Annotated in this window: 92 protein-coding genes, 2 pseudogenes and 2 riboswitches (2 of these 96 only partly in view); of the genes and pseudogenes, 61 read left to right on the top strand and 33 right to left on the bottom strand. The window is 70.3% G+C overall.

Going from position 1 to position 115,343, the window contains the following annotated elements; all coding sequences use genetic code 11:
• Both C8E87_RS29325 and C8E87_RS29330 read right to left on the bottom strand, forming a co-directional pair.
• On the bottom strand, window positions 1-543 hold the start of the coding sequence (locus C8E87_RS29325; RefSeq protein WP_133876071.1) for a CHAT domain-containing protein. It extends 2,640 nt beyond the left edge of the window; 543 of the gene's 3,183 nt are visible here — the first part of the coding sequence; its start codon is at window positions 541-543; the stop codon falls past the left edge of the window.
• The gene (locus C8E87_RS29330) at window positions 540-2,408 is read right to left on the bottom strand and encodes a caspase family protein (RefSeq protein WP_166661280.1); all 1,869 of its coding nucleotides are present in this window, start codon (window positions 2,406-2,408) and stop codon (window positions 540-542) included. The genes C8E87_RS29325 and C8E87_RS29330 overlap by 4 nt, the downstream gene beginning before the upstream one ends.
• A 405-nt stretch (window positions 2,409-2,813) precedes the next feature.
• Here C8E87_RS29330 and C8E87_RS29335 point away from each other — a divergent pair, with 405 nt between their 5' ends.
• From C8E87_RS29335 to C8E87_RS45785, 9 genes are all read left to right on the top strand, one after another.
• A complete protein-coding gene (locus C8E87_RS29335; RefSeq protein ID WP_133876073.1) occupies window positions 2,814-3,215 on the top strand; it encodes a hypothetical protein in 402 nt (133 codons plus the stop codon).
• A gap of 13 nt (window positions 3,216-3,228) precedes the next feature.
• Window positions 3,229-5,001: a hypothetical protein gene (locus C8E87_RS29340; RefSeq protein WP_133876074.1), complete on the top strand. Its 1,773-nt coding sequence runs from the start codon at window positions 3,229-3,231 to the stop codon at window positions 4,999-5,001.
• Window position 5,002: 1 nt separating this feature from the next.
• A complete protein-coding gene (locus tag C8E87_RS29345; protein ID WP_133876075.1) occupies window positions 5,003-5,212 on the top strand; it encodes a hypothetical protein in 210 nt (69 codons plus the stop codon).
• A gap of 1 nt (window position 5,213) precedes the next feature.
• Window positions 5,214-5,756 carry a hypothetical protein gene (locus C8E87_RS29350; RefSeq protein WP_133876076.1) on the top strand — a complete coding sequence of 181 codons (543 nt, stop codon included), beginning with the start codon at window positions 5,214-5,216 and terminating at the stop codon, window positions 5,754-5,756.
• A 16-nt stretch (window positions 5,757-5,772) separates the two neighbouring features.
• Complete coding sequence (locus C8E87_RS29355) at window positions 5,773-7,338, top strand: AAA family ATPase (RefSeq protein ID WP_133876077.1); 1,566 nt, start codon at window positions 5,773-5,775, stop codon at window positions 7,336-7,338.
• A gap of 390 nt (window positions 7,339-7,728) precedes the next feature.
• Window positions 7,729-8,376, top strand: a complete 648-nt coding sequence (locus C8E87_RS29360; RefSeq protein ID WP_133876078.1) for a hypothetical protein — start codon at window positions 7,729-7,731, stop codon at window positions 8,374-8,376.
• Window positions 8,373-9,089, top strand: coding sequence for a hypothetical protein (locus C8E87_RS29365; RefSeq protein WP_133876079.1), 717 nt, complete (start codon window positions 8,373-8,375; stop codon window positions 9,087-9,089). The genes C8E87_RS29360 and C8E87_RS29365 overlap by 4 nt, the downstream gene beginning before the upstream one ends.
• Before the next feature lie 13 nt (window positions 9,090-9,102).
• A complete protein-coding gene (locus tag C8E87_RS44675) occupies window positions 9,103-9,714 on the top strand; it encodes a DUF2510 domain-containing protein (RefSeq protein WP_203720918.1) in 612 nt (203 codons plus the stop codon).
• Window positions 9,715-9,770: 56 nt separating this feature from the next.
• On the top strand, window positions 9,771-10,184 hold the full coding sequence (locus C8E87_RS45785) for an Atu4866 domain-containing protein (protein WP_239080599.1): 414 nt from the start codon (window positions 9,771-9,773) through the stop codon (window positions 10,182-10,184).
• A gap of 3 nt (window positions 10,185-10,187) precedes the next feature.
• Here the strand turns inward: C8E87_RS45785 and C8E87_RS29380 are convergent, their stop codons facing one another.
• The 3 genes from C8E87_RS29380 to C8E87_RS43890 form a co-directional block, all read right to left on the bottom strand.
• Window positions 10,188-12,923: an alpha-amylase family glycosyl hydrolase gene (locus tag C8E87_RS29380; protein WP_133876080.1), complete on the bottom strand. Its 2,736-nt coding sequence runs from the start codon at window positions 12,921-12,923 to the stop codon at window positions 10,188-10,190.
• 142 nt (window positions 12,924-13,065) lie between these two features.
• Window positions 13,066-13,884, bottom strand: coding sequence for a class I SAM-dependent methyltransferase (locus C8E87_RS29385; protein WP_133876081.1), 819 nt, complete (start codon window positions 13,882-13,884; stop codon window positions 13,066-13,068).
• Between the two features lie 43 nt (window positions 13,885-13,927).
• The gene (locus C8E87_RS43890) at window positions 13,928-14,092 is read right to left on the bottom strand and encodes a hypothetical protein (RefSeq protein ID WP_166661281.1); all 165 of its coding nucleotides are present in this window, start codon (window positions 14,090-14,092) and stop codon (window positions 13,928-13,930) included.
• Between the two features lie 546 nt (window positions 14,093-14,638).
• Here C8E87_RS43890 and C8E87_RS29390 point away from each other — a divergent pair.
• Entirely contained in the window at window positions 14,639-14,911 is a 273-nt protein-coding gene (locus C8E87_RS29390) for a hypothetical protein (protein ID WP_133876082.1), read from the top strand.
• Window positions 14,912-14,915: 4 nt separating this feature from the next.
• Here C8E87_RS29390 and C8E87_RS29395 read toward each other — a convergent pair whose 3' ends face one another.
• Window positions 14,916-18,209 carry a GH92 family glycosyl hydrolase gene (locus C8E87_RS29395; protein ID WP_239080598.1) on the bottom strand — a complete coding sequence of 1,098 codons (3,294 nt, stop codon included), beginning with the start codon at window positions 18,207-18,209 and terminating at the stop codon, window positions 14,916-14,918.
• A gap of 575 nt (window positions 18,210-18,784) precedes the next feature.
• Here C8E87_RS29395 and C8E87_RS29400 point away from each other — a divergent pair.
• From C8E87_RS29400 to C8E87_RS29415, 4 genes are all read left to right on the top strand, one after another.
• Window positions 18,785-19,900: a multicopper oxidase domain-containing protein gene (locus C8E87_RS29400; RefSeq protein WP_239080597.1), complete on the top strand. Its 1,116-nt coding sequence runs from the start codon at window positions 18,785-18,787 to the stop codon at window positions 19,898-19,900.
• 179 nt (window positions 19,901-20,079) lie between these two features.
• A complete protein-coding gene (locus C8E87_RS29405) occupies window positions 20,080-24,003 on the top strand; it encodes a ThuA domain-containing protein (protein ID WP_239080596.1) in 3,924 nt (1,307 codons plus the stop codon).
• 8 nt (window positions 24,004-24,011) lie between these two features.
• The gene (locus C8E87_RS29410; protein WP_438866199.1) at window positions 24,012-25,511 is read left to right on the top strand and encodes an OmpL47-type beta-barrel domain-containing protein; all 1,500 of its coding nucleotides are present in this window, start codon (window positions 24,012-24,014) and stop codon (window positions 25,509-25,511) included.
• An 11-nt stretch (window positions 25,512-25,522) separates the two neighbouring features.
• The gene (locus C8E87_RS29415; protein WP_133876086.1) at window positions 25,523-26,500 is read left to right on the top strand and encodes a hypothetical protein; all 978 of its coding nucleotides are present in this window, start codon (window positions 25,523-25,525) and stop codon (window positions 26,498-26,500) included.
• A gap of 105 nt (window positions 26,501-26,605) precedes the next feature.
• Here C8E87_RS29415 and C8E87_RS29420 read toward each other — a convergent pair whose 3' ends face one another.
• Both C8E87_RS29420 and C8E87_RS29425 read right to left on the bottom strand, forming a co-directional pair.
• Window positions 26,606-26,911, bottom strand: coding sequence for an antibiotic biosynthesis monooxygenase family protein (locus tag C8E87_RS29420; RefSeq protein WP_133876087.1), 306 nt, complete (start codon window positions 26,909-26,911; stop codon window positions 26,606-26,608).
• 9 nt (window positions 26,912-26,920) lie between these two features.
• Window positions 26,921-28,255, bottom strand: coding sequence for an SDR family oxidoreductase (locus C8E87_RS29425; protein WP_133876088.1), 1,335 nt, complete (start codon window positions 28,253-28,255; stop codon window positions 26,921-26,923).
• Window positions 28,256-28,430: 175 nt separating this feature from the next.
• Here C8E87_RS29425 and C8E87_RS29430 point away from each other — a divergent pair, with 175 nt between their 5' ends.
• Window positions 28,431-32,816, top strand: coding sequence for a UvrD-helicase domain-containing protein (locus C8E87_RS29430; protein WP_133876089.1), 4,386 nt, complete (start codon window positions 28,431-28,433; stop codon window positions 32,814-32,816).
• 74 nt (window positions 32,817-32,890) lie between these two features.
• Here C8E87_RS29430 and C8E87_RS29435 read toward each other — a convergent pair whose 3' ends face one another.
• The 4 genes from C8E87_RS29435 to C8E87_RS29450 all read right to left on the bottom strand — a co-directional run bounded on the left by C8E87_RS29435 (window position 32,891) and on the right by C8E87_RS29450 (window position 39,049).
• On the bottom strand, window positions 32,891-34,918 hold the full coding sequence (locus C8E87_RS29435) for a cellulose binding domain-containing protein (protein ID WP_133876090.1): 2,028 nt from the start codon (window positions 34,916-34,918) through the stop codon (window positions 32,891-32,893).
• A 77-nt stretch (window positions 34,919-34,995) separates the two neighbouring features.
• A complete protein-coding gene (locus C8E87_RS29440) occupies window positions 34,996-37,401 on the bottom strand; it encodes a CHAT domain-containing protein (protein WP_133876091.1) in 2,406 nt (801 codons plus the stop codon).
• 110 nt (window positions 37,402-37,511) lie between these two features.
• Window positions 37,512-38,054 (bottom strand): TIR domain-containing protein, encoded by a 543-nt coding sequence (locus C8E87_RS29445; RefSeq protein ID WP_133876092.1) that lies wholly within the window; start codon window positions 38,052-38,054, stop codon window positions 37,512-37,514.
• A gap of 23 nt (window positions 38,055-38,077) precedes the next feature.
• Window positions 38,078-39,049 carry an aldo/keto reductase gene (locus C8E87_RS29450; RefSeq protein ID WP_133876093.1) on the bottom strand — a complete coding sequence of 324 codons (972 nt, stop codon included), beginning with the start codon at window positions 39,047-39,049 and terminating at the stop codon, window positions 38,078-38,080.
• A 66-nt stretch (window positions 39,050-39,115) separates the two neighbouring features.
• Here C8E87_RS29450 and C8E87_RS29455 point away from each other — a divergent pair, with 66 nt between their 5' ends.
• The 4 genes and pseudogenes from C8E87_RS29455 (at window position 39,116) to C8E87_RS47010 (ending at window position 42,736) form a co-directional block, all read left to right on the top strand.
• Window positions 39,116-39,343: a hypothetical protein gene (locus C8E87_RS29455; RefSeq protein WP_133876094.1), complete on the top strand. Its 228-nt coding sequence runs from the start codon at window positions 39,116-39,118 to the stop codon at window positions 39,341-39,343.
• A 94-nt stretch (window positions 39,344-39,437) separates the two neighbouring features.
• A pseudogene (gene glgX, locus C8E87_RS29460) lies at window positions 39,438-41,541 on the top strand (glycogen debranching protein GlgX).
• A 97-nt stretch (window positions 41,542-41,638) separates the two neighbouring features.
• The gene (locus tag C8E87_RS47005) at window positions 41,639-42,133 is read left to right on the top strand and encodes a site-2 protease family protein (RefSeq protein ID WP_279536898.1); all 495 of its coding nucleotides are present in this window, start codon (window positions 41,639-41,641) and stop codon (window positions 42,131-42,133) included.
• Between the two features lie 6 nt (window positions 42,134-42,139).
• Entirely contained in the window at window positions 42,140-42,736 is a 597-nt protein-coding gene (locus C8E87_RS47010) for a site-2 protease family protein (protein ID WP_275409137.1), read from the top strand.
• A 293-nt stretch (window positions 42,737-43,029) separates the two neighbouring features.
• Here the strand turns inward: C8E87_RS47010 and C8E87_RS29470 are convergent, their stop codons facing one another.
• Window positions 43,030-44,181, bottom strand: a complete 1,152-nt coding sequence (locus tag C8E87_RS29470) for a serpin family protein (protein ID WP_166661282.1) — start codon at window positions 44,179-44,181, stop codon at window positions 43,030-43,032.
• Window positions 44,182-44,382: 201 nt separating this feature from the next.
• A riboswitch (cyclic di-AMP (ydaO/yuaA leader) is annotated at window positions 44,383-44,545 on the top strand.
• Between the two features lies 1 nt (window position 44,546).
• Between C8E87_RS29470 and C8E87_RS29475 the strand changes: the two genes are divergently transcribed.
• From C8E87_RS29475 to C8E87_RS46470, 3 genes are all read left to right on the top strand, one after another.
• A complete protein-coding gene (locus C8E87_RS29475; RefSeq protein ID WP_133876096.1) occupies window positions 44,547-45,110 on the top strand; it encodes a LysM peptidoglycan-binding domain-containing protein in 564 nt (187 codons plus the stop codon).
• Window positions 45,111-45,345: 235 nt separating this feature from the next.
• The gene (locus C8E87_RS29480; RefSeq protein ID WP_239080595.1) at window positions 45,346-47,556 is read left to right on the top strand and encodes a M4 family metallopeptidase; all 2,211 of its coding nucleotides are present in this window, start codon (window positions 45,346-45,348) and stop codon (window positions 47,554-47,556) included.
• Window positions 47,557-47,662: 106 nt separating this feature from the next.
• Complete coding sequence (locus C8E87_RS46470; protein ID WP_133876098.1) at window positions 47,663-49,117, top strand: glycoside hydrolase; 1,455 nt, start codon at window positions 47,663-47,665, stop codon at window positions 49,115-49,117.
• 128 nt (window positions 49,118-49,245) lie between these two features.
• Here the strand turns inward: C8E87_RS46470 and C8E87_RS29490 are convergent, their stop codons facing one another.
• Window positions 49,246-50,181 (bottom strand): hypothetical protein, encoded by a 936-nt coding sequence (locus C8E87_RS29490; protein ID WP_166661283.1) that lies wholly within the window; start codon window positions 50,179-50,181, stop codon window positions 49,246-49,248.
• Between the two features lie 427 nt (window positions 50,182-50,608).
• Here C8E87_RS29490 and C8E87_RS29495 point away from each other — a divergent pair, with 427 nt between their 5' ends.
• Entirely contained in the window at window positions 50,609-50,983 is a 375-nt protein-coding gene (locus tag C8E87_RS29495) for a hypothetical protein (protein ID WP_133876100.1), read from the top strand.
• Window positions 50,984-51,150: 167 nt separating this feature from the next.
• Here the strand turns inward: C8E87_RS29495 and C8E87_RS29500 are convergent, their stop codons facing one another.
• The 4 genes from C8E87_RS29500 to C8E87_RS29515 form a co-directional block, all read right to left on the bottom strand.
• Window positions 51,151-51,579 carry a DUF6578 domain-containing protein gene (locus tag C8E87_RS29500; RefSeq protein ID WP_133876101.1) on the bottom strand — a complete coding sequence of 143 codons (429 nt, stop codon included), beginning with the start codon at window positions 51,577-51,579 and terminating at the stop codon, window positions 51,151-51,153.
• 264 nt (window positions 51,580-51,843) lie between these two features.
• Entirely contained in the window at window positions 51,844-51,990 is a 147-nt protein-coding gene (locus C8E87_RS45795) for a hypothetical protein (protein WP_243755162.1), read from the bottom strand.
• Window positions 51,968-53,266, bottom strand: a complete 1,299-nt coding sequence (locus C8E87_RS29510) for a WGR domain-containing protein (RefSeq protein WP_243755163.1) — start codon at window positions 53,264-53,266, stop codon at window positions 51,968-51,970. Before C8E87_RS29510 ends, C8E87_RS45795 begins: the two co-directional genes overlap by 23 nt.
• A gap of 65 nt (window positions 53,267-53,331) precedes the next feature.
• A complete protein-coding gene (locus C8E87_RS29515) occupies window positions 53,332-54,075 on the bottom strand; it encodes a serine hydrolase domain-containing protein (protein WP_133876102.1) in 744 nt (247 codons plus the stop codon).
• 36 nt (window positions 54,076-54,111) lie between these two features.
• On the opposite strand from C8E87_RS29515, the gene C8E87_RS29520 reads away from it, so the two are divergent.
• The 3 genes from C8E87_RS29520 to C8E87_RS45805 are packed head-to-tail and all read left to right on the top strand — an operon-like array spanning window position 54,112 to window position 56,142.
• Window positions 54,112-55,716, top strand: a complete 1,605-nt coding sequence (locus C8E87_RS29520) for an RICIN domain-containing protein (protein ID WP_133876103.1) — start codon at window positions 54,112-54,114, stop codon at window positions 55,714-55,716.
• A 28-nt stretch (window positions 55,717-55,744) separates the two neighbouring features.
• Window positions 55,745-55,891: a hypothetical protein gene (locus tag C8E87_RS45800; protein ID WP_239080594.1), complete on the top strand. Its 147-nt coding sequence runs from the start codon at window positions 55,745-55,747 to the stop codon at window positions 55,889-55,891.
• On the top strand, window positions 55,885-56,142 hold the full coding sequence (locus C8E87_RS45805) for a DoxX family protein (protein ID WP_239080593.1): 258 nt from the start codon (window positions 55,885-55,887) through the stop codon (window positions 56,140-56,142). The genes C8E87_RS45800 and C8E87_RS45805 overlap by 7 nt, the downstream gene beginning before the upstream one ends.
• A 396-nt stretch (window positions 56,143-56,538) precedes the next feature.
• On the opposite strand, the gene C8E87_RS29530 is transcribed toward C8E87_RS45805, so the two are convergent.
• Window positions 56,539-58,131, bottom strand: a complete 1,593-nt coding sequence (locus tag C8E87_RS29530; protein ID WP_133876104.1) for an ABC transporter permease — start codon at window positions 58,129-58,131, stop codon at window positions 56,539-56,541.
• A 126-nt stretch (window positions 58,132-58,257) separates the two neighbouring features.
• Here C8E87_RS29530 and C8E87_RS29535 point away from each other — a divergent pair, with 126 nt between their 5' ends.
• From C8E87_RS29535 to C8E87_RS46475, 3 genes are all read left to right on the top strand, one after another.
• On the top strand, window positions 58,258-59,934 hold the full coding sequence (locus tag C8E87_RS29535; RefSeq protein WP_133876105.1) for a DUF4331 domain-containing protein: 1,677 nt from the start codon (window positions 58,258-58,260) through the stop codon (window positions 59,932-59,934).
• 53 nt (window positions 59,935-59,987) lie between these two features.
• Window positions 59,988-61,289, top strand: coding sequence for a tetratricopeptide repeat protein (locus tag C8E87_RS29540; protein ID WP_133876106.1), 1,302 nt, complete (start codon window positions 59,988-59,990; stop codon window positions 61,287-61,289).
• A 176-nt stretch (window positions 61,290-61,465) separates the two neighbouring features.
• A complete protein-coding gene (locus tag C8E87_RS46475) occupies window positions 61,466-63,142 on the top strand; it encodes a nickel/cobalt transporter (protein WP_203720913.1) in 1,677 nt (558 codons plus the stop codon).
• A gap of 447 nt (window positions 63,143-63,589) precedes the next feature.
• Here the strand turns inward: C8E87_RS46475 and C8E87_RS29550 are convergent, their stop codons facing one another.
• The gene (locus C8E87_RS29550; protein ID WP_133876107.1) at window positions 63,590-64,447 is read right to left on the bottom strand and encodes a sulfotransferase domain-containing protein; all 858 of its coding nucleotides are present in this window, start codon (window positions 64,445-64,447) and stop codon (window positions 63,590-63,592) included.
• 568 nt (window positions 64,448-65,015) lie between these two features.
• Here C8E87_RS29550 and C8E87_RS29555 point away from each other — a divergent pair.
• Entirely contained in the window at window positions 65,016-65,381 is a 366-nt protein-coding gene (locus tag C8E87_RS29555; protein WP_133876108.1) for a hypothetical protein, read from the top strand.
• Window positions 65,382-65,736: 355 nt separating this feature from the next.
• Here the strand turns inward: C8E87_RS29555 and C8E87_RS29560 are convergent, their stop codons facing one another.
• On the bottom strand, window positions 65,737-66,222 hold the full coding sequence (locus tag C8E87_RS29560; RefSeq protein ID WP_133876109.1) for a hypothetical protein: 486 nt from the start codon (window positions 66,220-66,222) through the stop codon (window positions 65,737-65,739).
• A gap of 1,058 nt (window positions 66,223-67,280) precedes the next feature.
• Here C8E87_RS29560 and C8E87_RS29565 point away from each other — a divergent pair.
• The gene (locus tag C8E87_RS29565; RefSeq protein ID WP_239080592.1) at window positions 67,281-69,263 is read left to right on the top strand and encodes a cellulase family glycosylhydrolase; all 1,983 of its coding nucleotides are present in this window, start codon (window positions 67,281-67,283) and stop codon (window positions 69,261-69,263) included.
• Between the two features lie 182 nt (window positions 69,264-69,445).
• Here the strand turns inward: C8E87_RS29565 and C8E87_RS29570 are convergent, their stop codons facing one another.
• Window positions 69,446-71,251, bottom strand: a complete 1,806-nt coding sequence (locus tag C8E87_RS29570) for a sensor histidine kinase (protein WP_133876110.1) — start codon at window positions 71,249-71,251, stop codon at window positions 69,446-69,448.
• A 111-nt stretch (window positions 71,252-71,362) separates the two neighbouring features.
• Between C8E87_RS29570 and ku the strand changes: the two genes are divergently transcribed.
• Window positions 71,363-72,406 carry a non-homologous end joining protein Ku gene (gene ku / locus C8E87_RS29575; RefSeq protein ID WP_133876111.1) on the top strand — a complete coding sequence of 348 codons (1,044 nt, stop codon included), beginning with the start codon at window positions 71,363-71,365 and terminating at the stop codon, window positions 72,404-72,406.
• Here the strand turns inward: ku and C8E87_RS29580 are convergent, their stop codons facing one another.
• Window positions 72,407-73,159, bottom strand: coding sequence for a hypothetical protein (locus C8E87_RS29580; protein WP_133876112.1), 753 nt, complete (start codon window positions 73,157-73,159; stop codon window positions 72,407-72,409).
• A gap of 202 nt (window positions 73,160-73,361) precedes the next feature.
• Here C8E87_RS29580 and C8E87_RS29585 point away from each other — a divergent pair.
• From C8E87_RS29585 to C8E87_RS29600, 4 genes and pseudogenes are all read left to right on the top strand, one after another.
• A pseudogene (locus C8E87_RS29585) lies at window positions 73,362-75,656 on the top strand (ATP-dependent Clp protease ATP-binding subunit); the annotation flags it as partial.
• Window positions 75,657-75,761: 105 nt separating this feature from the next.
• A complete protein-coding gene (locus C8E87_RS29590; protein ID WP_133876113.1) occupies window positions 75,762-76,634 on the top strand; it encodes a patatin-like phospholipase family protein in 873 nt (290 codons plus the stop codon).
• A 220-nt stretch (window positions 76,635-76,854) separates the two neighbouring features.
• Window positions 76,855-77,841, top strand: a complete 987-nt coding sequence (locus C8E87_RS29595) for an HIRAN domain-containing protein (protein ID WP_133876114.1) — start codon at window positions 76,855-76,857, stop codon at window positions 77,839-77,841.
• Window positions 77,842-77,843: 2 nt separating this feature from the next.
• Window positions 77,844-78,545, top strand: coding sequence for a hypothetical protein (locus C8E87_RS29600; RefSeq protein ID WP_133876115.1), 702 nt, complete (start codon window positions 77,844-77,846; stop codon window positions 78,543-78,545).
• Between the two features lie 10 nt (window positions 78,546-78,555).
• On the opposite strand, the gene C8E87_RS29605 is transcribed toward C8E87_RS29600, so the two are convergent.
• A complete protein-coding gene (locus C8E87_RS29605; RefSeq protein WP_133876116.1) occupies window positions 78,556-79,116 on the bottom strand; it encodes an HD domain-containing protein in 561 nt (186 codons plus the stop codon).
• Between the two features lie 12 nt (window positions 79,117-79,128).
• Entirely contained in the window at window positions 79,129-80,247 is a 1,119-nt protein-coding gene (locus C8E87_RS29610; protein ID WP_133876117.1) for a helix-turn-helix domain-containing protein, read from the bottom strand.
• 611 nt (window positions 80,248-80,858) lie between these two features.
• On the opposite strand from C8E87_RS29610, the gene C8E87_RS29620 reads away from it, so the two are divergent.
• A complete protein-coding gene (locus tag C8E87_RS29620) occupies window positions 80,859-82,598 on the top strand; it encodes a SulP family inorganic anion transporter (RefSeq protein ID WP_239080591.1) in 1,740 nt (579 codons plus the stop codon).
• The gene (locus C8E87_RS29625) at window positions 82,595-83,974 is read left to right on the top strand and encodes an alpha-amylase family glycosyl hydrolase (protein ID WP_133876119.1); all 1,380 of its coding nucleotides are present in this window, start codon (window positions 82,595-82,597) and stop codon (window positions 83,972-83,974) included. Before C8E87_RS29620 ends, C8E87_RS29625 begins: the two co-directional genes overlap by 4 nt.
• A gap of 16 nt (window positions 83,975-83,990) precedes the next feature.
• Here C8E87_RS29625 and C8E87_RS29630 read toward each other — a convergent pair whose 3' ends face one another.
• Window positions 83,991-84,245: a hypothetical protein gene (locus C8E87_RS29630; RefSeq protein WP_133876120.1), complete on the bottom strand. Its 255-nt coding sequence runs from the start codon at window positions 84,243-84,245 to the stop codon at window positions 83,991-83,993.
• 73 nt (window positions 84,246-84,318) lie between these two features.
• Between C8E87_RS29630 and C8E87_RS29635 the strand changes: the two genes are divergently transcribed.
• From C8E87_RS29635 to C8E87_RS29675, 9 genes are all read left to right on the top strand, one after another.
• Window positions 84,319-86,109, top strand: coding sequence for a thiamine pyrophosphate-requiring protein (locus tag C8E87_RS29635; protein WP_133876121.1), 1,791 nt, complete (start codon window positions 84,319-84,321; stop codon window positions 86,107-86,109).
• A 9-nt stretch (window positions 86,110-86,118) separates the two neighbouring features.
• Entirely contained in the window at window positions 86,119-87,177 is a 1,059-nt protein-coding gene (locus tag C8E87_RS29640; protein WP_133876122.1) for a winged helix DNA-binding domain-containing protein, read from the top strand.
• A gap of 16 nt (window positions 87,178-87,193) precedes the next feature.
• Window positions 87,194-88,363: a cytochrome P450 family protein gene (locus C8E87_RS29645; RefSeq protein ID WP_133876123.1), complete on the top strand. Its 1,170-nt coding sequence runs from the start codon at window positions 87,194-87,196 to the stop codon at window positions 88,361-88,363.
• Between the two features lie 34 nt (window positions 88,364-88,397).
• Window positions 88,398-88,739 (top strand): hypothetical protein, encoded by a 342-nt coding sequence (locus C8E87_RS29650; protein WP_133876124.1) that lies wholly within the window; start codon window positions 88,398-88,400, stop codon window positions 88,737-88,739.
• A 251-nt stretch (window positions 88,740-88,990) separates the two neighbouring features.
• Window positions 88,991-89,938 carry a glycosyltransferase family 2 protein gene (locus C8E87_RS29655; protein ID WP_166661284.1) on the top strand — a complete coding sequence of 316 codons (948 nt, stop codon included), beginning with the start codon at window positions 88,991-88,993 and terminating at the stop codon, window positions 89,936-89,938.
• Between the two features lie 1,197 nt (window positions 89,939-91,135).
• Window positions 91,136-91,705 carry a TetR/AcrR family transcriptional regulator gene (locus C8E87_RS29660; RefSeq protein WP_133876126.1) on the top strand — a complete coding sequence of 190 codons (570 nt, stop codon included), beginning with the start codon at window positions 91,136-91,138 and terminating at the stop codon, window positions 91,703-91,705.
• Between the two features lie 325 nt (window positions 91,706-92,030).
• Window positions 92,031-92,600 (top strand): hypothetical protein, encoded by a 570-nt coding sequence (locus C8E87_RS29665; protein WP_203720912.1) that lies wholly within the window; start codon window positions 92,031-92,033, stop codon window positions 92,598-92,600.
• Window positions 92,597-93,931, top strand: a complete 1,335-nt coding sequence (locus C8E87_RS29670) for an acyl-CoA synthetase (protein ID WP_133876128.1) — start codon at window positions 92,597-92,599, stop codon at window positions 93,929-93,931. Before C8E87_RS29665 ends, C8E87_RS29670 begins: the two co-directional genes overlap by 4 nt.
• Window positions 93,932-93,936: 5 nt before the next feature.
• On the top strand, window positions 93,937-94,644 hold the full coding sequence (locus tag C8E87_RS29675; protein WP_166661285.1) for a Pr6Pr family membrane protein: 708 nt from the start codon (window positions 93,937-93,939) through the stop codon (window positions 94,642-94,644).
• Window positions 94,645-94,878: 234 nt separating this feature from the next.
• Here the strand turns inward: C8E87_RS29675 and C8E87_RS29680 are convergent, their stop codons facing one another.
• Window positions 94,879-95,436: a C40 family peptidase gene (locus C8E87_RS29680; protein WP_203720911.1), complete on the bottom strand. Its 558-nt coding sequence runs from the start codon at window positions 95,434-95,436 to the stop codon at window positions 94,879-94,881.
• A gap of 6 nt (window positions 95,437-95,442) precedes the next feature.
• Window positions 95,443-95,590, bottom strand: a riboswitch (cyclic di-AMP (ydaO/yuaA leader).
• A 322-nt stretch (window positions 95,591-95,912) separates the two neighbouring features.
• Here C8E87_RS29680 and C8E87_RS29685 point away from each other — a divergent pair.
• The 7 genes from C8E87_RS29685 to C8E87_RS29715 all read left to right on the top strand — a co-directional run bounded on the left by C8E87_RS29685 (window position 95,913) and on the right by C8E87_RS29715 (window position 103,788).
• Complete coding sequence (locus C8E87_RS29685; protein ID WP_133876129.1) at window positions 95,913-96,788, top strand: FAD binding domain-containing protein; 876 nt, start codon at window positions 95,913-95,915, stop codon at window positions 96,786-96,788.
• Between the two features lie 4 nt (window positions 96,789-96,792).
• Window positions 96,793-97,266 carry a (2Fe-2S)-binding protein gene (locus tag C8E87_RS29690; protein WP_133876130.1) on the top strand — a complete coding sequence of 158 codons (474 nt, stop codon included), beginning with the start codon at window positions 96,793-96,795 and terminating at the stop codon, window positions 97,264-97,266.
• Window positions 97,263-99,656, top strand: coding sequence for an aerobic carbon-monoxide dehydrogenase large subunit (locus C8E87_RS29695; RefSeq protein ID WP_133876131.1), 2,394 nt, complete (start codon window positions 97,263-97,265; stop codon window positions 99,654-99,656). Before C8E87_RS29690 ends, C8E87_RS29695 begins: the two co-directional genes overlap by 4 nt.
• A 7-nt stretch (window positions 99,657-99,663) precedes the next feature.
• Window positions 99,664-100,578, top strand: coding sequence for an XdhC family protein (locus C8E87_RS29700; RefSeq protein WP_133876132.1), 915 nt, complete (start codon window positions 99,664-99,666; stop codon window positions 100,576-100,578).
• Between the two features lie 3 nt (window positions 100,579-100,581).
• The gene (locus C8E87_RS29705; protein WP_133876133.1) at window positions 100,582-101,502 is read left to right on the top strand and encodes an AAA family ATPase; all 921 of its coding nucleotides are present in this window, start codon (window positions 100,582-100,584) and stop codon (window positions 101,500-101,502) included.
• Window positions 101,499-102,452 carry an SRPBCC family protein gene (locus C8E87_RS29710; RefSeq protein WP_133876134.1) on the top strand — a complete coding sequence of 318 codons (954 nt, stop codon included), beginning with the start codon at window positions 101,499-101,501 and terminating at the stop codon, window positions 102,450-102,452. Before C8E87_RS29705 ends, C8E87_RS29710 begins: the two co-directional genes overlap by 4 nt.
• A 118-nt stretch (window positions 102,453-102,570) precedes the next feature.
• Window positions 102,571-103,788 carry a vWA domain-containing protein gene (locus tag C8E87_RS29715; RefSeq protein ID WP_133876135.1) on the top strand — a complete coding sequence of 406 codons (1,218 nt, stop codon included), beginning with the start codon at window positions 102,571-102,573 and terminating at the stop codon, window positions 103,786-103,788.
• Window positions 103,789-103,902: 114 nt separating this feature from the next.
• Here the strand turns inward: C8E87_RS29715 and C8E87_RS29720 are convergent, their stop codons facing one another.
• Window positions 103,903-104,859, bottom strand: coding sequence for a LysR family transcriptional regulator (locus C8E87_RS29720; RefSeq protein WP_133876136.1), 957 nt, complete (start codon window positions 104,857-104,859; stop codon window positions 103,903-103,905).
• Between the two features lie 355 nt (window positions 104,860-105,214).
• Here C8E87_RS29720 and C8E87_RS29725 point away from each other — a divergent pair, with 355 nt between their 5' ends.
• The 3 genes from C8E87_RS29725 (at window position 105,215) to C8E87_RS29735 (ending at window position 108,512) form a co-directional block, all read left to right on the top strand.
• Window positions 105,215-106,597 carry a hypothetical protein gene (locus C8E87_RS29725; RefSeq protein ID WP_166661286.1) on the top strand — a complete coding sequence of 461 codons (1,383 nt, stop codon included), beginning with the start codon at window positions 105,215-105,217 and terminating at the stop codon, window positions 106,595-106,597.
• 272 nt (window positions 106,598-106,869) lie between these two features.
• Window positions 106,870-107,502 carry a GntR family transcriptional regulator gene (locus tag C8E87_RS29730; RefSeq protein ID WP_203720910.1) on the top strand — a complete coding sequence of 211 codons (633 nt, stop codon included), beginning with the start codon at window positions 106,870-106,872 and terminating at the stop codon, window positions 107,500-107,502.
• The gene (locus tag C8E87_RS29735) at window positions 107,499-108,512 is read left to right on the top strand and encodes a 1-aminocyclopropane-1-carboxylate deaminase (RefSeq protein WP_133876139.1); all 1,014 of its coding nucleotides are present in this window, start codon (window positions 107,499-107,501) and stop codon (window positions 108,510-108,512) included. Before C8E87_RS29730 ends, C8E87_RS29735 begins: the two co-directional genes overlap by 4 nt.
• Here C8E87_RS29735 and C8E87_RS29740 read toward each other — a convergent pair.
• On the bottom strand, window positions 108,501-109,793 hold the full coding sequence (locus C8E87_RS29740) for a GH1 family beta-glucosidase (RefSeq protein WP_133876140.1): 1,293 nt from the start codon (window positions 109,791-109,793) through the stop codon (window positions 108,501-108,503). The two genes, C8E87_RS29735 and C8E87_RS29740, sit on opposite strands and share 12 nt — an antisense overlap.
• A gap of 9 nt (window positions 109,794-109,802) precedes the next feature.
• A complete protein-coding gene (locus C8E87_RS29745; protein WP_133876141.1) occupies window positions 109,803-110,219 on the bottom strand; it encodes a MerR family transcriptional regulator in 417 nt (138 codons plus the stop codon).
• A gap of 46 nt (window positions 110,220-110,265) precedes the next feature.
• On the opposite strand from C8E87_RS29745, the gene C8E87_RS29750 reads away from it, so the two are divergent.
• A complete protein-coding gene (locus C8E87_RS29750) occupies window positions 110,266-111,027 on the top strand; it encodes a methyltransferase domain-containing protein (RefSeq protein WP_133876142.1) in 762 nt (253 codons plus the stop codon).
• 99 nt (window positions 111,028-111,126) lie between these two features.
• Here C8E87_RS29750 and C8E87_RS29755 read toward each other — a convergent pair whose 3' ends face one another.
• Window positions 111,127-111,915, bottom strand: a complete 789-nt coding sequence (locus tag C8E87_RS29755) for a COG4315 family predicted lipoprotein (RefSeq protein ID WP_133876143.1) — start codon at window positions 111,913-111,915, stop codon at window positions 111,127-111,129.
• Between the two features lie 198 nt (window positions 111,916-112,113).
• Between C8E87_RS29755 and C8E87_RS29760 the strand changes: the two genes are divergently transcribed.
• The gene (locus tag C8E87_RS29760) at window positions 112,114-112,647 is read left to right on the top strand and encodes a sigma-70 family RNA polymerase sigma factor (RefSeq protein WP_133876144.1); all 534 of its coding nucleotides are present in this window, start codon (window positions 112,114-112,116) and stop codon (window positions 112,645-112,647) included.
• Window positions 112,644-113,366: an anti-sigma factor family protein gene (locus C8E87_RS29765; RefSeq protein ID WP_133876145.1), complete on the top strand. Its 723-nt coding sequence runs from the start codon at window positions 112,644-112,646 to the stop codon at window positions 113,364-113,366. Before C8E87_RS29760 ends, C8E87_RS29765 begins: the two co-directional genes overlap by 4 nt.
• A gap of 153 nt (window positions 113,367-113,519) precedes the next feature.
• On the opposite strand, the gene C8E87_RS29770 is transcribed toward C8E87_RS29765, so the two are convergent.
• Window positions 113,520-114,134, bottom strand: a complete 615-nt coding sequence (locus C8E87_RS29770; protein ID WP_133876146.1) for an NADPH-dependent F420 reductase — start codon at window positions 114,132-114,134, stop codon at window positions 113,520-113,522.
• Between the two features lie 267 nt (window positions 114,135-114,401).
• Between C8E87_RS29770 and C8E87_RS29775 the strand changes: the two genes are divergently transcribed.
• On the top strand, window positions 114,402-114,872 hold the full coding sequence (locus C8E87_RS29775; RefSeq protein ID WP_133876147.1) for a hypothetical protein: 471 nt from the start codon (window positions 114,402-114,404) through the stop codon (window positions 114,870-114,872).
• Window positions 114,873-114,940: 68 nt separating this feature from the next.
• On the opposite strand, the gene C8E87_RS29780 is transcribed toward C8E87_RS29775, so the two are convergent.
• On the bottom strand, window positions 114,941-115,343 hold the end of the coding sequence (locus C8E87_RS29780; RefSeq protein ID WP_133876148.1) for an ATP-binding protein. The gene runs 1,889 nt beyond the window's last position; the window shows 403 of its 2,292 coding nt (coding positions 1,890-2,292); its start codon lies beyond the right edge, outside the window; its stop codon occupies window positions 114,941-114,943.

The raw sequence follows: 115,343 nt of genomic DNA on the forward strand, positions 1-115,343 counted from the left end.
CCACTCCGGGGACGGCGGGTCGGCCAGGCCACGGTCGAGGTTGCGGGTCGCGCGGCGCAGGTCGTCCAGGTCGTGGGCGAGCCGCCAGCGCAGCAGATAGGCGTTGCCCAAGTACCACCACGAGCCCTCACCCGCGGCGACGGCCCGTTCCAGCAGGTCGATCGAGGCGCTCGCGTCGCCGATGTCCTTGCCGGAGTCGCCGCGCTCGCCGAGCAGCCGGCCGCACTCGGTCAGCCCGGCCGGGTCCTCGACGACCTCCAGGACGGCCAGCCAGTGCTCGATCGCCCGATCACGGTCGGCGGTGTCCGCGGCAAGGTCCCACCGGCACCCGTACGCCCACGCCAGCGCGTGCCGCACCCAGGGGTCGCCGCGGTCCGACGCGCCCTCCCCGGCCCGTACGGCCAGGTCGAGGTCGGCCGGGTTGTCGTGGTCGACGGCCCGCTGCAGGTAGGCCAGGCACAGATCCGCGCACGCCTCGTCGAACTCGGGGGTCCCGGCGCCGCGGCGGTCCAGTTCGGCGGTCAGCTCCTCGATCGTGCTCACGCCGGCACCTCCGTCACCACACCGAGCGTGATGGCGGTCCAGTCGTACGGCTCGTCCGGGCCGGGCCCGACGTCGCGGGTCATCCCGAACGAGCCCGGCACACCCCGGCTCGCCGCCTGATCGAGGGCCGCCTGTTCGAACGGCCGCCCGCTGAACTCCTGCGCCGCCGCGACGAGCTTGAGCAGGTCCCGCGTCGAGGCCCCGGCGGCAGGGACCTGTCCGGCCGGGAGGCTGAAGCGGACCGGACGCCCCTCGAGGGCCGCCGCGCGCCGCCGCGGGCCGACGAACGCGCCGCGGAACAGCCCCGCGTGCACCCGATAGCGCTCGGTCAGGTCGAGCAGCACGCACCACAGCGGCCGATCGGTGGTGTTGTGCAGCCGGACGAAGGCCGTCGGGGCGACCCAGCCGCCGTTCTCCCACCGGTAGCGCAGCCGGATGAGCCCGTCGTCGTCCGGCCGCAGCGGCGCTCCGGTCAGCGGGTCGACATGCCGGCCGGGAAGGGCCGGGACGATTTGCAGCCGTACGCCGCCGGCCAGCGCCGACACCGGGCCGGCGAACTCCCGTACGCGCCGCCACCGGGCGATGTGCTCGCCGGCCCGGACGGCACGTTCGGCCAGCCGTACGGGGTCGTCGTCGACGATGTCGGGGGCGAGCGCCGCCCCGTCCGTTCCGTGCAGCCCGACCCGCCCCGGCTCGGGCGCGGCGAGGTGCAGATCCGCCGCCGGCTCCTCGGCCGGCTCGGCGATCCGCACCCAGGCCGAGCCGGTGGCGGCCCGGCGCCAGGCCTCGCCGTCGCCGTCGACGGTGATCGTCATCGGGGGCTGTGGCAGACGGGTGAAGACGACCGGGAACTGGCGGCCGGGGCCGGGCGTCCAGCCGACGGGTTCCACGACGGACCGGTCGACGAGCACCGTGACCACCCGGGCGGCCCGCGCAGGTCCGTCACCGGCCACCGCCACCCGGATGTCGCCGTCGCCGGCGGCCGGGACGCCGTGGCAGGCGCCCGCGTCGATCTCCCACCGCCCGTGCACGTGCCGCATCGTGATGCCGGACGCGGGCATGCGGAGCCGTCCACCCAGGAACGGTTGATCGGCCCGCCCCTCGCCGGCCAGCTGCGGCGCCTGCAGGCGGGTCCGGTCCTCGACCTCGCAGCGCGCGGCCGCCAGCAACTCGCGATAGGTGGCGCCGGGCCCGAGCTCGTTGAGCGCCCGCAGCAGGGCCCAGCTGAACAAGCCGTGGGTGGTGTCCCCGTGCAGCCGTAGCTCGGCGGCCGTCTGGTCGGAGCGGCACGCGGTCAGCGCGACCAGCCGGCTAGCGGCGGGCAACGCGGACCAGTCACGCCGCAGCTCCGGGATGAGCATCGCGGGATCGGGTGTTCTCGCGCCCGGCGGGACGCTGCGGAAGCGGGCGTGGCCGCGCAGGGCGCCCGCCGAGTGGCAGCTGTCGATCACGGCGGCGACATGGGACCCGGTCGCGGCCACCCGGTCGAGCAGGACCGACAGCTCCTTGTCGTACAGGTCGGGCACGTCCGCGTCGCGGGAATCGGCGCACACCAGGGTCTGCAGGAAACCGTCCGGCTCGAGGTGCCACAGCTCGCGGGGAACCCGGCCCAGCGAGCCGTGCCCCGAGAACCACAGCAGGGCGGTGTCGCCGTCCCGGGCCTGCCCGAGGTGGTCGCGCAGGGCTTCGACGACCGCGGCCCGGGTCGCCTTGCCGTCGTGCAGCTCGACGGCGTCCAGGCCGCCGTCACCGGCCCGGGACCGCAGGTGGGCCGCGGCGGCAATCGTGTCGTTGACGCACCCGCCCAACGGTGTCACCGCGCGGTAGTCGTCGATTCCGATCAGGAGTGCGTACACCGTGCCCATGCGGTATTCCCTGTCCTTGTTCCGCGATATGCGCGCCACCGTACACGGGCGCCGGAAAGGCAATGACGAGCGACAGTGGATCAACCATTCCGCGATATTGCGAGCATTCGCGGAATGCCCCGGCTCAGGCCGTCGATCGCGCTGCTGACCTGTTGGGAGCCGGGTAGCCGGTATGCCTCCACCCTTCGGGCAGTTCCGTGAGTCGATCATCGCGACCGTCCTGATAAAAAGCATTCTCCTGCTTGGACGGAAAGCCGGAAGGCATCGACGGCGCTGGTCCGGCGCGCAATTCTGCTGTTAGTGTCCAGCCACCGGCCGGGTGCCGGATTCCCCCTGCAAGATCCGTTTAGTGACCGGAGCGAAATGGAATTCGCGCGACGGCGCCGTGTCGAGATGCGCCCAGACATGCGTTCGACCGCCGGGCAGGACCGGCAACTGTTCCAGCCCGATCACCGGCAACGACGCAAGCCGCGGCACGCCGGGATCATCGAGGCCGTGCACCGCTGCGACGCCCGGCTCGACGCGGCCACCCGCGCCCAGCTCGCCGCGTGGATCCGCGCCGAGTACGAGAGCGAGTTCGGCGACGTCCCGCTCGGCCTGTTCTCGCTGTGCCACCTCGGTCCGCCCTACGTCGACCACCGGCTCGACCTGTGGCAGTCCATCCTCGAGCACTACGCCCCGGCCGATGTCGTGCCGGAACCGTTCGCCCAGGCCCGGATGCTGGTCCGCTCCGGCGCCTACGAGTTCGTCGAGGTCTACGCGAGCGGTGAGCTGCGCCCGGTCCTCGGCGACGGCTCGGTCGTCTGAAAGGGATCCGGTCATGGCAGACATCGATTACACGCTCCGCAACAAGGTGGACGAGGTGCAGGGGCTCGTGCTCCGCCTCGAGCAGGGCATCGGGCAGGTCGGGATGCAGGTCGCGTCCGTCGGGCAGCAGGCCCAGGAGACCCGCGACCGGCTTCTGCACCTGACGCAGGAGTTCAACAAGTACGTGGTCGAGTCACAGAAGGTGGCCAACATCCAGCGGGCCGAGACCCGGATCGGCGTGGTCAAGGCGGAACTCGATCGCGAGTACGGCCACTACCGCAAGGTCCGCAAGGTCGCCACCGGCATGCTGCAGGGCTTCGACGCCGGCCTGATCTCCAACGACATCGCCCGTCAGGTCAGCCAGCAACTGATGATGGAGACGCCGCGCTACTGGCTGGCGCCGCTGCTGATCGCGCTGCACGCCTGGATCGGTGACCAGCGGCAGCTGTGCGACGACGCCGTACGCGAGGCCTTCACCCGCTCGCCCACCAAGACCTCGCTGTTCATGGCGCTCACGCTGCGCCGGCAGGGCCGCGACGAGAGCTCGCTGCGCTGGCTGCGGCACTACCTGGCCGCGCTCGACCCGGGTCAGCTGGGCCGCGAGTTCGCGATGGTCCTGGAATGCGTGTCGCAGGGCGCGTTCGGCCCGGCCGGCGTGGCGCTGATCCAGGACCGCCTCGACACCTGGCGCGCCCAGCTGCTGCGTGACGAGTCACGCCACCAGGCGCAGGTCGACCGCTGGCGCATCGAGCTCGAGCGCTACGTCGCGCCGTCGTCGGCCGCGGGCTTCCCCCGGCTGGTGGCGGTGTCGCCGCAGTGGCCGCAGATGGACACCGCCCTGAGCCGGGCCGGCGCACACGAGAACCTGATCCGGGAGTACTCCGCGATGGCCGCCGAGGAGCCCACCCCGGCCGACCGGCTCGAGGACCAGGTCGACGACATCCTCGACCTGCTCGTCAGCGGCTACGACGACGAGGAGCTGCCGCTGCGCCGCGAGCACGCCGAGCACCAGGCCGTCGTCCGGCACCAGGGTGACCTCGACGCGGCGCGCCGCTCGCTCGACACCGACCTGCTCGCGTTCGAGAAGCGGCTGGACTACCTGACCATCCAGACCGAGGCGGCGCTGGCGCCCGGCAAGATCGGCGTCTCGCGGGCGACGCAGCGGATGGCCGTGTCGTCCTGTCACGAATGGTTCGCCCAGGCGCACGCCGCCTACAGCCGTGACTACCGGGCCGCGGTGCCACCCAACGTCGAGGCGGTCTTCGAGGGAACCCACAACGCGGCCGGTGTCGTGTTCCAGCTGCCCCGCTGGGCGGGCTCGTTCACCCAGCCGATGGAGGCCCTCGAGCGCTCGTTGAGCGACCACTGGGACCGCGCGGCCAAGCCGTTCATCGATGGCCTCGCCTACAAGTGGGGCGCCAACCTGATCGGCCCGATCGCGGTGGCCGTGGTGTTGTTCGTGTGCGCGTTCGGCGTGCACTGGTCCCTCGCCCTGATCGGCATCGTCGCCGGCGGCATCTGGGCGCTCGTCCTGTGGAGCCAGGCGCAGGCCGCGGCCAGGCGCCAAGAAGAGGTGCGGGCCCTGCTCGCCCGGGCCAAGCAGGACTCGTTGCAGCAGCTGCGCGGCGCCGGCGCCGAGGTCGTCGACTGGTCGAACGCCTTCCGGCAGGCCGACAGCCGCGAGTCCGAGGTGCGCGCGCTCATCGCCGACCTCGGCCGGGCCGGGAGCCCGGCGTCCCCCTACGAGCGGCGTGTCGCGGACAGCGGCGCGCGGAGCGGAGTCTGACATGGTCCAGCCGAACGTCCCGCCGCAGCACACCCCGCCCGCCCAGCCGCTCTTCCCCCAAGCCGTCGAGGAGGACGTGCCCTGGGCCCGGCAGAAGAGCACCCACGAGCCGCTCACCGGGCGCCGTCGTCACCACCTTCGCCACCTGCCCGACTGGGACCCCGCACCGCCCGGCGAGATCGTCGTCCAGCGTCACCACCGGGCGGACTGAGATGTGGATCAGCGGGGGCGCCTACCACGCCTGGAGCACCTTTCTCGACCAGTGGGGCGGCGGCGCCCCGATCGACCCGGCAACCCTGCCGCCGCTGGCGCGCGAGGACCTCGCCGCCGACACCTGGGCCCGCCTGATGAACCAGATCACCGCGGCCATGGATCGTCGGCTCGGCGCCTGGTCGGACACGCTCGCCCGGGAGCTCGGCAACGCCCGTGACGAGTTCGCGGCGGCGCGGGCGCTCGACCACGCCCGGTGGGGGCTGCCCGCGATCCGGGCCCTCGCCGCCGCGCCCGGACTGCCCGAGGACGTGCGCGGCCAGCTGACCGGGCTGGTCGACAACCAGATCCGGTCGACCCAGAAACAGATCGACGAGGCCGTCCAGCGGATGCGGCGCAGCGGGGTGCCGGCCGCCGCGGTCGAGGCGCGGCTGCGCACCGTACGGGACAACCCCCTCACCGCCGTCCTCGGGCCGAACCACGCCACCGGCGGCGGATGGGACACCGATCCGACCGTGACGCCGCGGCGTCGCGTGACGTTCTAGCGATCCGGAGCACGACATGTCGAACTACGCCGAGTCCGCCAAGGACCTGGACAGCTACATCTCCGCCCGGGTGCCGCTCATCGGCGTGCACAGCATCGAGCAGAACCGGGCGCTGCGCCTGGTCAAGCAGACGGCCATGAACCCGCGCCGGTCCAGCCTGCCGTTCTGGGTCTACACCCGCGCCACCGGCCTGCGTGACCTGCGCACCAACCTGCCGGCCCAGGAGGACCGCTCGCTGACCGGGGCGATGGACTTCGCGGCCGAGCAGTTCACCAAGCGTGCCCAGGCCACCGTCGTCTTCGTCGACCCCGAGGACCTCAGCGACGACAACACGGCCAGCCGCCACGTCGCCGAGCTGGCCCGGCTGGCCGACGCCAACGCGGGCAGCGTCATCGTGGTCAGTGACAGCCCGCTCTGGAGCGGCCTCGAGCGCCTCGGCATGAGCGTCACGCTCGACCTGCCCGACGCCGGCGAGATGTACGAGGTGATCGTCGAGTTCCTGCGCGACCACCACGGCGTCGTCCCGATCGCCTGGAACGAGCAGGACGCCCGTACGGCGGCCGAGTTCCTGGTCGGCGTGCCCGAGGGCACCGCGGTCAACGTGATGGCCACGCTGGTCACCAAGGGCTCGGTCGACAAGGACGACGTGCAGCGGCTGGCCGAGTTCAAGGACAAGCACTTCGGCGCGCTGGCCGGCCTGGAAAGGGTGAAGCTGAAGCAGTCCGACCTGCAGGTCGGCGGGCTGAGCAGCATGCGCGCGTGGCTGCGCCGCAAGCAGCGCATCATGTCGAGCGACCTGCGCGGCACCGACCTGCGCCCGCCCCGCGGCATGCTGCTGGTCGGGGTGCCCGGCTGCGGCAAGTCGCTGTCGGCCAAGGCGACCTCCGCCGAGTGGCGGCTGCCGCTGTACCGGCTCGACCTCGGCGCGATCCTCGGCCAGTACGTGGGGCAGTCGGAGGGACGGCTGCGCGAGGCGCTGGAGACGGCCGACCGGGTGGCGCCGTGCGTGCTCTGGATCGACGAGATCGAGAAGGGCCTGGCCGGCCAGAACGACAGCACGGGCGTGAGCCGGCGGCTGATCGGGCAGTTCCTGTTCTGGCTGCAGGAGTCCCGGCACCGGGTGTTCGTGGTGGCCACCAGCAACGACGTGCGGTCGCTGCCGCCCGAGCTGCTGCGCAAGGGCCGCTTCGACGAGATCTTCTTCGTCGACCTGCCCGAGGCGCCGGACCGCCACGAGATCATCGAGATGTACTACCGGCGCTACGTCCGTCAGGAGCCGCCCGCCGAGGTGGTCGACAAGCTGGTCGGGCTCTCCGAGGGCTTCGCCGGCTCCGACATCGAGTCGGCGCTGCACGAGGTCGGCGAGCAGATCTTCCTCAACGGCGCGGAGTCGCTGCGGCCCGAGAACGTGATCGACACGTTCGTCAACACGGTCCCGCTGAGCCGCACCAACCCGGAGCAGATCGAGGAGATCCGGGCCTGGGGCCGCGACCGGGCCGTCCCCGCGGGCCGGCCCCCGGTGCACACCGACATCAGCGCCGGCGGCGCCCGCAGCCGCCGAGTCGTCGTCTTCGGGGACTGAGCCATGTCCGACCCGCACCAGCGAAGCGGCGGCGTCTGGGACGCGGCCTCCCTGTTCTCAGGCGACCCCACCCCGCCGCCCCAGCCGTCGTCGCAGCCGCAGCAGCCGCCACCTTCGCCGCAGCAGCAGCCGCCACCTTCGCCGCAGCGGGCACCGTCGCAGCCGCCACCGTCGTCGCAGGCACCGGCCCAGCCCGCCGGCCAACAGCCGACCACGCTCGCACCGCCGCACATTCCGCCCGCAGCGCCGCCGCAAGTCCCGCCCGCGGTTCCTCCCGGCCCGGCGTGGGGTCATCAACCGTCGTACCCGCCGCCGTCGGTCACCCCACCGGCGGTTCCCGGGCCGAGTTCATCCTCGTCCCGGTCCGGGGCCGGCGGCCCCGGCCGGCGCATGCTTGTTCTGGCCGCCGCCGCGGCCGTCGTGCTGGTGGCCTTCGGGATCGGCGCGATCGTCGTGCTCGGCCAGGGCGGGAAACCCGAGGCAGAGGCCGGCTCGATCGGCGAGCGGCCCACCGCCGTGGACACGACCCTCCCGTACGAGCCGGTGCCCGAAGGGCCGGTGGACGGGGACACAACCACCGAGGAGACGACGCCGACCGAGGCGACCGTCGCGCCGGTGGAGGAGACCGAGGAAGCGGCGCTGGCCGAACTCGAGGAACTGGCCGCTCAAGGGCTGACCCAGGTCTCCTTCCGGGGGCAGTACGCCGCGCAGATCGCCTCGAAGTATCCCGGCATCCACGACAAGCTGCAGACCACCGCGGCCGGCTCGCACACGTTCACCGCCGCCGACATCCGCGACGAGCACCGGCAACTGGCGAGCGCCCATTCCAGCCCCGAACACCCGGTGATCCTGCTGAGAAGCACCGACTACGGCAAACGCCAGCAGGTGAACGGCCGGCATCTGTGGGTCACCTTCGCGATCGGCGACTTCCCGGACAGGCAGTCGGTGCTCGACTGGTGCGACAACCAGTTCGCCGAGCTCACCGCCGACGAGCGGGCGAACCAGTGCGCCGTACGGAAACTGAACCCCGGGCGATGAGCGAGCAGCCGCCGCCCTGGGCCCGTCCGCGCGAGGACACCGGGCAGATGTTTCCGTCCCGGCGCGTACGGGAGGAAAACCCGGAACCGAACCGCCCCGCGCGCCCACCAGCCGCCCCGGGCGGGCCCCCGCCCGGCCCGAGGCCGCCCGCCGCTCCCGGCGACACCGAGCCCGCGGCCGTGCGCCGGGACCCGCACATCGGGCTGGTCACAGGCCCCGTCACCTACACCGCGGTGGCCGAGGCCCACCGAGCCGGCATCGGGGTGGTGGCCGTCGTGATGAGCGCGGTGATCGCCATGGTCGCGCTGCTGGCCACCGCGCTGGCCGGCCGGGCCGGTGGCGTCCTGCTCCTGACCGGGTCGGCTCTGATCGCGGCCTGTGTCACGGCTGTCGTGCTGGCCGACCGCCTGGCGATCCGGCGGGGCATGGGCTCGGAGTGCCGCTTCGTGCTGCGGGCCGAGACCGGCAGGTCCGTCACCTGGTCGCTGCACGGCGCCCCGCGCAACGATCTGCTGCGCACCGGGGATCTGATCCGCGTCGTGCCCGGCCCGCGTCGTCAGGCCCGTGCGGTCGAGGTGCTGGCCGCGCCGGACGGGCCGGTGGTCCGCCGTCTGACCGGCGGTGGCCTGCTGGCCCCGGTGCAGTGGTCGGGTCTGGCCCTCGCCGTGGTCCTGCTCGCGTTCACCACAGCCGTCCTGTTCGGCGTGTTCTGACAAGGAGAGATCTGTGCGCAAGTTCCTGCTCTGGCTGGGCACCGTGTGGGTCGGCATGGCCACGATCGTCGCCGTGTTCACCACCATGATCGCCGCGAGCGGCAGCGGCAGCACCGGCGCCGATGACGTCAGCACGGGCGGCGTCCTGTTCAGCGGTGTCGTGCTGTGGCTGTTCGCCCTGGCCGGCGGTCTCGCGCTGAGCGCCCCGGCCTTCCTGCGACCACCCGACGGCGGGGGCGGGATCTGGTCCTTCTCGTTGCCGTTGCCGATCTGGATGTTCCTGCTCCTGCTCAAACTGGCGTCGTGGATCGGCTTCTACGTCCTGCTCGGCGTGTGGATGCTCATCTTCCGGCTCTGGAACAACCGCCAGGGCAACCAGCTGCCCAGTTTCGCCGGCGCCCCGCAGCAGTTCGGCGGCCCCCAGCCGTACGCGCCGCAGGGATTCACCCCGCAGCCCTTCCGGCCCCAGGCGTACCCCGCGCAGGGTTACGCGCCGGGAGCGGGCCTGCCCGCGGCCGGGTGGCACCCCGACCCGACCGGCCGCCACCGGCACCGCTGGTGGGACGGCTTGCGCTGGACCGACCGGGTCGGGGACGGCAGGACCCAGGGGACCGACCCGATGTAGCTGGGTGGGTGCAGCGCACCCTGAACCGCGCCGGCCGACCGCCCTACGGTGGGTGCATGAACGTTGACCTGCGCAAAGCATGGAAGATCGGCCCCCGCAAGGGTTCCGCGCCGTACCTGCGGACGGTGCTTCTGCTCCTGGCGGCGGGCGCCCTCGCGGCTTGCCGGACAGCGCCCGCAGAGGAACCCGCGGCGAGCGCGGAACCCCACCCGTACGTGGGTATGTGGGTGACCGCGGACAACCACATCCGGCAGGAGTTGCTGCCGAACAACCGGTACGACGAGGCCCGCGGGACGAAGGCCAGCGCCTACACCGGGCGCTACCAGGTGACCGGCGACCACATCGACTACTGGGACGACAGCGGGTTCACCGCCGACGGCCGGTTCGACGGGGACGTCCTCCACCACGGCGGCTATCTGTTCTACCGCGAGGGGAGCGCCGCCCACCGGAAGGCCGCCGGCGGTCGCTGAACCTCAGCCGGTCGGCGGCGCGGTGGTGTAGACGGCCGGATCGCCCTGCACGAGCCAGATCTGCGGGTTGTCGATCGGGGTGAACGCTCGGTCCCCGCCCGGCTCACGGGTGGACGGCACGGCGTCGCCGTTGGGCAGGTGCATGATGAAGTTGACCGGCTTGCTGTCGTCGGCGAGCGGGATCTCGTACGTCGCCCAGCCGCCCTCGACGCGGGTCGCGGGCCACGGCTTGTCCCAGGCGACCTGGGCCAGCACGGCCGGGTCGACCGCCTCGCCCCACAGGTGCAGACCCCAGTCCGTGTAGTCGCCGGCCGGCCGGTAGTAGTTCACCGTCGCCGTGGTCAGCGGCGGGCCCGCGTACCGGACCGTGCGGACCGGGCTCACCACCCGCGGGTCACTGAGCACGGTCCGGTATCGGACCTGGGCGCCGGCGGCCAGGTTGAGCGGGGTCAGGTCGTCGAGGACCGTGTACGCGGGTGACGACTCGTCCCGGCCGATCGTCGTCCAGGCGCCACCGGCGACACTGCGCTCGAACCGCACCACATGGCTCGCGCTGTCCGGGTCGGCGATCGCGCGCACCTCGACCTTGCCGCGCACGTTGGCGCCCTCGGCGGGGGCCTCGATCGTCAGCGCGGGCGCCGGCACCTTCGCCGGGCGGGCGGGGCTGGTGGCGGTGTGCCCGGCGTTGTCGAGCACGACCGCCCGGTATTCGACGTTCGTTCCGGCGCCCAGCCCGGACACGTCGTGGAACACCCGGTAGGGCGCGTTGTCGTCGGTGCCGATCGAGGTCCAACCCCCATTCCCCGTACGGGCGTAGAAGGTGACCTCGGCGGGCGCGGAACCGGACAGGGTGGCCGAGACCTGCATGCGCGCCCGGGACTCGGCTGCCGGCGCCGGAGTGGACAGGGACACCGCCGGGGCGGCCGTCGACGCGGGGATCTTGGTGGTGGAGGCGTAGACAACCGTCGACAGCGGCGGCACGGTCAGCGTGAGCTTCCGGTCCGCGGCCGATGTGACTGTGGACGGACCCGGCCCGTACACGCGCTCGAACTTGCCCCTGGAAAGGTAGGTCGGGACGGCTGCCGTCTGCGCCGTGGAGCTGTTGTTCAGGGCGACGACGTATTCGCGCTGGCCGGCGCGGGAGAACGCGTAGACGCCGGGGCCGTCGGCGGCGTACCGGTGCTGGTGCACGCCGTCGCGGAGGGTGGGATGCCGTTTCGTCACCGCGGCCAGGGCGGAGATCCCCGCGTACAGGGGGTGGGTCTGCACGAAATTGTCCTGGGCGTGCGTGGCCGTGGTGCCGATCAGGTCGTCGTCGAGGTATTCCGGAACGCGGCTGGCGAACAGGGTCTGCCGGGCGTCCTGGTCGCCGCCGGGGCCGGTGAAGCCCTGCTCGTCGCCGTAGTAGACGACCGGGTTGCCGCGCGAGAAGTACATCAGCTCGTGCGCGAGCCGGTCGCGGGCCAGCCAGACGGCGTCACCCGCACCGGGGTTGTCGGCCTGCACGAAACCGCCGATGCGGCCCATGTCGTGGTTGCCCAGGAAGGTGGGCAGCTGATAGACGTTCGAGTCGGCGTCGGTGTACCAGTCGTCACCGGCGAAGAACTGCTCGAGCGCGGCCGCCGGCCGGCCCTTCGAGGCGTAGTCGCGGGCGGCCTCCTGGAAGCCGAAGTCGAGCACGGCCTGCATCTTGTCGCGGGTGGTGAACTGCGAGGTGAAGCTCTTCGAGGTGTCGAAGACCTCGCCGAACATGAAGAACTCGGGCTTGCCGTGCTTGCGGGCGAACGACAGCACCTCGGGCCCGAACTTCTGCCAGAACTCGTCGTTGACGTGCTTCATGGTGTCGATCCGGAAGCCGTCGATGCCGAAGTCGGCGATCCACTTCTCGTAGATGTCGATCATGCCGGTGACCACGCGCGGGTGCTCGGTGAACAGGTCGTCGAGGCCGAAGAAGTCACCGTACAGCGAGTTCTCGCCGACGAAGGTCGTGTCGCCGCGGTTGTGGTAGAGCGTGGTGTCGTTGAGCCAGGCCGGGACCTTGAGGTCCTTCTCGGCCGCGTCGAGCACCGGCTCGTACGGGAACGAGGTGGCCGGGTCGAGCCGGGGGAAGTTCGCCTCGCCCGCGTAGTCGCGGTCGTCGAACGGGCGTCCCGAGGCGGTCTTGTACGGCGCGACGTCCTTGGAGACGTACGGCTGCCGGGCCCCCGACTGGTAACCGATCACGTCGGCGGTGTGGTTGGTGATGATGTCGAAGTAGACCTTCATGCCTCGCCGGTGGGCCGCGTCGATCAGCGACTTGAGCTCGGCGTTGGTGCCCAGGTGCGGGTCGATCTGGGTGAAGTCGGTGATCCAGTAGCCGTGGTACCCGGCCGACGGGCCGTCCTCGAGCTGTACGGCCTTGTTCTTGAAGCTGGGCGTCAGCCAGATCGAGGTGGTGCCCAGGCCCTTGATGTAGTCGAGGCGGCGCAGCAGCCCGGCCAGGTCGCCGCCGTTGTAGAACCCCTTCCTCGTGGGGTCGAACCCGGACACCAGCGGGTCGCTGCCGAGGCCGCCCTGGTCGTTGGCGGTGCTGCCGTTGTCGAAACGGTCGGCCATGACGAAGTAGAAGTTCTCGTCGGTGACCGGCGCGCGCAGCGAATGCCGCCCCGGCAGCCGATCCGAAGCGGCGGCCGGACTGCTGATCATCCCCCCGGCCAGAACCGCGGCCGTGACAGCGGCGAGTTTCCTTCGTAGGCGCATCACATCTCCCCGACGAGATCGATCCGTAACGTGGCCGTAGCAGGCACGTCTCGGACTGTAGTGGATGTCCGAGGTTCACCACCGTGAATCTCCGCCGGGACTGGCAGGTCGTCCGTGGTTGTGGCCGGATCGACGCCGGTAACTACCGGAACGGATGGTTGCCGCCCGTCACCCACCAGCACGCGGCGGTGAAGCGCACCTCGTCACCGTGGACGTAGGGCGCAAAGGCGGGCAGCACCATGTCGATGACCTTGGCCCGGGTCTCGTCGTCGACGCCGGGCAGGGCCAGCCCGACCGGGCCGAGCCGGGTGAAGTAGCCGACCAGCTCCCGCTCCGGGAACGTGCAGGTGACGTCGACGGGCTCGACGGAGACGCCTGTCCAGCCGGCGGCGTCGAGGATCGAGCGGACCCGGCCGGCGTCGGCGAACCCGAACTGCCCCGGCGCGTCGGGGCGCCGTGGCGGCAGGTCCGGCAGCAGCGGTGCGGCGGCTCGCTCGGCCACCGTCATGAACGGGTTCTCCGCGATGTCCCGCCACGCCACGAAGACCAGCCCGGCGTCGTCGGTCGCGCCCCGGCGCAGGTGGCCGAACGCCCGTACGGGGTCGTCGAAGAACATCACCCCGAACCTGGACATGATCAGATCGAACGACCCGGGCTCCCACTCGTGCTCCTGGACGTCGGCGCGCACGAAGTCTGCCCGCCCGCCGCGGGTCCGTGCCGCCTCGAGCATGGGCTCGGAGACATCCACCCCCAGGCACCGCGTGCCCGCACCCAGCCGTCCGGCCACCGCCACCGTGGTGCCGCCCGTGCCGCAGCCGACGTCCAGCACGCTCGCGGGCCGCCGCGCGCTGACCGCCTCGACCAGCAACTCCTCAAGCGGCCGGTACATCTGATCCATCAATGCCTGGGTCTGCACCCAGGCCTGCCCCGAGGGGCCGTTCCACCGCGCGGCGCCATTCATGTGAACACTCTGACACCTCCCGGCGGGGAGGAGAGCGGGCCGGTCAGGCGGGGTGGCGGTCGCGGTGCGCCGGGTGGGTTCGCGCGCCGACGGCGAACGGGTGGCGCAGCTGCCTCATGGCACGTTCACCCCGGTCGGCGACGTGCGGGGCGGGCAGTTCCTCGGCCCGGTCGGCCGGCGCGAGGAACTGGGCGGGAACAACAGTCATGGGTGGTGCCTCTCTGGGACGGTGCGGCGAGGCGAGGCAGAGCTCGGGGAGCCGTGAACCGGAAGACGATGGATCGAGCGCCGGCGACGGCGGCTGACCTCATGGGGATCGGCCGGCCGGAGCGGCTCGAAGAAAACGGTGTGGCTGCTGGTCCGCTCGGGTCGGAGTTCGCTCGGGTCGAACTGTAAGCGTGGCGCTTTGACGCAACCAGGCAACCACCGCAAACGTAGCACACCGGCCCCGCCGGGCTGTGCGGCGCCGGGCCGCAGTGCAGAGGGTCACTCGGTCCGGCGACGCGGGGCCACGAAAACCGGACGGGGGCCGCGTAGAGTTGCGTCGATCGGTCCGTCGGCAGCACCGGCGGCCGTCTGGCCCACCGGGCATGCTGCGCAGGTCTCGGCAGTCTCACCGGACCACCCCCGACCCGGCGTCGCCTGTGTCCCGGCCGTCACCTCGGCGGCCGAACGACTCGTTGTTCCCTGACGGGCCGTGCGCATAGGCGCGCCCACCACCGGCCTGTTCAGCACAAGACCCCGGGAGAATCCCATGACCGTTGTGTCCACAACCGTGCGCGAGCCGTCCAAGACGCTGCGCGAGAAGAGCGCCGACAACTTCCACGCCGCCCTCGCGGCCGTGCTGGTCACCGGGCTGGACAGCGCCCTCGAGGCCGGCGACCACGCGAAGGCAGTGGCCATCATCAACCGCGGTTTCGCCGAGGGCCGCCCCGAGCTCGGCTGTGACCTGCTGTGCCGAGCCATCGCGGTGGTCGGAGCGGCCCGTACGTGGACGGTGCAGCTGGCCCCGGTCACCCAGCGGTGAACGCTCAGCCGAGCAGCTCCCACTCGGCCAGCTGGGTCGCGGGAGCGCCCTGATTGGCGGTTATCTGCAGGCGGTAGCGGGTGTACGCCGTCGTGTTGGGGATGACGAACGCTCGCGTCTGGCGGCGGTCGGCGAAGGCCAGGTCGGTGCGGGTGTCCAGCGTCGTCCAGGTGGCGCCGTCGTTGGAGGCCTGCAAGGTCCAGCTGCGGGGGTCGCGGCCGGGAACGTCGTCGGCCGAGGTCAGGGTGTACTGCTTGACGGTTGCGGCGGTGGGCAGGCGGTATTCGAGGGTGGCTGCGCCGGCGAACGTGAGCCACTTCGTCAGCGACGTGTCGTCCACAAGCTTGGCGGCGGTCTCGTTGGGAGCGTTCTCGCCGTCGGCCGTCACCGTGCCGCCGGTGGCCCTGTCGGCGAGCGGGCGCGGGGCGGCGCTCCCGGTGGTCAGCGAGGGCGGGATGTCGCCGGCGCCTGAACCCCACGAGGACGGCGACGGGCCCATGGTGAAACTGAGCGTGCCACCGGCCAGCAGATCGGCGTGGGTCAGATAGTTCTTCGTGTACGGGACCCCGTTGAGCGTGGCGCTTTGGATGTAACGGTTCGTGTCGCTGACGCCCGGCGCGGAAACGGTGAACGTGCTTCCGTTCTCCAGCGCAATGGTGGCCGACGGGTGCAGGGGAGCGCCGATCGTGTAGTCGGTGCTGCCCATGCGGGCGGGGTAGAAACCGAGCGCGCTGAACACGTACCAGGCCGACATCTGCCCGTTGTCCTCGTCGCCGAGATAACCGCCGCCGTTGCCCGCGCCCGAACCGTAGAGGCGGGTCAGGACATCCCGTACGCGGGTCTGGGTCTTGGACGGCGTGCCCGCGTAGTTGTACATGTAGAGCATGTGGTGGATCGGCTCGTTGGGATGCGCGTACTGGCCCATGCCGGTGTCGTAGGCCTCGCGCATCTCGTGGATGACACCGCCGTACGAGCCGGGCAGGTAATCGCGGGAGGCGGCGAACACCGAGTCGATTTTCGCCGACAGTTGCGCCCGCCCGCCGTACAGGTTGGCCATGCCCTGCGGGTCCTGCGGCGCGGGTGTCGCGTAATGCCACGGCGCGCCCTCGGTGAACTCGTAGCCCCATTCGTTCGGACGGAAAGCGGAATCAGCCGTACGCCAGGCGCCCGACGACGTCCTGCCGCGGAAGAACCCGGTCGACGCCGAATACAGGTTCGCGTAGTCCAGCGCCCGGTTCTCGAAGTAGGCGGCATCCTCGGGGAATCCCAGAGCCCGTCCCAGTTGCGCGATCCCGAAGTTGTTGTTGGCGTCCTCCAGCGTCCAGGAAGCCGATTCCCCCCGTACGTCGGTGGGCACGTACCGCTTGAACGTGGACACCTCGATTCCCTTGCGCCCGCGCGAACCCGACGACGAGTACACAGCCGCGTTCTTCACCATTGACGCGTACGCGGCCCGGTAGTCGAAGTTGCGCACGCCCTTCACGTAGGCGTCGGCGAACGCCAGGTCCTGGTTGGTGCCGACCATGATGTCGATGTATCCGGGACCCGACCAGCGTGGCGTCCAGCCCCCGTTCTTGTAGGCGTTGACGAAACCGTCGAGCATTTCGCCCGTACGGGTGGGGGAGAGCAACGTGTAGAGCGGCCAGACCGCCCGCGCGGTGTCCCAGAAGCCGTTGTTCACGTACATCTGCCCGTCGTGCACCTGGTTGTCGTACGGGCTGAAGTATTTCCGGACCCCGCCCACCATCTCGGACATGTTGTTCGGGTACATGTACGCGCGATACAGGTTCGAGTAGAAGGTCACCAGCCGGTCGGTCGAGGCGCCTTCAAGACGCACCTTGCCGAGCGTGCTGTCCCACAGGGCCGCGGCCTCCTCCCGTACGGTGTCGAAGCTTTTCGCCCCGAGCTCCTGCGACAGATTGGCGGTGGCCTGCGCGACGCTGATGTACGAAGTGGCCAGTTTCAGCGTCACCTGCTCGCCGGCCGAGGTGGCGAACCGGATCCAGCTCGTCACGCCCTGCCCGCTCACGTTTCCGGTCGCGGCGATCGCCTTGTCGACGGTGGCCGAGAAGTACAGGCGCGGGCCCTTGTGGTCGAGGTGGCCGGTGATCGTACGGGCGCTCGCATTGACGCTGATCGAGCCGCCGACCTTGTCGATGGTGTCGAACACGATGACCGACTCGGACGCCGCGGGGTATTGGAAACGCATCACGCCGGCGTGGTCGGCCGGGCTCATCTCGGCGGTGATCCCGTACGTGTCGAGCCGGGTCTTGTAGTAATGGGCCTTGGCGACCTCGTTGCTGTGGCTGAACGTGGACCTGCGCGCGTCCGGGGTCGTCTTCACCGAGCCGGTCATGGGCATGATCTGCAGCTGGCCGTAGTCGCCGATCCACGGGCTGGGCTCGTGACTGACGCCGAATCCCTGCACGGTCGGCGAGTTGTACTGGTAGAGCCAGCCGTCGCTGTTGCCGTTCGTGATGGGCGTCCAGAAATTGAAGCCGTTCGGCACTGTCGTTCCCGGGAACGTGTTGCCGCGCGAGTAGCCGACGTCGGAATTCGAGCCACGGCGCGTGTCGACCAGATCGGACAGCCGGGGCGCGGGAACGTCTGCGGTGATGGCGAGGTCGTCGAGGTAACCGCGGAACGTGCCGGTGTTGCCCGGCTGGTCGTAGCCGATGAGGATCCGGTCGATCGTGCGGCCCGCGACCCACTGCCCGATCGACGAGCTCACGAAGTTCCAGCGGTCGAAGCCGAGCACAGAACCGCTTCCCTGGTACGCGGGGTGCAGCCGTACCCCGTTCTGATCGAGCGCGCCGGAGTCGCGCAGCCGGGTGCCGTCGGTGAGGACCAGGTCCACGGCGACGTCGAGGTGGCCGCCGGACTGGGGGTAGAGCCAGTACGACAGCGTGGTCGCGGCGGTCACGGGGATGTCCACGTCGTAGATCCGGTTGTACGAGTACGACGTCGTGGTGCTCGTGTCGTTGCCCGAATACATGAGGGCGGCCGTGCCCGTGTGCGCGGTCTCGTTGCGCGGGGCGCTCTCCATGGCGGTCAGACCACAGCAGTAACCGCCGACGCCGGCGCTGCTCTCGACGCTGTTCTGCCACGTGGGCGCGGGGTCGCCGGACTCGAAGCCGGTCACGAAGTCACCGGGCGCGGCGGCCGCCAGGGCCGGTGACACTGCGGGAGGGCGAGCCATGGCGGCGGTGGGGGTGACTGCCGTGCCGAGGCCGGCGGTCAGCAGCAAGGCGGCGAGCCAGGGGAAGACCCGCTGAGGGGTCCGGGTGCGTGTACGCATGCTGCGACCTGCCGTTCGCGGGGGATGGAGGGAGGCGCGCGACGGATCTTCCGTGACAACGTTGTCAAGTTTCGCGATAGTAAACAGACCTATCGGAGTTCGTCAATGACATGGCATCGACCGACTCCGATCGTCCACTTTCGTCGCCGAGAGCTTTACTTTCATCGATGTGAGTCATAAGTTGCTCACATCAGACCGAAGTTTTGATTCTTCCGAGAAAAGTCCGTAACAGCGCACGGCGGCGGGTGGCGGCCCGGGTCGGGCGTGGCGACGCCGTGGCCTGGGGCTACGGCTCGCATCGTGGGCCGTCCCGACCGGCCGCGGAAGGGTTCTCGCCCGGCCGTGGCAGGTCTGCAAGCGCTCGCGAGTGGTCCCGATCCGTGCGCGAGGGTCTCGCGGCGGAAGGCAGCCCTCGGCGGCAGGGCGGCAGGCGACCGTCGCGCGGGCACCTCTTCCGACATGTGGACCCACCGGTTCATGACCGGTGACGCGGGAGGACGCGCATGAAAGATGACAACGTTGTCAGACCGGCTCGGCGGTGGAGTTGGGGCCGGCGCGAAGCCGGTGGGGAGGCGGTGACCGCCGAGACGCCGGAGCGGCTGCGGCGGCGCTCGCTCTTGGCCGCGGCCGGAGTTCTCGGGCTCACCGGTGGCGCGGTCACGGTGGCGACGACGACGCGCAGCCAACCGGCCAGCGCCGCGGAAGGCGTCACCAAGCGGATCACCATCTATGCGGTCGCGCTGCCCGGCAACCAGTTCGGGTACGGACTGACGCCGGAGACCGCGAGCATCCCCGGCCCGGTTCTCGAGATGTACGAGGGGGACACGCTCGAGATCACGCTGGTCAACACGACCAACCAGCGGCTCTCCATCCACCCGCACGGCGTCGACTACAGCACCGAGTCGGACGGGGCGCCGTTCAACAACTCGTTCAACGCGCCCGGCGAGACCCGCAAGTACGTGTGGCGTTCACACGAGATGACCGCGGCCGCCGGGCGCCGGTTCACGCCGGGCAGCGCCGGTTACTGGCACTACCACGACCACGCGATGGGCACCGACCACGGCACCGCCGGGCTGATCAAGGGTCTGTACGGCGCGCTGGTCGTACGGCGGCGCGGCGACATCCTGCCCGACAAGCAGTTCACCGTCGTGTTCAACGACATGCAGATCAACAACAAGGCCGCCCCGAACACCCCGATGTTCGAGGCGAACCTGGGCCAGCGCGTGGAGTGGATCGCGATCGGGCACGGCAACTTCTTCCACACGTTCCACCTGCACGCGCATCGGTGGGCGGACAACCGTACGGGATATCTCGAGGGACCGTCCGACCCCAGCCCGGTCGTCGACAACAAGGACCTGAACCCGGGCAACTCGTTCGGGTTCCAGGTCGTGGCCGGTGAGGCCGTGGGCCCCGGGGCGTGGATGTACCACTGCCACGTCCAGTCGCACTCGGACACCGGCATGGCCGGCATCTTCCTCGTCCGCAACGCCGACGGCACCATGCCGCCGGGCGCGCAGGAGGCGATCGACCGGTTCAACGGCCACCAGCACACGGCGGCGGCCGCGGCGTCGGCAGCCGCCGGATCAAGGGCAGCCGGCGAAGGCAAGACGTCATTGCCCGCGGCCCCGGAGTCGCAGGCGGGTGGCGCCGACAGGACGCAAACGCACGTACACGGAGGGACTGGCTCATGAGGCTCAGACGGTACCGTGATCCATCGGACCGCCCCGGAGTTATCCACAGCCGAGGGTTGTCCACAGGGCACCCCGCAAAGATCGCAAAACCCGAGGAGAATGCTCTGAGGGGGCGCCCCCTTGGGAGGGTGGGCCCTGGGCGGCGATCGTTGATCTTGGGGCTGGCTTCGATCTTGGCGTTGGGGATTGCTCCGGCGGGTCTTGCGGCCGCCGCCGAGCCGGCCCAGCCCGGCGCGACGGCCACCGACCCCGCTCAACCAGCCGGCACGGCCAAGCTGGCAGCAGCGGCAGCCGCCACCAACGAGCCCGGCATCCTCATCTTCTCCGGCGCGGCGGCCGCCCAGCAGGACCCGGTCACCAGGGCGACCCAGGCCATCAAGGAGCTCGCCACCGCACAGGGCCTCAAGGCCACCTCCACCACCGACCCCGCCGTCTTCAGTGCGACCGGCCTCGCCCCGTACCGGGCTGTGGTCTTCCTTTCCGCAGACGGCGTGGCACTCACCGGCGTACAGGAAACCGCTCTGAAAGGCTTTGTCAACGCGGGCGGCGGGTTCCTCGGCGTCGGCGACGCGGCGCGGGCCCAGCTCGACTCGACGTGGTTCACCGGGCTGATCGGCGCTCGCCCGGCCGGCGCGATCCCCGTCGCGCACCCGGTCGCGGCGGTCACTGCCAGCGGCGAGAACCCGCCGAGCGAGACAGCGGTCAAGCTGATCGACGGCGACTCCAACACCAAGTGGCTGGTCCGCACGCCGACCGGCTGGGTGCGGTACGAGCTGGCGGCGCCGACGCGCATCACCGCGTACGCGCTGACCTCGGCCAACGACTTCGTGGGACGCGACCCGAAGGACTGGAAGCTGCAGGGTTCGGCCGACGGGCAGAACTGGACCGACGTGGACGGGCGCGCAGGGCAGACGTTCCCGGACCGTTTCCAGACCCGCCGGTTCGACGTCGCGACCCCGGGCGAGTACAAGTTCTACCGCCTGAACATCACGGCCAACAGCGGTGAGCCGCTGACCCAGCTCGCCGATCTGCGGCTGTTCACCGGGACGACCGAGACCCCGGCCCCGCCCGCGGTGGCCCGCTCGGTGGTCGACATCCTGGACCGGCAGCACCCCGCCACCGCCGGCCTGCCGCTGACGGTGACCCGCGAGGACCGCTGGAACAACTGGGACCCGAACCCGATCGGGCAGGTGCACACCCTGGCCCAGGTCGAGGAGCGGCACTACAACCCGGGGCTGGGCGCCAACGGCCCGTTCCACCCGATCTCGTGGTGCCGTGACTACGACGGCGGCCGGTCCTTCTACACCGGCATGGGGCACACCGAGGGCTCGTACGGCGAAGAGGCGTTCCGCAAGCACCTGAGCGGCGCGCTGGGCTGGACCACCGGCATCGTCCGCGGCGACTGCCAGGCCACCATCGCCTCGAACTACAAGGTCGAGCGGCTCACCGCGCCCAACCAGACCGGCCAGCTGGACCAGATCGGCGAGCCGCACGGGCTGACCATCGCCCCCGACGGCACCGTCTTCTACGTCGGCAAGGCGGCCTGCCCGACCGGGCCCGTGGTTCCCTGGACCGACCCGAAGGTGGGCCTCGGCTGCGGCACCATCCACTCCTACGACCCGGCCACCAAGCAGGTGAAGCTGCTGACCACGCTGCCGGTGATGGGCAACCGGGGCAGCGGCGACGAGCTCGTGAAGAACGAGGAGGGCCTGCTCGGCATCGTCCCCGACCCGAACTTCGCCCAGAACAATCACCTGTACGTGTACTGGATGCCGCACGCCTCGATCGACCGTGAGAAGCGCATCGGTCAGCGGACCGTTTCCCGCTTCACGTACGACAAGGCGGCGCAGACGATCGACCAGGGCACCCGCAAGGACGTGCTGAGCTGGCCGGTGCAGATCCACAGCTGCTGCCACGCGGGCGGTGGCATGGCGTTCGACGACGACGGCAACCTGTACGTGGGTTCCGGTGACAGCAACTCGTCGCAGGGCTCGGACGGCTACTCCGGCAACAACTGGACGGCCGACTACCAGGGCCTGTCGTTCCAGGACGCCCGCCGTACGTCCGGCAACACCAACGACCTCAATGGCAAGATCATCCGGATTCACCCGGAGCCGGACGGCACGTACACAATCCCGCCGGGCAACCTGTTCCCGCCGGGCACCGCCAAGACCCGCCCCGAGATCTACGTGATGGGCGTGCGCAACATCGCCCGGCTGCAGATCGACCCCAAGAAGCAGTGGCTCACCGCGGGCTGGGTCGGCCCCGACGCGGGCTCGCCGAACCCGGAGCTCGGCCCGGCCAAGTACGAGACCGCCACGATCATCACCGAGGCGGGCAACCACGGCTGGCCGTACTGCATGGGCAACCGGCAGCCGTACCGGGACCGCAGCAACACCGACGCCAAGGTGCTGACCGGCTGGTACGACTGCGACAACCCGAAGAACGAGTCGCCGCGCAACACCGGCCTGGTCGACCTGCCGCCGATCAAGGACAACATGATCTGGTACTCGCCGGACGGCGGCGGCCCGGTCTTCCCGAAACGCGAGGGCAGCGACATCCCGACCTACAGGGCCGCGGACGCCACGTACACCCAGCCCTACCTGCGCGGCGGCGGGCAGGCCATCATGTCCGGCCCGACCTACCACCGCGACCTGGTCGACCCGGCGTCGAAGGTGGCGTGGCCGGCGTACTGGAACGACAAGTGGCTCATCGGCGACCAGTCGAACGCGGCCAACCGGGTCGCCGTCACGGTCGACCAGCCGGGCAAGCCGCCGGCGTTCGGCGAGTCGCTGCGGGCCATCATCCCGGCCGGGGGCGGCGCCAACCAGCTGCAGTCGTGGATGGACGCCAAGTTCGGCCCGGACGGCGCGCTCTACATGCTCGACTACGCGGGCGGCTTCTTCAGCCTGCACGCCAACCAGAAACTGATCCGCATCACGTACACCGGTGGCGCGCCCACCCCCGCGCCGGCCGCGACCTCGGTGGCGGTGCAGAACAAGCCGCTCACCGTGGCGTTCAACGGCTCCCGCTCGGGCGGTCTGTCGCACAAGTGGACGTTCGGCGACGGCGGCACCTCGACCGAGGCCAACCCCGTCCACACGTACGCCAAGGTCGGGGTCTACACGGCGACGCTGGCCATCACGTACGCGGGTGGCCGCACCGAGACCGTGTCCACGTCGGTGACCGTGGGTTGCGTCGTGGCAGACCCCGTTCCCACCGTACGGCTCGACGACGTCGACACGCAGGTGCCGAACCGTGCCGTGGGGCAGGGCTGCACGATCGACGACCTCATCGACGACGAGAGCACCTGGTCGACGCACGACGGCTTCGTCCGGCACGTGAACGCGGTCGCCGCCTCGGCCAAGGCCGCCGGCAAGCTCAACGACCGGGAAGCCGGCACCCTGACCCGCCTCGCCGCCTCCTCCAGGATCGGCACCGCGGGACACACCGGGTACGTCTCGATCTACAACGGCACGCCGGAGTCGCTGCAGGACTGGGCGCAGGCGCCGACCGGGCAGTTCACGATCCAGCCGGACGGGTCGCTGCGGCCCAGCGGCGGGCTCGGGATGCTCTACTACACCAAGCCGTTCAAGGACTTCTCGCTGACACTGCAGTTCCGCGACATCGCACCCGGCGACGGCCGCGGCAACAGCGGAATCTTCACCCGGTTCCCCGACCCGCGCATCCCGCTCGACCAGCGGCCCGAGGGCAGCTGCAGCACAGTGGGCTCGGCGCGCACGTCGCAGGCCTGGGTGGCCATCTACTGCGGCCACGAGCTGCAGATCTACGACGGCGAGAGCGGTGAGCCGCAGAAGACCGGCTCGATCTACAACTTCGACCCCAACCCGCTGTCGGCGGCGCGGCCCACACCGAAGAACGTCTGGAACACGTACGAGATCAAGGTGGTCGGGCAGCACTACACGCTGATCCGCAACGGGGTGGTGATCAAGGAGTTCGACAACACGCCGGGCAAGCAGTCCTCGCGTGCCGGCGACCCGCCGACCGACCTGCGGCAGTTCGCCGAGGGCCTGATCGGGTTGCAGAACCACGGCGACGCCGACCTGGTCGAGTTCCGCGACATCCGGGTGCGTGCCCTGTGAGGCGCCTGATCGGGCTCTGCGCCGCGCTGCTGCTGCTCGTCGGCGGCCTGGCGTCACCGGCCCGGGCCGCGCAGACCCTCACCTGGACGGCTGACGACGGGATCACCGCGTACAAGTCGGCGCCCGCCACGGCGTCGGCCGGTGAGACCACCATCGTGTTCGAGAACAGCGCGGCCACCGGCAACACGACCGGGATGCCGCACACGCTGACCTTCGACACGTCGACCGAGGGCTACAACCACGACGTCACGCTGAACATCCTGGCCAACCCGTTCGACGCCAACAACGGACGGCACCAGGCCACGGTGACCCTGACCCCGGGACGGTACCGCTATTTCTGCTCGATCCCGGGGCACAGCACGATGGTCGGCGAGCTCGTGGTCACCGACGGGCCGGGCGACCCCGACACGGCGCCGCCCACGGTGACCGCGTCCGCGTCCGGCACCCAGGACGCCGAGGGCAACTACGTCGGCACGGCCACCGTCACGGTGACTGCCACCGACACCGGCGGCTCGGGCGTCGACAAGGTGGAGTACGCGCTGGACTCCGGCTCGTTCCAGGCCTACACCGCGCCCGTGGCGGTGTCGGCGGCCGGCTCGCACGTGGTCCGCTACCGGGCCACCGACAAGGCGGGCAACGCCTCGGCCGAGGGGTCGCTGTCGTTCACCGTCGTCGAGCCGGCGCCGGATGAGGACACCACACCGCCGGTGGTCAACCACACGATCGCCGGTGACCAGGACGACGACGGCAACTACGTCGGCACGGCCACGGCCACGCTGACCGCCACCGACGACGACTCCGGCGTGGACCGCGTCGAGTACTCGCTCGACGGGGCGGCCTTCACGGCCTACACGGCGCCGGTCGTCGTCTCGGCCGTGGGCATGCACATGCTGCACTACCGGGCCACCGACAAGGCCGGGAACACGTCGGCAGAGAAGATGGCCCACTTCACGGTCGTGCCCGCGGAGGAACCCGACACCACGCCGCCGGCCGTGGCGGCCGAGGTCGACGGCGAGCAGAACGACAACGGCGCGTACGTGGGAAGGGCCACCGTCACCGTGACGGCAACCGACACCGAGTCGGGCGTGGCGAGGATCCAGTACGCGCTCGACTCGGGCGCCTGGCTCACCTACACCGGGCCGGTCGTGGTGACCGGGCTCGGCGCGCACACCGTACGGGCTCGGGCGACCGACGCGGCGGGCAACACCTCGGCCGACAGGACGGTCACGTTCACCGTGGTCGGCTCGGGCTCGGACGCCTGCGAGGTGCCCGACCCCCGGCCCACCGTGGTCATCGCCGGCGACGACACGGGCGTGCCCAACAGCGACACCGGCGACGGCTGCACGATCAACGACCTGATCGACGAGTACGCCGCCTACCCCACCCACGCCGCGTTCGTGCGGCACGTCGAAACCGTCACCGCCGCGCTGGTCGCGGGCGGCACCCTCACCAAACGGCAGCAGGGCACGATCGTCCGCGCGGCCGCCCGTTCGGACATCGGCTCATGAGAGGGCTCATCATGCGTAAGCGTTTCGCAGGCTTTGCCGCCGCCGGTCTGCTGGCCGGCCTGATCCCCGCCGTCCCCGCCAGCGCCGCGCTGGTCACCTACTGCATCGGCACCGGCGGCGCCGTCACCGTGCCCAACGACCTGCTCGTCCCGGCCGGCGAGTCGTGCGCGTTGACCGGCACCATCATCACCGGCAACGTGACCGTGCAGGCCGGGGCCAACCTGGTCGTCACCGGCGGCAAGGTCTCGGGCGAGGTGAAGGTGGCCGGCAACGGCTACCTAGACGCCTCCACGACGTCGATCGACGGCACGATCGTGCTGGCCGCGGGCGGCTACGGCGTGTTCCTCAAGGACGCGTCGAGCGGCACGGTGAGCGTACGGGCGAAAGGCACGACGACGATCGACAGCTTCCTGTTCGTCGAGAGCTCGACGATCAACGGCAACGTGTCGGCCCAGGCCGGTGAGGTGCGGCTCGACAAGAACACCTCGGTCGAGGGCAATGTCAGCAGCACCGGCTCCTACTACACCGACGTGCACGACTCGTTCGTCGACGGCTCGCTCTCGGTGCTCAACAGCGCCACCGGCAGCGTGATCTGCGGCAGCTCGGTGCGCGGCAAGGCCACCTTCGCCGGCAACCTCGGCGGGGTGCAGCTCGGCCCGAACGGCCCCCTCGACAGCTGCGCCTCCGGCGGCTTCTTCGGCAAGGACGTCAGCGTCACCAGCACCACCGGCGGCGTGACGGTCGACGACAACATCGTCGACGGCACCCTGACGGCCACCGGCAACAACCCGGCCGCCCAGATCGCCGCCAACAACCGCATCCGCAAGGGCGTCATCACCGACAGCGCTGCCGCTGCCGCCGCCGCTCGCTCGGGTGCCCGCTCGGCCGCCCGCCCCGCCGCCCCGCGGCAGGACGACACCGTCAAGGCCGACGAGCGCCGCACCGACGCCGTCCAGGAGGCCAAGGCCGCCGGGCCGGCCGACCTCTGACCACCCTTCCACCACCCGGCCCCGGACCCGCCCCGGTCCGGGGCCGGCCCCTGTGTAGGCGTACTTGTCACAAGTACGCCTACACAGACCGCTTTCTCTGGCGGCTCAGCGGCCTGTCACCTCGAAGTGGGTCACCGTGGTCTCGCGGTCGAGCAGGAACTCGTCGTCGGAGGGGTAGAAGACGGCCCGGCTGATGTCGTCGCCGGCGAAGGCCCTGATCGCGTCCAGGGACTGCCACCAGCTGACCGTGACGACCTCGGTGCGGCCGTCGCCGAGGTCGCGCGTCCACATCTCGGCGTCGAGGTTGCCCGGGGTGGCTCGGTATTCGGCCATTCCGGTGCCGTCGATGTAGGCCACGTACTCGGCGGCCCGCTCGGTCGCCACCCAGCCCCGCCACATCCGCGCGATCATGCCTCGAGCCTAGGGCTGATCGTGCTGGGCCCGCCAGGCGGCGACGGCCAGGCCGGTCGCGATGGTGGCGTCGACCAGAGCGATCCGGCGCCAGCGGGGTGAGGCGGCGGCCAGGGCCAGGCCGGTGCTCGCGTGCAGGGCGTCCAGGGCCGCGCTGAGCAGGGTCACCCGCGCGGTGGGGGCGGCGGTGGTGACGGCGGCCTGTAAGATCTGGCGGGTGCCGAGGACCCGGGCCACGACGGTCGCGGCGGCGGGGACGGGCCGGCCCGCGGTGCGCAGCAGCACCTCGGGCGCGAGCAACAGAGCAGAGGCCCATCCCGTACGGGCCATGGTAGCGGCCCGCATCGGATGCGCCGGCCCGGCCGCGTTCCACCGGCGTACGGCTTCCAAAGCCACCTCTCCGGGGCGCCGTCGCCGGCCGATCAGCGTGGTGAACGGGCTGTGGCGCAGCACCCGGCCGGGGTGGGCGCCGTGGACGCGTCCGGGTTCGTTGATCGGCCCGTCCACGTTGTCGGCGGCGTCGTCGGGGCGGTCGGTGCGCTGCGAGCCCACACCGGCGCGGCGGATCGCGAACACGGCGTCGGTCAGGGCCGGGAACAGGCGCTGAGCCAGGCCGAACGCGTACGCGGCGCCGCCGACGGGCACCTCGCGGGTGGGGTGCCGGGCCGCTTGCACGATGGCCTTGGCGACAACCTCGGGCGCGTAGACCGGGGGCGGCGGCTTGACCATGGCGCCCAGCTTGCTGCGGGCGTGTTCGAAGAACGGCGTCGCGACCGAGGCGGGCAGGACAGTGGTCACCGCGATCGGCGCGCCTTCCTGAGCGAGCTCGACACGCACGGCGTCGTAGAACGCTCGCAGCGCGAACTTGCCGGCCTCGTACGGGGCCTGCAGGGGCACCGAGCGTACGCCCTCGGCCGAGGCGATCCCGATCAGCACACCGCCCCCGGCTCGGCGCAGGGCGGGCAGCGCGGCGTGGGCGCCGTGCACGTGACCGAGGAAGTTCACCCGCATGACCTGCTCGAACTCGTCACCGGTGATCGACTCGACCCGGCCCCAGATGCCCACGGCGGCGACGTTCACCCAGGTGTCGACGCGTCCGAACGCCCGCTCGGCGGTGGCGGCGAGATCGCGTACGGCGGAATCGTCGGTCACATCGGTGGGCACGGCGATCGCCGTGCCGCCGTCGGTCCTGATCTCGGCCACGAGCGTGTCCAGCGCCTGGGCGCCCCGCGCGGCACAGACGACCCTCGCCCCGTGGGTGGCGAAGGCGAGGGCGGTCGCGCGGCCGATGCCGCTGGACGCCCCGGCGATGACGACGACCTGATCGGCAACCGGCTTCGGCATGGACTCAGGGCTACCCGCTCCCGGGGCGGATACGCCTGGAGTCCGGCCGGGAACTTGTCATACCCCTCTGCTTGGCTTGCTGTCAGTCGTTGATGATGCGAACGCCCGATGGTCGTCCGGCTGATCGTCACGCAAGGTGTAGGCGGCGTGAACTAAGGGGGATCTTGTGGAGTCCGTGGCGGAGGTTCTGGCGGCCGAGCAGAAATACTTCGACCACGTGTCGGATCATCGTGAGCGGATGCGCCGGGCCCTGCTCGACGCCCCGGCCGCGGCGGCCAACGCGGGGGCCGCGGTCCACCTGCGCAAAGACGCCGAGGCCCGGCTGCAGCGCATCGGCGAGCCCGACGACGCGGTCGCGGTCGGGCGCATGGACGACGAGGACGGCGATGTCCTCTACGTCGGTTATCACACCATCTTCGACGACGACTCCGAGGTGCTGGTCGTCAACTGGCAGGCGCCCGCGGCCGCGCGCTACTTCACCGCCACCCACGCCGACGCGCAGGGCCTGGCCCGTAAGCGCAGCTTCGAGACCACGGGCAACGTCGTCAACGCGTACGAGGACACCGTCTTCCGCCAGCTCGCGGCGGCCGTCGCCGAGCTCGAGGAGCCGGGCGACGCGCTTCTCGACGACCTCAACCGCGACCGTACGGGTCAGATGCACGACATCGTCCGTACCATCCAGGCCGCCCAGTTCGACCTGATCCGCGCCCCGCTCGACGAGATGCTGATCATCCAGGGCGGCCCCGGCACGGGCAAGACGGCCGTCGCGCTGCACCGGGTGTCGTGGCTGCTGTTCAACTACCGCGGCACCCTCCAGCCCGAAGACGTGCTGATCGTCGGGCCGTCGCCCACGTTCACCCGCTACACCCGTACGGTGCTGCCCAGCCTCGGCGACACCAGCGTGGCCCAGCGCGACATCGGCCAGTTCCACCCGCCCGTACGCCGCGGCCGCCTCGAAGAAGCCGAGGTCGCCCGGCTCAAGGGTGACGGTCGCATGGCGGGACTGCTGCGCCGGGCGCTCTACGACCGGGTCGGTGTCCCGGCCGACCAGCTGCCGGTCGAGGCCCAGCTCGACGGCCGGCCGGTCGTGTTCACCGCCGACGAGATCAACGAGTTCGTCGCGCGCAGCCGCCAGACCCCGGGCACGTTCGGTCAGCAGCGGCAGATCTTCCGCAGCCTGATGCTGAACTCGGCGACCGAACGCGCCCGCGAGCGCCGGCTCGGTGTCCGTACGGCCCTCGACCAGCTGATCGAGCGCATCTGGCCGACCTTCACCGCGGCCGCCTTCCTGCGCGACCTGTTCGGCTCCCGCGACAGGCTGATCGCCGCCGCCGGCGAGGAACTGACCGTCCGCGACGTCGCGCTGCTGCACCGCCGCGGCGCCGAGCGCATCTCCGACGAGGTGTGGAGCGCGGCCGACCTGCCGCTGCTGGACTACCTCGAGGCGCTGATCCACGGCATCGAGCAGCGCTACGGCCACATCGTCGTCGACGAGGCCCAAGACCTGTCACCCATGCAGCTGCGCTCGATCGCGATGCGTTCCTCGACGGGCTCGATGACCGTGGTCGGCGACATCGCCCAGTCCACCGGGCTGTGGGCCCGCGACGACTGGGACGACGTGCTCGAACACCTGCCCGCCCAGCTGCCGCAGCGGCTGGCCGAGCTGAGGTACGGGTACCGCGTGCCCCGCCAGGTCTTCGAGATCGCCGCGCGGCTGCTGCCGTACGCCGCGCCCGAGGTCACCGCGCCGCAGGTGGTGCGCGACGGCCCCGCCGACCCGGTGTTCCGCCTGACCGACGACGACAGCCGCGCCTCGATCGCGGTCGAGACGGCCATGGCCCACGCCTCCCACGGCCGTTCCGTCGCCATCATCTGCCCCGCCGCGCACCGCTGGGCCGTCGAGTCCGAGCTGACAGCCCGCGACGTGGCCTGGCGTGCCGCCTCGCGCAACGAGCTCGGCCAGGGGGTCAACCTGGTGAGCCCGCACGAGGCCAAGGGCCTGGAGTTCGACGCCACCGTGGTCGTCGAACCCCGTGACATCATCGCCGAGGATGAGCGGGGCCACCGCCTGCTGTATGTGGCGCTGACCCGCACCACGCGCTACCTGGCCGTGATCGGCATCCTGCCCCCGGTCGGCGATGCCGTGCTCGAACTGGAGCCGCTCGACCGTTTCGAGCTGACCCAGTCGCTCCCGGCGCCCACCGCCATCGGCACCGCCACAGTCCCATCCCCCCGGACCGCCGACAACCGTGAGGAAACGCCGCCCGGCGCCCTCCCGTTCACCGTGCCGTCAGCAGACGAGCCGTCGGTGCTGTCATCACGCCTCGCGGCGGCGTTGTCGGCCGACGGACCGTGGACGTCGCGGCCCACCGTCCCACCGCCGCCGGACGAGAAGCTGCGGTCGCCCTCGGCCGCGCCATCTTCCGAGCCCGCGAACTCCGCCACGCCCCCCACCGTCACACCCCTGGCAACGCCGGCGACCTCAGCGCCCGTGGCCGCCGCGCCCGCGCCCGCCGCACCCGCTCCCGAGCCCAGCGTGTCGCTGGATGGTCCCGCGCCCGGAGTGTCCGGGTCCGAGCGGGTGTTCGGCGTGCCTGCGGCTGTGTCCGTGCCCGCCGCGCCTGTTTCCGAGCCTGTGTCCGGCGTGCTTGTGAATGCGCCCGCGCCTGCTGGGTCGGGGTCCGAGCGGGTGTTCGGCGTGCCTGCGGCTGAGTCCGCGCCCGCCGCGCCTGTTTCCGAGCCTGTGTCCGGCGTGCTTGTGAATGCGCCCGCGCCTGCTGGGTCGGGGTCCGAGCGGGTGTTCGGCGTGCCTGCGGCTGAGTCCGCGCCCGCCGCGCCTGTTTCCGAGCCTGTGTCCGGCGTGCTCGTGAATGCGCCCGCGCCCGCTGGGTCGGGGGCCGAGCGCCTGTTCGACGTTCCGCTGCCAGAGCCCGCGTTCGACGCGCCCGTGGCTGAGGCTGTGTTCGACCTGCCGGTGCCTGGGGCTGTGTTTGATGCGCCTTTGTCGGGGGCGCCTTCGGCTGAAACCGTGTCCGGGACGCACGTGGCTGAGGCCGTGCCGCCCGCACCTGCGACTGCGACTGGCTCTGCGGTGCCCAGGAGTGGATTCAAGCTCGCGACACCGCTGCCTGCGTTCGAGGCGTCGGTGGCCGAGACTGGATCGGCGGGACCGGTGGCTGACCTTGGCTCTGCGCTGCCCGCACCAGCGCCCACGTCCGGCGTGTCCAGGTCCGGCGTGCCCACGTCCGAGCATGCGTCGGCGGTGCCCGCGACTGCGCCCACTTCTGCCGTGCCCGCAATCGCGCCTACCTCTGCCGTGCCCGCGACAGCGTCCACGTCTGAGCATGCGTCGCCGGTGCCCGCAATCGCGCCTACCTCTGCCGTGCCCGCGACAGCGTCCACGTCTGAGCATGCGTCGCCGGTGCCCGCAATCGCGCCTACCTCTGCCGTGCCCGCGACAGCGTCCACGTCTGAGCATGCGTCGCCGGTGCCCGCAATCGCGCCTACCTCTGCCGTGCCCGCGACAGCGTCCACGTCTGAGCATGCGTCGCCGGTGCCCGCAATCGCGCCTACCTCTGCCGTGCCCGCGACAGCGTCCACGTCTGAGCATGCGTCGCCGGTGCCCGCAATCGCGCCTACCTCTGCCGTGCCCGCGACAGCGTCCACGTCTGAGCATGCGTCGCCGGTGCCCGCAATCGCGCCTACCTCTGCCGTGCCCGCGACAGCGTCCACGTCTGAGCATGCGTCGCCGGTGCCCGCAATCGCGCCTACCTCTGCCGTGCCCGCGACAGCGTCCACGTCTGAGCATGCGTCGCCGGTGCCCGCAATCGCGCCTACCTCTGCCGTGCCCGCGACAGCGTCCACGTCTGAGCATGCGTCGCCGGTGCCCGCAATCGCGCCTACCTCTGCCGTGCCCGCGACAGCGTCCACGTCTGAGCATGCATCGCCGGTGCCCGCAATCGCGCCTACCTCTGCCGTGCCCGCAACCGCGCCCATCTCTGCCGTGCCCGCGACTGCGCCTGGCTCTGCCGTGCCTGCGACAGCGTCCACGTCCGGCGTGTCCACGGCTGAGCATGCGTCGCCGGTGCTCGCAACTGCGCCTGCTTCGGCCGCGCTCGTGACTGCGCCCGCTTCGTCCGGGCTCGTGGCTGCGCCCGCTTCGGCCGGGCTCGTGGCTGCGCCTGGCTCTGCCGTGCCTGCGACGGCGCCTACCCCCGCCGTGCCCGTGGCCGCCCCCGCCCCGCCTGTGGCCGTGCCCGCTTCTGCCGTGGCCGCGCCCGCTCCGGCCGCGCTCGTGGCTGCGCCGGCCGCGCCCGCCCCGCCCGCCTCGCCGGTGGCTCCCCAACCCGCGCCTCCGTCCCCGGCGGCCCCGTCCGTAGCTGCGCCTGTGTCCGCGGTGACCCCGTCCGTTGCGGCGGCGCGGGCGAGGGGTGGCTCGCTCTCCGCTCAGATCGTCGAGTTGGCGGCGGCCGAGCTGGCCGGTCAGATCCGGGACAATCTGCAGCCGTCCCAGTGGCAGGCCGTCGTCCAGCGAGTCGGAGAGCTTCTGACCGAGGAGTAGACCGTTCCCCGGCCGGGCGGTGCCGGGCGGGTGCCGGGCGGGTGCCGGCGGAGGCCGGCCGGGGAGCGATGCGATCAGCTGCTGGTGCAGACGTGGCCGTTCAGGTCGAACACCTCGGGCAGCACGTTCGGGCCGCTGTAGCTGCCGACGAAGCCGACGTTGACCGTGGCCCCCGCCGCGAGGGCGTTGTCGCCGGTGACCCGCACGGTTCGGCCGTCCGCGGTCCAGGTGGCGTTCCAGCCGCTGTTCAGGCTCTGCCAAGTGGTGGGCCACCCGAAGGTCAACGTCCAACTGGCCATCGCGTTCGCCGTGTTGTTGGTGATGTCGATCGAGCCGACGTAACCGTTGCCCCAGTCGTTGGTGTCGCGGAACTTCACCGTGCAGGGCGCGTCGGCCGGCGTCCCGGTCGTGAACGTCAGCGGGGGAGAAGCCACCGACGTGCGGCCGGACCCGTCACGGGCCACCACGTTCACCGTGTAACGCTTGCCCGGCTCCAGGTTGCGTACGGTCAAGGAAGTTGACGTTGTCTCACCCAGCTGGGCGGCCACGCCGTCGACCTGGCGGAACACCTCGTACTTGAGCCCCGGGCCGGCGGACGGCCACGAGATCGTCGCCGTACGGTCGGTTGTCGTGGCGGTGGGGCGGGCCGGAGCCGGCAGGGCGGCGCCGCTGTCGAAGGGGCGAAGGGTGACCAGCGATATCGAGTACGGGGCAAGCGTCTGCGCGCCCGCTGTCCCCGTCCGCGCCGTGGTCAGCTCGTCGGCTCCGTTGGTGTAGGTGACCACAGTCGGCGCGCCCGCCGCGGGGGTGAAGCCGTGGTACTTCAGGGCGACGGTCCGCTCGTTGTCCGGGTCCTTGTTGATCAGCAGGACGCTCAGGTCGCCGTTGGGGCGGCGGACGGCGTGGGTGCTGACCAGCGAGTCGTCGGCGCCGGTCCCGATGAAGCGGTCACCCGGGCGGGCGAAGGAGCCCATCAGCTTGAGCGCGTGGTACGGCGCGAACGGCGTGTTCAGAGGCGGCTGGCAGACGGTGTTGTCGGCGTTGCAGTTGCCGCTGGAGAGCAGCCCGAAGTCGTTGTAGTCGGTCTGCCCGGCCACCGTCGACACCGTGCCGAGCCCGTTGTGCACGTTCCACCAGTGCACGGTGAACACGCCCTGGGCCAGCAACTCGCTGTAGACGTCGGCCAGGAACAGCGCGCCGGGCTGGGTGTTGCGGCCGATGTCGACATTCGTCTCGGTCATGCTGATCCGGATGCGGTCGGCGTTGTCCCCGGCGTACCGGGAGATCTGCTGCCGCAGCAGGAACATGGCGTCCTTGATGTGGCTGCTCTTCGTGAGTGTCTCGGCCGCCGAGGAGCCGCCGGGATACCAGTGCACGTCCACGAAGTCGATCACCGAACCGGCCCGGGTCAGCACTTCGGTGTTCCAGCTGCCTTCGTCGCCGGCGCCCACGATGCCGTCGGGCCAGTTGCCCGGCATCGTCAGCACGGCGCCGACCTTGATGCTCGGGTCGACAGCCTTCATTGCCTGCGCGTACGCGACCACGTTGGCCGCGTATTCCTTCGGGCTCTTGTCGGCGTGGTCGTCGGCCTCCCACGCGGAGCCGTAGTGACCGTTGCCGTAGTTCTCGTTGCCGATGGTCCAGTACCGGGCGTTGTACTTCTTGGTCACGTTGGCGTAGCGAACCCAGTCGGCCGCCTCCTGTGCCGTGCCCGTGCCGTAGTTCGCGATGATCATCGGCTCGGCCCCGGTGCGCCGGGCCCCCGCCATGAAGGTGTCGAAGTCGGTGCCGGGCGCGACGTAGCCGCCGGGCGCGGTGTGGTCGCGCCAGTGGTAGATGTCGGCGTACGAGCCGCCCGGGTAGCGCAGCATCTGCACGCCGGCGTCCTTGAGCAGGTCGGACACGGCGGGGGTGCCGAGCTGGGAGTCCCAGATGGCGTGGTTGACGCCGAGGGCGCCGGTCGCGACGGGGGCGAGCCCGGCCCGCACGTCGACGTCGACGCGTGTGGTGTCGGCGGCGACGGCGGCCGACGGTGGCGCGAGGGCGACGGCGGCGAGCAGGACGGTGCTCGCGAGGCCGCGCCGGAGCAAGGATCTGTTCACAGGTCTCTCCGCAGAGGTGAACGAATGGGAGCGCTCCCATCGTCGAGGTGCGGAGTGACGTCTGTCAATGAATGTTTTCAGGAACCGTGCAGCACGAAACCCGCCCAGAAGTACGGGTCGGCAAACCCTCTTCCCGTACGCAACCAGCGCCGGCTTCGCTGCAACGCCAGCGCGACATCCTCCGGCTCCCCGCGCCGGCGCATCGCGGCCAGCTCCCGATAGAAGCACCCGGCGAACAGCGCGGTGACCCGGTCGTGCACCGGCCACAACGTGCTCACTACGGCCGCCGCCCCCGCGGTGAGCAGCGCGAACGGCAGCCCGATGGCATCGTCCGACAACCCCCGCAGGTCGGCCTGCCCGGTCTGGCAGGCGCTCAGGAACACCAGGCGCGCCCCGAGCGGCGGCAGCGCCCGCAGATCGTCGAGCGTGACGTCACCGCCGGTCAGCAGGAGCCGCATCGACGCGAACTCGGTCCAGTCGTTGGACCCGTGACAGGCCAGGTGCGCGTACCGGCATCCGGGCAGTTCCCGCAGCAGCGCCTCCTTGGTCGCCTCGTCCGCGAGCAGCACCCGCGCCCGGCCCCCGAACGAGCCTTCCACCTCGGCCGCCTCGGCACGGGTGCCCGGCAGCGGGGACGCGTCACCCCGTACGGGATCAGCGAAGATCACGGCCGAGCCCGGCCCGGCGTTCCTCGCGCGCTGCCGGCTCAGCTCGGCCATCGCCGCCGACGGGGCCAGCGACAGCACGATCACATCACCGAGCGGCCCCGGCGCACCGGTCGCGGGGTCCACGACCTCGGCTGCCGCCCACGGATACAGCGTCGCCGGACCGGTGGGCACGATGGTCAGCCGGTCCTCGCCGTCGCGCAGCAGCGTGTCCACGACCGGTTGCAGCATCCGCCCCAGCGGTCCGGCGATCCGGCGTACGGCGTCGGTCGGCTCCAGGTCCTCCTGCTGCGCCGAGACCAGCCCCTGCCCCGGGTCGGCCAGGTGGTGGAACATCGCGAAGACCGCGGCCGAGGTGAGTTCGTTCTCGAAGACGTCGAGCCTGTCCCCGCGAAGCAGGAGCACGGCCGAACCGAAAGGCACCGAGACCGCGTACGCGAGAGGGAAGCTCACCGTGATCGGGACGGGACCGGGACCGAAGCCGCGCATCCGGGTGCGCTCCAGCAGCTCGGCCGCCGCGCGGGCCGCACCGCACCGGACCAGCGCGTATGCGGCGTACCGGGCCAGCGCCGGCCGGGCCGCCAGCAACCGCAGACGCTCCTCGCTGCTACCCGCCCGGCTCAACATCAGCTCCTGGATCGTCAGGCATTCCTCGTACGCGTCCCGCGCCTGCGGCCAGCGGCCCAGTTCGGCGTGTACCGCCGCCAGCAGCTGGGTGATCTCGAGCGCGGGCCCCGGCGTGATCCGAGGGTCGACCAGCCCGCACAGGCGCTGCAGGGTGCGGACCGTCCGCTCGGAACTGCCGTGCAGCCGGTCGGTGGCCCGCGCGACGCTTTCCGCGAGCGGCCCCCGCCGTACGGCATCGGCGGTTGTCAGACCCGCCTCGGCAGCGGCCACCGCCTCCAGCAGCAGCGCCTCCTCCTCGCCGGACGGGGGCCCACGGAACACCTCCCGCAGTTCCAGCGCCGGACCGGGCAGCCCGAACGCGGCCGGGTTGACGTCCATGAGCCGCAGGATCCGCAGGTCGGCCGGGTCACCGAACACCGTGGCCAACGTCTGCCCTTGACGGCCGGTCCGCACCTCGGCGGCCAGATCGAGCAGCGTCCGGCAATAATCCTCGCGCGCCGACTCCAGCAGCGGAAGGACCAGCCGGTACGTCTCCACGGCCTCACCCAGCGTCCGCGCGTTCCCGTCGACGCGCGTGAGGGCGAGCGCCAGGTTGGCCGCGGTGAACGCCCAGCCCACCGGGTCCTGCTCGATCGGCCGCAGCGGCAGCGCCTCCCGGCACAACTCGACGGCGAGTTCCGGTTTCCCCAGCCGCAACGAGACCACAGCCAGGTTGGTCGCACTTTGCGCGCGCAGGCTGTCGTCCCCGGACCACCGGTGATACTCCAGCGCCTCAGCGATCAGCTCCTCGGCCTCCTCGAGCCCTTCCCGCGTCCCCTGCAGGGCGATCGCCAGGTTCTCGGACGCCGCCAGCTGCCCCTCGACGTCCCCGAGCTCGATCCACAGCCGCCGGCTGAGCCGCAGACACTCCACAGCCCAAGCCTGCTGCCCCTCAACCCCGCCGGCGCTGCCCGCCGCACCCTCAGCCGTGCCGCTCCGCGCCTCGCTCCCAGCGATGCCGGCCCCCGCCTCGCCCTCAGCCGCGCCGCCCTCAGCCGCGCTGCTTCCGGCTGCTCGCCGATGCGCCACCGAGCCGATGTTGAACAACGCCGCCGCCCGGGCCGCCGTCAGCCCACCCTCTTCCAGCAGCCCAAGCGCCTCCCGCGCCACGGCATCCCACCGCCGCGGCGAAGCGTCGAGGTTCTCACTCAACCACCGGACCAGCCGAAGCCCCTCTTCCCCAGCAACCAACCGCTCTCGCCCACCCACAAGCCGCCCCCATTCGCCACCGTCAATTACTGACGGACAGGCGATGGGGAGAATCAGAACCTGCGGGTATAGGCGGCCAGGTTCTGGAAGCGGGTCACGTCGAGCCAGTCGCTGCCCGTGGTGTCGACCGCGCACCCCGCGTCGCGCAGGCGGCCGGCGATCTTGTTCAGGCTTTCCGGGGTGCCGTTGAAGTGCACGACGTTGAGGCCGGCCATGTCCGAGGCGGGACGCAGCCGGCCGATCTCGATGATGACCGTGCGCTCGGGCTGCAGCGCCAGCGCCATCCCCGCTTCGATCAGCACGTTCGGCCGGGGCTGGCCGGTGGCCGACGTCTCGTACGCGGGTTCGTCCGTGCCCTGCAACGACGGGTGCAGGTAGGCGCCGTCGTCCGGGGTCATCAGCACGACGGCGGCCTGGTTGGTGGCGAAGCCCTCGCGCAGGATCTCACCCATGTACGGGGTCGGTCTGCCCGTACGGCGGCGCACCTCTTCCCAGTCGAGCGGCCGCAGGTCGAGGGCTTGCAGGAACGCCCACAGCGCCTTCCTCGCCTGGTCGTCACGGCCGTGGACAACGAATACGTCGCGTGCGTCCGGCATGCGCCGATCGTAGTCAGCCGGTGTCAGTACCCGGACGGCAGCCGGGGCGTGTAGTGCTCCTCGAGCGCGGTCAGCTCGTCATCGGTGAGCTCGATGTCGAGGGCGGCCACGGCGTCGCTCAGGTGGTGCGACTTGGTCGGGCCGACGATCGGCGCGTCGACGACCGGGTTGTGCAGCACCCACGCCAGGGCGATCTGCGCCATCGGCACGCCGCGGGCCTCGGCGACCCGGCGTACGGCGTCGACGATCGGCCGGTTCTCGTCGCCGTCGTACCGTGCCTGCAACGGGTCGACCTTGGCCCGCTGGGAGCCCTGCTCGTCCCACGGGCGCGCGAGGCGGCCCTTCGCCAGGGGGCTCCACGGCACCGACCCGACGCCCTGATCGGCCAGCAGCCCGAACATCTCGCGTTCCTCCTCGCGCTGCACCAGGCTGTACTGATTCTGCATGCTGATGAACCTGGTCCAGCCGCCCAGGTCGGCCGCGTGCTGCAGCTTGGCGAACTGCCAGGCCCACATCGAGGACGCGCCGAGGTAGCGCACCTTGCCCGCCCGTACGACGTCGTGCAGCGCCTCCATCGTCTCCTCGACCGGCGTTTCCGGGTCGAACCGGTGGATCTGGTAGAGGTCGAGGTAGTCGGTGCCGAGGCGGGCCAGCGAGTTGTCGACCTGTTCGAGGATCGCCCGGCGGGACAGGCCGCGTCCTCCCGGCCCCTCGCTCATCGGGAAGAACACCTTGCTCGCCAGCACGATCGACTCGCGGTCGGTGTATTTGCGGATGGCCCGGCCGACCACCTCCTCCGAGGTGCCGTCGCTGTAGACGTTGGCGGTGTCCCAGAAGGTGATGCCCAGTTCGAGGGCCTGCCGGAAGACGGGCTCGGCGGCGGCGTCGTCGAGCGTCCACTGATTGCTGCCGCGGTCGGGCTCCCCGAAGCTCATGCACCCCAGCGCGATGCGGCTGACCCTCAGACCCGAATTCCCCAGACGCGTGTACTCCATCCGCCCAACCTATGCCGGTGAGACCCCGTACGCATGGCCCCCGCGGCCGCTGGGTAGTCGATGCTCATGACCGACGAGACCGAAGGCGCCTGGCGCGACGAGAGCAAACTGCCGTTGTCCGAGCTCACCCGTGCGATGGCGAGCAACTCGCAGGACGGGCAGGTCGACGATCTGACCGGCGAGGACGCAGGCGCCGAACAGGCGTACGGGGACGGCTCCGCGACGGACGAGACCCGTGGCCTGCGCCCCTCACCCGACGGAACGACCCCGGCCGGGTGGAGCGGGCCGAACTGACCGTACGAGTGGTCTGCGCCTCGGTGCCGGTGGATCGGGCCGGAAGTGGGTACACGCGCTTCTCCATGTTCGCGAGAGAGACGAGTCGTCACCCATGAAGATCTGGCCCGGTTCGCCGTACCCGCTGGGCGCGTCCTACGACGGCGGCGGCACCAACTTCGCCCTGTTCTCGGAGGTCGCCGAACGGGTCGAGCTGTGCCTGTTCGACGACGACGGCACCGAGACCCGCATCGACCTGCCGAGCGTGAGGCGATGGTGTGGCACGGCTACCTGCCCCGCATCGTGCCCGGCCAGCGCTACGGCTACCGGGTGCACGGTCCGTACGACCCGTCCCAGGGGCTGCGCTGCAACCCCGGCAAACTGCTGCTCGACCCGTACGCCAAGGCGATCGACGGTCACTACGAGTGGAACGAGGCCCTCTTCTCGTACCGGTTCGACGACCACGCCGCGTACAACGACGAGGACTCCGCCCCGTACGCGATGAAGTCGGTGGTCATCAACCCGTTCTTCGACTGGGGCAACGACCGGCCGCTGCACATCCCGTTCCACCAGACCGTGATCTACGAGGCGCACGTCAAGGGCATGACCGCGCAGAACCCCAAGGTCCCCGAGGACGTACGGGGGACCTACTCCGGCCTGGCCCACCCGGCAATGATCAAGCACTTCAAGGAGCTGGGGGTGACCGCGGTCGAGCTGATGCCGGTTCACCAGTTCGTGCACGACAGCAACCTGGTCGAGCGCGGCCTGCGCAACTACTGGGGGTACAACACCATCGGCTTCTTCGCGCCGCACAACGACTACGCCTCGTTCGGCGGGCACGGCGGGCAGGTGCAGGAGTTCAAGTCGATGGTCAAGGCCCTGCACCAGGCCGGCATCGAGGTCATCCTGGACGTTGTCTACAACCACACCGCCGAGGGCAATCATCTCGGGCCGACGCTGTCGTTCCGCGGCATCGACAACCCGGCGTACTACCGGCTGGTGGATGACGACAAGCAGTACTACTACGACACCACCGGCACCGGGAACAGCCTCAACGTACGCCACCACGAGTCCTTGCGGCTCATCATGGACTCGCTGCGCTACTGGGTCACCGAGATGCACGTCGACGGTTTCCGGTTCGACCTGGCCGCCTCCCTGGCCCGCGACTTCCACGAGGTCAACCGGCTCGCGGCCTTCTTCGACCTGGTCAACCAGGACCCGATCGTCTCGCAGGTCAAGCTGATCGCCGAGCCGTGGGACGTCGGCGACGGCGGCTACCAGGTGGGCGGGTTCCCGCCGCTGTGGACCGAGTGGAACGGCAAGTACCGCGACAGCGTGCGCGACTTCTGGCGGGGCGAGCCGATCGGCCTGGGGGAGTTCGCCTCCCGGTTCGCGGGCAGCTCCGACCTGTACGAGATCGACGGCCGCCGCCCCATCGCCTCGATCAACTTCGTCACCGCGCACGACGGCTTCACGCTCGAGGACCTGGTCTCCTACAACGAGAAGCACAACGACGCCAACGGCGAGGACAACCGCGACGGCGAGAGCCACAACCGCTCATGGAACTGCGGCGTCGAGGGCCCGACCGACGACGCCGCCGTCATCGCGCTGCGCGAACGGCAGAAGCGCAACTTCCTTGCCACGCTGCTGCTGTCGCAGGGCGTGCCGATGATCGCGCACGGTGACGAGCTGGGACGCACCCAGGGCGGCAACAACAACGTGTACGCGCAGGACAGCGAGATCAGCTGGGTCGACTGGGCCGAGGCGCGCCACCACGACGTGACGACGGTGTTCACCCGCCGGGTGACCAAACTGCGGGCCGACCACCCGATCTTCCGCCGGCGCCGCTTCTTCACCGGCGAGCCGGTCGGGGAGTCGGGTCTGCCCGGCATCGCCTGGCTGCGCCACGACGGCAGCCCGATGCGGGAACAGGACTGGGCGCCCGGCGCGGCCCGCACGCTGGCGGTGTTCCTCAACGGCAACGGCATCTACGAGGCCGACGCGCTGGGCGAACGCATCGTCGACGACTCGTTCCTGCTGCTGTTCAACGCCGCACCGGAGGAGGTCGAGTTCACCCTGCCCGGCCAGGCCTACGGCAACGCGTGGGAGGTCGCCCTCGACACCGCCGACCCGCTGCTCGCCAAGGCGGGCACGGTCAAGGCCCAGGAGGGGTACGCCTGCCCCCGCACGCCATGCTCGTGCTGCGCTGCCAGTACTGATCGGCGAACGGCGGCCGGCCGGTGTGCACCCGGCCGGCCGCCGTGGCGCCAGAAGTGGGTGCCGTCCCCTACGATCGGGCCCGTGTTGGCGTACACCGTGGGGGCCTTGCTCTTTCTGGTCGGCATCTGCCTGTCGCTCGCGTGGCACGAGGCGGGGCACATGCTGGCCGCCCGCGCGTTCGGCATGAAGGTGCGGCGCTTCTTCGTGGGCCGCGGCCCGACGGTGTTCTCGTTCCGGCGTGGCGAAACGGAATACGGGTTGAAGGCGCTGCCGATCGGCGGGTTCTGCGACATCGCCGGCCTGACCTCGCTCGACGAGCTGAGCGCGGACGAGCAGCCGCGCGCGATGTGGCGTTACCCGGCGTGGAAGCGCACCACGGTCATGCTGGCCGGCCCGGTCATGCACGTGATCCTGGCCGGGGCGATCCTCTACGCGATGGCCCTCACTGTGGGCCTTCCCAACCTGAGCCCGGTCACCGAGCCGGTCGTCGCGGCCACCTCCTGCGTCGGCACTGTCTGCCCGGCGGCTGAGGCCGGCCTGCGCGCGGGCGACCGGATCGAATCGATCGGCGGCACGGCCACTCCGCGCTAGGTCGACGTGCTGACCGCCGTACGGGCCGCCGACGGCCCCACCGCGCTGGTCGTGAGCCGCGGCGGCGAGACGCTGACGTTGACCGTGGACGTCGCACAGGGGCGGATCGGTGCGTCCCCGCAGCCGCCCCCGGCATATGTGGAAGGCGGCTTGTCCGAGACGGCGGTGTTCACCGGCGACCTCCTGAAGGCGAGCGCCGTCCAGCTCGCCGCGTTCCCCGAGCGGATTCCTGCCGTGGTCCAGGCGATCGGCGGCGAACGCGACGTCGACACGCCGATCAGCATGGTCGGAGCGAGCCGCCTCGGGGGAGAGGCCGTGGAACGCGGCCTGTGGGCCACCTTTCTGTTGTTGCTGGTCAGCCTCAACCTGTTCATGGCCGTGTTCAACCTGCTGCCCCTGCTGCCGCTCGACGGCGGCCACATCGCGGTGGTCTGGTTCGAGCGCGTCCGCGACTTCGCCCGCCGCCTGCGCGGCCGCCCAGCCGGCGGCCCGGTCGACTTCACCCGGCTGTTCCCGGCCACGATGGTCTTGATCGTCCTCGGCGGGGCGGTGATGGCCTTGACCATCACCGCCGACATCGTCAACCCGATCCGACTGTCCTGAGGCCACCGCGGGCCGGCGTCGCCTGCCCGGAACCGACATGCTGGTGCCGCACTGCCGGCGCGGGCAGCGCGCGACGGCCGGCCGGGGTGCCGCACCCGGCCGTCGCGCCTCAGGCTGACAGGACCGGCCGCAGGCACCGAGCCCTCCTTGAGCAGCCGGGTGCTCCCGCTACGCCGGGCCACCTCGTCGAGCCCGGCCACCTCGTCGAGCCCGGCGATCTCGCCGCGTGCGGAGAGGCGGAGTTCGCGGAGGCGGAGTCCGCGGAGGCGAGTGTGCCCGGTCGCCGTCGGGCGCTAACGCGGGTCCCGTACGGCTCCCATGAACACGATCGTGCCGGTCTGCTGGTCGGAGATCGTGAACTGGAACGGCCGATCGGCGCGGAACACGACCGGATCGACGCGGGCCGAGGTCATCATGGCCCCGCCCGTGACGGCGGCCGCCTCGGTGCCCTTCTCGTCCACCCGCACATACGTCTTGTGATAGACCTTTTCGAGCCACCGCCCGTCGGGGGACATCGGGCGGAAGTTCGCGCGCCCCGCGTCGAACGGGCTCGCCATGCCCAGCTCGCGCAGCGGCGCCTTGAGATCACCCTCCCAGCGCAGCTCGAAGCGGGGCAGAGCCACATCGTCGAACTCGCGCGGGGCGAGCTCGCTTTTCAGGGCCTGCCACTCGGCGGCGCCGGCGGTTCGCCCGCTCGCGGAAAGAACGACTTCCATGCCGTAGCGCCCCTTTTCCCCGTACGGGAGACGCAGCATCCGGAAACCGTCACGCTCGGCATAGTCGAAGGACGCGTGGGTCAGGTGCATCATCGGCACCACTATCGGCCCGCCCGCGGTGGTGAATCTCTCGTCGCGCGTGTCCTCGAACTCGCGCTGCCACTTGCCGAGGAAATACACCGCATTGACCAGTACGAGCACCGCCTGCGCGCTGGGCAGGCCGAGCTCGCGGGCGATGCCCTTGATGCGGCCGCCGGTGTTCTCGTCGACCCATTCGTCGATTTTGCGAGCCGTCTCCGCCGAACCCAGGTCGACGTTCTCCACCGTTCCGCCGAAACTGCGCCGCACAAAATCGACGTACGCGTCCTCGAGCGTCCCGCTGTTGTAGAGCGCGTCGGACACCGACAGTGTCACGTCGTCGGCGCCGGCCAGTTCGCGCAGCAGCGCACCGACCCGCTCGTCGCGCCCCTCGCGCAGCCCCAGCACCCGCGCCATCTCGGTCGCCGTGTCACCGTCGGCCCCGGCCGCGACCATGGCGAGAAGCACCGAAACCGACAGCGGCGAGGTGATGGTGTTCTTGTCCTCCCGATCGACCTCGTGGAACAGGTCGAAACCGAACCTGTTGACGGCCTGAGCGACCGGCGCGGCGTCACTCGCCGCCAGCTTCACCTTGATGCGAGCGGCGTCGCCGGGAACCTCGCCGCCCCCGCACGCCGAGGTCGTCAACAAGCCGCAGACCAGCGCAAACGTAACTAGGACACGAATCACAAATCCTTGGACCACGGCCGCGCCTTCCCGGTTCCGCATCGATGAGAACAAGCTCACGATCGCCCTTCCAGGCTTGGCCGTACGGGCGGTCGCGTGGTTACCGTCGGCCAGTCCCGCAATCGTGGGCACCCCGGGCGGAACGCCGAATCCTGCCGCCGCCCGTGCGGAAACGAACCCAAGGCATGGAGCGGGGGACCCACAAGTTCCTCGACGCGCTGCTGCCCTTTTGCGGCACGCGCGTCTCGGGGTGAAGCCGCCGATGCGCGCGGCCGGGCAGCCCAGCCCGAACCCGACAGCTCACCTCGCAGGCGTGGAGGTAGCTTTTCATGGCTCAGCTCGGAAAGAAGACCCGTGTCGCGTTCGGCCTGACCGTCGCCGGTTTCGCGGGAGCGGTCGGTTTGCTCGGCCCCGCGTCGCCCGCCCAGGCGGCCAGTGTGAACTGGGACGCGATCGCCAAGTGCGAGTCCGGCGGCAACTGGAAAATCAACACCGGCAACGGCTACTACGGTGGCCTGCAGTTCAGCCGGAGCACGTGGAAGGCGTACGGGGGAACGAAGTACGCCTCGACCGCGAACAAGGCCACCAAGGCCGAGCAGATCAAAATCGCGGAAAAGGTGCTGAAGGGTCAGGGAATCGGCGCCTGGCCGACGTGCGGCAAGAAGGGCGGCACCCCCAAGGCCACCGCCAAGAAGGCCACCGCGCCGAAGAAGGCCACCGCTGCGAAGGCGGCCACGACCGGCAAGCACTACGTCGTGAAGCCGGGCGACACGCTGGCCTCGATCGCGGCCAAGCACCACGTCAAGGGCGGCTGGAAGGCCCTGTACCAGCTGAACAAGCCGGTGCTGAAGAGCCCGAGCCTGATCTTCCCGGGTCAGCGGCTGGCTCTCTGAGCCTGTGGGCGCCCGGCTCGGCCCTCGTGGCCGGGCCGGGCTGCCGTCCCACCCAGTGGACAGGCGACGGTCCGCGCGAATCGGCCCGTGAGCTGCGCCGGATCACGCTGGACATCGACTGAACTAAATGGAAACTTAAGCTTTACAAGTGTTTTCCCCCGCCGGGGATCCTCAAGTGTGAAGATCTCTCACATAGACGGACATGGATGTCCGCCCTCGTGGGAGAGGAACACACGTGAGATTTGCTGTCGCGCTGGCCGGCGCCATCGCCCTGGCCAGTGGGGGCCTGGTGGCCACAGCCACAACCGCTTCCGCCGCGCCGGTCACCCCCGGCTCGTCGCTGATCGACCAGGCCGGACCGGCGATCAAGAAGTCCGCCAAGGACCGCTTCGCGGTTCACACCAACAAGAACGGCATCGTCCGCTACACCCGCACGTACGACGGTTTGCGCGTCTACGGCGGCGACCTCGTCATCCGTACGAAGGCCGGGAAGTTCGCCGGAGCGTCGGCGGGCCTGGCCAAACCGCTCAGCCTGGGCACGAAGCCGACGGTGACCGCCGCGAGCGCGAGCGCCATCGCCAAGGGCCAGTTCCAGGGCACGATCACCAAGACCGGTTCGCCGGAGCTGTTCGTCGACGCCAGCAGCGGTGTCGGCAAGCTGTCGTGGGAGACCGTCATCACCGGCTGGCAGCCCGACGGTCAGACCCCGTCGCGGTTCCATGTCATCACGGACGCGCTGACCGGCAAGGTCGTCGGCTCCTACGACGAGATCGAGAACGTCGCCGGCACGGGCAACAGCATCTACTCGGGCCAGGTCACGATCGAGAGCACTCCCTCGGGCGCCTCGTTCAACCTCGTCGACCCCGTACGGGGTAACGGGTCCACTTGCGACATGAACAACCGGACGTCGGGAACGTGCGCCACGTTCACCGACGCCGACAACACCTGGGGCAACGGCGCGGCTTCCGACCGCCAGTCGGCTGCCGTGGACGCACACTTCGGCGCCGCCGTCACGTTCGACTACTTCAAGAACGTGCACGGCCGCAACGGCATCTTCGGCGACGGCCGGGGTGTTCCCTCCCGCGTGCACTACGGCAGTTCGTACGTGAACGCTTTCTGGGACGGCGCCCAGATGACGTACGGCGACGGCGCGGGCAACGCCGAGCCGCTGGTCGCGCTGGACGTGGCCGGGCACGAGATGTCGCACGGCGTCACCGAGAACGTGGTGCCGGGCGGCCTGACCTACTCCGGGGAGTCGGGCGGTCTGAACGAGGCCACGAGCGACATCTTCGGCAGCATGGTCGAGTTCTACGCGGACAGCAGCGAGGACGCCGGCGACTACGACATCGGCGAGAAGATCGACATCAACGGCAACGGCACCCCGCTGCGCTACATGTACAACCCGACCCTCGACGGGCGTTCGCACGGCTGCTGGTCGACGTCCACCCGCAGCGTCGACGTGCACTACTCCTCCGGCGTGGCCAACCACTTCTTCTTCAACCTGGCCGAGGGCTCGGGCGCCACCCCGTACGGGACCTCGCCCGTCTGCGGCGGCGCCGAGTCGGTGACCGGCATCGGCAAGGAGAAGGCGGCGAAGATCTGGTTCCGCGCCCTCGACGCGTACTTCGTCTCGAACACCGGGTACGTCAACACGACCACGCCCGGCAACACCGCCCGCGCCTACTCGCTTGCCGCCGCCACCGACCTGTACGGGTTGTGCAGCACCGAGTACAAGGCCGTGCAGGCGTCGTGGACCTCGGTGAACGTGGCCGGCAACGACGAGGAGTGCTACGACGGCAACAGCTTCACGCTCACCCTGTCCGCGGCGGGCGCCTCGGTCGGCCCCGGCGAGTCCAAGACCATCACGGCGACCACCGCGCTGGTCAACGGCGAGGCCGAGGAGATCACCTTCACCGCCGGTTCCGCCCCGGCCGGCGTGACCGTCTCGTTCGAGCCGGCCACCGTCACCGCGGGTGAGTCCACGACCGTCACGGTCAGCGCCGCCGCGGACGCCGCCCGCTCCAGCGCCCCGGTCACCATCACCGCGACAGCGCCCTCGATCACCCGCTCGAAGGCCCTGACCGTCACCGTCGGCAGCGTCGCGGCCTGCACCGCCACGAGCACCACGCCCGTGGCGATCGCCGACCTGGCCACGGTGTCCAGCGAGGTGGAGCTCACGTCGTGCGCCGCCACCCCCTCGACGGCCAGCTCGGTCGAGGTGCACATCCAGCACACATACATCGGTGACCTGGTGGTCAGCCTGATCGCGCCGGACGGCACCGCCTACGTCCTGCACAACCGGGCCGGCGGCAGCACTGACAACATCGACCAGAGCTACCCGGTCAACCTGTCCTCCGAGACCGCCAACGGCAAGTGGACCTTGCGCGTGCAGGACGCCGCGCGCGCCGACATCGGCACCCTGACCAGCTGGACCCTCTCCGTCTGACCCGTCGCTGAAAGAAGCCCGTCCCGGCCAGGGGCGGGCTTCTTCGCATCCCATTGACAACTCTCGATGTAATGTTAACGTAAACATCCTCAGCGAGGAGGTCGGTATGGTCACGCGCAGAACGGTCCTCGGCGCCGCGGGCGCCGGCATGGCAACCAGCGCCCTCATCGGCGCCGCCGCGCGAGCCGACGCCACCATCACGGTCGACCCCGCCGCCGACCACGGCGCCTGGCAGGGTTGGGGCACCTCGCTCGCCTGGTGGGCCAACGTCTTCGGCGACCGCGACGACTTCGCCGACCTGTTCTTCACCACCCGCACCGTCACCTACAACGGCGTCGCCCTGCCCGGCCTCGGCCTGAACATCGCCCGCTACAACCTGGGCGCCTGCAGCTGGAACGACGTGGCCGGCGAACGCATGGTCGCCTCACCCAACATTCCCCGGTTCAAGCAGATCGAGGGCTTCTGGCAGGACTGGCGCGACCCCGACCCGGCCTCGTCCGCCTGGAACTGGGCCGCCGACGCCAAGCAGCGCGCAGCCCTGGTCAAGGCCGCCCAGCGCGGCGCGATCACCGAGCTGTTCGCCAACTCCCCGATGTGGTGGATGTGCTACAACCACAACCCGTCCGGCGCGGCCGACGGCGGCCTCAACCTGCAGTCGTGGAACCACACCCAGCACGCCGCCCACCTCGCGATCGTCGCCCGCCGCGCCCGCGACAACTGGGGCGTGACCTTCCGCAGCGTCGACCCGTTCAACGAGCCCTCCTCGAACTGGTGGCGCGCCGACGGAACGCAGGAGGGTTGCTACATCGGCGCCTCCACCCAGCGCAGCGTCCTGGCCCAGCTCCGCTCCGAGCTCAACCGCCAGGGCCTGAACGGCGTCACGATCTCCGCCTCCGACGAGACCAACTACGACGTCGCCCGCAGCACCTTCGCCGGCTTCGACTCCGCCACCCGCGCCCTGATCGGCCAGGTCAACGTCCACGGCTACCAGGGCTCAGGCGGCCGCCGCGACCTGCTGTTCAACGACGTGCGCGCGGCCGGCAAGACGCTGTGGAACTCCGAAACCGGCGACAGCGACGGCACCGGCCTGACGATGGCCGCCAACCTCTGCCTCGACTGGCGCTGGCTGCATCCCAAGGCCTGGGTCTACTGGCAGGTCATGGACCCCACGGCCGGTTGGGGCGTCATCAAGTACGACGGCAGCACCTCGACCGCGGGTCCGGTGGAGACCAAGTTCTACGTGCTGGCCCACTTCAGCCGCCACATACGCCCCGGCATGCGAATCCTCGACACCGGAGCCGGCAATGCGGCCGCCGCCTACGACCCCGCAAACCGCCGCCTCACCGTCGTGGCCGTCAACACCGGCGCCGCCCAGACCCTCACTTTCGACCTGTCCCGCTTCGCCCAGGCCGCCGGCCCCATCACCCGTTGGACCACCGTCCCGTCCGCGACCGACCGCTACGTCTCCCGCACCGACTTGCAGCTCACCAACAAGTCCGTCCGCGTCCCGTTCGCCGCCGCCTCCGTCCAGACCCTCCAAATCGACGGCGTGGCCGCCTGAAAGGGCCAGGCGTCCCACGCGCGGGGGCGACCTCGTACCGGGGTGCGATCAGGGCCCAGCAGGCGTCGGACAGGTCGGACGGATATGCGCGTCGTTCGGCCGTGACCTGGGAATACGGTGATACTGCGCTACCGGTTCATGTATTGGGTCCAGAGCCGGAGGTTGATGTTGCGTCCTGGCCGGCCTAGTTGTGCTGGGTTGGAGAAGTGGCCGAGCGGCAGGCCGGAGGTGTCTCCCAGGTGGGCGGGATTGCGGGGATTGGTGAGCCACTGGCGGGCGTTCGTGGCGATCTGCTCGTCCGGGTCTTGGGCGAGGACCTCGTACACGGCTCGTGTGGAGCCGGGCAGACCGGCGAGCCAGTATCGGACGTTGACTGATCGGTCGCGGGCGAGCGTGAGCAGGTCCTGCTCGGGGATGTCCCAGCCGAGGGTGGCCATGGCGTTGACGAGTGAGGCGCGCACCGGTGCCGCAGGGTCGCGAGCGAGTCGTGCGCGCTGGCCGGCGGTGGTGAGCCGGTTCTGAGCTGCGGCGGCCCTGACCTGGGCGTTCGGGTCGTTGACCAAGGTGTCGAGCGCGCCGGGGTCGTCGGTGCGTTCGGCCAGGAACTCACGTACTTGCCCGACCGGATCCTGGGTGAGCAACGTAACGATCTCGGCAGGCAGGCGCGGCTCCTGAGCGAGGATGATCCTCAGGTCTCGGTGGGGTGAGGCGCAGCACGCCTGCAGCACGCGCTTGTCAGCGGCGGGGTTGGTCATCGCGGCGTAGCGGACCTGGAAGTTCTTGTCGCTCGTCAGCAAGCAGAGGACGTCTGGGGGTGTGTTGACGTTTGCGGCCAGCGCTTCGCGGGTGGCAGCGTCCGGGTCCGCGGCGAGGGTCCGCAGCGCGGCCGGCGGGGTACGCGGCCGCCTGGCGGCGATGCGGCGGACCTTTCGTGAGGCGTCAGTGGTCAGCGCGGCCAGCAGTTCGACCGACGCGTCCGGATGCGCCGCGGCGGCCATCCTCATCCGGACCAGTTTGTGCCTGCCCCAACCCTCGAGATCCTCGGAGACGCCACCCGCTGTCACGCCGGATATCCTGCGCGGACGTCGCCCAGCGGGCAAGAGCCTGGCGGAGGTACGTCCCATCGGGCTACCCGAGGACCATCCGGGCGGGTGGCTGCGCGGCGGGACACCACCCGACAGCCTCCGAGCAGGCGCCAGTACCAGATCGCCATCCGAAGGCAACACGCCCGGCATCACAATGCTCGTCGTCATGACTCGACCAGTGGGTTGGCGCAAGTTTCCGTCGAAGGCACGCGACTCGCGGCTGGATCAGTGCACCGCTCGCCACGGACGACGGCTTGTTGACGGCGGCAGCGCGCATGCGATGGGTAGATCTCTGCGTAGGTGGGTGCTACGTCCGGCTTCGGGATGGGGAGCTGCTCCGGTCTGAACCGCTGACCTGGACTTCTGGATGTTTCGTGGCAAGATCCATGAATGCTGTACTGGCAGCATGGAACCATCCTCCGACGTGGGTTTGTCCGCGGAACCCAAGGCACCGTCGCCCACCCGGCCGTTCTGGATCGGGACGGCCGTCTACGTGCTCATCGTTCTGGGCATGCTGACGCTGTCCCAGCTGACCGACGAATCGGCCGTCCTGTTCGTTGGAGCCGAGCTCGCGACTCTGCCCATCGGTATTGGCTGGTTCACCGGCGGTCTGTTCATCGTGGCGGCGGTCGGTAGCGAGCTGGGCTGGGCCGGCGTGCCTCTGCTGTATGGAGCCTTCGCTACGGCGGCTGTCATCAACGCTGTCGTACTGCGAGAAGTGTTCCGCTTCTTCCACCAGCGGTGCCGGTATCGCAATCGACCTGGATTGCAGCGCTCCTGACACGACTGCAGTCAAGACCGCCCGGCCCGCACGGCGAGCCATGACCGGCTACGAACCCGAACGAGCTCGGCCGGCGTTGATGCAAGACGATGGCGGCACCTCACGTTTGCGAGGTGAAGTGCAATTCATCTCGGCACGAGTGTGCGTCGGGTCGTCTCCGAGCAATGTCACAGCGTGAAGACCCCCACCGACCGCCGCGCATCACCGCCGGCCGACGAGGACGTCGAGAACCTGCCCTGAACCCTGATCGATTTCGGTGCGAGGACGCTGATAAGGAAGCCGGCGAAGTGTCGGTCGTCCAGGTCCTCGTTCCACTTCTCAGCCGTTACGACGGACGTCAAGAGCCCGGACTCGGCAACCGGCTCGGGCGAGAAGCGGCAATGCAACGTGAAGATCGAGGTCACGGTGCCTTCAGTCAGCGGAGCGCTCGAATCGCCGTGATGGTCCTCAACCGCATCGATCCTCGCGGCAACGCCGTCGTGAAGTACGGTGTCGAACCAAGCCAACTCGGCGGAGTTCGGATGACGGAGCCGCCACGACACCGCTCCGGCCTCCCGGAAGTGCGTACCGCAGCACACCATCTGCCAGCCGGGCATCCACGACCGCAGGCAGCAGCCGGGAAGCATCCGGGGTCAGCTGGGTCTCGCCGGGCCGTTCTTGCGGTCCAACCCGGCGATCAGGCCGAACAGGTACTGCCGGGCCCGGCGCCGCGGCTTCAGACCGAGCGAGAGGGTGAGTGAACCGGCCATGCAACCGGTCCAACTCCGCCGACCAGCCTGACGCATCGACGGCCACCATGACGAGCTCAGCGAGCCGATCATCGACACGTTGTGCCTGCTGGGTGCCGTTGCAGTACTCATCTAGAGCAACCGGCGGATCTCCCCGTACGTCCGGTAGAAGCCGCCGCGTGTTGCCTCGCGCACGCCTGTCACGACGTAGCGGCTGCCGCGCTCCCGGATGCCCTTGGGGAACTGCACCTGCCAGTCACGGTGGTAGCCCGAGCTCACCACGCGGATCCGCAGGCGACCGCTTTCCTCGACGCACTCGACCACCACGCCGCCGTCGACGTCGTGCACGACCTCGACCGTGGTCGACGGGGCCACAGCGGGCATGCGGGGCGGCGCCTTGACGTCGATCGGCTGGGGGATCGTGCCCGTGACCGCCGACTGGACGGCTGCCTCCGACGCGTCGATGCAGGCCAAAGCCCCGCTCGTGGTGACGATGTAGAGCCGTTCGTCGCGGGTACTGCATCGAGTAGGCCGAGCCGCAACCCGTGCCCAGTTTCCACAGCCGGGTGCCGTTCACGTCGAAGCAGTAGATGGACGAGCTGCTGTCGCCGGCGAACACGTATCGCCCGTCCTTCGACGTGGCGCACGAGTACACCGGGGCGTCGCAGCGGTACGTCTGGCGGTGCGCGCCGTTCTTGCCCAGCTCGACGACCTGCCGGGTCGCCGTCCCCGCGTACAGGGTGTCTCGTTCCTGCCATCCGAAGAGCACCGCGCCGGTCGGGGTGTGCCACAGCTCCTGCCCCGTACGCCAGTCGTAGCTGGTCACCCCGCCGGAATGGCCGTGGTGCACGGCGTCGGCGTCGCAGCGGACCATCCACGCCGAGCTGCCCCGGCCCGGCCGCCGCCAGAGAAACTCGTCCTCGTGGTCGATCGTGGCGATGCCGCCGCCGGAGTCGGAGACGCCGAGCACGCCGTCGTGGATGTCGAGCCAGTAGATGTCGATCGACGGGTCGATGCGGTAGGCCAGTCGTGGCACCTTGCCCGACAGGTCGTAGACGTTGCCGTCGTCGCAGCCCGCATAGATCCAGCCCTCGTCGGCGACGATGCACTTCACGCCGTCGGGCAGCCGGAACTGCTGCACCACCTCGGCGCCGTGGCTGAGTGTCGTGATCAGGCCGCTCTCGTTGCCGACCATGCACACGTCGTCGTCGACGAAGATGCCGAACGCGGGACTGCCCGAGTCGTAGCGCCACAGGATCGGCGCGCGGGTCGCCGTCGAGCGGGTGCTGACGATCTGGCGGCGTGAGACCGAGCGTTTCTGCCGGCCGCCGGGCACCGCCGGGGCGTACCCCTTGCGGACTTTCTCCCCGATCTTTTTGGACGCCTCGGCCTTGGCCTTGTCGCCGGTGGCGAACGACGACTGCTTGGTCTGGCCGCGATCGCCGATGCGCCCGTAGCGGATCGTCAGGTCCGTGCCGTCGACGGTCACCTCATAGAACTTGTGCGCGCTCCCGGACTCTTCGGAGAGCTCGAGGTACGTCGTCTCGGCCGGCATCGGGGCCACCTTTCACCAGAGGGGAATCGATGGCCCCGAACCTAGCGGGCGGGTACGACAAAACTTCAGTGGCGTCCACACAGGACGTCGTCGATCAGCCGGATCGTCCGGTCCTGCACCGCCCGGGACGCCTCGGGGGCGACCAGTTGGGTGGTCGTCGACAGCACCACGACACGCTTGCCGTCGGCGCTGACGCCGTTGGCTGTGCTGCTGCCGGGGACGTCACCCCAGTGCCCCCACACACCACCGCAGCGGTTCGGCAGATACTGGATGCCGAGGCCGTAACGCGGGCCCGGAAGGTCTTCCTGCATCGTCGTGGCGAGCACCGTACGGTGCATCTCGGCCATCTGGCGCGGCTTGAGCAGCTTGCCCTTCTGCAGTGCGGACCAGAAGCGGGTCAGGTCGGCCGGCGTGGTCACCATTCCGCCCGCGGCGCCCGCGGCCGTGGTGTTGAACAGTGTCGTGTCGGTCAGGGCGCCGCCGGGTGCCCATTGCTGGTAACTCTTGGCGTGGGGGCGGGGCAGCGACACCCGATCACCCGGGTACGACGTGTGGGTCAGGCCGAGCGGCCGTACGATCCGGTCGCGCACCTCGGTGGCCCGCGGCCGACCGGTGACCCGTTCGACGATCATCCCGGCCAGGATGTAGTTGGTGTTCGAGTACTCCCACGACGTGCCGGGCTTGAAGTACGGCGGATGCTTCATCGCGATCGCGACGAGATCCTCCGCCCCGGTGAGCCCCCGTGTTGAGAGTGGGGTCAGCACCCTTGACAGGGCGTGGGAGCGTGCCCACACTGCATGGACGCCCATCTATGTGAACGATAACACCAACGGAAAGGAGCCGACATGAAAGCGCGCCCATGGCGGGCCGCCCTGATCGGTCTCGCCGTCACGACGCTGGCCGGCGCCGGGGTGCTGGTCGGCCTCCCGGCGGCCCAGGCGGCCACCGTCGACACCTCCGCCTGGTATGTCCTCGTCAACCGCAACAGCGGCAAGGCGATGGACGTCTACAACCTCGCCACCAACGCCGGGGCCGGCATCGCCCAGTTCACCCGCAACGACGGCAACTGGCAGCAGTGGCAGTTCGTCGACGCCGGCAGCGGCTACTACAAAATCAGGAGCCGGCACAGCGGGCTCGTGCTCGAAATGCCCAACGCCAACGACGGCGCCCAGCTCATCCAGAACACCGACAACGGCAGCACCCGCCAGCACTTCACGCTGAAGGACTCGGCAGGGGGACACGTACGCCTGCTGAACCGGCACAGCGGCAAGGCCCTCGAGACGTGGGAATGGTCCACCGCCGACGGCGCGATCGTCGCCCAGTACGCCGATCTCGACGGCGCCAACCAGCAATGGCAAATGGTCCAGGCCGGTTCCGGCGGTGGCTCGGCGAGCGGCTGCGGATCAGGCACGTTCCAGTCCGAGGTGACGGTCAGCGGAAACACCTGGACGGCCCGTAACGCCTCGGGCGCAAGCGTTTACAGCGGCACCGACTTCCGCGCCGCGGTGCAGGCCGGAATCGGCAGCCTCACGTCCGGGCGTACCTCTGTTCAGCGCGTTGTCGTGCGCGGCAACGGCTCGATGAGCGCGGGCAGCCGGATCTCGCTGGCGTCGTACACCTCGCTCTCGGTCTGCGGCACCATCAGCGTGACCGGATCGGGCAGCGGCGACTACGCGCCCGTCTACGCCCGCGGGGTCAGCAACATCGAGGTGCCCTATCTGAATGTCACGGGCGCCCCGATCTACGGCATCTTCATGCGCAACGTCACCAACGTGTGGCTCGGCCAGATCGACATGCGCCTGAGCGCCGGACTCGGCGTCCGCATCGACAATCGCGGCGACACCAGCCAGTGGACCCGAAACGTCAAAGTCGATTCCGTGTACGTGTCCGGGGCGTCCTCACACGCGATGGAAACGTACGGCGTCGACGGCCTCACCGTGGGCACCGTCACCGCCCGCAACGTCGGCGAGTCGGGCCTGCTGCTCAACCAGACCATCAACGCCACTGTCGGCACCGTCGACGCCGAGAACGCCGGCGCCGGCACGGGTTACGCCGCCTTCCGGATGGCCAACCGCAACGGCCGGGTCGGCAGTTCCTACCCCAGCAACATCAAGGTCGCAACGGTGAAGGCGCGCGGCGGCGGCCGGGGCATCTTCTGCGTCTCGGAAAGCGGCGGCGCGACGATCGACCGGGTCGACATCGCCAACACCGGCAACAATTCGGTGCTCGTCGAGAACTGCTACAACGTCGTGATCGCCGGCGTCTCGGGAACGATCAGCGGCGGCGGCGAGGTGCGGATCGCGGCCCGCAGCGAGTTCCCGCCGTCGTCCGGCATCAGCTTCCGCAACCTGACGGTCTCCAACACGAACATCACGTGGAGCCCGTGCACGGGAAGCAACAACACCATCAGCAATGTGACGCGTTCGAATTCCACGCTCACCTGGTGTTGACCGGTCCGTCCGGGGGCAAGAGCCCGGCATGAGCCGATTGACGCGAGCACTCGGGCAGGCGGCCCTCGGCGGTGTGTTGCTGACCGCCGGGGCCGGCCACCTGACCACCCAGCGCAAGGAATTCCAGGCGCAGGTGCCGTCTGGTTCCCGGCCGACCCCGACAAGGTCGTGCTGATCTCCGGCGTGGTCGAACTGGCCATCGGGACGGCCCTGCTGGCCACCTGGAAACAACCCGCGCGCGGTCTGCTCGGCAAGGCCGTCGCCGCCTTCTTCGTCGGCGTCTTCCCCGGCAACATCGCGCAGTACCTCGAGCACAAGGACGGCTTCGGCCTCGACACCGACCGCAAACGCGCGCTGCGCCTGCTGGGCCAGCCCGCCCTGATCGCCTGGGCCCTGGCCGCCACCCGCCCGGTCCCCAGCCGCTGAATCCGGCATCACTCGCCACGACCCGCTCTCACTCGCCGAGTCCTGGCACGCCAGGCGCTACTCGCTACGACCCGCTCTCACTCGCCGAGTCCTGGCACGCCAGGCGCTACTCGCTACGACCCGCTCTCACTCGCCGAGTCCTGGCACGCCAGGCGCTACTCGCTACGACCCGCTCTCACTCGCCGAGTCCTGGCACGCCAGGCGCTACTCGCTACGACCCGCTCTTGCTCGCCAAGACCCGGCACACCAGGCGCCACCCGACATGACCCGGCACAAGCGAGCGTCACTCGGCACAATCAAGCTCCATCGCACAGGTGGAGTCGACACGAGCGAGCGAGACACGGCGCAAGCGGGACGGCCCGGCGCCGCCCAGCCATAGTCACACTGCCGCGCGTGTCAGCCGATGTCGCGCCGGCGAAAACCTGCGTAGCCGGCCGTCAGGAACACGCCCGCCGCCACCGTCACGGCGAGCAGTGGGGCAGCGGTCAGCGACTCGGCCGGAATCTGCGGCGTGTGCACGAACGGCGACGCCTGCCGAGCCCACTCCGGCAGGTTGAACGAATCGGCGAAAAGGGCGACGACCGCGCAATAACCCACAACAACCCACGCCACCGCGGCGGCCGGGCGAGGCAGCCATCCGACGGCCAGCACAGCCGCGGCCGTGATCAGCCAGACCGCGGGCAAATAGGCCATGGCGATGCCGATCAGGCGGGGCACCTGCCCGGCGTCGGAGACCGTCAGCGCGTACGCGATCCCCTCGCCCACGCCGAGCGCGAGCAGGACCAGGGCCGTCCCGACCAGGGCCACGCTGAGCTGGGCGGCCAGCCAGGTGAGCCGGCTCGTCGCGGTCGCCAGCACCGGCTCGGCCCGCCCCGACGACTCCTCCGCCCGCACCCGCAGCACGCTCGTGACCCCGTACGCGGCGGCGATCAGCGCCGACACACTCACCGTGAGCGCCAGGTACGAGTCCAGGACGCTCTGCGCACCACCAGGCAGGAACTCGGCAAACTCGGGATTGTCGCGGACGTACTGTTCGATGGTGTTGCCGATCGACCCGTAGGCCGCGCCCAGCAGCGCCAGCCCCGCCGCCCAGCCGATCAGCGCGCCCCGCTGCAGACGCCAGGCCAGTCCGTACGCGTTCCCCAGCGCCCGGGAAGCATCAGGGGGCCCCAGCCGTGACGGGATCAGGCCCGCCCCGAAGTCACGCCGTTCCACCAGCACCGTCGCCACCACGATCAGCACCGCCGACGCCCCCAGCGGCAGCAGCAGCGGCCACCACCGATCCCCGGAGTACGGAAAAGTACGCTGCCCCCACCCGATCGGCGACAACCACGACAGCACGGCGTTGCCGGAGTCACCCGCCGCCCGCAGGACGAACGCGACCCCCAACGCAACCCCGACACTGCCGTACGCGGCCCGGGTGTTCTCGAAGATCTGCGCGGCGACCGTGGTCAGCGCCGCGAACACGAACCCTGCCACCGCGATCGCCGCGCCGAACAGGACCGAGCCGCCGACCGGCAGTCCCGTGCCCGCGGCCACCGCGAACACCAGCAACCCGACGGCGATGTCCGCCAGGGCGGCCAGCGTGAGGGCGGCAGCCGTCGGGGCGTGCCGGCCGACCTGGGTCGAGCGGATCAGCTCGGCGCGCCCGCTCTCCTCGTCGGCCCGGGTGTGCCGCCCGATCAGGAACATGTTCATCAACGCGACCACGATCGCCAGGAACGAGAAGATCTCGAACACGACCTCGCCGCCGATCGACACGAGCAGCTCGGTCGGGCCGCTCATCGCGATGACGGCCGTGTTCCCGCCGATGGTGTTCCGCAGATTCGCCAGTTCTTCCGCGGTGCCGTACAGGCTCTGACTCTGCGTCGACTGCACCAGCACTAGCAGGGTCGCGCCGAGCAGCCACCACGGCAGGGTGGCCCTTTCCCGGCGCAGCATGAACCGGAGCAGACGTGGTGTCCCGGCGGTTTTTGCGGACGTGGTCATCGGCGCTCCCGGAGTCACCCGCCATCCTACGACGCCTGATCACGGTGAGAATGTGCCAAACCCCGACGGTGACCCAGCCGCCTGCGCCCCGGCTGCGAATTGCTCCCGACTCCAGGGGAGGAATTGATGCTCGAGAAATGGCAACAGCGGCGGGCAGCGGTGGCGGCTTCGGGCGCCGTCGTTCTCATCGCCGCGCTGGCGGGTCTCGGCCCGGGCGCCTCGGTGGCATCGAGCCACCGGGAAGCGCCACTGATCGCGAGTGATCCGGCAGCCGACAACACCGACCTGTACGCGTTCGTCAGCCCGGACCGGCCGGGATACGTCACGATGATCGCCAACTGGATCCCGTTCGAGGAACCGGACGGCGGGCCGAACTTCTATCCGTTCGCCACCGACGCGGCGTACCGCATCAACGTGGACAGCGACGGCGACGCCAAACCCGACGCGGTGTTCCGGTGGACGTTCAAGAACGTCGACAAGCGCGGCAACTCCACGTTCCTCTACAACAACGGGCCGGTCACCTCGCTCGACGACAAGAATCTGTTGTTCAAACAGACCTACACGCTCGAGTCCTCGTTCAACGGGGAGCCCTTCAAGACCCGCATCGAGAACGCCCCGGTCGCCCCGTCGCGCATCGGCGCCGCCTCCATGCCCGATTACCAGAAGCTGCGTGACCAGGCCACCATCCAGCTGCAAGGCGGCTGGAAGCTGTTCGCCGGGCAAGCCGACGACCCGTTCTTCCTCGATCTGCGCGTCTTCGATCTGCTGTACGGGGGCGACCTCAGCGAGACGGGCCGGGACACCCTCGCCGGATACAACGTGAACAGCATCGCCATTCAGGTGCCGTTCAAGGATGTGGCACTCAACGGAGACGCCGGGCGCAATCCCGTGGTCGGCATCTGGAGCACCACCGAGCGCAGCCGCTCGCGCGTCTCCGACGGACCGTCCAAAGGCGACCGCGTGCAGGTCTCGCGCCTCGGGAACCCGCTCGTCAACGAGGTCGTCGTGCCGGCCGGGCTCAAGGACGCCTTCAATTCCCTTTCGCCCGACAAGGACGCCGGAATTCCGGCCGTGGTCAAGCGCGTCACCGATCCGGAACTGCCCCGGCTCATCGAGCAGATCTATGGCGTCAAGGCGCCCGCGACGCCACGGAACGACCTGGTCGAGATTTTCCTGACCGGGATCACGACCAAGGCGAACGGGCCGATCAAGGCCGACCTGAATTCGCAACTCAACAACGCCGACGTCGACCCGAACCGGTTCCGGCCCTCCGAAATGCTGCGGCTGAACCTGTCGGTCCCGGTCGCCGATCAGCCCGAACGGCTCGGCGTGCTCGCCGGCGACCTGCAGGGCTTCCCGAACGGACGGCGGCTCACCGACGACGCCGTGGACATCGCGGTGCAGGCGGTCGAGGGCGCCGCGCAGACCGGCAAACTCGTCGACGCGCTCGCGGCCGGCGACAAGGTCGACAGCAACGACAACGCCTTCGGCACGACCTTCCCGTACGTGGCACTGCCGAACCAGGGCGCTGTGAACGCGGGCCGGGACACGGGTGCCGTGGCCGCTCCGAAGTCGACCGGGCCGGCCGATTCGGGGGCTGTCGATTCCGGAGCCGGCGGTTCCGAGGCCGCGCCCGATCTCGACCCCGCCTCCAACTCGTCGATGCTCACCAACGGATCGGCCGTCATCTTCGCCGTCGGCGGCGTCGGCGCCCTGCTCGTCATGCTCACCGCCTGGTGGCTGATGAAACGGCGGCGGCGCGCGGCCCCGCCCTACGGCAACGACCCCACCATCCGGTTCTGAGCGAGGGCGGGCGCGTCCACCCGGGCGCGCCCGCCGGCGAAGGGGATTCCGCCATGAAACGAGCAGTGACCATCGTCGTCGCCGCGCTCGCGTTGTCCGCGATCGGCGCGCTCTTCGGACTGCGCGAGCAGCCCGGCTCCGGCTCTGGTTCCGCCGTCGCGGCGCCGCCGGCCCGTCCCGACCGGCTGACGCAGACGATCACCCGCGCTCAGGAGCGGCTGCGTGCCCTGCCCGGCGACCACCGCACCTGGGCCGCACTGGGCCTCGCATATGTCGAGCAGGCCCGCGTCAGCGGCGACCCGAGCCGGTACCCCCTCGCCGAGACCGCGCTACACCGTTCCCTGAAGGTGCGTGCTGATGACAACTCCGACGCGTTCACCGGACTGGGTGCTTTGGCCAACGCCCGCCACGATTTCGCGCAAGCACGCACCTTCGCGCAGCGAGCGCTTCGCGCCAACCCCTTCGACGCGTACGCGTACGGAGTGCTCGCCGACGCCGAGACGCAGCTGGGCAACGCGCCGGCGGCGACCGCGGCGATTCAGCACATGCTCGACCTGCGGCCGGGCCTGGCCGCGTACGCGCGTGGCTCGTACGACCTGGAACAGCGGGGACGCCTGACCGAGGCCTCGGACATGATGCGTCAAGCCCTCGCCGCCGCGGTCGACCCGGCCGACATCGCGTTCTGCCGCAATCAGCTGGGCGATCTCGCCTGGTTCCGCGGTGACCTGGGCGCTGCCGCCGCCGAATACAGCGCAGGCCTCACCGCCGTTCCGAGCTATTCCCCATTGCTGCACGGTCGGGCCCGGGTCGCCGCCGCTACCGGCGACATCGCGCAGGCCCTCGCTGACACCGCCGCCGTCGCCGCGCGCACCCCCACCCCCGAAACCCTGATGTCGTACGCCGGCATGCTGCGCCTCGCGGGCCGGGACGCCGACGCGGACCGGCAGCTCGACCTGGCCGAGGCCGCCCACCGGATCTTCCTGGCCAACGGCGGCCGCGACGACCTGACCGGCGCCCAGCTGGCGCTGACCCGCGGCGACCCGGCCACAGCCGTGACCGCCGCCCAGAACGAGTGGCGCCGCCGCCCGTTCGCCGAGGTTGCCGACGTGCTGTCCCAGTCGTTGCACGCCGCCGGCCGCGACGACGAGGCTCTTGCGTACGCGCGGAAAGCCTTCGACCTGAACCCCCGCAACGCCGCCTACGCCTACCACCTGGCTCAGGCGCAGCTGGCCCTGGGCGACCGGGTGGCCGCCCGCACCTCCCTGACCCACGTGCGCGCCCTCAACCCGCACTTCTCACCCGTTGACGGCCCGATCGCCGCCCGAGCCTTGACCGACCTGGAGGCCCAGCCGTGAGCCGTCCTCTTTTCCCTGCCCGTTCGTCGGGAGGTCCGGCCGTGAGCCGTCCCGTTTCCCTGGTCCGGTCGTCTGGAGGCCCGGCCGTGAGCCGTCCCGTTTCCCTGGTCCGGTCGCCTGGAGGCCCCGCCGTGAGCCGTCTTGCTTCCCCGGTCCGGTCGTCTGGAGGACCGGCCGTGAGGCGTTCATGTTTCCGCCACCTGTTCCGTCTCGGAGGCCGCTCACTTCTTCGCCGGCTCCTGCTGACAACCGCGCTGGCCGTCGTGGGTTTCGTCGCGCTGCCCGCCGGTGTGGCCGCCGCTCACCCGCTCGGCAACTTCTCGGTCAACCGGTACGCAGGGCTCACCCTCCACCCCGACCGGATCGACGCGCTGGTGGTGGCCGACCTCGCGGAGCTGCCCACTTTGCAGGACTCGGCACCTTCATGCACCGAGGCGGCCACGGCGTTGCACGTTTCCGCCGACGGCGCCGCCCTTCAATGGACGATCAAGAACACTTCCCTCACGTACGCCGAAGGGGCCGGCGGACTGCGCACCACCCGCCTGGAATGCCGGCTCTCGGCACCAGTCGACATCTCCCGGCAACTACGCGTCGACGTCACCAACCAGTTCCGCGGTGACCGCATCGGCTGGCACGAGCTCGTAGCCAACGGCTCCGGCGTGAAGTTGCCCGATTCCCCACTGCCCACGGCAAGCTCCACCAACGAGCTGCGCAGCTACCCGACCGACCCCCTCGCCTCCCCGCTCGACACCCGCTCCGCTTCCTTCACGGCCACTCCCGATTCCAAGTCGTCCTCAGCCGTGTCCGGCGCTGCTTCAGCGACGGGCGCCCCCGCCTCCGGGTCGTCCTCAGCCTTGCCCGGCCCGGCCTCAGTCCCGGCCACCCCTGCCTCCGGGTCGGCCTCAGCCGTGCCCGGCCCGGCGTCAGCGCCCGCCGATGTGGAGGGGAACGGGTCGACCGGCCCGCTGGCCGCAGCCGAGCGCACGCTTGAGGGCCTGGTCGGCGGGAGGCAACTGACACCGCTGGTCGGTCTGCTGGCCGTCCTGCTCTCCCTGCTGCTGGGCGCAGCCCATGCCGCCCTGCCCGGCCACGGCAAGACCGTGATGGCCGCCTACTTGGCGGGAAGCCGCGGCCGCCCCCGCGACGCCGTCCTGGTCGGGGCCACGGTCACCTTCACCCACACGGCCGGGGTGATCGCCCTGGGCCTGCTCCTCACCAGCGTCTCCACCCTCGCCGGCGAGTCCGTCCTGGCCTGGCTGGGCGTCGTCAGCGGCGCCCTGGTCACCACCGTAGGCATCGGCGCCCTGACCGCAGCCCTACGCCGCCGCCACCGCCCCTTCGCAAACCACTCCCACCCCGAAGTGGCCTCCCACGAGAACAGCCACCTCCATGCCGAGGACGCTGGTCTCCGCGGCGGCGTCCGCGCGCGTACCGAACACGGTCATGACCACTCACATGTGGACGGGCGTCGTCGCGTGTTTCCGCACGGTCATCACCACGGGCACTCACACGCGCATGGCGACGGCCACGATCACGGTCCGGGCAAGTGGGGAATCGCCGGGCTGGGCGTAGCCGGTGGACTGGTGCCCAGCCCGTCCGCGTTGATCGTCCTGCTGGGCGCGGCGGCCCTGGGGCGTACGGTCTTCGGGGTTTTGCTGGTTCTCGCCTACGGCCTCGGCATGGCGGCCACGCTCACCGCGGCGGGCCTGCTGCTTGTCCGGCTGCGGCACCGCATCGAGGGACGCTGGCGGCTGGGCGACCGCTGGCGGGCCGTCTCCCCGTCCGCCACCGCGGCTCTGATCATCGTCGTGGGCCTCGGACTCGCCGGACGCGCTCTCACCGGCGTGGCATAACCGATCGCGAGCCACACCGCCCCGCGGCACCCATTCCCGATCCAGCGCCCACACGATCTCACGGCCGTCAGTCGCCAGTAGTCACTCGTCAGCCGCCAGTGAGGGCCCTCTGCCAGCAGCCCGTCAGCGATGGCCCTCCGCCGGTCAGCAGCCGTCAGCGGGGACCTGTCTCAGCCGTCAGGGGGGACCTGTCTCAGCCGTCAGCGGGGACCCGTCTCAGCCGTCAGGGGGGACCTGTCTCAGCCGTCAGGGGGACCTGTCTCAGCCGTCAGCGGGCCCCCGTCAGCCGTCAGCGAGGGGGCCGTCGGCCGGCTGAGACGGGTGAGGGGCCGATGAGCACCCGTCAGTGGGCGCCCGTCGGGGGCTGTCAGTCAGCGGCCGCCATTGAGCGGCCGCCGTGCACGTCCAAGTCCGTCGCACTCAGCGGTTGCCGTCATTTCGCGGTCGTCACTGATAGGACGGATATCCGAGCCGCTCGACGAGGTCGCCGCTTGCCTTGTTGAAGGCCTCGTAGATGTCGTCGTCGAAGTGGTTGGCCCAGTCGCCGGCCTGGCCCTTACGGTAGTGCGAGACCTTGCCCGTGCCCTGGCGCTCGTTCATCTTGCTGAAGCTGTACCGGTCGAGCACCGTGGCCAGGTCGTCGGCCGGCAGATTGATGCCGCAGTGCCGCAGCAGCGCTTCCATCTCGGCTGCCTGGTGTTCCCCGGTCAGGTCCTCGTACTTGACCAGCCGCACCTCGTCGGAGGCGGGCGCTTCGACCCACGAGCGCAGCGCGCCGAACCTGTTCTTCTTGGCCATGTCGCCGATCAGCCAGAGCATGCCTTCCTTGCGCGGCTTCTCGAGCAGGACCTTGCGAACCTCGAGCACGTCGCCCATCGGGCCGTGCGAGTTGCGCGTGGAGAAGTAGCTGGACACGACCACGTCTCGAGGGTCGCGCATGACGAAGAACGCGCGATACTTGTCGGGTTTCGGCATCTTGTCGAACCGGGGCCGCGGGAAGAACAACGACAGGCCGATGCGGTTGGCCGGCACCACGCGCGGGTGCTTCCAGCCGTAGAACCGCGGATCGTACGTCAGCAGCCCGGAGTGCCGATAGACGATCGGATCGCTGAACACTGCCTTGATCCACTGGCTGGCGGTCTTGCGTACCGCGCAGTGGTAGATGTTGGTGAACTCGCTTCGCGTCGCCACCGGCACCGTGATCCGCAGTTTCGCGTTGTACGCCTCGAGTTGCGCGCGCCGGGCCAGCACACGCACCGATTCCGGCGTGCGCTGCTTGGCGATCATCACAGCAGAGTTCAACATGTCCGAGCCCGTGTCCTTTGGGTACGAAAATCGCGGGTTCGCCTAAAAATGATCTTGATTGTCGTGGCGTCCAGGGACTTTACAACAAAATCGATCGAAATAGAGAGACCCTCTCCTGGGAGCTTCCTGAAAGCGCAAGCCCCCAGGAGAGGTAACGACGCAGCCCCGCCTCAGCCTCGCTCGCACATCATCCGGAGCGGTCACGAACTTTCGACGTGGTCCGGAGATGCGTGGTTGTGCCGAATCGTCGAACCGCTCGGCGCGGGTTCGGTCCGCCACCGGCGTCTGCCGGGCGCCGCGCCTGGTTTGCCGTCGGGTGCGTGGGTTAAATCGGGACACATGGTTCCAATGATCCTCGTCAACGCGTTCCTGCTCGGTCTTGCTCTCCTGTTCCTGCTCGCACTTCTCGCTCGCCGACAGCACGCCCAGGGCCTGGACCTGGCACCGGTGCTGACCTAGCCGCTCGAGGATCTCGCAGCCGAGGCGGCGGCAGTCGATTCCGCGGCGCAGTGGGCACAACGGCAGGCGGACGAGGTGCGTATCCGCGTCGACTCGGCGGAACAGGCACGTGACCAGGCCGAATGCCGCTATCGGGAGGCCCGGTACGGCCCTCGCCCCCGACGGCGACGAGCCGCGGCGTCTGGTGGAGCGCGCCGCCCTGGAGGCCTACCGGCGCGGTGACCTCACCGCCGCCCAGCTCGACGCCATCTGGCAACAGGTTCCCGCTGGCATCGATGCGCGCGAGAACGCGGTGCGGAGTGCTCGCCAACTGTACGAAAGCGCGTCAGCCGAGGCGGCGCGGGCGCGACAGCAGGCCTACGTGGCCGGCGTGGCCGCCGAGGTCCTGGCCGAGGAGAAGCGCGCGGCAGCGGACCGGCTCACCGCGGCCCGCCAATCCGCCGGTGCCGGCCTGCCCAGCCTGTTCGCCCCCTGACGGCGAAAGGTCGCTGCTCAGCCACGACTCCGGACGTCGGCGAGAATTCCCTGACCAACGCGCCGCTCGGCGTGCCCGACTTGCCCCTTCGCCGTCAACCGGGTCAACCCCGGACGCACGTCTCGTAGCCGTGCCCAACCGCACCCGTCCCGAACTCAGCCTCCGGCGGCTGCTGCCCGCGGTCCCGGCGAGAGTCCGGTGGCTGCTGCCCGCGGTCCCGGCGGGAGTCCGGTGGCTGCTGCCCGCGGTCCCGGCGGGACTCCGGTGGCTGCTGCCCGCGACCCGGCTGGACATCGGGCCGAAGCGCGTGTTCGCGTTGCCGGGGGGATGCCTGGTGGGGGTTGCGCCGGGGTGGTCAGTTGCAGTGGCGAGACACCGGGGACAGCCACTGGCTCATGGTGGTGCCCAGGGTCTTGTCCACGTCCTTCGTGGTCTTGATGGTGTTGAAGAACTTGGTGTCGGTCGACTTGGCGTGCATCGTGGTGGCGGCCTGCTTGCCGGCTGCCTTGAGGTCGGCGTCCTCGCTGGTGGCGGTCGCTTCCTGGACGGCGGTGGCGAACGCGGCCAGGGACTGCTGCGCGGCCGCGACGGTCTTGCGGTCGGCGACGAATTTGGTCAGGGCCTCGGCGAAGGGGGCCATGTTCTTGCCGTACACCTGACCCAGTGCCTCGCAGGTGGACTTGACCGCGGCGGCGGCGGTGGGAACCGGGGCGCCGGAGACGTTGGGCGCCGCGGTGGGGGAGCCGTTCATGGCGGTGCCGCAGGCGGAGGCGGTCAGCAGCAGGCCGCCGGCGAGGAGGGCGGTCGCTGCGCGGGCGGCGTACGGGGGCTTGCGGCGCATTGGGGATCTGACCTTCCTGGGGGAGAGGACGGCTCAGGAGCTGGGAGCGCTCCCATCGACCTCGCACCATACGACGCCGAGTGAGGTTTGTCGATTGCTTGCGACCGGCGAGCGCCGCCCTCCAGATCGCGGCGGCGGGCATTTCCGCAGGTCGACGCCTTCTGCTGGCCGGAGTAAGAGGGTGTCGTCGGGGTGGACGAAGCCGATTGCCATGCCAGAGCCTGCCTTGTTCGCGAACAGGCCGCCGGGTCGGAGTTCGGCTGGGGAGGGGGTTCGGCAGTCGGGGGCCGCGAACTTCGGGCGCGGTTGTTGGGGTCTTGGATTGTGGCGGGCCATGGCGGGAGAGAGCTCGGGGTGGGAGGGCAGCCCTGGGGGCGGTCGCCGTCGAGGGCCCGGGACTTCGGGGCGGTCGCCAGGCAGGGGTTTGTGGCGGGCGGGGTCGGTGGTTGGGGTTCGGGTGGGTGGTGGGTTGGAGTTGCTTCGGGAACGGTCTCCGGCGTGGTGCCTGTGGCGGGGGTGCACCCGGGTCGCGAGTTCGGGCAGGCGGGCTTGGCGGTCTAGGACTGGCGGCGGGAAGGCGGCTTTCTGGGGGCGGTCGCCGTCGAGGGTTCGAGTGAGCTGAGGGCAGGGGCCTTCGGGGCGGTCGCCGGGTAGGGGGCTTGTGGTGGGGGAGCGAACTGGCGGTAGTGGGTTCGGGTGAGCGGTGGGCCCGAAAGCTTCAGAGCGGTCGCCGGTTGAGGGCTGCGGCGGGGGCGGGTTCGGCGGTTGGGGGTTCGGGCGAGTCGAGGGCTGGGGTTGTTTCTGGAGTGGTCTCCGGGGTGGTGCTTGTGGCGGGAGGTGGGCCTGCAAGAGAGTCCGGGCACGCCGAGGGCTGAGGTGAGCTGGAAGCGGTTGAGGTGAGTGGCCGAGGGGCGTCGGAGGCAAGCGGCCCCGGTTGTGCAGGAATTTCGGCAGGTCTTGCATTTCTGGCGGCGAGCACATCAAATACTGTCAATGGGAGCGCTCCCAGAGACTAGATCCCAGCTAGCCCGATCCCCGTCCTCGATTCGGGAGTACATGTGTTTCTCAAGAGAGCAAGCAAGTGCCTGGCCGTGGCCGTCGGGCTCACGCTGGCGTTACCCGGTGCGGCCGGGGCAGCGGAGAAAACCGGTGCGGAGAAAACCGGCACAGCTGTCAACGTGCAACAACAAGCAGCGGCGGCGGCCGGCACTGACTGGCTGCATGTCGAAGGCAATCAGATCGTCGACGCCGCGGGCAATCCGGTGTGGCTCACCGGCGTGAACTGGTTCGGCTTCAACGCTACGGAACGGGTCTTCCACGGGCTCTGGTCGGCGAACATCACGCAGGTCACCAAGTCGATGGCCGACCGCGGCATCAACATCGTGCGGGTGCCGATCTCGACCCAGCTGCTGCTGGAATGGAAGGCCGGGCAGGCCACCGCGCCCAACGTCAACACGTACGCGAACCCGGAGCTCGAGGGCAAGAACAGCCTGCAGATCTTCGAGTACTGGATGAGCCTGTGCGAGACGTACGGGATCAAGGTCATGCTCGATGTGCACTCGGCCGAGGCCGACAACTCCGGGCACATCCACCCGGTCTGGTACAAGGGCACGGTCACGCCGGAGCTGTACTACCAGGCGTGGGAGTGGGCGGCGACGCGCTGGAAGAACAACGACACGCTGGTCGCGTTCGACCTCAAGAACGAGCCCCACGGTACGCCCAACGACCCCACCCGGGCGAAGTGGGACAACTCGACCGACGTCGACAACTGGAAGCACACCGCCGAAACGGCCGCGCGGCGCATCCTCGCCATCCACCCCGAGGTGCTCATCCTGGTCGAGGGCCAAGAGGTCTACCCGCGTGAGGGCAAGACCTGGAGCTCCCCGAACACCAACCCCGACCTGTCCCCGAACTACTACTACAACTGGTGGGGCGGCAACCTGCGCGGCGTCAAGGACCACCCGATCAACCTGGGCGCGAACCAGGACCAACTCGTCTACAGTCCGCACGACTACGGACCTCTCGTCTTCAACCAGCCGTGGTTCGACAAGCCTTTCGACAAGACCACGCTGACCGACGACGTCTGGCGGCCGAACTGGTTCTACATCCACGAGAACGGCACCGCGCCGCTGCTGATCGGCGAGTGGGGCGGCCGGCTCGGGCAGGACGCGCGGCAGGACAAGTGGATGACCGCGCTGCGTGACCTGATCGTCGAGCACAAACTGCACCAGACGTTCTGGGTGCTCAACCCGAACTCGGGCGACACCGGCGGCCTGCTGCTCGACGACTGGAAGACCTGGGACGAGCAGAAGTACGCCCTGCTCAAGCCGGCCCTGTGGCAGCACAGCAGCAAGTTCGTGAGCCTCGACCACGAGGTTCCGCTGGGCGGATCGGGCAGCACCACCGGCATCAGTCTGGGCCAGCGTTACAACGGCGGCGGCAACGGGGGCGACACCACCGCGCCGAGCGCTCCCGGCCAACCGGCGGCAACCGGCGTTTCCGGTACGGGCGTGACGCTGACGTGGGCCGCGGCGACCGACAACGTGGGTGTGACCTCGTACGACGTCCTGCGCGGCAGCACCGTGATCGCCACCGTCTCGGGCACCTCGTACGCGGTCACGGGCCTGACCCCGTCGACGGCGTACACGTTCAGTGTCCGCGCCCGCGATGCGGCCGGTAACGTCTCGTCCGCCTCACCGGCGCGCTCGGTCACGACCACGGCCGACAACACCGACCCGGGCGGCAACGGCGGCTGCGAGGCTGTCTACAAGACGACGACCTCGTGGAGCGGCGGTTTCCAGGCTGAGGTCACGGTACGCAACACCGGCGCCTCCGCAGGCACGCGCTGGACCGTGAACTGGACCTACCCGAGCGGCACCACCGTCGCCTCCCTCTGGAACGGCGTGCTGACAACCCCGGCCGTCACCGTCCGCAACGCCGACCACAACGGCGCCCTGGCCGCAGGCGCGAGCGCCACGTTCGGTTTCGTCGGCAGCGGCCCCGCCGCAACCCCGGCCCCGATCACCTGCACGCTCAGCTGACCAGGGTTTTCGGGCGTAACCACTTACGCACGTCGCCCGGGTGGGTTTCGCGTTCTGGACGCGCCAGCGGCCAGCGAAGCCCGCCCGGGCCCTCGGCGGGAGCGACGGTCTGTAACCCCCACCCCGCTACGACATCTCGAAGTTGATCTTTAATTGCAGGAGTGACGGCTTCCCCCACCCCGCTACGACATCTGCTTTTGACTTTCTGACTTTCTCTTGTGCTCTCCTGCCGGGACGGTGAACCAGAAGATGCTGCCGCCGCCGGGGTTGGGGTCGACGCCGACGCGGCCGTGATGCCGTTCGATGATGCGGTGCACGATGGCCAGCCCCAGCCCCGTGCCCGGGAAGTTCTCGCTCCCGCCGACCCGGGTGAACGCGTCGAACACCGACGCCCGGTCACGCTCCGGAATGCCGATGCCGTTGTCGCTCACCTCGCAGCGCCACCGCCCGTCGGACACCAGGTGACTGTCGATCAGCACGTGCGGTTCGCGGTCGGGCGGCGTGTACTTGAGCGCGTTGCCGATCAGGTTGTCGAGCACCTGCCGCAGCAGCGTCGGATCGCCGTAGACCGTGGGCAGATCGCCGACCACGACCTCGCACGGCCGGTCGCAGGCTCGCTCGCGGGTGATCTCCTCGGCCAGCCGGTGCAGGTCGACCGGCACGTGCGCCATCGAGCGGTTCTCGGCGGTGGCGTAGTCGAGCAGGTCGTCGATCAGCACCCGCATGTGGTCGGCGCCCTTGCGCAGCCGGGACAGGAAGTCACGCTGCATGTCGTCGAGCCGGTCGTACGCCTCCTCCTGCAGGAAGTCGGCGTAACCCATGATCCGCGCGAGCGGGCTGCGCAGGTCGTGCGCGACCACTCCGGCGAACCCGACCAGCTCCTTCTCGCGCTGCCGCAGCAGGTGCTCGACCTCTTCACGGCGGGCGATGTCGGTGCGCAGCGCGGCCGTGGCCTCGTCGACCTGGCGTAGCGCCCGGTTACGCGACGTCACGATGCTGCCGGTCAGCGCGACCAGCAGCGCCGTCAGCACGAGCCCGATCAGCCAGGCCGCCTCGTCGAGGCCCTGCTCACTGCCGACGAGCAGGCGGTCGGTGGCCTCCACCCGCAACTTCCAGGATCGCTGCGCCACGCGGACGGGGACCTCACGAGGCGGAACGTCCCGGTTCAGTGGGGTGCCGGTCTGCCACGTGGCCAGCGGCACGGCGACGCCGGTTCCGTCGTCGAGGAGCGTGACGGCCACCCGGTCACCGGCCGGCTCGGTCACGATCTCACTCAGGAAGTCTCCGCCGCGCACCCCGAGCACCAACCAGCCTCGGAACCGGCCGGTGTCCCCGGCCGCCGGTGACGTCGCGTAGATCGGGGCCACGAACACGAACGACGGCTGGCGGCGTTCGTGCGGCAGACTGCGGTCTTTCAGCAGCCGGTACGTGCGGCTGACGGTCACCCGGTGACCGGCTTCGGCAGAGTCCATCGCCTCGACGGCCTCGGCCGAGGCGGTCAGGTCAAGCCCCGCGGCCGACCCGGTTTCGTCCAGGGTCTTGTCGAGAACCGCGAACCGGTGCGGTCCGGGACCCCATGGGCGCAGGGTCAGCCCGTCGGCGCCGTGCCGCCGCCAATATGCCTGCAGGGCGGCGGGCTCGGAGGTGGGCACCACCATCGCGAGCCCGGTGCCGCCCGGGAACCTCCGCCGGTCGACCGCGGCCGTGATCGCGGTGAACTCGGCCGCTTGGAGGGACGCCTGCGCGCCGACGGCCGCGGCCATGTCGATCAGCGAGGCCGAGTAGCGGCTGACCTCGGCGGAGATCGCCTGCGAGATCAGGGTGGTGCGCTGGCCGACGGCCCGGTCCAGCCTGTCCTGCTCGGCGTTGTGCAGCGCGACGGCTGCCAGGGCCGTCCCGGCCAGCCCGACGACCGCCACCAGTACGAGCGCCACCAGCGACCGGCGCGTTCCCGTCCGCCGGGCGCTCTGAACGGCGCTGGGGGTCACATTTGCGAAAATACGCCCGATCCGCGGGGCTTCGCTCTGGTTCCGGGCGTTGGCCAGCTTGTTCTCAGACCTTTGCGTTTCCGCCGCGCCACCAGGGGTAACCGTGCGTACATGGCGAGACCGATCTGGACCGGAGCGATCACTTTCGGGTTGGTGTCCGTGCCCGTGGCCATGTACTCGGCCACGCACGACCACGAGGTCAGCTTCCACCAGTTCGAGAAGGGCACGTCCGACCGCATCCGGTACAAGCGGATCAACGAACGTACGGGCAAAGAGGTCGACTACGACAACATCGTCAAGGGCGCCGACGTCGGCGACGGCGATTACGTGCTGCTCGACCAGGAAGAACTCGACTCGGTGGCGCCCGGCCGCTCCCGAAGCCTCGACATTCACCGTTTCGTCGAACTGGCCGACATCGACCCGCTGTACTACCAGAAGACGTACTGGCTCGGCCCCGGCAGCGAAGACACCGCCAAGGTGTACGGGCTGCTGCGCGACGCGATGGCCGACAGCGGCCGCGCCGCCGTCGGCACACTGGTCATGCGCGGCAAGGAATACCTGACGACCATCCGCGCCGAAGGCAAACTGCTCGTCCTGCAAACCATGTTCTTCGCCGACGAGGTGCGCGACCCGGCCGACCAGGTCGACTCGCTGCCGTCCCGCAACAAGGCCAAGCCGGCCGAGATGCACATGGCCCAGCAGCTGATCGACTCGATGTCGGGCCCGTGGAAGCCGGCCGACTTCCGCGACACCTACACCGACCGCGTCAAGGACCTGGTCAAGGCCAAGGCCAAGGGCGAGAAGGTCAAAACAGCCGACCCGGCCCCGGAGCCGACCGCGGCGTCCGACCTGTTCGAGATCCTCCGCAAGAGCGTGGAAGCCGCTTCCCAGCGCCGGGCCACGTCGTCCTCGTCCACCTCGACGGCCAAGAAGTCGTCGGCCTCGTCAGCTTCGAGGAAGAAGTCGACCGGCCCGGCGGCGAAGAAGTCGACCGGCCCGGCCGCGAAGAAGCCGACCGGCTCGGGATCGAAGAAGCTGGACGTTGCCGGCATGTCGAAGGCCGACCTGCTCAAACTGGCCCGCAAACTCGACGTGCCCGGCCGCTCGTCGATGTCCCGCCCCGAGCTGGAAAAAGCCGTCCGCAAGGCCGCCTGATCAAACGCCCAGTGGTTCGGCCTTGGGTGCGGTGGTGCGTGTTTCGTAGGCGGTTGGTGGGCCGGACTGCTGCCAGCGGACGCCGATCACCGTGGCGCCGCGGAGGCGGGCGCCGGGGGCGTGGCCCTCGTAGGGTTCGACGAGCAGGGCGTCCAGGGTCTGGCGGGCGCCCGGCAGTGAACCCCGCAGGCTCACGGTCCGTAGTTCCCGGCCGAGCGTGATCGCTACGTCGCGTACACGCCGGTCTTGGTTGTGCGAGCCGGCGGTCAGGGCCGCGTCGATGCGGGTCCACAAGTGCCAGGAATCGTCGTCGAGCAGGAGGCGGGCCGCTCGATCGAGGGCCGAGCAGGTGATGTCGACGGCGGCTTCCTCGCCGAGCTCGGCCACCCATGACAGTTCCTCGGCGGCCGGCCGCGAGGACGGGGATTCGTGCAGCACGGTCGTGTAAAGCATGGCCAGGACGGTCTGCCGCCCGGGGCCGGAGTAAAGGACTCCGGCCGGCGTGAGCAAACGGGGGAAACGGGCCGTCAGGTGGGCGGCCCGGCCCAGTGGCAGATCGACCGCGTCGCGGGTGTCGCGGACCCGGGAGTGGAAGCCGCGTTGTTCGCGCTCCGCGAACAGCAATTGACGATGTTCGTTGGCCAGCAGGCGCGCGGCGACCGAATAGGCCACTCCTAGCTGGGCGGCGAGTGCGCGAATGGCGCGGCGGCGGGCGCGGTCGGGCACGGGGTGGCGTCGCTTCGTTCCGGTCATCGCTGTCCTCCCTGAAGGCCATCGTAGGGCGGCCGTTGTATGTTCAGGGGGCAGCGCGCCTGCACGAGCGGAGCGGGGCCACCCACGCGGGTCCCGTGTTCACGCCAAGAGGCTTGGACTCAGCGCATTCCACCCTTTTCCGATGACGCATGCGTCTGACCGGGTGGGGTGCGTGGGGCCTCGCCGCGAGGACGTGAGTGTCGTGTTCGAACGATTCACCGACCGGGCCCGCCGAGTTGTCGTGCTGGCCCAGGAAGAAGCCCGTACGCTCAATCACCCCTGCATCGGCACCGAACATCTGCTGCTCGGCCTTCTCCGCGAGGGCGACGGCATCGCCGGTCAGGCCTTGCACGCCGTGGGAGTGACCGCGGAAACCGTCCGCGCGCAATTGGACACCGGTGATGCCGCGCCGGGGATGCACATTCCGTTCACGCCGCGCGCCAAGAAGGTGCTCGAACTGGCCCTGCGGGAGGCCCTGCAACTCGGCCACAACTACATCGGCACCGAACACATCCTCCTGGGCCTGCTCCGCGAGGACGAAGGCGCCGCGATGCGCGTGATCAAGGCAAACCCCGCAGACGTACGCGACGTCGTGCTCACCTTGCTCCGAGGGGCCCCCGAAAAAGCCCCCGAAACAGCGCCCGGGAATTCGACGCTGCTTGACCAGTTCGGAGTCAACCTGACTCAGCGAGCGCGCGAGGGAAAACTGGACCCGGTGATCGGCCGCGACCGTGAGATCGAACGCCTCATGATCGTGCTGTCCTGCCGTACGAAGAACAATCCCGTCCTGCTGGGCGAGCCGGGAGTCGGCAAAACGGCGGTCGTCGACGGCCTCAGCCGGCGTATCGTCCGCGGCGACGTCCCCGAGACGCTGCGCGGCAAGCAGGTCTACTCGCTCGACATGAGCTCGCTGGTGGCAGGTTCCCGCTATCGCGGCGACTTCGAGGAACGGCTCAAGAAGGTCGTCAAGGAGTGCCGGACCCGCGGCGACATCCTCCTGTTCATCGACGAGATCCACACCATCGTGGGCGCCGGCGCGGCCGAGGGCGCGATCGACGCGGCCAGCATCCTCAAACCCATGCTGGCCCGGGGCGAGCTGCAGACGATCGGCGCCACGACCACCACCGAATACCGTAAGTACTTCGAGAAGGATTCGGCGCTGGCCCGGCGCTTCCAGCCGGTGCGGGTCGACGAACCCACGTACGCGGAAGCCATCGAGGTCCTGAAAGGGCTGCGCGACAGTTACGAAGCGCACCACGGGGTCACGTACACGGATGCCTCGCTGACCGCGGCGGTGACCCTGGCCGACCGTTACGTCCCCGACCGGTTCCTGCCCGACAAGGCGATCGACCTCATCGACGAGGCCGGCGCGCGCGCCCGCATCGAGCAACTGACCGCGCCGGAACGCAACGCCAGGACCGTACGGTTGCGGCGGGCGAAAGAGGCCGCAATCGACGCGCAGGACTTCGAGCTGGCCGCACGGCTCCGCGACGACGAGAAAAGGGCCGCGGCCGAGAAGCTGGTCGAGGTCGACCAGGAACAGATCGCCGAGGTGCTGGCCACGTGGACCGGAATTCCGGTGCACAAACTGACCGAGGAGGAAACCACCCGGCTGCTGCACATGGAGGAGGAACTGCACCGCCGGGTCATCGGCCAGGATGAGGCTGTGGCCGCGGTGTCGCGCGCGATCCGGCGTACGCGGGCCGGTTTGAAGGATCCCCGGCGGCCCTCCGGCTCGTTCATTTTCGCCGGGCCGTCGGGAGTCGGGAAGACGTCGCTGGCCCGGGCGCTGGCGGAATTCCTGTTCGGCTCGGACGACGCCTTGCTGCAGTTCGACATGTCGGAGTTCCACGACCACTCCACGGTGTCCCGGCTCGTCGGCGCGCCACCCGGGTACGTCGGCTACGAAGAGGGCGGGCAACTGACCGAGAAGGTGCGCCGCAAGCCGTTCTCGGTGGTGCTGTTCGACGAGATCGAGAAGGCGCATGCCGACGTCTTCAACACGCTGCTGCAGATCCTCGAGGACGGCCGCCTCACCGACGGTCAGGGCCGGGTCGTCGACTTCAAGAACACCGTCATCATCATGACGACGAACCTGGGCACCCGGTCGTTCTCCGGCATCCCGCTCGGTTTCGGCGCGGCCGAACAGGCGCCGGGCCGGCAGGTTCGCGAGGCGCTGAAACAGCATTTCCGCCCCGAGTTCCTCAACCGCATCGACGACACGATCGTCTTCCCGCCGCTAGGGGAGCGGGAAATGCTCCAGATCGTCGACGTCATGATGGCCCGCGTCCAGGCCCAGCTGCGGAACAAGGACATCGTGCTCGAACTGACATCGGCGGCCCGCGAATATCTGGCCCGCAAAGGATTCGACCCGGCGATGGGCGCCCGCCCGCTGCGCCGAACGATTCAGCGCGAGATCGAGGACGCGCTGGCCGACCGGATCCTCTTCAACGAGCTACGCCCAGGGCAACAGACAGTAGTCGACGTCGATGACGATGGGTTGAGATTCGGCGAGCGCCTGCCGGTGTGACCCCGCGCCACGGCGTGTGACCGGGACCGCTGACGGGGCCGGGCCGCCGCTCGGCTCCGTTAACATCGGGGCATGTCACAGCGGGTCGCGCTGGCGCTGGGGTCGGGAGGCGCCCGGGGTTATGCGCACATCGGCGTGATCCAGGTGCTCGAGGAACGCGGCTTCGAGATCTGCTCGGTGGCCGGCACGTCGATGGGCGCCCTGGTCGGCGGTGTCTTCGCCGCGGGCCGGCTCAAGCCGTTCACCGAATGGGCGCTGGCCCTCAAACGGCCGGATGTGCTGCGCCTGATCGACCCCACCTGGTCCGGCGCCGGCGCGATGACGGCCGACCGGCTGATCAACCACCTGAACAACTTCCTCACCGACGTCGAGATCGAGAACCTGCCGATCCCGTACACCGCCGTCGCCACCGACCTCACCGCCCGCCGCGAGGTCTGGTTCCAGAAAGGCCAGCTGCGCTCGGCGATCCGCGCCTCCATCGCCATCCCCGGCGTGATCACCCCCGTCGTCGTCAACGGCCGCCTCCTCGCCGACGGCGGCCTGCTCAACCCGGTCCCCATCGAGCCCACCGCCGCCGCGGGCGCCGACCTGACAGTCGCGGTCTCGCTGCAGGCGCCGCGCCCGGCCCACGAGCCCGCCAGCCCCGTACGGGCCGCCGCCGCTCCCTCGTGGTCCCGCCTGCGCCAGGTGTTCGGCAGCCGCAGCGCCCGCGCCACCCCGGCCTCCCCGGTCCCCGACGACCTCCGCATCGGCGACGTGCTCGGCCTGTCCCTCGACGCGATGCAGGATTTGATCGCCCGCTACCGCATGGCCGGCCTTCCACCCGACATCCACATCACGGTCCCGGTCAGCGCCAGCGGCATCATGGACTTCCACAAAGCCGCCGAACTGACAGCTCTCGGCCGCGACCTGACCATCAAGGCCCTCGACAACGCGGGTTACTGAAGCCGACTTGATCGTGCGGGCGGCCCGCCTACGGGACAGGAAAGGTCATCGGGTCGTGGCGGCTGACGCTCAGGCGTACACCCACCGCGGCACCACGCCTCAAGAAGCTTCACGAAGCGAGGCGAGCAGATGCCGGACGGTAAGTGTTCTCGGGTGAACGGTGACCCGCTCCGTCCGAAGGTCTCACGCTTTCCATATTCCGAAGTCCTACGGTTCGCTGATGGCTATCGCCTTCGAGTTGTGGGGTCAGCGTGGGTACCCGCATGCCGATGTCGTTGGGGAATCGAACTACCGGCCGGCGATCCGCGCCGTTTTCGGCAACGACTTCAAACCGCACGGCTGCGAGACGAGCGCGCCGGCAACGCTGACTCCCGAGCCCGGCAACCCGCACGATCGTAATGCGGTCGGTGTGTGGATCCGGGGGAAACTCGTCGGCTATCTGCCGAGGGAAGAAGCGGCGCGGTATTCGCCGATCCTCACCGAGCTGACCTCCCGCGGCTGGGCGCCGCAGGTCAACGCCCGCGTCTGGGGTGAGGAGTGGGACGAATACGAGGGACGGCGTGCGACCTTCCGCGGATCGGTCCAGCTCGATCTGGCCGAGCCGCATCTGATCGTGCCGGCCAATCTGCCGCCGAGCGGTGAGCACCGGGAATTGCCACGCGGCAGCGCGATCCAGGTCACCGGCGAGGAGAAGCACCTGGCCGAGCTCACGCCGTACCTGCGGCCCGAGGGCGAGTGCTGGGTCCACGTCACGCTGCACGACATCGTCGAGCAGACCGCGCGTACGTCCAAAACCCTTGTGGAGGTGCGGCTCGACGGCGTACGGGTGGGCCAGCTGAGCCCGAAGATGAGCGGTGACCTGCTGCCCGCCATCCACCACCTGAGCGCCCAGGGCATCGTCACCGTCGCCCGGGCCATCGTGAAGGGCAACCGCATCAAGGCCGAGGTGGTGCTGTACGCCGCCCGCGCCCACGAGCTGCCCGACAGTTGGCTCGGCACACCCGCCACACCGGTCGTCATCCCGGGCACGGAACAACCTCACGAACACGGCCCCATCCCCGGGCCCCCGGCCGGCGTCCGCTTCGTCGTACCGCCCGGATGGCCTGCCCCGCCGGACGGCTGGACGCCGCCACCGGGATGGCGCCCCGACCCGGCGTGGGCACCCGCCCCGGCCGGCTGGCAGTGGTGGCAGATGGTCTGGGACTGAACGTGCAGCACACCTGCCGCGCAGAAATACTCGACGCCATCCGCGACATCCTGCGCCGCTCCGGCTATGACACCTTCACGCTCACCGACATCCTGACCGAGATGAGGCGACGCAACAGCCGGTACGCGGAAACGACCATTCGTACGCACGTCGCCTCCCACATGTGCGGCGACCTCGCGGAGCTCGAACGAGTCGATCGGGCCACCTATCGCCTGCGTGCCCCGCTCCACCGCAGCACCGGTCTCCCGCCTGTACCCGCTCTTGCGCCGGCGTGGCCGTGGGAGGGTGCCGTGCAGTCGGTCTTCGTGGAGTTGCTCGGCCATCACGGCTGGTCGATCGACTCGGTCGCTGACACCGCAACCAAGGCCCGCGGTGTCGACGTCCTCGCCTCGAGGCCCGGGCGTCGCCTCGGTGCCGAGGTCAAGGGCTGGCCTTCCGCCGGTTACGCCGACCCGAGACGCGCCGCCGAGGCCAAACGTACGCAGCCGTCGACGCAGGCGGGCCACTGGTTCAGCCAGGCCCTGTTCAAGGCGATGATGCTGCTCGACTCACATCTCGGCCGCGAAAGCCTGATGGTTCTGCCCGATTACTCGCGCTATCGGGACCTCACCGTGCGAACCCGTACGGGCCGCAGCCTCGCGGGCATCCACGTCGTGCTCCTCAACCCTGACGGCGCATTCGTCTCCGAGTTCTGGCGACCGTGAACTCTCTGCGTCAGCGCTCCCGCCACGACAGGGGCGAGAGCGTGGCGGCGGCCTCGGCGATCCGCCGGGCCGTTTCGGTGTGCAAGTCCTTCGTTGCTGAGTCGATCCAGCCTTCGGTTCGCTGTACGCCGGTCTCGCGGTATTCGACCGCTTGCAGAAGCATCTCCAGCTTGTCGGCGTCTTTCGCGCACCGCGCCTCGAGAGTCTCGCGAGCTTCGTACTCGTCGACGGCAGTTCGGACCACTGCACGGGAGCGCTCGGGGAGCAGTGCTGTCTGGTCGGCCGTGATCTGGCGTGGATCGGGCTTGGCCAGGTACACGGCGGCAGTGTGTGGGAGGTCGCCCGTACGGGTTTCCTGACTGTCGTGCCAGAGCGCCAGGAAAGCGGCTCGCGTGGGGTCGGCGCCTTCCTCCGCGGCGATGAGCGCGGCCAGCTGGGCGGCGCGCATGGTGTGCTCGGCAACCGACTCCGGATCGCGGACGCCCACATGCCACCAACCGGAACGGCGGATGCGCTTGAGCAGTCCCAGCTCGTAGCCGAACCCGGCGAGCGCCTCTGCGTCCTCGGACACGTGCAGTTCTCCCTACCTGTCGGCGATGCGGGCCGTGTACTGCAGTCCGGCGAGTTGTTCACGTCCCGTACGGGACAGACCCTCGGTCGAAGAGAGCCTATCGAGGACCTCGACGAATGCCGCACGACTGGCCTGGTGGCCGCTCAACAGAGATGGGCGTGAAGCAACTAATGCGTGCAGTGTCGACAGATTCAGGGGCAGATGGGACGAGCTGGGGTCGAGACGTTGCAGCAAGTGCTCGAAGAGGCGAACGCCGCTCCAGGCCCGAGTGTCGGCGTTGAACATGAAGGAATCGCTGGTCTGTTCGTCGTTGAGTTCGCCGATCCAGTACGCCCAGTAATTCAGGTTGGCGATCTGCGCGGATTCGCTCGTCATGTGACTGACGAAGTCGTGCAGGTGGGTGCCGTCGCCGGCGACTGCCAAGGCAACCGATGCGGATCGCGCCTCGAGTAGTTGCGTGATGCTGCCTTCGCGGGGTTGGCGGCGTCCGGCACGGTTCCACTCATCACGCAGCCAGGCGACCGTGTCGGGCCGACCGTCGAAACCCAGCAGATACACCGCCTGGCGGCGCAGCAATGCCTCGTCGCTGTGCCGGGCTCGCTCGCCGATGGTGAACAGGTGATCGAGGAATCGGCGTCGTTCCTCGGCGCTCAATCCGGGATGGCTCGGTGACGGACCCCGGCGAGGAACTCGGGACACAAACTCGACCAGGTGCCGGGGTGTGGTGCCGAGGATCGGCCAGAGGATCAGATTGGTGATCGTCCAGCGATGAACGCTTGCCGCGAGCGGATGGCTCTCCGGGCTGATCCAGCGGTCGCCCGCCACTACGCCGGTGGCCAGCACCAGGTCCGCCTCGACGGCCTCTCGGAGATGTCGGCCGGTCGACGCGGGAGCGCCCAGCCGGACCAGCCGCCCACAGATCCGAAGGAGCTCGCCGGCGCCGACGGCGGAGAGCGGTCGGCGCCCGGATTCCCATCCTTGGACCGTCGTGACGTCAACACGCAAAGTCTCCGCGAATTTCTCTTGGGTCAACGCGGCCGATTGCCGGGCAAGGCGCATTACGGAGCCCGCTATGAGGCCCGATGCGCGTGAACCCTGACCGCCGGTCAGGGTTGTCCGCCCTTTTGCCATCGAAGTCCTTCCAGCGCGTTCGCTACTGGTACTGAAGGTCCGTTCCTTGCCTGGATTCCGAATCGTACCGTCACCGAATCAGCTCTGTAACAGCCGCTGATTGCGTCATGGGCGGGAGGGGCAATAGTGGCGAACATGTACTACTCGATCTCAGCCGACCGGCTGTTGGCCGGGGCACAGACAATCCTCGACGCGCACGTCACGTCGAGCGCGACGGGCAGGTGCCTGGCCTGCGGTTCGCCCGGCCCGTGCTGGCGGCGGGAACGCGCCGTGGCGATCTTCTCGCGTAGCCTTCGTCTCCCGGCGCGTCAGCCCGGAGCCAGCCGTCCTGAATTGATCAATGCGCGTCGAGTGGATCGGCGGGCTTCGGCGGATGCCTGATTTGTCACAGCCGCATATGCCTCAGCGCCCCGTGTGGAACTGTCACGACTGCGGGCAACCGTGGCCGTGCAAGCCGAAGGTTCGTGACCTCAATGCGGAGTTCCGAGATAACCGGACCTCGCTTGTGGTCTATTTGGCGTCCTTTTTCGCGGAAGCCCAGGCGGACTTGGGTGATGACCGGCCGGTGGGCCTCTACTCCCGGTTCCTCATCGCACCCGTCGTTGCGGGGCGTGTTGATCGGTTCCTTCAGGAGCCGGAGCTCCCTTCCTTCTAGGGTGTTTCTCACGGTGGGGAGGGGGAGTGGGATGCGCGGCTGGGCTTGGGCTCCGGGGGTTGGGGTGGCTGCCACCTACCGGGCCAAATGGTTCCCGAAAGACCTGGTGGCGGGCATTGTGCTCACCACGCTGCTGGTGCCTCAGGGGATGGCCTACGCGGAACTCGCCGGGTTGCCGCCCATTACCGGGCTCTACACGTCGATTCTGTGTCTGCTGGCGTACGCCGTGTTCGGGCCCTCGCGGGTGCTCGTTCTGGGGCCTGACTCCGCCCTGGGGCCGATGATTGCGGCTGTTGTTGTGCCGATGGTGGTGGCGGGCGGGGATCCGGCCAAGGCCGTGGCGTTGGCGTCCGTTCTGGCGCTGCTGGTGGGGCTGTTCATGACCGTGGCGGCCGTGGCCAAGCTCGGGTTCGTGGCGGATCTGCTCTCGCATCCGACGCAGCTGGGGTATGTGAACGGGCTCGCGCTGACCATTTTCATCGGGCAGTTGCCGAAGTTGCTGGGCTTCTCGACCGAGGGGGAAGGGCTCTGGGCCGATCTCACCGGCTTCGTCAGTGGGCTGGACGAGACGGTGCCGGCCGCGCTGGCGATCGGGGGTGGAGGACTCGTCGTCATCCTCGTGTTGCAGAAGTTGGTGCCGAAAGTGCCCGCGATCCTGGTCGCGGTGGTGGGGGCAATTGCGGCGGTCACCCTGCTCGACCTGGATGTTGATGTCGTAGGGCCGTTGCCGCAGGGGTTCCCGCCGTTCACCGTTCCTACTGTCTCGCTGCACGAGTTGGGTCTTCTCGCGGCCGCGGCGGTGGGAATCTCGCTGGTTTCGGTCACCGACACCATTTCCACGGCGTCGGCATTTGCCGGGCGCACGGGGCAGGAGGTGCGCGGCAATCAGGAAATGGGCGGGATCGGGGCGGCCAACCTCGCCGCTGGGCTTTTTCAAGGGTTTCCGGTGAGCACGAGTGGTTCCCGTACGGCGGTGGCGTTCTCGGCGGGCGCAAAGACGCAGGTCACGGGGGTGGTGGGGGCCGTCGCCATCACGTTGCTGCTGGTGTTGGCGCCGGGGCTGCTCAAGGACCTGCCGCAGCCGATGCTGGCGGCTGTGGTGATCGCGGCGAGTGTGGGCCTGGCCGACGTCAAGGGCATGGTGCGGCTCTGGAGGCAGCGCCGCGTCGAGTTCGCGCTGGCCGTGGCGGCGTTCGCGGGTGTCGCCGTGCTGGGGGTGCTGCCGGGGATCGCCTGGGCGGTCGCGCTGAGCGTGCTCAACGTGTTCCGCCGCGCCTGGTGGCCCTACCGTACGGAGTTGGGCAAGCCGGCCGGGGTCGACGGATACCACGACCTGCAGCAGTACCCGGACGCCGCGCGCCAGGAGGGGCTGGTGATCTTCCGGTTCGACGCGCCGCTGATCTTTGCCAACGCGCGTACGTTCCGGGAGGAGGTGCGGCACCTGGTGACCGAAGGCACCCGCTGGATCGTGGTCGCTTCCGAGCCGATCACCGACGTCGACACCACCGCGGCCGACATGCTGGCAGACCTCGACGAGGAACTCAACGCCAAGGGGATCTCGCTGGTCTTCGCCGAGATGAAGAACCCCGTGAAGCGGAAAATCGACCGGTACGGGCTGACCCGCACCATCGATCCCGCGCACTTCTTCCCGACGTTGGATGATGCGGTGGCAGCCTTTCGAAGGAGTGACGCATGACGGCGGTCTACGAGATCGACACCTGGCCGTGGCTGGAGGGCCTGAGCCGCCGCTACGGGCGGACGGTGACGCTCGGTGACGTGCCGGGCGAGGTGTGGGACGAGCTCCAAGGGTTCGACGCCGTCTGGCTCATGGGTGTGTGGGAGCGCAGCCCGGCCGGTCTTGCCATCGCTCTCACGAACGAGGGTCTGCGGCGCGAGTTCCACCACGCCCTGCCCGATTTGTCCGACAAAGATGTGGTCGGTTCGCCCTATTGCGTTCGCCGATACGAGGTGGATCAGCATTTAGGTGGAAGAACCGGACTAGAAGAGGCGCGGCGGCAGCTGAGGAAGCGCAACAAGAAACTCATCCTCGACTATGTCCCCAACCACGTCGCCCCGGATCACCCCGCGATCACGGAACACCCCGACTGGTTCATCAACGGCACCCCCGACGACCTGGCGGACAACCCCACCCACTGGTTCAAGGCCGGCGACCACGTCATCGCCCACGGCCGCGACCCCTATTTCCCGCCCTGGCCCGACGTGGCCCAGCTCAACGCCTTCCACCCCGGCCTGCGCAAGGCCACCGTCGAAACCCTCAAGGCCATTGCCGAGCAGTGCGACGGCGTACGGGTCGACATGGCGATGCTGATGTTCAACGACATCTTCGCCCGTACGTGGGGCGAGCACGCCGGCCCGAAACCGGCGCGGGAATTCTGGCCCGAGGTGGTCCAGGCCCTCCCCGCCGATTTCCTGCTGATCGCCGAGGCCTATTGGGACACCGAATGGGCCTTGCAGCAGCAGGGCTTTCACCTCTGTTACGACAAGCGCCTCTACGACCGCCTGGCCCACGAGGACGCCGGCGCCGTCCGTTCCCACCTGCGGGCCGACCGCGCCTATCAGGACAGGCTGATCCGTTTCATCGAGAACCACGACGAGCCGCGCGCCGCCGCCGCTTTCGGCCCCCGGCACCGGGCCGCCGCCGTGGCCATCGCAACCCTGCCCGGCGCCACCCTCTGGCACGACGGCCAATTCGAGGGCCGCCGCGTGAAACTGCCCGTCTTCCTCGGCCGCTATCCCGACGAGCCGGTCGACGAGGACCTGCGCGCCTTCTACGGCAAGCTCGGGAAGGTCAGGATCAACACCGGCGAATGGCACCTGCTCGACACGCACGACGTGCTCGCCTGGACGTGGCGCGACGGCGACTCCCGCCACCTCGTCGTGGTCAACTTTGCCGGCAGCACGGCCCGGACCCGCGTACGGGTGCCGTGGTTCCCGGAGAAACCGCAGTGGCGCCTGACGGATCTGCTGGACGGCCGCGTCTTCGACCGCAGCGGCAACGAGGACCTGTACGTCGAGCTGCCGCCGTGGGGTTTCCACGTCCTCCAAGGGTGATCCGGCCGGTGAGGCGTCAGGCGCCTGACCGCCGCTTGTCCTCCTCGACGTCATCCGCCCCGATCGGCACGCCGTCGGAGTCGCGGGTGGCGTCGGTGAGGCGGCGGTCGTCCGGCCCCGCGCCGGAGGCCACGGCGTCCGCGTCGGCGTCGGCGGCGCCCACCGTCGGGCCGTCCGGGTTGGCGCCGGTCTCCTCACGCACCTTGTCGCCGAAGTCGCCGGTGAGCGCGGCGGCGATCGGCACGGCCTGCGGGCCCTGAGGGTTCGTCATGACGAGCTCCTTCGCGTACGACGGATGTGGACGGGACAGGGATACCCGCTGCCGCGCTGGGTAGTCGCGAACCATGACGAACACGCGTACGATCTCGGATCTGGTGGTGGAAAGGCTCACGGCCTGGGGCGTCGACCGGGTCTTCGGCTATTCCGGTGACGGGATCGACGGCGTGATGGGTGCGCTGCGCCGGGCCGGGAAACCCGCGTTCGTGCAGGCCCGGCACGAGGAGAACGCGGCCTTCATGGCGGTCGGGCACGCCAAGTACACCGGCGGCGCTGGGGTCTGCCTGTCGACGCAGGGGCCGGGCGCGGTGCACCTGCTCAACGGCCTCTACGACGCCAAACTGGACGGCAAACCGGTGGTGGCGATCGTCGGGCAGCAGGCGTCGACGGTGCTGGGCAGCTCGTACCAGCAGGAGATCGACCTGCAGCGGCTGTTCGGCGACGTCTGCGCGCAGTTCGTGCAGACCGCGCACGCCCCCGAGCAGCTGCCCATGCTGCTCGACCGGGCCTTCCGGACGGCGTTCGCCACCCGCAGCCCCACCTGCGTGATCCTGCCGCACGACTTGCAGACCGCCCCCGCGCCCGACCAGAGCACCCACGAGCACGGCGTGATGATGACGAGCCCTGGGCTGCGTCCGGCTCGCGTGGTGCCGTACGAGCAGGACCTGCGCGCGGCGGCCGAGGTGCTGTCGGCCGGCGCGCGGGTCGCCGTCATGGTGGGGCAGGGTGCGTACCGGGCGGCGGACGAGATCGTGGAGCTGGTCGAGCGGCTCGGGGCGGGTGTGACGGTGTCGCTGCTCGGCAAACCGGTGCTCGACGAGACGCTGCCCTTCCACACCGGAGTGATGGGCCACCTCGGCACCACGGCCAGCCGGCGGTTGATGGCCGAGTGCGACACGCTGCTGCTGGTCGGCACCAACGACCCGTGGACCGAGTTCTATCCGGCGCCGGGCCAGGCACGGGCGGTGCAGATCGACATCGACGGACGGCAATTGGGCATACGGTATCCGGTCGAGGTGCCGCTGATCGGGGACGCCGCCGAGACCGTGCGCGCGCTGACCGCCCTGGTCAAGCCGTCCGGCGACCGCGCGTGGCGGGAGCGGGTCGAGGGCTGGGTGCGGCGGTGGCACGAGATCGCTGAGGCGCGCGCCGACGCTCCGGCGGAACCCCTCAACCCCAATTTCGCCGTACGGGCCCTCACCGCTCGGCTGCCGCAGAACGCGCAGGTCGCCGTGGACGTCGGCTCGGTCGTCTACTGGTACGCCCGGCACCTGCGGCTGCCGCGGGGCGTGCCGGCTCATCTGTCGAGCACGCTCGCCTCGATGGGCTGCGGGATCCCGTACGGGCTGGCGGCGAAACTGGCGGCCCCTGAGCGCCCCGTGGTCGTGCTGAGCGGCGACGGCGCCATGCAGATGACGGGGCTGGCCGAGCTGGTCACCGTGGCCGCGCGGTGGAAGGACTGGGCCGACCCGCGGTTCGTGGTGTGCGTGCTGAACAACCGCGACCTGGCCGAGGTGAGCTGGGAGCAGCGCGAGATGGAGGGCGAACCCCGGTTCGTGACCTCGCAGGAGTTGCCCGACGTGCCGTACGACCGCTACGCCGACCTGCTCGGACTGCGCGGCCTGCGAGTGGAGTCCCCCGAGCAGATGACCGCGGCGTGGGAGACGGCGCTGGCCGCCGACCGCCCGGTGGTGATCGACGCGCGTACCGACCCGGCCGTGCCGCTGCTGCCGCCGGGCCGCACCACCGAGCAGGTCGAGGGCATGTACGCCGGGCTCGCCGCCGAGGATGGCCCGCTGGCCCGCCGAGCCGAGCAGCACCTGCGGCGCGAGCGCGCGGACGAGGGGTACACCGATTAGCCTCGCGGGATGACCGTGCTCGACAACCGGGCGCTCAACCGGGCCCTGCTCGCCCGTCAGCTGCTCGACCGGCGGCACACCATGCCCGCGTACGAAGCCGTCGAGCACCTGTGCGGTATGCAGGCGCAGGAGCCCCACGAGCCGTACTACGGTCTGTGGAGCCGGCTCGACGGTTTCCAGCCGGCCGAGCTGGTGGAGTTGCTCGAGTCGCGCCGGCTCGTGCGGACCTTGCTGATGCGGCGCACGATCCACCTCGTCACGGCGGATGACTGCCTGCGGTTGCGTGGCCTGCACCAGCCGATGCTCGAGGCGCGGATGCGAGGTGTCTACCGCCGCGAGTTCGAGGGCGTCGACCCGGCCGAGCTGGCCGCGGCCGGTGAGCCGGTCTTCGCCCGGACGCCGAGCATCCTGGCCGAGGTGGGCCGGGCCGTGGGGGAGCGGTGGCCGGGGGTGCCGCCGCGCGTGCTGGGCGACATGCTCAGCTCCCTCGTGCCGCTGGTGCAGGTCACACCGCGCGGCGTCTGGGGACGGAAGGCGCCGGCCCGCAACACCACCGTCGAGTCCTGGCTGGGCCGGCCGCACGATCCCGCGACGACGGCCGACGAACTGGTGCTGCGTTATCTGCGGGCGTTCGGCCCGGCGGCGTCGGCCGACATCCGGGCGTGGTCGGGGTTGAGCGGCCTGCGGGAGTCGCTGCAACGGCTCCGCCCGCGATTGCGCACCTTCCGCGACGTACGGGGGAGGGAGCTTTTCGATGTGATGGACGGTGAGCTGCCGGAGGCCGGGACGCCCGTGCCGCCGCGGTTTCTGCCCGCCTTCGACAACGTGGTGCTCGGCTTCGACGACCGCAGCCGGATCATCGACGACGCCCACCGTGGACTCAGCGTGGCGGGCGCGCGTTTCGTCCTGGTGGACGGGCGTGTCGCGGGGGTGTGGCAGCCGGCGGGCACAGACTTGCAGGTCACGCTGTTCGGGCCGGACGAGGCCGAGGCCGTCGAACACGAGGGCGATCGTCTGCGGGCGTGGCACGGTCTCGAAGGGCGTACGGTGGTGGAAATCCGCCGATAACGCCGGAGGCGCTGGGATGCCGGACAACCTCGCCGATCCCACCTTTCACGCCAACCCCCATCCCTCGTACGCGTCGTGGCGGCGCGAGGGCCCGATCCGGCAGGTGCGGCTGGCCAGTGGCGCCGTCGTCTGGCTGATCACGCGGTACGACGAGGCCCGCCGGGCCCTGGCCGACCCCCGGATCTCCAAGACCGGCGGCGACGATCGGCACCCGTCCAACGCCGTCGAACAGGCGTTGTCGCGGCACATGCTCGCCGCCGACCCGCCCGACCACACCCGCCTGCGCCGCCTGGTCAGCGCCGCGTTCACGGCCCGCCGGATCGAGGCGCTGCGTCCCCGTATCTCCGACATCGCGGAGGACCTGCTCGACCGTTTCCCCGGCACCCCGTTCGACCTGATCGACGCGTACGCGTTCCCGCTGCCCATCCAGGTGATCTGCGAACTGCTCGGCATCCCGGCCGACGACCGTGACGCCTTCCGTGCCTGGTCCGACATCATCGTCGGCGGCGTGGCCTATCAGGACCAGTTCCCCGGCGCCGCGGCCGCGATGGTCGGCTACATCCAGGGTCTGCTGGCCGCCCGCCGCGCCGAACCCGGCGAGGACCTGCTCTCCGGCCTCATCGGCGTGCGTGACAGCGGCGACAGCCTGACCGAGGACGAACTGATCTCGATGGTCTTCCTGCTGCTGCTCGCCGGCCACGAGACCACCGTCAACCTGATCGGCAACGGCGCCTACCTGCTGCTCTCCCGGCCCGAGCGGTGGGAGCGCCTGTGCGCGGAACCGGCGCTGATCCCCACCGCGGTCGAGGAGTTCCTGCGGTACGAGTCCCCGGTCGAGACGGCCACCTACCGCATCACCACCGAGGAGGTCGAGATCGGCGGCTGTACGCTTCCCGCCCGCTCACCGGTGCTCATCGGCCTGCTGTCGGCCAACCATGACGGCGACCGCTTCGACGACGCCGACGACGTCGCGCTCGACCGGGCGCACAACCCGCACCTGGCCTTCGGGCACGGCATCCACTACTGCCTGGGCGCGCCCCTGGCCCGGCTCGAGGCACAGATCGCGTTCACGGCCCTGACCCGGCGATACCCCGGCTTGCGTCTCGCCGTCGACGAGTCCGAACTGGTCTGGCGCCCCGGGCTCCTGCTGCGCGGGTTGTTCACGCTGCCGGTGACCCCCGGGTGAGCGGCGTGGCGGCGGGTTTGGCAAGCTTCCGGACGTGGAAGCACTCCGGCTGATCCTGCTCTTCATCCACCTGATCGGGTTCGCGCTGCTGCTCGGCGGGGCGGTCACCCAGTTCGTGTCCGGCAAGTTCCGCATCAACCCGGCCGTGCTGTGGGGTTCGATCATCCAGCTGCTGTCGGGCATCGCGCTGTCGGCCCCGCTGCGTGACGGCGACGAGCCCAGCCCGTTCAAGCTGGGCGTCAAGCTGCTGGTGGCCGTCCTGATCTTCATCATGGTGTTCCTGCCGCGCAAGCGCGAAAGCGTCAACAAGGGACATTTCATCGGCATCATCGCGTTGACTCTGGTCAACGCCGCGGTGGCCGTTTTCTGGCGCTGACCGTTACGCCGGTGTTCAACGCCGCCTGCCGTTCCTGATACGGCAGGCGGCGTTTGTGCATTTGCCGGCTGCTTTCAGATGTCTTTCCGCGACGTCCTGCCCGCAATTGTCGGCTTCGTTTTCCGGGCGGAAACAATTGTTCCCCAAATCTCAATGCGCACCGGCTACTTACTTATGCAATTCATAGCTTCCATGTGTAGGGTTCCCGCCGCCGGTTGATCAACTGGCTCTTCAGCCCGCATGGAGCACCTGTGACCGACAGCACCGACGTCAGCGTTGTCATCCCTACGCACAGCGAGCACCGCTGGGCGTCGTTGTGCCGGACGGTCGCCTCCGCCCAGCAGCAGCGAACGGCCCCGGCCGAGATCATCGTCGTGGTCGACCACAACCCCGAGCTGTTCGAACGGGTCAAGGGCGAGTTCCCCGGCGTCACGGCGCTCGAGAACACGTCGCTGCGCGGGGCCTCCGGCAACCGCAACACCGGCGCCTTCCACGCCCGCACCGATCTGATCGCGTTCCTCGACGACGACACCGTCGCCCACCCCACCTGGCTCGGCAACCTGGCGCGCCCGTTCACCGACCCGTCCGTTGTCGGCGCCGGCGGCCTCATCGTCCCGGCCTGGGAACACGCCCGCCCCAGCTGGCTGCCCGACGAGCTCCTCTGGACCGTCGGCGTCTCGTACGCGGGCATGCCCACCTCGGCCGCCGAGATCCGCAACGTGTGGTCGGCCAGCATGATGGTGCGCCGCGAGGCCTTCTGCGAAGTCGGCGGCTTCCGGGTCGGCTTCGGCAAACTGGACGACCGGAACCGCCCCGAGGACACCGAGCTGTGCCTGCGGATCAGCGCCCAAACCGGCGGCCACTGGATGTACGTGCCCGACTCCGTGATCGAGCACGACGTGCCCCTGGACCGTTCCACCTTCCGCTTCTTCCTGCGCCGCTGTTACGCCGAGGGCCGCGGCAAGGTGCAGATGGCGGGTTTGCTGCCGCGCGAGCAGAAACTCGGGGCGGAACAGAACTACATCCGGCGTACGCTGCCCCGCGCCGTCGCCAGCAACCTCAAAGCCGCCACCCTGGGCCGCGGTGGTTTCCACGCCCTGCGCGCGGCCACGGTCATCGCCGCCGTCGCCGCAGCCGGTTTCGGCGGCGGGGTGGAGACGATCTCAGCCCTGACCGAATCCGAAGCCGCAACCCGGTGACCGGCCCACAAAACCGTTGACGCGGCCGCGCTCGGGCGATCCGTTGACGCGGCCGCGCTCGGGCGATGTCGCGGGTGTCCCGCGCTGCGCTCGCGGTAGTTGTTTTGTGCTGTCTGCGCCCGGATGACGTCTCGTCCGGGTGGTTGCGCTCGCGTCGATCCGTCCCGCTCCTTTTTCGTACGGGTGAGGTCCGGTCCCCTGGCACACGGGCCGCTGACTGCGACTCACCCACTCCACCCGGCTTCCGGCGGCCGGACGTGGTCCGGCCCTCAGCTCTCCACCAACCTGGCGTTAGCGGCTGGCGGGGCCGAGTTGTCCAATCCGGCCGAGTTGATCCACTCGGCGTCGGCGTCGGCGTCGGTGGCTTGGCCATGGTCCGGCGTTTGCGGCCGCGCTCGCTGGTTTGCAGGTCCGCTCACCGGCACGGGTCACTAGGTCGAGTTTTCCGACCCGTCCCGGACCCCACCGACGCGGCCTTCGTGGCTGGGGCCGTTCAGGCGGTACACCGGTCGGCCCGGCCGTCCCGGACCGACGGATGCGGCCTTCGTGGCTGGGGCCGTTCAGGCGGTACCCCGGTCAGCCCGCTGCCGTCTGCCGATACCCGTGCGTGTCTGCTGGTACCCGCGTGATTGGACGAGCGACGACCCGGATTGACCGGTTCCCGGCCTGCTGCCGGTCGGTCTGCTCCCGCCCATCCTTGTGCCCTAGCCTCCTAGGATGCTCTAGCCCGCGTCACGTGAAGTGCTTGCGTCGGGGTGGGCGCGGGCGGCGGTGGGGTTCTGGGCCTTGGGCTGCCGGCTTCGAGATCGGCGCAGTTTCCTCCGTGGGTACGTGACCATGCAAGTGACGGTCGTGGCCAGGCAAGTGGTGATCGGGTCCCGCGGCGCGTGATCGCGTACGGGCGGGCTTGTTGTTGCGATCGTCGGATTTGCCGTCTGTGCAACGAATTCGGGGCTGGGGTGCGTCTCTCGCGCGGTTGTCCTGACCGGAGTGAGGGCGGCCGCCGGGTGGTGTGATCAAGAAATTTATTAAGGGTTTTACCGGTCCTGATTGTGATCGTTCCGCAGGTGGTGGAAACGCTGTCTCCGTTCGTGGCGTGATTGTCTAAAGTGGAGTGATAACTCCGTTACAAAGGGGACGCTAGGCTGATGATCGGTCAGTCGGCTGTCAATGCGACATAACGGACGGAGGCAGGTTATGACCGCGCGGGCGCCGCGTGCTGATGCTTTGCGGAACCGGGCCAGGGTGCTTGCCGCGGCCGAGCAGGTCTTCGTGGCGCGGGGCACATCGGTGTCGACCGAAGAGGTCGCCCGCTCCGCCGGGGTCGGCATCGGCACGGTCTTCCGCCACTTCCCGACCAAGGCCACGCTCATCGAGGCCGTCTTCCGCGAGCGGCTTCGGCGCTTCGCCGAGGAGGCCGACCAGCTGGCCGAGTCCGACGACCCGGCCGGTGCGATCTGGACGTTCCTCGGCCGCATCGTCGAGGTGGCCGCCGGCAAACAGGCCTGGGCCGAGGCCTTCGCCGCGGCCGACCTGCACGATGCCCTGACCCCCGCCCGCGAGCAACTGCCCCGCGTCCTGGGCGTGCTGCTGGCCCGCGCGCAGGAGGTCGACGCCGTACGCCAGGACGTGACGGTCCCCGAGCTGATCGCGCTGATGCTGGCCGTCTCGCGGGTTCCCGACCAGACCGCCGACGGCGATCCCCTGCGAGCCCGGATCCTCTCGATCGTCCTCGACGGCCTGCGCCCCCAGCCGTCGACGGAGTAAGGCGCATGCACCCGCCGGGCGATCGCGTTGTGGCGTGTCCACCGGCGGGCGGTCGCGCCGGGGCGCGTGCACCCGCCGGCCTTCCCACGCGAGGCACGCCCGTCGACCGCCCACGCGAGGCCCGTACCGTCGACTGCCCACGCGAGGCCCGTACCGTCGACCGCCCACGCGAGGCCCGTACCGTCGACCGCCCACGCGACGCCCTACGCCGTCGGCCACCCAGGCCGACGCCCCGACCACCGCTTGACGCCCCGCTCCTGCCGACGACGGGTGTGGCTGGACCGCCCGGCGTTGCTTGCGCGGTTAGGGTGTGGGGGTGGCTCCGTTGAGTGTTGCCTGGGTGGACGAGCAGTACGACCGGGAGAATGCGGGGCTGGGACGCAGCCGGTTCGCTGAGCATGTCTGGGTGCATGCCAAGGAGTTCGACGACTGCTGGGGTGACATCTCACCCGTCGGGTTCGCGTGTGTGGCCTGGCGTCTGGCGACCGCGCCGCATCTCGATCCCGGTTTTGTGCGCCTGCACCGGCGGGTGCTGCGGGCCGAGCTTCGGCGCAACACCTGGGACGGCTCGCTCACCGCGGCCGTCGACCTGGTCGCGCCCTGGCCCGCCGAGCTGAACGGCGCCAGGAGCTGGACCCAGGACAGGGGCTGGCGGGGCTGGCCCGAGACGTTCGGCCAATTCCTGGCGCCGTCGCAGGAGGAACTGGCCCGCATCCCGCACGCCCGCTCGATCGTGGTGGTCGAGGCGCCCCTGACGTTCGCCGGGCTGCCTGCTCTTCCCGACAACCCCGGCCCGGAGCTCCCGGAGCTGGCCGAGCGCACCGTCACCGTGCTGGTGCGCGAGCTCAACGATCTGCTGTCCCCGATGGCCACCCGCTTGGAGGCGACCCGATGACGACCCGGCTGCTGGGTGCGCTGCATCAAACCGAAGACCTTCCGCACGCCGTACGGGCGCAAGGGGTTGATCTGTCACGGCACGAACTGCTCGGCCGGGCCGCGGGGGTCGCGCGGGAGATCGCGGGCCGCCGGATGGTGGCCGTGGAAGCGACGCCGACGCTGGACACCATGGTGGTTGTCGCCGGTGCTCTGCTGGCGGGGGTTCCGGTGGTGCCGATCCCGCCCGACGCGGGGGAGTTGGAGCGGGCGCACATCCTCGGCGACTCCGGCGCGGAGCTGATCGATGCCGGGCCGGGGGCCGTGAGCAACGACGTCCCGGACGAGCCCGACGGTGCGGCGCCGGCCCTGGTTCTCTACACGAGCGGCACGACCGGGGCGCCCAAAGGGGTGGTGATCTCGCGGGCGGCGCTGGCCGCCGACCTGGACGCGCTGGCCGAGGTGTGGCAGTGGACGCCCGAGGACACGCTGGTGCACGGGTTGCCGCTGTTCCATGTGCACGGGCTGGTGCTGGGGGTGCTCGGGCCGCTGCGCATCGGTTCCCGGCTCGTGCACACCGGCAGACCCACCCCACAGGCGTACGCGGCCGCGCCCGGGACGATGTACTTCGGCGTGCCGACCGTGTGGTCACGGGTGTGCGCGGCCCCGTCGGAGGCCCGCGAGCTGAGCAAGGCCCGCCTGCTCGTCTCGGGCAGTGCCCCGTTGCCGGCGCCGGTGTTCGAGGACCTACGGGCGTTGACCGGTCAGGCACCTGTCGAGCGGTACGGCATGACGGAAACCCTGATCACGGTGAGCGCTCGCGCCGACGGGGAACGCCGCGCCGGGCACGTCGGGCTGCCCGTGCCCGGGGTCGAGACGCGGGTGGTCGACGACGCGGGGCAGGCGGTGCCGCCGGGGGCCGAGATCGGGCATCTGCAGGTGCGCGGGGCGACGCTGTTCGACGGCTATCTGGGCCACGGCCGGCCGGAGCGGGACGGCTGGTTCGAGACCGGGGACGTGGCCACGATCGGTGCGGACGGGTGGCACCGGATCGTCGGGCGGGCCTCCACCGACCTGATCAAAACCGGGGGCTACCGGGTCGGGGCGGGTGAGGTCGAGGACGCGTTGCTGCTGCATCCAGCCGTACGGGAGGCGGCCGTGGTCGGCACCCCGCACCCTGATCTCGGCGAGCAGATCACCGCGTACGTGGTGGCCGAAGGCGCGACGGAGCGCGAGCTGATCGATTTCGTCGCCGCGGGCCTGTCCGTGCACAAGCGCCCGCGCGTGGTGCACCTGGTCGACGGCCTGCCCCGCAACGCGATGGGCAAGGTGCAGAAGGCGGCACTACGGTAGGCCCGATGAGGGTCTTGATCATGCCGCAGTTCTGGCTGCGTGTGCTCATCGTGGTGGCCGGGCTGACCGGTCTGCTCATCGGCGATCACCGCATCGTCTACTACACGTGTCAGAGCAACCTGATCACACTGGGCTACTTCGGCGCGGTGCTGTACTGGATGGTGTGCCGCGGCACCACCGGCCCGGCCGCACCCCGCCTGCGCGGCGCGGTCACCCTGTGGATCGTCATCACCGGCCTGATCTCGCACTTCATGCTGCAGAACGGCGCGAACCCGCTGCCCGGCCTGGCCGCCGCCGACCCCGCGAGCCGGGTCGCCAACTGGTCGATGTTCCTGGTGCACTACGCCGTGCCGCTGCTGGTGCTCGCCGACTGGGTCGCCTTCGGCCCGCGCCGGGTCTCGCCGTGGCGTGACCTGGGTCTGTGGATCCTGTTCCCGCTGGCCTACGGCGCCACGTCGGTGCTCCGGGCCGTGCTGTTCCCGACGGTCAACGTCCGGTACCCGTACTTCTTCCTGGACCCGACGTCACACGGCTACGACTGGGTGGCGGGCCAGTTCGTCCGGCTCGCCGTCATCTTCGCCGCGCTGGGGGCGGCGCTGCTGGCCGTCGACCGCCTCGCCGCCCGCATAGCACGCCACCCGGAAGATCCCGCCGTTGTCCACAATCCCGAACCGTCCACAGGCGCCCCCGCCAAGATCGCCCCCACCCCGTAAAATTCGCTGTGGGACGGAGGCCCCCGGTTGGGGTGGGTCTTGTGCCGGGGTTGTCGATCTTGGCGGGGTTCTGCGGCCGACTTGGCGGGGTTCTGCGGCCGGTGCTCGTGTGGGCGGTGGCGTTCGCGAATTGATCGCGCACCGGGCCCGCGCGGCTGGTTTCGTGCAGGCGTTGCTTTCTCAGGGCGCCTTTCGTGCAGGCTGCTGTTTTCTCAGGGCGCCCGCGTGCCCCGGTCAGCCGGCGACGCGCCCGTACCGGACCTGCTTCCAGTTCCAGATCTTGGCGAGCTTGACCCGGTCGCCCGGCTTGGGCGCGTGCCAGACCTGGCCCCCGCCGGCGTAGACGGCTACGTGGTAGGCGCGGCCGCCCGAGACCCAGAAGACCAGGTCACCGGCCCGTACCGCCGCTCCGGCGATCTTTTTGGCCGACTTGTACTGAGCCTGGGCGGTGCGGGGGATCGTGACGCGGGCCTTCGCGTACGCGAAACCGGTCAGCCCGGAGCAGTCGAAAGCGCCCGGTCCGCGGGACCCGTAGCGGTAGGGCTTGCCGCGCTGGGCCCGGGCGGCCGCGACGACCGTGTTGCCCCGGGCGAGCAGTGCCTGCTGAGCGGCCGCGGCCGATGACACGGCGACGGCAGCGGGCGGGGCGGCCGTGGCGTCCGTCGGGGCGACGAGCAGGGTGGTGGCGATGACCGCCGCCGCGGCAAGGGGCTGTAGGCGGCGCAGCGTCGACGCGACACTTCCGTACGCTTTGAAGCCGGCCGACCTGGGCTGGAAGGTGGGGAAAGACAAGACGATCCTTGGTCCTTCAACCGCCTGCGAGGTTAGCTGTCGGATTGGGCCTGAAGGCAGCCCGTCGCGTATGCGACCTCACCCCGAGCCGGCTCGACGGCCGGCAACCTGGTTCCCCCGCTCCCGCCCACTGAAGTTCCGTCGATGACAGGTCGGGCCGCCCCTGGTGGGCGGGACTCGGCGTCCCGGGGCGGCCTTCATCAGGACGATCGGCCGGTTGCGGCGATTCGCCACCTTTTCACAGCCGTCCCGGCAATCTCGTCGGTCCCGTAGCGGACTCGGCTGCCGTTGTCTCTCCGGACAGCGGGGACGATCCGACGCCAGGCGATGCATTCTCGGGCGCGTCAACCGGTGACCCTCGTCACCGAATTGGCCGGCGGCACCACTACAGCGAGCAACCTAAGGCATCTCTTAGGTAGCTGTTGACTTTGGACGGCGGGCGCGAAAGATTTCGTGGCGAAACCGGGAGGTGCGGCGTGCAGGTACCGGCTCCGTTCGAATACGAGCGCGCAACCAGTGTGGATCAGGCCATCGGGCTGCTGGAGCGCCTGGGCAGCTCGGCGCGGCTGGTGGCGGGCGGGCACAGCCTGCTGCCGATGATGAAGCTGCGGCTGGCGAACTTCGAATACTTGATCGACATCAATCCTCTGCACACCGAGCTGGGCTACATCCGGGTCGGGGCGGACGAGGTACGCATCGGGGCCATGACCCGGCATCGGGAGCTTCTGGAGTCCGACGAGCTGGCGGCCGCGTTCCCGATCTTCCGGGACGCCGAGCGGGTGATCGCCGATCCCGTGGTGCGTAACCGCGGCACGCTCGGCGGCTCGTTGTGCCAGGCCGACCCGTCCGAGGACCTGTCCGCGGTGTGCACGACCCTGGACGCGTCCTGCGTGATCCGCGGGCCGGGCGGCGCCGAGCGGGTGGTGTCGATGGAGGAGTTCCATGTCGGGCCGTACGAGACGGCTGTCGGCGACGACGAGATGCTCATCGAGGTGCGCCTGCCCGTCAGGGAGAACGGCGGCAGCGCGTACGAGAAAGTTGAACGTCGTGCCGGGGACTGGGCCGTGGTGTCGGCCGGCGCCGCGGTGTGGCTGGCCCCCGACGGCACGATCGCCGACGCGCGGGTGGGGCTGGCCGCGGTGGGGCCGAACACCACCGGCATCCCGGAGATCTCGCGGGCGTTGCACGGCAGCACGCCCTCCGAGGAGCTCTACGAGCGGGCCGGCGCGATCGCGGCGAGCAGCTGCGACCCGGTCACCGACCAGCGGGGCAGCGAGGACTACAAGCGTCACCTCGCGGACGAGCTCACCAGGCGCACGCTGCGCACTGCCGTACGACGGGCGAGGGGCTGAGGGCATGCAGGTCACGATGGTCGTCAACGACGCCGAGGTCACCGCCGAGATCGAGGGGCGGCTGCTGCTCGTGCACTTCCTGCGCGACACGCTGGGCCTGACCGGCACGCACTGGGGCTGTGACACCAGCAACTGCGGCACCTGCGTGGTGTGGCTGGACGGCGAGCCGGTCAAGTCGTGCACCGTGCTCGCCGCGATGGCCGACGGGCACGAGGTCCGTACGGTGGAAGGGTTGGCCGACGGGGCCGAGCTCGACCCGATCCAGCAGGGCTTCATGCAGTGTCACGGGCTGCAGTGCGGGTTCTGCACGCCGGGCATGATGATGACCTGCCGGGCCCTGCTCGACCGCAATCCCGACCCGACCGACGCCGAGATCCGTGAGGCCATCTCGGGGCAGATCTGCCGGTGCACGGGTTACTCCACCATCGTCCGGTCGGTGCGCTGGGCATCGGTTCACGAAGCGGCGGCGAACAAATGACAACAGTGGAAGAGCCCCGGACGACCACGTTCGACGACAACGACCAGAAGCCGATCGGTTTCGGCCGCATGCTGCGCAAGGAGGACCCGCGCCTGCTGCGGGGCCGCGGCCGCTTCACCGACGACGTGCAGCTGCCTGGGATGCTGCACCTGGCCATTCTGCGTTCGCCGTTCGCGCACGCGCGGATCGTCAGCGTCGACACCAGCGCCGCCGAGGCCGCGCCCGGGGTGAAAGCCGTGGTCACCGGCGAGGCCCTCAAGGGGCTGGGCCTGGCCTGGATGCCGACGCTCTCCAACGACGTGCAGGCCGTGCTGGCCACCGACAAGGTGCGCTTCCAGGGGCAGGAGGTCGCGTTCGTCGTCGCCGAGAACCGGTACGCGGCCCGGGACGCGCTCGAGCTGATCGATGTCGAGTACGACGTCCTCGACCCGGTCATCGACGTGCGCCAGGCCCTCGCGCCGGACGCGCCGCTGATCCGCGACGACCTCGAGGGCAAGACCAACAACCACTGCTTCGACTGGGAGACCGGCGACGCCGAGGCGACCGAGGCCGTGTTCGCGCGGGCCGACGTGGTCGTCAAGCAGGACATCGTCTATCCGCGGGTGCATCCGGCGCCGATGGAGACGTGCGGCGCGGTCGCCGACTTCGACGCTGTCGAGGGCAAGCTCAAACTGTGGTCGACCACGCAGGCCCCGCACGCCCACCGCACCCTGTACGCGATCGTGGCCGGCCTGCCCGAGCACAAGATTCAGGTGATCGCGCCGGACATCGGCGGTGGCTTCGGCAACAAGGTGCCGATCTACCCCGGCTACGTGTGCGCGATCGTCGGCTCCATCGTCACCGGCAAACCGGTGAAGTGGATGGAGGACAGGTCCGAGAACCTGATCAGCACCGGGTTCGCCCGCGACTACATCATGCGCGGCGAGATCGCCGCCACCCACGACGGCAAGATCCTGGCCATCCGTACGAACGTGCTCGCTGACCACGGCGCGTTCAACGGCACAGCGGCGCCGGTCAAGTACCCGGCCGGCTTCTTCGGCGTCTTCACGGGAAGCTACGACCTCGAAGCGGCGTACTGCAGCATGACCGCGGTCTACACCAACAAGGCCCCGGGCGGGGTCGCGTACGCGTGCAGTTTCCGCATCACCGAGGCGGTGTACCTGGTCGAGCGCATCGTCGACTGCCTCGCCGCCGAGCTCGACATGGACCCGGCCGAGCTGCGCCTGAAGAACTTCATCAAGCCCGAGCAGTTCCCGTACGAGACCAAGACCGGCTGGGTGTACGACTCCGGCAACTACGAACCCACGATGCGCCTGGCCATGGACATCGCCGGGTACCCGGCGCTGCGGCGGGAGCAGGCCGAGAAGCGGTCCCGTGGTGAGCTCATGGGCATCGGCATCGCGTTCTTCACCGAGGCGGTCGGGGCCGGGCCGCGCAAGGACATGGACATCCTCGGGCTCGGCATGGCCGACGGCTGCGAACTGCGCGTGCACCCCACCGGCAAGGCGGTCGTACGGTTGTCGGTCAAGACCCAGGGTCAGGGCCACGAGACGACGTTCGCGCAGATCGTGGCCGAGGAGATCGGCATCCCGCCGGCCGACATCGAGGTCGTGCACGGTGACACCGACCAGACACCGTTCGGGCTGGGCACGTACGGAAGCCGCTCGACCCCCGTGTCGGGCGCCGCGGCCGCGCTGGTCGCCCGCAAGGTGCGCGACAAGGCGCAGCTGATCGCGTCGGCGATGCTCGAGGTGACAGTGGCCGACCTGGAATGGGTGAAGGGCTCGTTCCAGGTCAAGGGCGACCCCGGCAAAGCCGTCACCATCCAGCAGATCGCGATGCGCGCGCACGGCGCCGGCGACCTGCCCGACGGCGTGGAAGGCGGGCTCGAGGCGCAGATCTGCTACAACCCGTCCAACCTGACGTACCCGCACGGGGCGTACATCTGCGTCGTCGACATCGACCCGGGAACGGCGCAGGTCAAGGTGCGCCGGTTCATCGCCGTCGACGACTGCGGCACCCGGATCAACCCGATGATCATCGAGGGGCAGGTGCACGGCGGGCTCACCGACGGCGTCGGCATGGCCCTGATGGAGATGATCGCCTTCGACGAGGACGGCAACTGCCTCGGCGCGTCCCTGATGGACTACCTGATCCCGACCTCGCTCGAAGTGCCCGACTGGGAGACCGGATACACGGTCACGCCGTCGCCGCACCACCCGATCGGGGCGAAAGGGGTGGGGGAGTCCGCCACCGTGGGGTCGCCGCCGGCCATCGTCAACGCGGTCGTCGACGCGCTCAAACCGTACGGGGTCCGGCACGCCGACATGCCGCTCACGCCCTCACGGGTGTGGGACGCCATGCGGGGCCGCGCGACTCCGCCGATCTGAGGTGCCCATGTCCTCGGTAGCAGAACGCGTTGCCGACCTTTCCCAGGCGCGCCGGCCGTTCGTGCACGCGACGGTCGTACGGGCTCAGGAACCCACCTCGGCGCGGGCCGGTGACGACGCGGTGATCCTCGACGACGGGTCGATCGAGGGCTTCGTCGGGGGTGTGTGTGCCGAGAGCTCCGTACGGGCCGCGGCGCTGGACACGCTGTCGTCGGGCAACACGATGCTGCTGCGGGTGCTGCCGGACGACGGCGCCGGCTTCCCCGACACACCGGGGGCGCGGGTCGTGGTCAACCCGTGCCACTCCGGCGGGGCGATCGAGATCTTCCTGCGCCCGGTGCTGCCCCGGCCCCTGCTCGGCGTCGTCGGCGACAACCCCATCGGTCGTGCGGTCGGCGAGCTGGCATCGTTCCTCGACTTCGAGGTGAAAGAGCTTTCCTCGTACGCGGGGACAACCGCGGTGGTCGTCGCGGGGCTCGGCCGCAACGAGGAGAAGGCGATCCGGGCCGCGCTGGACGCCGGGGTGCCGTACATCGCGCTCGTCGCCAGCCGCACCCGCAGCGCCGTGGTGCTCGACAGCATGAACCTGACCGACGCGGAGCGGGGCCTGGTGCGTGCCCACGCGGGCCTCGACATCGGAGCGCGCACGCCTCAGGAGATCGCCCTGTCCCTCCTGGCCGAGATAGTGCGCGACCTGCGCCACGGGACGCTCCCCGCCCCCGCGGTTGGCATCGAGGACTCCCGGACCACGGGCGGGCCGGTCGCCGTCGTGTTGTCGGCCTCGGCGCCGCGGCGGGCCGTTGACCCGGTCTGCGGCATGACGGTCTTCGTCGACGACGACAGCCCGCACGCCGTCGTGAACGGGCAGGACTACTGGTTCTGCCGCGTCGGGTGCCGGGACAGCTTCGTGGCGGCGGCCTAGCCGATGGCTGTCAGCGCCGGCGGGCCGGTGAGCGGGCCCGGTGTTGTCGTCGCGGGCACGGCCGTGAGCGAGCCCGGGGATGTCGTCGCGCGGCTTGACGCCGTCGACTACCTGGTTGATGACGGGCTGGCCATGGCGATCTTCCTGGCGATCCGGCTCGGCAAGCCGCTGCTGCTGGAGGGGGAGCCCGGCGTCGGCAAGACCGCCGCCGCCAAGGCCTTGTCGCTCGCGCTCGGGACCCCGCTGATCCGGCTGCAGTGCTATGAGGGCCTGACCGCCGGCGAGGCCCTCTACGAGTGGAACTATCAGCGGCAGCTGCTGGCCATCAGGCTCGCCGAGGCCCGGCACGAGAAGCTCACCGACGCCGACCTGTTCACGGCCGAGTTCCTTCAGGAGCGTCCGATCCTCCAAGCCGTACGCCATCCCGGCCCCACCCCGCCCGTCCTGCTGATCGACGAGATCGACCGGGCCGACGACGAGTTCGAGGCGCTGCTGTTCGAGTTCCTGGGTGAGGCCGCCATCACCGTTCCCGAACTGGGCACCTTCACCGCCCCGCAACCGCCGATCGTGGTGCTCACCTCGAACCGCAGCCGCGACCTGCACGACGCCCTGCGCCGGCGCTGCCTGTACCACTGGATCGAGTTCCCGGCCCCGGCCCGCGCCGCCGAGATCGTCCGGCGGGCCGTGCCGGGCGCCACGGAGCCGCTGATCCGCAGCGCCACCGAGTTCATCGGACGCGTACGTGGTCTGGAGCTCGACAAGGCGCCCGGGCTGGCCGAGACCATCGACTGGGTGTCGGCGCTGTCCGCCCTCGGCGTCGCCGGGCTGACCGACGCTGCCGTGGCCGGCACGCTCGGCACGATCGCGAAAACCCCCGACGACCGGACCGCCATGGCCCTCGTCGTCTCCGAGGAGGCATCATGAGGATCACGAACGAGTTCACGGTGCACACGCCGATCGACCACGCCTGGCAGGTGCTGACCGACCTCGAGGGGGTCGCGCCCTGCCTGCCCGGCGCGCAGCTGACCGGGGTGGACGGTGGCGTCTACCGCGGCAAGGTCAAGGTCAAGGTCGGTCCGGTGGTGTCCGACTTCACCGGCACCGCGCGGTTCACCGAGAAGGACGACACGGCCTACCGCGCGGTGATCGACGCCAAGGGCCGTGACGCCCGCGCCGGGGGCAACGCGTCGGCGCTGGTGACCGCGTCCCTGACCCCGGCCGGTGACAGCACGCTGGTCAGCGTCGACACCGACCTGAGGATCAGCGGGAAGCTGGCCCAGTTCGGCAGCGGCATGATCAAGGAGATCTCCGGGAAGCTGCTGGCCCAGTTCGTCACCAACCTGGAGGCCAAGCTCGCCTCCGACGACGCCCCCACCGGCGCCGGGACAGTGCCCGCCGTGCCATCACCGGCGGCCACTGACACCGCGCCCGAAACCGCCGCCGCCCCGGCGCCCGGACCGCCGGCCGCGACCCCCGGCGCCGAAACCCCGAGCCCCGCGAACCTGACGGCCGACCTGATCCCCGCCGATCCGGGCGCGGCCGAGCCCGCCACTCCGGCCGTGGCCGGCACCGAGCCCCTGGCCGCCTCCACGGTGGACGCGACGGGCACCGCGGAGCCCGAGCTGACCAACTACGCCTCGACGTCCTCCGCCGTGGCGACCGACAGCACCCCCTCTTCGGACTTCCCGGTCAACGGCTCGCAGGCCGCCCCCAACCCCCGCCCGTCCACAGCCCCGGCGGCGGTCGCCGACGAGCCCGAACCACTGGACCTCCTGGCCGTGGCCGGCGGCTCGATCTACAAGCGAGCCATCCCCGCCGCGGTCGGCGTGGCCATGGTGGTGGGCGTCATCGTGTGGTTCATTGCCCGCGGCTGACCGCCGGACCGACCTGCCGATGCCCGCGGAACCCGGCCGGACCGACCCGCCGATGCCCGCGGAACCCGGCCGGACCGACCCGCCGATGCCCGCGCGACCCGGTCGGACCGACCTGCCGATGCCCCCGGAACCCGGCCGGAACAGCCCGCCGGTGCTGCTGAGAGGCGCCGACCGGGCCGGTTTCGCCGTGGCCCTGGCCGACCGCCTGCGCCACGTGGGTGTGCCCGCCGGCCTGACCGAGACGGGCGACTTCGTGCACGCGCTCGAGGTCAGCCCGCCCCTGACCGTCGACGCGCTCTACTGGACGGCCCGCATTTCCCTCGTACGCAACCTGTCCCACCTCGCCGCCTTCGACCGGGTGTTCGCGGCCGTGTTCGCCGGCGCCCCGCCCCTGCCGCTCACCCGCGCAGCGACCGCCCCCGCGGCCCGCCGCGCCGACGACGTGCAGGTGCCCGTGCCCGCCGGCGCCGACGAGGTCGCCGACGGTGGCGGCCTGCCCTGGGCCACCCTGCCCCCGGTCGTGGCCCCGGCCGAGCCCACCGGCGCGGGCCCGAAAGTCCCCGAGCGCCGCCCGAGCGCCCTGGCCGCGGCGGCCGAGCTCCCGTTCGAGGACCTGGACGTGGCGCAGACCGAGCTGCTCGCCGAGGCCCTGAGCGCGACGTTGGCCCGCTGGCCGGTCCGTCGCACCCGGCGGCACGTGCCCGACCCGTCCGGCGGCCGGATCGCCTTGCGGGCCACCATCACCCGCGCGCGCCGCACGGCGTGGGAGCCGGCTCACCTCGTACGGGAAAAGCCTCTGCGCCGTCCTCGCCGGGCCGTGCTGCTCTGCGACGTCAGCGAGTCGATGCGCGCGCAGGCCACCGCGTATCTGCACCTCATGCGCGCGTTCACCCTGGTCGCCGAGGCCGAGGTGTTCGCCTTCGCCACCACGCTGACCCGCCTGACCCCGGCCCTGCGGCACGCCGGCGCGGCCGAGGCCGTGGCCCGCGCGGGGGCGCTGGTGACCGACCGGTTCGGCGGCACGCGGATCGCCACCAACGTCGCCGCCCTGCTCGGCTCGCACCACGGCAACAGTCTGCGTGGCGCCCTGGTGATCGTCGCCTCCGACGGCTGGGACAGCGACCCGCCCGAGCTGATGACCGCGGCCATGGCCCGGCTGCGTCGCCGCGCCCACCGCGTCCTGTGGCTGAACCCGAGGGCGGGCGCGGCCGGTTTCGCGCCGCGGGTGGCCGGCATGGCGGCGGCGCTGCCGTACTGCGACCGCCTGCTGCCCGCGGCCACCTTCCACGACCTCATGGCCGTGGCCCACCACCTGGGGGCCGGCCCCGAGGCGTGAAGCGCCCGGCCGAGACGACCCGTCCGCGGGGCCGGCCCCGGAGCGTGACGCGCACGGCCGAGACGGCCCATCCGCGGGCCGCCCCGGAGCGTGACGCGCAGAGCGGCCTGCCGGTCAGCTCCAGAGCGTGACGTGCACCGACGGCCGGAAGTGGCCGACCTTGGCGCCCGCGCCGCGCATCATGGCCTGGATCGCCCGCGGCGTGGAGGCGAACCGGGCGAGCTCGGCCGCCGCCGACGGGTTGCCCTGGTCGGCCAGGGTGATCGCGTGCCAGCCGGCGTCCAGCTGCGCGTGCGGGCCGGGCAGTTGCACCAGCCGGCCGTTGCGGACGTCGGGCGCGACGGCGAACGACAGCGCCGGTGTCACCCCGTGCCCGCGTTTCGCCTCTTCCAGGGCGGCGGCGTTGCTCTGATAGATCTGCTGGTTGGCCTCGGGCACGCCGAGGCGGCGCAGCAGGTCGGGCACCGCGCCCACCTCGGCCGCGGCGGACGGGCCCAGCAGCCAGGTCTGGTCGCGCAGCCGGGCGGCCGACGGGCGCTGGTGGACGAGCGGGTGGTCGGGGCCGGCCACGACCACGACGCGATAGTTCATGACGGGCCGCGAGCCGAACCCCGGCTCGAGCACGGCAGGCTGGGGCCCGATCGCGATGTCGATCGTGCGGGTCTGCAGCAGCGTGAGGAACGCGCCCGGCTCGCGCACGCTCAGCTCCAGGTCGAGGTCGTCGGCGCGGCCCGCGAACAGCTCGATCAGGCCCGGTGCGGCGTGCTCGGCGAACAGGCTGGACGCGCCCACCCGCAGCAGCCGGCGTCCGCGACCGGCCGCGCTGACCTCGAGGACGGTGATGTCCTGCAGGCCCAGCAGCTCGGTGGCCCGGCTGGCCAGGCGCAGGCCGCCGGGGGTGAAGGCCAGGCCCGCGGCCGTCCGCGAGAACAACTGGTCACCCAGCTCGCGGCGCAACTGCGCGATGTGGAGCGAGACCGCCGACTCCGACACCGACAGGTGCGCGGCGGCCTGTTTGACCGAGCCGAGCCGGACGACGGCCGAGTAGGCGCGCAGCTGTGTCGGTGTCATCACCGGCGCTCACCGACCCGAGCCATGAATCGCCCTCCACGCCGATCCGAAGTGTGCTCGCAATCTATCGCGCCGACCCGGGCCTGAGCTGCCTCTCTCCAGTGGATGATCGACGAGTGACGAACCGGAAGATCGTTCGTTAGAACCACGGCGAGCCGATAAACAGGTCAATGTCGGACTTGCCGGAGTGTGCTCATGAAGAGAACGTACGCGTCCCTCCGTACCCTCCGCAAAAGGCTTCTCGATGGTCAAGCCGGACACCGTCGTCGACCGCCTAGCGAGGACATTCATGCCGACCCAGCGCCCCTTCCGCCCCACTCGGACGCATCCTGCATTCTCGGGAGTGGCCGCCGCCGTGGCCGCACTCGCCGTGCTGGCTGTGCCCGTCGAGGCCCACGCGCGCACCGAAGAAGGGTGTGAGGGCGCCCGTTTCACCGCCACCGCCCAGGCCGACCTTGCGAAGATCACCGTGCTGGACGGCGGGATCCTGCGCCGTGACCTGCCCGCCCTGGCCGACGTGCGGCTCGCCTCGGCCCACGGCAGCGCCGACAGCGAACGCCGCCCGCACCGGACGATCGCCACCGGCCGCTACGCCGACGCCAAGCTCCTGGGCCTGCGCGTCCCGGCCGTCCCGCTGGAGGGAACGGTCGCCGAGAGCCGAGCCCCCTCCAGCCGTGGCCCGGCCGAGATCGACACGCCCGTACGCACCGAGAGCCTGGTCAGCGTCGACGCGGGCGGCTTGGCCACGATCCAGCTGGGGAAGTCGACGGCCGACGCACGCTGGCACGACGCGTACCGCTGCGGAAGGACCGGTCCCCTGACCCGCAGCGCCACCATGCTGGCCGGCGCGCAGTTCCTCGGCGGGGGCGGCGCGACGCCGGCGATCCGCGCGATGCGTCCGGCCGGAACCGGTGCGGCGCCGGGGATCGGCGCGGTGCGTCCGGCCGGAGCGGGCGAGCCGACCAGCCTGCTCAAGCTCGGGCCCGCCGGGTCGACACAGAGCGCCACCGACCTCGTACGCCGGAAGGGTCGTCTCGCCGTGACCGCGGCCGCCGGGGTCGCCCTGTCCGACCTGACGCTGTTCGCCGGTACCGCGCAGGAGGTCTCGATCAAGGTCGTCACCCAGCCCACGCTGACCGTCACGGCGACCGGCGAGCGCGCGCACGACGAGGTCGTCTACCGTCCGGCCGTGCTCAAGGTGGCCGCCGCGGGCAAGCCGCTCGCGACCCTGGACACGAGCGACACCAGCGTCGGCGTCGAGCTGCGGGGTGGTCTCACCGCCGCGTCGCTGCTCTCGGCCCGGATCTCGCTGGGTGCTCCGCGTCAGGAAAGGGCCGGCCGTTCCGTACGGGCGGAGGCCGCGGCTCTGCGAGTCGAGGTGCTGCTGGGCCGGGCGCACCTGCTCGACGTCGCCCTCGGCCAGTTGTTCGCCGAGGCGTCCGCGCCGCCGCTGCTGACCGTCCCGGCCCACGCCCAGCAGCGGACGTACGAGAAGCCGGTGACCGCCACGCCCAGCCCCGCCGGAACGAGCCCGGCCGCCGAGCGTCAGGTGCCGGAAGCCGCGCCGCCGACCAGCCCGCCGGCCGTGCGGACCGTCGCCGAGCCGCAGCTCGAGGAGACGGACGCCCTCGCCCGGACAGGCGCGAACGTCGCCGCCGCGGCCACCGGCGGACTGCTGCTCGTCGTCCTGGGGGTCGTCGCGCTGGCCATGGCCCGCCGCCGCGGCCGGCGTAACTGACCGAACCTGCGGATCCGGGGTCGCGGCTGTCGTCTGCGGCCCCGGACGCCGGGCAGCAGGCCGAGCGCTCAGAGTCCCAGGGGCGCCCGGGCCGGCCCCAGCGCTGTTCCGCAGGGCACCCACCGTTCCCGCGCGGTCATGGCGGCCATCGGGGAACAACCGATGCCGGATCGACCCGGACCTGGCGTCCGACGTCGCTGACATCTAACATTTCAGTTGCCGGGGCACCCGAGCGGGGCGACCGCACGGCGCGGGCGAGGGACGGGGGAGATGTGGAACGGGTGGAGCGCAGGCTGCTGCGGGAGACGGCGTACGAGTCGATCCGGGACGCCGTCGTGCGCGGCGACCTCGCTCCCGGCGCCGTCGTGAACAGTGCCGAGCTGGCCGGCCGGCTCGGGTTGTCCCGTGCCCCCGTGCGTGACGCGCTGGCCCGGCTGGCCGGCGAGGGCCTGGTCGAGACGAAGCCGCAGAGCTACACCCGGGTCACCGAGGTGCTGCCGCGCGAGGTGCGTGACGCCGCCGCCGTGGTGCGCGCGATGCACGAGCTGGCCGCGGCCACCACCGTGGCCCAGCTGACCCCCGGCGACGTGGCGGCGATGCGCGAGGCGAACCGCCGCTTCGAGGCCGCCGGCCGCCGCGGTGACATCGACGCCGCCATGGCCGCCGACGACGAGCTGCACGGCGTGCTCGTGCGGGCCAGCGGCAACCGCGCGCTCGCCGCCACCATCGAGCGCTACACCCCGCTCATCCGCCGCCTGGAGCGCCTGCAGTTCGCGCGGAGCCAGGCCCGCCGTTCGGTCGAGCGGCACGACGACCTCATCGCCGCCTGCGCCGCCGGCGATGTTCCCGAAGCCACCCGCCTCACGTCGCTGATCTGGCGCTCGTTGGAAGAGAGACCCGCATGATCGACTTCGACCGTTATCCGCTGCTGTTCGGCCCCTCCCCGGTGCACCGGCTCGACCGGCTCACCGCTCACCTGGGAGGCGCCGCCGTCTGGGCCAAGCGGGAGGACTGCAACAGCGGCATCGCGTACGGGGGAAACAAGACACGCAAGCTGGAGTATCTGGTCGCCGACGCGCTCGCGCAGGGGTGCGACACGCTGGTCTCGATCGGCGGCGTGCAGTCCAACCACACCCGGCAGGTCGCCGCCGTCGCCGCGCGGGCCGGCCTCAAGTGCGTGCTGGTGCAGGAGAGCTGGGTCGAGTGGCCCGACCCGGTCTACGACAAGGTCGGCAACATCCTGATCAGCCGGCTGGCCGGGGCCGAGGTGCGGCTGGTCCGCTCCGAGTTCGGCATCGGGTTCAAGCAGAGCTGGGAGCAGGCGCTGCGCGACATCGAGGCCTCCGGCGGCAAGCCGTACGCGATCCCGGCCGGCGCTTCCGACCACAAACTCGGCGGCCTGGGCTTCGCCAATTGGGCGTACGAGGTCCAGGCGCAGGAGGAGCAGCTGGGCGTCTTCTTCGACACCGTGATCGTCTGCTCGGTCACCGGCAGCACCCAGGCCGGCATGATCGCCGGGTTCGCCGCCCTCCAGGACGCCGGCGGCCGCCCCCGTCGCGTGCTCGGCATCGACGGCTCGGCCAAGCCCGCCGAGACCCGCGACCAGGTGGCCCGGATCGCCCGCGGCACGGCGGCGCTGATCGGCCTCGAACGCGAGCTGACCGAGGACGAGATCCTGCTCGACGACCGTTACCACGCCGGCACGTACGGCATCCCCGACGAGACCACACTGGAGGCGATGCGCGTGGCCGCCCGTACGGAGGGAATGGTCACCGACCCCGTCTACGAGGGCAAATCGATGGCCGCGCTGATCGACCTGGTGTCCCGCAAGGAGATCCCCGCCGATTCCACCGTCCTGTACGCGCACCTCGGCGGCCAGCCGGCGCTCAACGGCTACAGCGCGCTATTCAGTTAGGGCCTCCCGCAGCCAGTGGTACGAGGCTCGCGGCGTACGGGAAAGGGTGTCGAAGTCGACGTGGACGAGGCCGAACCGTTGTGAATAGCCCTCGGCCCACTCGAAGTTGTCGAGCAGCGACCAGACGAAGTAGCCGCGCACGTCGACACCGGCGGTGATCGCGTCGTGCAGGGCGCGCAGGTGCGAGTCGAGGTAGTCGATGCGGAACCGGTCGTCGGTGTCCTCGCCGGTGGAGCAGCCGTTCTCGGTGATGTAGATCGGGGGCAACGCCTCGCCGTAGGTGTCGCGCAGGCCCGTGAGCAGCTCGGTCAGGCCGGACGGCACCACCGGCCAGCCGAACGCGGTGGTCGGCACACCCTCGATCGGCAGCAGTTCGAACGGCAGCGGCGACTCCCCGGCGGGCGCCCCGACCAGCGTGGGGTTGTAGTAGTTGACGCCCAGCGCGTCGATCGGCGTGCGGATGACCTCCAGGTCGCCCTCGTGCACGACACCGTCGAGGGCGGCGGCGAGGAAATCGGGATACGAGCCCAGCAGCACGGGGTCGTTGAACAGCCGGTTGTGGAAGGCGTCGTACACCGCGGCCGCCGGGGAGTCGTCGGCCGCCCGTACGGGGGTGCAGTTGTTGGTCAGCATGACCTCGGTCGCGCCGGCCGCCCGCAACGCCCGTACGGCCAGGCCGTGCCCGAGCAGCTGGTGGTGGGCGACCGGCAACGCCTCCAGCATCAGCGTGCGGCCGGGGGCGTGGGTGCCGTACGCGTAACCCTGCGCCATGTGCACCACCGGCTCGTTCAGCGTGATCCACCGGCGTACGCGGTCACCGAGCCGCGCCGCCACGACCCCGGCGTAGTCGGCGAACCGCGACGACGTGTCCCGCGACAACCAGCCGCCCTGATCCTCCAGCGCCTGCGGCAGGTCCCAGTGGAACAGCGTCGGCACCGGCTCGATGCCCTTCTCGAGCAGCGCGTCCACCAGCCGGTCGTAGAAGTCGAGACCGGCCTTGTTGGGCTCGCCCGCCCCGGTCGGCTGCACCCGCGGCCAGGCGATCGAGAGCCTGTACGCCCCCACGCCGAGCCCGGCCAGCAGCGCGACGTCCTCGGCGTACCGGTGGTAGTGGTCGCACGCCACGTCGCCGGTGTCCCCGCCGAGCGTCTTGCCCGGCGTGTGCGCGAACGTGTCCCAGACGGACGGCCCGCGCCCGTCCTCGTGCACGGCCCCCTCGATCTGATAGGAGGCGGTCGAGCACCCGAACACGAACCCGTCAGGAAAGCGCGGCAGCGTCATGATCCGACCCTAGTGATGCTCGAGCGCCGAGGCCAGATCGACGCCGTCGAGCCGCGACAGCACCATCTCGCGGAAACGCGGGCACTCCTGGTACTTCTCGTGCTCGCAGCGCAGCCCGTGCTCCAGCAGCGTGCGCGAGAGGGCGAGCCGATCCATGCGCTGCCGCACCTCGTCCAGCTGGTGACGCAGCACCGCCCGCCGGTGTTCACGGTCGGGCGCCGCGAACAACTCGCGCAGGTCGTCCAGGCTGAACCCGGCGTCCTTGCCGATCAGGATCTCGGCCACCCGGGTCTCGTCCGCGCTTGTGTAGACACGCCGCCCATTTCCGGTACGCGCGGGCGACAGCAAACCTTCGTCCTCCCAGTGCCGCAGCACGTGGCCGGCCAGGCCGAACCGTCCGGCCAGCTCGCCGATCGTCAGCTCCATCGGTCCTCCTTGACTTCAGGCCGACCTTAAGTCGCAGACTCCCGTCATGGGCTACCTGAACACCGAAACCCTGATCAAGGCGCTCGACACCGCCGAGTCCACCTCCGACGCCGTCAGCCTGCGGCGGCACACGTACGAGGCTCTGTGGCACACGCCGGGCCGAGCAGTTGTGGACGTCGGCTGTGGCACGGGTCGCGCCGTGTCCGAGTTGGGCGCCGGCGCGGTCGGGATCGACACCGACCCCACGATGCTGGACGCCGCGCGGGCCCGGTTCCCCGGCATCGACGTACGGGAGGCCGACGCGGCTGCCCTGCCGTTCGCCGACGCCTCGGTGCTGGGTTATCGCGCCGACAAGGTCTATCACGTGCTGCCCGACCCCGACGCCGCGCTGGCCGAGGCCCGGCGGGTGCTGGCCCCCGGCGGGCGGATCGTGCTGGTCGGGCAGGACTGGGACGCCGTCGTCATCGAGTCAGGGCTGCCGGCAGTGACCCGGCGGATCGTGCACGCCCGCGCCGACACGATCGAGCACCCGCGGATCGCCCGCTCCTATCGGAACCTGCTGCTCGACCACGGCTTCGACGACGTCACGCTGACCGTGCACACGGCCGTGTTCACCGAACCCGGCGTCCGGAAGTTGCTGACCGGGCATGCCGAAGCCGCACTCGAAGCCGGGGCGATCACCGCGGCCGAGGCGGACGCTTGGCTGGCCGATCAGGCCCGGCGCGCCGAGACCGGCCGCCTGCTCCTGGTCATCCCGATGTTCCTGGCCGCCGCGACCCGCCCTCGACCGTCTGCCGCGTCCCGATGACCGACGGCAGGCGCAGCGTCTCCTCGCCGGCGCTCGGGCCCGACCAGACGTCGCGCCCGGTGGTCCCCGCCAGGACCCCGGGCGCGCCCCCGATGGGTGTTACTTGGTACCGCTGCTGGACAGCGGGCCTGGGGCGGCGGCCGTCTTGCCGCCGTCGGGCCTGATCGCGAACCACTTGCCGTTGAGGCCCTGGCCGTTGATGTCGCCGGCCTTGGCGTCGTCGACGAAGAAGTAGACCGGCCAGCCGTTGATCGTGACCTGGCAGGTGCCGTCGGCCCGCTCGACGTAGCCCACGATCTTGGGGTCGATGCCGTCCGGGAAGATCTTGCCCGGGCTCTTGATCAGCAACGGCGGCCAGGCCGTCGCGCAGTCGCCGTTGCAGTTCGACTTGGGCGGCTTGTTCGAGTCGTTGTCGAAGCGGTACAGCGTACGGCCGGCGCCGTCGGTCACGTACGTGCCGATCTGCTCGTTCTCGGTGGCGTTGAGCTCGACCGTCTTGCTGCCCTTGGTCCGCGACCTCGGCGGGGTGATGTCCTTGTCGGACGGGCCGCTGAAGATCTTGACCCAGCGCTGGGTCTTCGCGACCGTGGGCGCCTTCTTCTGCGCCTGGTTCGCGGTCTCGGCCTGGTTCGCGGCTTCCGCTTCGTTCGCGACCGGCTGCTCGTCCACCGGCGGGTTGGCCTCGATTCCGGCCAGGTCGGGCAGCTCACCCGGGCCCTGCGGATTCGGCGGCGGTTGCGTGCCCTGTCCGTTCTGCGCGTCCTGCCCGTTGTCCTGGATGGCCTGGGTCGCGGCCGCCGGCGCCGGCTCGGGGGCGCCCTGGCTTCCGCAAGCTGAAACCCCCGCCAGGCCGGCGGCCAGAATCGCCGTGACGTAGATCTTCCGCATGGCTGTCTCCCGTCTCAGATCTTCGAGGCCTGACCTCCACACGCCGGCGTTCGCGGGCTGGTTCACCCGGATGTGCCACTTTCGGAAAATCTTGATCCGGGTGGGGGACCTGCGACGTACTCCGAGTAGCCGCAGCACAGTACTTTCATCGATGTCGTTGTCATGAAAGACGTGAGAGTGCCGCGGAAAGAGAAACGGATGCCGTCGAGCCGACAGAGACCGCACCGGGAGGTGGCCGATGAAGCACTGGTCAGATCGTTGTTTCAGGAACATGGACGCGCCATGCTCGCGTATGCCACGCAACTGACCCGAGATCGCGCCGCCGCCGAGGACGTGGTCCAGGAAGCGCTGGTGCGCGCCTGGCGGCACCCCGACAGCCTCAACAACGGCAAGGGCTCCGTACGGGGATGGTTGCTCACGGTCTGCCGCAACATCGTGCTGGACCAGATCCGAGCGCGGAACAGGCGCCCGCTCGAGGCCGCCGAGAGCCCGCCCGACGCCGCCGTCGAACAGGACCACTCCGACCGCATCGTCACGTCGATGGTCGTGGTCGACGCGCTGAGCCGGCTCTCCACCGAGCACCGTGAAGTGCTCGAACAGGTCTACCTCAGAGGCAACACCGTCGCCGAGGCCGCGGAGGCGCTCGGCATCCCGCCCGGGACGGTCAAATCCCGATCCTTCTATGCGTTGCGGGCCTTGCGCGAGGCCGGCACGGAACGGTTGGCATCATGAGCACGCCGGAGAGCGCGAACAACACGGCGAACGAGCACGTCGACATCGCCGGCTACCTGCTGGAAATGCTCTCTGAGGACGAGAAGGCCCGCGCCGACGCCCACCTGGCGGGCTGCGCCGAGTGCCGGGCCGAACGCGACTCCCTGCGCGAATGGTCCGACCAGCTCGGCGGGGTGCCCGACGCGATGCTCCTCGACGGCCCGCCCGACGACGCCGACCTGCTGCTGCAGCGCACGCTGCGCCAGGTGCGCCGCGAGTCGTCCGGCCGCCGTTACAAGCGGGTCGCCACGGCGACGTCGATCGCCGCCGCGGTGGCCGCGATCGCGGTCGTCGGGGGCGTGCTGGTCGGGCGGGGGACGGCGCCCTCCACCGAGCCGCTGGCCCAGCCGACAGCGACCCTCTCGGTGCCGGCCGGCGCGCGGGTCGGCTCCGGGACGGACGCGTCCACCGGCGCCCGCATGGAAGTGGCGGTGACACCCGCCGCGGGCTGGGTCCGGGTGACGGCCACGGTCGGGGGCATCCCCGCCGGTCAGAAATGCGTGCTCGAGGTGGTCGGCCGCGACGGCTCCACCGCGGTCGCCGGCAGCTGGCTGGTGTCCGAGGCCGGTGAGACGGGAGGGACGACGCTCAACGGCAGCGCCCTGATCGACCCCGAACAGGTCCAGGCCGTACGCGTCGTCAACACCACCGGGAAGCAGTTCGTGTCGGTCGACGTCTGAGCATCGGGCCAGGGCGTGCCGCCGGTTGGCGTCCGAGCCGGTTGGTGAGCGCGTCCTGGCGCTCGGCGTCCGAGTTGCCGGCCAGCGCGTCCTCGCGGCCCTCGTTCGAGTTGTCGGCGGGCGCGTCTTGGCGGTCCTCGTTCGAGCTGCGGATCAGCGCAGGACGGTCAGCGCGTCGGCCAGGACGTCCTGCGCGTGGAAGACGTCCACCTCGTTCTGCTGCAGCGGCCCACCCGGTTCGGTGAGCCGCGCGGCCTCGGCGCCCCCGGCGTAGAACGGCGCGAACCCCATGTCCCGGATCAACACCGTCGTCGCGCGCCGCGCGTCCTGATGATCGCTGCACAGGAACTCGGCCAGCAACGGATCGTGGCCGCGCCGCCGCTCCAGCGTGGCCGCCGGCAACGTGTTGAGCGCCTTCGCCCAATGCGCCTTCGGCGCCAGCTGCGCCAGCTGCTCGAACCCGCTGACCCCGCCCAGCTGCTGCCCGGTCGGGTTGGTGGCGTCGATGACGATTTTGCCGTCCAGCGTCGTCCCGGCCAGCTCGATCGCCTCGTAGGCCGACTCCCAGTTCGGCGAGAACAACACCACATCCGCGAACTCCGCCGTCTGCGCGACGGGCAACGCCTGCCCGTGCCCGAACAGGTGATCCACCACGTCCGCCAGCCGCTCGGGATGCCGCGACGACACCGCCACGTCGTGCCCGCTCTGAGCGCACCATTCGGCCAGCGTCGAACCGAGCTGACCCGCCCCGATAACGCCGATGTGCATGCCACCAGCGTGCCTTCTCACGCCGTTTCCCGAGGGGTGAATCCGATTTTCCGTACGCGTGGTCACCCCGGTCGTGGGCGGTCTGTACTACCGGCGTGACGCCGTGCGGCGGGGCAGGGGCAAGGCTCAGTGCCGGCTCCGTTGATCCACTGATGTCCTTGCCAGGGGCGGGTCCCTACGTTGGTGAGGCTGACCTTGCAGCGCCGGGGGTCGGTACGTGTTCACCCGGACGGCCATCGCCGTCGACGCGAGTTGAGAGAGACTTCGATGGATTCTGTTGCGAACCGTGTGGTGGGTCCCGGGGAACGGCGAGACGACGAAGGCAGCGGCGCCGGCGCAGGCCGACTCTCGCTGCGCCGGCTCTATCTGCTCAGGGCGGGTTACGCCTTCCTCGGGATTGGCTTGGCCGTGGTCGAATGGCGGGGAGTATTCAATTCCGTGCATTCGCAACCCCTGATGGACGGGGTAGTCGACTGCATGCTCGTCGCGTTGTCCCTCCTTGCTCTCCTGGGGATTCGGTACCCGGTGCGGATGCTGCCGGTCCTTCTGTTCGAATCGGCCTGGAAGCTGATCTGGCTGACCGTCGTCGGACTGCCACTGTGGATCTCTGACGATATGGACCCGGCTGCCCGCGAAGTGGTCTACTCGTGCCTCTTGGTCGTGGTTGTCCTTGCCGTCATTCCGTGGGTCCATGTGCACAGCCACTACGTGGTGAACCGGGGAGAGCGGTGGCGTTAGCTCCGGACAGGGCAACCGCACTCGATCGAAACCCTGTCTGTTACGAGGCATCGCAGACTCGGTTCGGCTCAGCGGTCGGACGCGGACATCCAACCGGCGATCTGGGCCCGCGTGTTGAAGCCGAGCTTGTTGAGGATGTTGCGGACGTGGCTCTCGACGGTGCGTTCGGAGATGAACAGGCGTCCACCGATCTCCCTGTTGGTCAGGCCGTCGGCGATCAGCCGCGCGACCTCGGCCTCACGAGGCCGGAGGACTCCGGTGCCGGCGTTGTCCCGGGACACGGCGGCCGGGGCGCTTTCGCGTAGCGCGAGCCGGATCGCGGACTGTCGGCTCAGTCCCTGCCCGGCAGCGAATTCCGATCGGAATCCCGTTACGCCCAGCGACGCCCGCGCCGTGGCGGTGGCGTGGGCCAGCACCGGGGCAAGCACCGCGTTGATGGTGGCTCCCACCTCGGCGCGGAGGGTTTCTGTC

The sequence above is a fragment of the Paractinoplanes brasiliensis genome (assembly GCF_004362215.1).
Classification (GTDB): domain Bacteria; phylum Actinomycetota; class Actinomycetes; order Mycobacteriales; family Micromonosporaceae; genus Actinoplanes; species Actinoplanes brasiliensis.

Coding starts and splice junctions, on each gene's coding strand:
- C8E87_RS29330 (WP_166661280.1), bottom strand. CDS start 2,408: ATGGGCACGGTGTACGCACTCCTGATCGGAATCGACGACTACCGCGCG.
- C8E87_RS29335 (WP_133876073.1), top strand. CDS start 2,814: ATGCGTTCGACCGCCGGGCAGGACCGGCAACTGTTCCAGCCCGATCAC.
- C8E87_RS29340 (WP_133876074.1), top strand. CDS start 3,229: ATGGCAGACATCGATTACACGCTCCGCAACAAGGTGGACGAGGTGCAG.
- C8E87_RS29345 (WP_133876075.1), top strand. CDS start 5,003: ATGGTCCAGCCGAACGTCCCGCCGCAGCACACCCCGCCCGCCCAGCCG.
- C8E87_RS29350 (WP_133876076.1), top strand. CDS start 5,214: ATGTGGATCAGCGGGGGCGCCTACCACGCCTGGAGCACCTTTCTCGAC.
- C8E87_RS29355 (WP_133876077.1), top strand. CDS start 5,773: ATGTCGAACTACGCCGAGTCCGCCAAGGACCTGGACAGCTACATCTCC.
- C8E87_RS29360 (WP_133876078.1), top strand. CDS start 7,729: ATGCTTGTTCTGGCCGCCGCCGCGGCCGTCGTGCTGGTGGCCTTCGGG.
- C8E87_RS29365 (WP_133876079.1), top strand. CDS start 8,373: ATGAGCGAGCAGCCGCCGCCCTGGGCCCGTCCGCGCGAGGACACCGGG.
- C8E87_RS45785 (WP_239080599.1), top strand. CDS start 9,771: ATGAACGTTGACCTGCGCAAAGCATGGAAGATCGGCCCCCGCAAGGGT.
- C8E87_RS29380 (WP_133876080.1), bottom strand. CDS start 12,923: ATGCGCCTACGAAGGAAACTCGCCGCTGTCACGGCCGCGGTTCTGGCC.
- C8E87_RS29385 (WP_133876081.1), bottom strand. CDS start 13,884: ATGAATGGCGCCGCGCGGTGGAACGGCCCCTCGGGGCAGGCCTGGGTG.
- C8E87_RS43890 (WP_166661281.1), bottom strand. CDS start 14,092: ATGACTGTTGTTCCCGCCCAGTTCCTCGCGCCGGCCGACCGGGCCGAG.
- C8E87_RS29390 (WP_133876082.1), top strand. CDS start 14,639: ATGACCGTTGTGTCCACAACCGTGCGCGAGCCGTCCAAGACGCTGCGC.
- C8E87_RS29395 (WP_239080598.1), bottom strand. CDS start 18,209: ATGCGTACACGCACCCGGACCCCTCAGCGGGTCTTCCCCTGGCTCGCC.
- C8E87_RS29415 (WP_133876086.1), top strand. CDS start 25,523: ATGCGTAAGCGTTTCGCAGGCTTTGCCGCCGCCGGTCTGCTGGCCGGC.
- C8E87_RS29420 (WP_133876087.1), bottom strand. CDS start 26,911: ATGATCGCGCGGATGTGGCGGGGCTGGGTGGCGACCGAGCGGGCCGCC.
- C8E87_RS29425 (WP_133876088.1), bottom strand. CDS start 28,255: ATGCCGAAGCCGGTTGCCGATCAGGTCGTCGTCATCGCCGGGGCGTCC.
- C8E87_RS29445 (WP_133876092.1), bottom strand. CDS start 38,054: ATGCCGGACGCACGCGACGTATTCGTTGTCCACGGCCGTGACGACCAG.
- C8E87_RS29450 (WP_133876093.1), bottom strand. CDS start 39,049: ATGGAGTACACGCGTCTGGGGAATTCGGGTCTGAGGGTCAGCCGCATC.
- C8E87_RS29455 (WP_133876094.1), top strand. CDS start 39,116: ATGACCGACGAGACCGAAGGCGCCTGGCGCGACGAGAGCAAACTGCCG.
- C8E87_RS29475 (WP_133876096.1), top strand. CDS start 44,547: ATGGCTCAGCTCGGAAAGAAGACCCGTGTCGCGTTCGGCCTGACCGTC.
- C8E87_RS46470 (WP_133876098.1), top strand. CDS start 47,663: ATGGTCACGCGCAGAACGGTCCTCGGCGCCGCGGGCGCCGGCATGGCA.
- C8E87_RS29495 (WP_133876100.1), top strand. CDS start 50,609: ATGGAACCATCCTCCGACGTGGGTTTGTCCGCGGAACCCAAGGCACCG.
- C8E87_RS29500 (WP_133876101.1), bottom strand. CDS start 51,579: ATGCCCGGCTGGCAGATGGTGTGCTGCGGTACGCACTTCCGGGAGGCC.
- C8E87_RS29510 (WP_243755163.1), bottom strand. CDS start 53,266: ATGCCGGCCGAGACGACGTACCTCGAGCTCTCCGAAGAGTCCGGGAGC.
- C8E87_RS29515 (WP_133876102.1), bottom strand. CDS start 54,075: ATGGGCGTCCATGCAGTGTGGGCACGCTCCCACGCCCTGTCAAGGGTG.
- C8E87_RS29520 (WP_133876103.1), top strand. CDS start 54,112: ATGAAAGCGCGCCCATGGCGGGCCGCCCTGATCGGTCTCGCCGTCACG.
- C8E87_RS45800 (WP_239080594.1), top strand. CDS start 55,745: ATGAGCCGATTGACGCGAGCACTCGGGCAGGCGGCCCTCGGCGGTGTG.
- C8E87_RS29530 (WP_133876104.1), bottom strand. CDS start 58,131: ATGACCACGTCCGCAAAAACCGCCGGGACACCACGTCTGCTCCGGTTC.
- C8E87_RS29535 (WP_133876105.1), top strand. CDS start 58,258: ATGCTCGAGAAATGGCAACAGCGGCGGGCAGCGGTGGCGGCTTCGGGC.
- C8E87_RS29540 (WP_133876106.1), top strand. CDS start 59,988: ATGAAACGAGCAGTGACCATCGTCGTCGCCGCGCTCGCGTTGTCCGCG.
- C8E87_RS29550 (WP_133876107.1), bottom strand. CDS start 64,447: ATGTTGAACTCTGCTGTGATGATCGCCAAGCAGCGCACGCCGGAATCG.
- C8E87_RS29560 (WP_133876109.1), bottom strand. CDS start 66,222: ATGCGCCGCAAGCCCCCGTACGCCGCCCGCGCAGCGACCGCCCTCCTC.
- ku (WP_133876111.1), top strand. CDS start 71,363: ATGGCGAGACCGATCTGGACCGGAGCGATCACTTTCGGGTTGGTGTCC.
- C8E87_RS29580 (WP_133876112.1), bottom strand. CDS start 73,159: ATGACCGGAACGAAGCGACGCCACCCCGTGCCCGACCGCGCCCGCCGC.
- C8E87_RS29590 (WP_133876113.1), top strand. CDS start 75,762: ATGTCACAGCGGGTCGCGCTGGCGCTGGGGTCGGGAGGCGCCCGGGGT.
- C8E87_RS29595 (WP_133876114.1), top strand. CDS start 76,855: ATGGCTATCGCCTTCGAGTTGTGGGGTCAGCGTGGGTACCCGCATGCC.
- C8E87_RS29610 (WP_133876117.1), bottom strand. CDS start 80,247: ATGGCAAAAGGGCGGACAACCCTGACCGGCGGTCAGGGTTCACGCGCA.
- C8E87_RS29625 (WP_133876119.1), top strand. CDS start 82,595: ATGACGGCGGTCTACGAGATCGACACCTGGCCGTGGCTGGAGGGCCTG.
- C8E87_RS29630 (WP_133876120.1), bottom strand. CDS start 84,245: ATGACGAACCCTCAGGGCCCGCAGGCCGTGCCGATCGCCGCCGCGCTC.
- C8E87_RS29635 (WP_133876121.1), top strand. CDS start 84,319: ATGACGAACACGCGTACGATCTCGGATCTGGTGGTGGAAAGGCTCACG.
- C8E87_RS29640 (WP_133876122.1), top strand. CDS start 86,119: ATGACCGTGCTCGACAACCGGGCGCTCAACCGGGCCCTGCTCGCCCGT.
- C8E87_RS29645 (WP_133876123.1), top strand. CDS start 87,194: ATGCCGGACAACCTCGCCGATCCCACCTTTCACGCCAACCCCCATCCC.
- C8E87_RS29660 (WP_133876126.1), top strand. CDS start 91,136: ATGACCGCGCGGGCGCCGCGTGCTGATGCTTTGCGGAACCGGGCCAGG.
- C8E87_RS29670 (WP_133876128.1), top strand. CDS start 92,597: ATGACGACCCGGCTGCTGGGTGCGCTGCATCAAACCGAAGACCTTCCG.
- C8E87_RS29675 (WP_166661285.1), top strand. CDS start 93,937: ATGAGGGTCTTGATCATGCCGCAGTTCTGGCTGCGTGTGCTCATCGTG.
- C8E87_RS29690 (WP_133876130.1), top strand. CDS start 96,793: ATGCAGGTCACGATGGTCGTCAACGACGCCGAGGTCACCGCCGAGATC.
- C8E87_RS29695 (WP_133876131.1), top strand. CDS start 97,263: ATGACAACAGTGGAAGAGCCCCGGACGACCACGTTCGACGACAACGAC.
- C8E87_RS29700 (WP_133876132.1), top strand. CDS start 99,664: ATGTCCTCGGTAGCAGAACGCGTTGCCGACCTTTCCCAGGCGCGCCGG.
- C8E87_RS29705 (WP_133876133.1), top strand. CDS start 100,582: ATGGCTGTCAGCGCCGGCGGGCCGGTGAGCGGGCCCGGTGTTGTCGTC.
- C8E87_RS29710 (WP_133876134.1), top strand. CDS start 101,499: ATGAGGATCACGAACGAGTTCACGGTGCACACGCCGATCGACCACGCC.
- C8E87_RS29715 (WP_133876135.1), top strand. CDS start 102,571: ATGCCCCCGGAACCCGGCCGGAACAGCCCGCCGGTGCTGCTGAGAGGC.
- C8E87_RS29720 (WP_133876136.1), bottom strand. CDS start 104,859: ATGACACCGACACAGCTGCGCGCCTACTCGGCCGTCGTCCGGCTCGGC.
- C8E87_RS29735 (WP_133876139.1), top strand. CDS start 107,499: ATGATCGACTTCGACCGTTATCCGCTGCTGTTCGGCCCCTCCCCGGTG.
- C8E87_RS29740 (WP_133876140.1), bottom strand. CDS start 109,793: ATGACGCTGCCGCGCTTTCCTGACGGGTTCGTGTTCGGGTGCTCGACC.
- C8E87_RS29745 (WP_133876141.1), bottom strand. CDS start 110,219: ATGGAGCTGACGATCGGCGAGCTGGCCGGACGGTTCGGCCTGGCCGGC.
- C8E87_RS29750 (WP_133876142.1), top strand. CDS start 110,266: ATGGGCTACCTGAACACCGAAACCCTGATCAAGGCGCTCGACACCGCC.
- C8E87_RS29755 (WP_133876143.1), bottom strand. CDS start 111,915: ATGCGGAAGATCTACGTCACGGCGATTCTGGCCGCCGGCCTGGCGGGG.
- C8E87_RS29760 (WP_133876144.1), top strand. CDS start 112,114: ATGCCGTCGAGCCGACAGAGACCGCACCGGGAGGTGGCCGATGAAGCA.
- C8E87_RS29765 (WP_133876145.1), top strand. CDS start 112,644: ATGAGCACGCCGGAGAGCGCGAACAACACGGCGAACGAGCACGTCGAC.
- C8E87_RS29770 (WP_133876146.1), bottom strand. CDS start 114,134: ATGCACATCGGCGTTATCGGGGCGGGTCAGCTCGGTTCGACGCTGGCC.
- C8E87_RS29775 (WP_133876147.1), top strand. CDS start 114,402: ATGGATTCTGTTGCGAACCGTGTGGTGGGTCCCGGGGAACGGCGAGAC.